Annotated in this window: 96 protein-coding genes, 2 tRNA genes and 1 pseudogene (2 of these 99 only partly in view); 44 read left to right on the top strand and 55 right to left on the bottom strand. The window is 58.1% G+C overall.

The window, feature by feature from the left end:
- The 4 genes from cysS to rarD all read left to right on the top strand — a co-directional run.
- On the top strand, positions 1-664 hold the final stretch of the coding sequence (gene cysS / locus FJU08_RS02365; RefSeq protein ID WP_141147360.1) for a cysteine--tRNA ligase. It extends 758 nt beyond the left edge of the window; only the last 664 of its 1,422 coding nucleotides appear in the window; its start codon lies off the left edge, out of view; its stop codon occupies positions 662-664.
- Positions 665-673: 9 nt separating this feature from the next.
- On the top strand, positions 674-1,144 hold the full coding sequence (locus FJU08_RS02370) for a GFA family protein (protein WP_141147361.1): 471 nt from the start codon (positions 674-676) through the stop codon (positions 1,142-1,144).
- A gap of 52 nt (positions 1,145-1,196) precedes the next feature.
- Positions 1,197-2,816 (top strand): citramalate synthase, encoded by a 1,620-nt coding sequence (gene cimA / locus FJU08_RS02375; RefSeq protein ID WP_141147362.1) that lies wholly within the window; start codon positions 1,197-1,199, stop codon positions 2,814-2,816.
- Between the two features lie 241 nt (positions 2,817-3,057).
- Complete coding sequence (gene rarD, locus FJU08_RS02380; protein WP_141147363.1) at positions 3,058-4,008, top strand: EamA family transporter RarD; 951 nt, start codon at positions 3,058-3,060, stop codon at positions 4,006-4,008.
- Between the two features lie 277 nt (positions 4,009-4,285).
- Here the strand turns inward: rarD and FJU08_RS02385 are convergent, their stop codons facing one another.
- Positions 4,286-4,906 (bottom strand): LOG family protein, encoded by a 621-nt coding sequence (locus FJU08_RS02385; protein ID WP_141147364.1) that lies wholly within the window; start codon positions 4,904-4,906, stop codon positions 4,286-4,288.
- 180 nt (positions 4,907-5,086) lie between these two features.
- On the opposite strand from FJU08_RS02385, the gene FJU08_RS02390 reads away from it, so the two are divergent.
- The 4 genes and pseudogenes from FJU08_RS02390 to pssA all read left to right on the top strand — a co-directional run bounded on the left by FJU08_RS02390 (position 5,087) and on the right by pssA (position 10,163).
- Positions 5,087-6,361, top strand: coding sequence for a LysM peptidoglycan-binding domain-containing protein (locus FJU08_RS02390; RefSeq protein WP_141147365.1), 1,275 nt, complete (start codon positions 5,087-5,089; stop codon positions 6,359-6,361).
- Positions 6,362-6,532: 171 nt separating this feature from the next.
- Entirely contained in the window at positions 6,533-8,416 is a 1,884-nt protein-coding gene (locus tag FJU08_RS02395) for an ABCB family ABC transporter ATP-binding protein/permease (protein ID WP_141147366.1), read from the top strand.
- 174 nt (positions 8,417-8,590) lie between these two features.
- A pseudogene (locus FJU08_RS02400) lies at positions 8,591-9,292 on the top strand (phosphatidylserine decarboxylase); the annotation flags it as partial.
- A gap of 1 nt (position 9,293) precedes the next feature.
- Positions 9,294-10,163, top strand: a complete 870-nt coding sequence (gene pssA, locus FJU08_RS02405; RefSeq protein WP_141147368.1) for a CDP-diacylglycerol--serine O-phosphatidyltransferase — start codon at positions 9,294-9,296, stop codon at positions 10,161-10,163.
- 10 nt (positions 10,164-10,173) lie between these two features.
- Here the strand turns inward: pssA and FJU08_RS02410 are convergent, their stop codons facing one another.
- The gene (locus tag FJU08_RS02410) at positions 10,174-10,917 is read right to left on the bottom strand and encodes an SOS response-associated peptidase (protein WP_141147369.1); all 744 of its coding nucleotides are present in this window, start codon (positions 10,915-10,917) and stop codon (positions 10,174-10,176) included.
- Between the two features lie 102 nt (positions 10,918-11,019).
- Here FJU08_RS02410 and FJU08_RS02415 point away from each other — a divergent pair, with 102 nt between their 5' ends.
- From FJU08_RS02415 to FJU08_RS02445, 7 genes are all read left to right on the top strand, one after another.
- Positions 11,020-11,448, top strand: a complete 429-nt coding sequence (locus FJU08_RS02415) for an NUDIX hydrolase (RefSeq protein ID WP_141147370.1) — start codon at positions 11,020-11,022, stop codon at positions 11,446-11,448.
- 158 nt (positions 11,449-11,606) lie between these two features.
- Positions 11,607-11,864, top strand: a complete 258-nt coding sequence (locus FJU08_RS02420; RefSeq protein ID WP_176083990.1) for a hypothetical protein — start codon at positions 11,607-11,609, stop codon at positions 11,862-11,864.
- A 253-nt stretch (positions 11,865-12,117) separates the two neighbouring features.
- The gene (gene ygfZ / locus FJU08_RS02425; RefSeq protein ID WP_141147372.1) at positions 12,118-12,954 is read left to right on the top strand and encodes a CAF17-like 4Fe-4S cluster assembly/insertion protein YgfZ; all 837 of its coding nucleotides are present in this window, start codon (positions 12,118-12,120) and stop codon (positions 12,952-12,954) included.
- Between the two features lie 4 nt (positions 12,955-12,958).
- Positions 12,959-13,591 carry an HD domain-containing protein gene (locus tag FJU08_RS02430; protein ID WP_141147373.1) on the top strand — a complete coding sequence of 211 codons (633 nt, stop codon included), beginning with the start codon at positions 12,959-12,961 and terminating at the stop codon, positions 13,589-13,591.
- 41 nt (positions 13,592-13,632) lie between these two features.
- Positions 13,633-14,136 (top strand): tyrosine phosphatase family protein, encoded by a 504-nt coding sequence (locus tag FJU08_RS02435; RefSeq protein WP_141147374.1) that lies wholly within the window; start codon positions 13,633-13,635, stop codon positions 14,134-14,136.
- Positions 14,137-14,226: 90 nt separating this feature from the next.
- Positions 14,227-15,114 (top strand): mechanosensitive ion channel family protein, encoded by an 888-nt coding sequence (locus tag FJU08_RS02440; protein WP_141147375.1) that lies wholly within the window; start codon positions 14,227-14,229, stop codon positions 15,112-15,114.
- Between the two features lie 144 nt (positions 15,115-15,258).
- Positions 15,259-16,104 carry an MOSC domain-containing protein gene (locus FJU08_RS02445; RefSeq protein ID WP_141147376.1) on the top strand — a complete coding sequence of 282 codons (846 nt, stop codon included), beginning with the start codon at positions 15,259-15,261 and terminating at the stop codon, positions 16,102-16,104.
- On the opposite strand, the gene recO is transcribed toward FJU08_RS02445, so the two are convergent.
- The 8 genes from recO to rpoZ form a co-directional block, all read right to left on the bottom strand.
- Positions 16,101-16,859 carry a DNA repair protein RecO gene (recO, locus tag FJU08_RS02450; RefSeq protein WP_141147377.1) on the bottom strand — a complete coding sequence of 253 codons (759 nt, stop codon included), beginning with the start codon at positions 16,857-16,859 and terminating at the stop codon, positions 16,101-16,103. The genes FJU08_RS02445 and recO overlap by 4 nt on opposite strands.
- Positions 16,860-16,894: 35 nt before the next feature.
- On the bottom strand, positions 16,895-17,830 hold the full coding sequence (gene era, locus FJU08_RS02455) for a GTPase Era (RefSeq protein WP_141147378.1): 936 nt from the start codon (positions 17,828-17,830) through the stop codon (positions 16,895-16,897).
- A gap of 99 nt (positions 17,831-17,929) precedes the next feature.
- Positions 17,930-18,640: a ribonuclease III gene (gene rnc, locus FJU08_RS02460; RefSeq protein ID WP_407943672.1), complete on the bottom strand. Its 711-nt coding sequence runs from the start codon at positions 18,638-18,640 to the stop codon at positions 17,930-17,932.
- Entirely contained in the window at positions 18,637-19,383 is a 747-nt protein-coding gene (gene lepB, locus FJU08_RS02465) for a signal peptidase I (protein ID WP_141147380.1), read from the bottom strand. The genes rnc and lepB overlap by 4 nt, the downstream gene beginning before the upstream one ends.
- Positions 19,384-19,466: 83 nt before the next feature.
- Positions 19,467-19,865 carry a holo-ACP synthase gene (acpS, locus tag FJU08_RS02470; RefSeq protein ID WP_141147381.1) on the bottom strand — a complete coding sequence of 133 codons (399 nt, stop codon included), beginning with the start codon at positions 19,863-19,865 and terminating at the stop codon, positions 19,467-19,469.
- Positions 19,866-19,913: 48 nt separating this feature from the next.
- Positions 19,914-20,501, bottom strand: coding sequence for a DUF2062 domain-containing protein (locus FJU08_RS02475; RefSeq protein WP_141147382.1), 588 nt, complete (start codon positions 20,499-20,501; stop codon positions 19,914-19,916).
- Positions 20,502-20,740: 239 nt separating this feature from the next.
- Entirely contained in the window at positions 20,741-22,966 is a 2,226-nt protein-coding gene (locus FJU08_RS02480) for a RelA/SpoT family protein (RefSeq protein WP_141147383.1), read from the bottom strand.
- A 104-nt stretch (positions 22,967-23,070) separates the two neighbouring features.
- Positions 23,071-23,475, bottom strand: a complete 405-nt coding sequence (rpoZ, locus tag FJU08_RS02485; RefSeq protein WP_141147384.1) for a DNA-directed RNA polymerase subunit omega — start codon at positions 23,473-23,475, stop codon at positions 23,071-23,073.
- 290 nt (positions 23,476-23,765) lie between these two features.
- Between rpoZ and FJU08_RS02490 the strand changes: the two genes are divergently transcribed.
- Positions 23,766-24,344 carry a LabA-like NYN domain-containing protein gene (locus FJU08_RS02490; protein ID WP_141147385.1) on the top strand — a complete coding sequence of 193 codons (579 nt, stop codon included), beginning with the start codon at positions 23,766-23,768 and terminating at the stop codon, positions 24,342-24,344.
- A 313-nt stretch (positions 24,345-24,657) separates the two neighbouring features.
- On the opposite strand, the gene smpB is transcribed toward FJU08_RS02490, so the two are convergent.
- Together smpB and dapA are read right to left on the bottom strand one after the other, a co-directional pair.
- Positions 24,658-25,137, bottom strand: a complete 480-nt coding sequence (gene smpB, locus FJU08_RS02495) for an SsrA-binding protein SmpB (RefSeq protein ID WP_141147386.1) — start codon at positions 25,135-25,137, stop codon at positions 24,658-24,660.
- A gap of 68 nt (positions 25,138-25,205) precedes the next feature.
- Positions 25,206-26,087 carry a 4-hydroxy-tetrahydrodipicolinate synthase gene (dapA, locus tag FJU08_RS02500; protein WP_141147387.1) on the bottom strand — a complete coding sequence of 294 codons (882 nt, stop codon included), beginning with the start codon at positions 26,085-26,087 and terminating at the stop codon, positions 25,206-25,208.
- A gap of 216 nt (positions 26,088-26,303) precedes the next feature.
- On the opposite strand from dapA, the gene FJU08_RS02505 reads away from it, so the two are divergent.
- On the top strand, positions 26,304-28,373 hold the full coding sequence (locus FJU08_RS02505) for a lytic transglycosylase domain-containing protein (protein ID WP_141147388.1): 2,070 nt from the start codon (positions 26,304-26,306) through the stop codon (positions 28,371-28,373).
- A gap of 108 nt (positions 28,374-28,481) precedes the next feature.
- Here FJU08_RS02505 and pflA read toward each other — a convergent pair whose 3' ends face one another.
- The gene (pflA, locus tag FJU08_RS02510; RefSeq protein WP_141147389.1) at positions 28,482-29,264 is read right to left on the bottom strand and encodes a pyruvate formate-lyase-activating protein; all 783 of its coding nucleotides are present in this window, start codon (positions 29,262-29,264) and stop codon (positions 28,482-28,484) included.
- A gap of 14 nt (positions 29,265-29,278) precedes the next feature.
- Positions 29,279-31,549 (bottom strand): formate C-acetyltransferase, encoded by a 2,271-nt coding sequence (gene pflB, locus FJU08_RS02515; protein ID WP_268932107.1) that lies wholly within the window; start codon positions 31,547-31,549, stop codon positions 29,279-29,281.
- A gap of 773 nt (positions 31,550-32,322) precedes the next feature.
- Here pflB and FJU08_RS02520 point away from each other — a divergent pair.
- Positions 32,323-32,412, top strand: a tRNA-Ser gene (locus FJU08_RS02520).
- 342 nt (positions 32,413-32,754) lie between these two features.
- Here FJU08_RS02520 and FJU08_RS02525 read toward each other — a convergent pair.
- Positions 32,755-33,693, bottom strand: coding sequence for a nitroreductase family protein (locus FJU08_RS02525; protein WP_181409721.1), 939 nt, complete (start codon positions 33,691-33,693; stop codon positions 32,755-32,757).
- 371 nt (positions 33,694-34,064) lie between these two features.
- Between FJU08_RS02525 and FJU08_RS02530 the strand changes: the two genes are divergently transcribed.
- The 8 genes from FJU08_RS02530 to FJU08_RS02565 all read left to right on the top strand — a co-directional run bounded on the left by FJU08_RS02530 (position 34,065) and on the right by FJU08_RS02565 (position 42,715).
- Positions 34,065-34,829: an aspartate/glutamate racemase family protein gene (locus FJU08_RS02530; RefSeq protein ID WP_235890554.1), complete on the top strand. Its 765-nt coding sequence runs from the start codon at positions 34,065-34,067 to the stop codon at positions 34,827-34,829.
- Between the two features lie 4 nt (positions 34,830-34,833).
- On the top strand, positions 34,834-35,733 hold the full coding sequence (locus tag FJU08_RS02535) for an ABC transporter permease (protein WP_141147392.1): 900 nt from the start codon (positions 34,834-34,836) through the stop codon (positions 35,731-35,733).
- Positions 35,733-36,539, top strand: a complete 807-nt coding sequence (locus FJU08_RS02540) for an ABC transporter permease (protein ID WP_141147393.1) — start codon at positions 35,733-35,735, stop codon at positions 36,537-36,539. Before FJU08_RS02535 ends, FJU08_RS02540 begins: the two co-directional genes overlap by 1 nt.
- Before the next feature lie 27 nt (positions 36,540-36,566).
- Positions 36,567-37,667 (top strand): type 2 periplasmic-binding domain-containing protein, encoded by a 1,101-nt coding sequence (locus FJU08_RS02545; protein ID WP_141147394.1) that lies wholly within the window; start codon positions 36,567-36,569, stop codon positions 37,665-37,667.
- 77 nt (positions 37,668-37,744) lie between these two features.
- Positions 37,745-38,839: an ABC transporter ATP-binding protein gene (locus FJU08_RS02550; protein ID WP_141147395.1), complete on the top strand. Its 1,095-nt coding sequence runs from the start codon at positions 37,745-37,747 to the stop codon at positions 38,837-38,839.
- 152 nt (positions 38,840-38,991) lie between these two features.
- Positions 38,992-40,545, top strand: coding sequence for a hydantoinase/oxoprolinase family protein (locus FJU08_RS02555; RefSeq protein ID WP_141147396.1), 1,554 nt, complete (start codon positions 38,992-38,994; stop codon positions 40,543-40,545).
- Positions 40,542-41,633 carry a DUF917 domain-containing protein gene (locus tag FJU08_RS02560; RefSeq protein ID WP_141147397.1) on the top strand — a complete coding sequence of 364 codons (1,092 nt, stop codon included), beginning with the start codon at positions 40,542-40,544 and terminating at the stop codon, positions 41,631-41,633. Before FJU08_RS02555 ends, FJU08_RS02560 begins: the two co-directional genes overlap by 4 nt.
- On the top strand, positions 41,630-42,715 hold the full coding sequence (locus FJU08_RS02565) for a DUF917 domain-containing protein (protein WP_141147398.1): 1,086 nt from the start codon (positions 41,630-41,632) through the stop codon (positions 42,713-42,715). The genes FJU08_RS02560 and FJU08_RS02565 overlap by 4 nt, the downstream gene beginning before the upstream one ends.
- On the opposite strand, the gene FJU08_RS02570 is transcribed toward FJU08_RS02565, so the two are convergent.
- From FJU08_RS02570 to FJU08_RS02610, 9 genes are all read right to left on the bottom strand, one after another.
- A complete protein-coding gene (locus tag FJU08_RS02570; protein ID WP_141147399.1) occupies positions 42,691-45,306 on the bottom strand; it encodes a LuxR C-terminal-related transcriptional regulator in 2,616 nt (871 codons plus the stop codon). The two genes, FJU08_RS02565 and FJU08_RS02570, sit on opposite strands and share 25 nt — an antisense overlap.
- A gap of 132 nt (positions 45,307-45,438) precedes the next feature.
- Positions 45,439-46,479, bottom strand: coding sequence for a zinc-dependent alcohol dehydrogenase family protein (locus FJU08_RS02575; RefSeq protein WP_141147400.1), 1,041 nt, complete (start codon positions 46,477-46,479; stop codon positions 45,439-45,441).
- Between the two features lie 124 nt (positions 46,480-46,603).
- Positions 46,604-47,041, bottom strand: a complete 438-nt coding sequence (locus FJU08_RS02580) for a YqaA family protein (protein ID WP_141147401.1) — start codon at positions 47,039-47,041, stop codon at positions 46,604-46,606.
- Positions 47,042-47,244: 203 nt separating this feature from the next.
- Entirely contained in the window at positions 47,245-47,631 is a 387-nt protein-coding gene (locus FJU08_RS02585) for a RidA family protein (protein WP_141147402.1), read from the bottom strand.
- 3 nt (positions 47,632-47,634) lie between these two features.
- Complete coding sequence (locus FJU08_RS02590) at positions 47,635-49,941, bottom strand: acetamidase/formamidase family protein (protein ID WP_141147594.1); 2,307 nt, start codon at positions 49,939-49,941, stop codon at positions 47,635-47,637.
- A gap of 89 nt (positions 49,942-50,030) precedes the next feature.
- A complete protein-coding gene (locus FJU08_RS02595) occupies positions 50,031-51,272 on the bottom strand; it encodes an acetamidase/formamidase family protein (RefSeq protein WP_141147403.1) in 1,242 nt (413 codons plus the stop codon).
- Positions 51,273-51,302: 30 nt separating this feature from the next.
- On the bottom strand, positions 51,303-52,910 hold the full coding sequence (locus tag FJU08_RS02600) for an amino acid ABC transporter permease/ATP-binding protein (RefSeq protein WP_141147404.1): 1,608 nt from the start codon (positions 52,908-52,910) through the stop codon (positions 51,303-51,305).
- A gap of 75 nt (positions 52,911-52,985) precedes the next feature.
- Entirely contained in the window at positions 52,986-53,834 is an 849-nt protein-coding gene (locus tag FJU08_RS02605; RefSeq protein WP_235890566.1) for an ABC transporter substrate-binding protein, read from the bottom strand.
- 608 nt (positions 53,835-54,442) lie between these two features.
- Complete coding sequence (locus FJU08_RS02610; RefSeq protein WP_141147406.1) at positions 54,443-54,868, bottom strand: GatB/YqeY domain-containing protein; 426 nt, start codon at positions 54,866-54,868, stop codon at positions 54,443-54,445.
- Positions 54,869-55,200: 332 nt separating this feature from the next.
- Here FJU08_RS02610 and FJU08_RS02615 point away from each other — a divergent pair, with 332 nt between their 5' ends.
- The gene (locus FJU08_RS02615) at positions 55,201-56,787 is read left to right on the top strand and encodes an alpha/beta fold hydrolase (RefSeq protein ID WP_141147407.1); all 1,587 of its coding nucleotides are present in this window, start codon (positions 55,201-55,203) and stop codon (positions 56,785-56,787) included.
- Between the two features lie 111 nt (positions 56,788-56,898).
- Here FJU08_RS02615 and FJU08_RS02620 read toward each other — a convergent pair whose 3' ends face one another.
- A complete protein-coding gene (locus FJU08_RS02620; RefSeq protein WP_141147408.1) occupies positions 56,899-57,342 on the bottom strand; it encodes an Lrp/AsnC family transcriptional regulator in 444 nt (147 codons plus the stop codon).
- 126 nt (positions 57,343-57,468) lie between these two features.
- On the opposite strand from FJU08_RS02620, the gene FJU08_RS02625 reads away from it, so the two are divergent.
- A complete protein-coding gene (locus tag FJU08_RS02625; protein WP_141147409.1) occupies positions 57,469-58,518 on the top strand; it encodes an ornithine cyclodeaminase in 1,050 nt (349 codons plus the stop codon).
- Positions 58,519-58,620: 102 nt separating this feature from the next.
- On the opposite strand, the gene FJU08_RS22680 is transcribed toward FJU08_RS02625, so the two are convergent.
- Complete coding sequence (locus FJU08_RS22680; protein WP_181409722.1) at positions 58,621-58,779, bottom strand: hypothetical protein; 159 nt, start codon at positions 58,777-58,779, stop codon at positions 58,621-58,623.
- Positions 58,780-59,379: 600 nt separating this feature from the next.
- Here FJU08_RS22680 and FJU08_RS02630 point away from each other — a divergent pair.
- The 8 genes from FJU08_RS02630 (at position 59,380) to FJU08_RS02665 (ending at position 69,370) form a co-directional block, all read left to right on the top strand.
- A complete protein-coding gene (locus FJU08_RS02630) occupies positions 59,380-60,348 on the top strand; it encodes a dihydrodipicolinate synthase family protein (protein ID WP_141147410.1) in 969 nt (322 codons plus the stop codon).
- A gap of 38 nt (positions 60,349-60,386) precedes the next feature.
- Positions 60,387-61,439 (top strand): sialidase family protein, encoded by a 1,053-nt coding sequence (locus FJU08_RS02635; protein ID WP_141147411.1) that lies wholly within the window; start codon positions 60,387-60,389, stop codon positions 61,437-61,439.
- Positions 61,440-61,501: 62 nt separating this feature from the next.
- Complete coding sequence (locus FJU08_RS02640; protein ID WP_141147412.1) at positions 61,502-62,476, top strand: tripartite tricarboxylate transporter substrate binding protein; 975 nt, start codon at positions 61,502-61,504, stop codon at positions 62,474-62,476.
- Between the two features lie 60 nt (positions 62,477-62,536).
- On the top strand, positions 62,537-62,998 hold the full coding sequence (locus FJU08_RS02645; protein ID WP_141147413.1) for a tripartite tricarboxylate transporter TctB family protein: 462 nt from the start codon (positions 62,537-62,539) through the stop codon (positions 62,996-62,998).
- 20 nt (positions 62,999-63,018) lie between these two features.
- Positions 63,019-64,545: a tripartite tricarboxylate transporter permease gene (locus tag FJU08_RS02650; RefSeq protein WP_141147414.1), complete on the top strand. Its 1,527-nt coding sequence runs from the start codon at positions 63,019-63,021 to the stop codon at positions 64,543-64,545.
- A gap of 113 nt (positions 64,546-64,658) precedes the next feature.
- Positions 64,659-66,284 carry a fucose isomerase gene (locus FJU08_RS02655; protein ID WP_141147415.1) on the top strand — a complete coding sequence of 542 codons (1,626 nt, stop codon included), beginning with the start codon at positions 64,659-64,661 and terminating at the stop codon, positions 66,282-66,284.
- Positions 66,285-66,399: 115 nt separating this feature from the next.
- Complete coding sequence (locus FJU08_RS02660; protein ID WP_141147416.1) at positions 66,400-68,037, top strand: FGGY-family carbohydrate kinase; 1,638 nt, start codon at positions 66,400-66,402, stop codon at positions 68,035-68,037.
- Positions 68,038-68,365: 328 nt separating this feature from the next.
- Positions 68,366-69,370: a LacI family DNA-binding transcriptional regulator gene (locus tag FJU08_RS02665; RefSeq protein ID WP_141147417.1), complete on the top strand. Its 1,005-nt coding sequence runs from the start codon at positions 68,366-68,368 to the stop codon at positions 69,368-69,370.
- A 291-nt stretch (positions 69,371-69,661) separates the two neighbouring features.
- On the opposite strand, the gene FJU08_RS02670 is transcribed toward FJU08_RS02665, so the two are convergent.
- Positions 69,662-70,402, bottom strand: coding sequence for a hypothetical protein (locus tag FJU08_RS02670; RefSeq protein WP_141147418.1), 741 nt, complete (start codon positions 70,400-70,402; stop codon positions 69,662-69,664).
- A 334-nt stretch (positions 70,403-70,736) separates the two neighbouring features.
- On the opposite strand from FJU08_RS02670, the gene FJU08_RS02675 reads away from it, so the two are divergent.
- Positions 70,737-71,732, top strand: coding sequence for a DMT family transporter (locus tag FJU08_RS02675; protein ID WP_141147419.1), 996 nt, complete (start codon positions 70,737-70,739; stop codon positions 71,730-71,732).
- Positions 71,733-71,755: 23 nt separating this feature from the next.
- Here FJU08_RS02675 and FJU08_RS02680 read toward each other — a convergent pair whose 3' ends face one another.
- From FJU08_RS02680 to FJU08_RS02705, 6 genes are all read right to left on the bottom strand, one after another.
- Positions 71,756-72,643: a carbohydrate kinase family protein gene (locus tag FJU08_RS02680; protein ID WP_141147420.1), complete on the bottom strand. Its 888-nt coding sequence runs from the start codon at positions 72,641-72,643 to the stop codon at positions 71,756-71,758.
- Positions 72,640-73,677, bottom strand: coding sequence for an ABC transporter ATP-binding protein (locus tag FJU08_RS02685; protein WP_141147421.1), 1,038 nt, complete (start codon positions 73,675-73,677; stop codon positions 72,640-72,642). The genes FJU08_RS02680 and FJU08_RS02685 overlap by 4 nt, the downstream gene beginning before the upstream one ends.
- Positions 73,677-75,191 carry an argininosuccinate lyase gene (gene argH, locus FJU08_RS02690; protein WP_141147422.1) on the bottom strand — a complete coding sequence of 505 codons (1,515 nt, stop codon included), beginning with the start codon at positions 75,189-75,191 and terminating at the stop codon, positions 73,677-73,679. Before argH ends, FJU08_RS02685 begins: the two co-directional genes overlap by 1 nt.
- A 3-nt stretch (positions 75,192-75,194) precedes the next feature.
- A complete protein-coding gene (locus FJU08_RS02695) occupies positions 75,195-76,052 on the bottom strand; it encodes a carbohydrate ABC transporter permease (protein WP_141147423.1) in 858 nt (285 codons plus the stop codon).
- Positions 76,049-76,921: a carbohydrate ABC transporter permease gene (locus tag FJU08_RS02700; protein ID WP_407943668.1), complete on the bottom strand. Its 873-nt coding sequence runs from the start codon at positions 76,919-76,921 to the stop codon at positions 76,049-76,051. Before FJU08_RS02700 ends, FJU08_RS02695 begins: the two co-directional genes overlap by 4 nt.
- A gap of 97 nt (positions 76,922-77,018) precedes the next feature.
- Positions 77,019-78,269 (bottom strand): extracellular solute-binding protein, encoded by a 1,251-nt coding sequence (locus tag FJU08_RS02705; RefSeq protein ID WP_141147425.1) that lies wholly within the window; start codon positions 78,267-78,269, stop codon positions 77,019-77,021.
- Between the two features lie 268 nt (positions 78,270-78,537).
- Between FJU08_RS02705 and FJU08_RS02710 the strand changes: the two genes are divergently transcribed.
- Positions 78,538-79,758, top strand: coding sequence for an ROK family protein (locus tag FJU08_RS02710; protein WP_141147426.1), 1,221 nt, complete (start codon positions 78,538-78,540; stop codon positions 79,756-79,758).
- 11 nt (positions 79,759-79,769) lie between these two features.
- Positions 79,770-82,172: a PIG-L family deacetylase gene (locus tag FJU08_RS02715; protein ID WP_141147427.1), complete on the top strand. Its 2,403-nt coding sequence runs from the start codon at positions 79,770-79,772 to the stop codon at positions 82,170-82,172.
- A gap of 1,167 nt (positions 82,173-83,339) precedes the next feature.
- On the opposite strand, the gene FJU08_RS02720 is transcribed toward FJU08_RS02715, so the two are convergent.
- Together FJU08_RS02720 and FJU08_RS02725 are read right to left on the bottom strand one after the other, a co-directional pair.
- Positions 83,340-84,551, bottom strand: coding sequence for an acetate/propionate family kinase (locus tag FJU08_RS02720; protein WP_141147428.1), 1,212 nt, complete (start codon positions 84,549-84,551; stop codon positions 83,340-83,342).
- 74 nt (positions 84,552-84,625) lie between these two features.
- Positions 84,626-87,025 carry a phosphoketolase family protein gene (locus FJU08_RS02725; protein WP_141147429.1) on the bottom strand — a complete coding sequence of 800 codons (2,400 nt, stop codon included), beginning with the start codon at positions 87,023-87,025 and terminating at the stop codon, positions 84,626-84,628.
- A gap of 488 nt (positions 87,026-87,513) precedes the next feature.
- On the opposite strand from FJU08_RS02725, the gene trmFO reads away from it, so the two are divergent.
- Positions 87,514-88,923: a methylenetetrahydrofolate--tRNA-(uracil(54)-C(5))-methyltransferase (FADH(2)-oxidizing) TrmFO gene (gene trmFO / locus FJU08_RS02730; RefSeq protein WP_141147430.1), complete on the top strand. Its 1,410-nt coding sequence runs from the start codon at positions 87,514-87,516 to the stop codon at positions 88,921-88,923.
- 299 nt (positions 88,924-89,222) lie between these two features.
- Here the strand turns inward: trmFO and FJU08_RS02735 are convergent, their stop codons facing one another.
- From FJU08_RS02735 to yajC, 5 genes are all read right to left on the bottom strand, one after another.
- Positions 89,223-89,648 carry a hypothetical protein gene (locus FJU08_RS02735; RefSeq protein WP_141147431.1) on the bottom strand — a complete coding sequence of 142 codons (426 nt, stop codon included), beginning with the start codon at positions 89,646-89,648 and terminating at the stop codon, positions 89,223-89,225.
- A gap of 106 nt (positions 89,649-89,754) precedes the next feature.
- Positions 89,755-90,579, bottom strand: a complete 825-nt coding sequence (locus FJU08_RS02740; RefSeq protein WP_141147595.1) for a phytoene/squalene synthase family protein — start codon at positions 90,577-90,579, stop codon at positions 89,755-89,757.
- A 230-nt stretch (positions 90,580-90,809) separates the two neighbouring features.
- Positions 90,810-91,196: an Mth938-like domain-containing protein gene (locus tag FJU08_RS02745; protein ID WP_141147432.1), complete on the bottom strand. Its 387-nt coding sequence runs from the start codon at positions 91,194-91,196 to the stop codon at positions 90,810-90,812.
- 5 nt (positions 91,197-91,201) lie between these two features.
- Positions 91,202-93,763: a protein translocase subunit SecDF gene (gene secDF, locus FJU08_RS02750; protein WP_141147433.1), complete on the bottom strand. Its 2,562-nt coding sequence runs from the start codon at positions 93,761-93,763 to the stop codon at positions 91,202-91,204.
- A gap of 75 nt (positions 93,764-93,838) precedes the next feature.
- Positions 93,839-94,192, bottom strand: coding sequence for a preprotein translocase subunit YajC (gene yajC / locus FJU08_RS02755; protein WP_141147434.1), 354 nt, complete (start codon positions 94,190-94,192; stop codon positions 93,839-93,841).
- A gap of 228 nt (positions 94,193-94,420) precedes the next feature.
- Here yajC and FJU08_RS02760 point away from each other — a divergent pair, with 228 nt between their 5' ends.
- The gene (locus FJU08_RS02760; RefSeq protein ID WP_407943669.1) at positions 94,421-95,287 is read left to right on the top strand and encodes an ATP-binding protein; all 867 of its coding nucleotides are present in this window, start codon (positions 94,421-94,423) and stop codon (positions 95,285-95,287) included.
- A gap of 294 nt (positions 95,288-95,581) precedes the next feature.
- Here FJU08_RS02760 and FJU08_RS02765 read toward each other — a convergent pair whose 3' ends face one another.
- The 12 genes from FJU08_RS02765 to FJU08_RS02820 form a co-directional block, all read right to left on the bottom strand.
- Complete coding sequence (locus tag FJU08_RS02765) at positions 95,582-97,168, bottom strand: LysM peptidoglycan-binding domain-containing M23 family metallopeptidase (RefSeq protein WP_141147436.1); 1,587 nt, start codon at positions 97,166-97,168, stop codon at positions 95,582-95,584.
- A 165-nt stretch (positions 97,169-97,333) separates the two neighbouring features.
- A complete protein-coding gene (locus tag FJU08_RS02770) occupies positions 97,334-97,987 on the bottom strand; it encodes a protein-L-isoaspartate(D-aspartate) O-methyltransferase (protein ID WP_141147437.1) in 654 nt (217 codons plus the stop codon).
- Positions 97,988-98,009: 22 nt separating this feature from the next.
- Positions 98,010-98,765 (bottom strand): 5'/3'-nucleotidase SurE, encoded by a 756-nt coding sequence (gene surE, locus FJU08_RS02775; RefSeq protein WP_141147438.1) that lies wholly within the window; start codon positions 98,763-98,765, stop codon positions 98,010-98,012.
- Between the two features lie 14 nt (positions 98,766-98,779).
- Positions 98,780-100,063: a serine--tRNA ligase gene (gene serS / locus FJU08_RS02780; protein WP_141147439.1), complete on the bottom strand. Its 1,284-nt coding sequence runs from the start codon at positions 100,061-100,063 to the stop codon at positions 98,780-98,782.
- Between the two features lie 124 nt (positions 100,064-100,187).
- A complete protein-coding gene (tatC, locus tag FJU08_RS02785) occupies positions 100,188-101,021 on the bottom strand; it encodes a twin-arginine translocase subunit TatC (protein ID WP_141147440.1) in 834 nt (277 codons plus the stop codon).
- Positions 101,018-101,617 (bottom strand): Sec-independent protein translocase protein TatB, encoded by a 600-nt coding sequence (gene tatB, locus FJU08_RS02790; RefSeq protein WP_141147441.1) that lies wholly within the window; start codon positions 101,615-101,617, stop codon positions 101,018-101,020. Before tatB ends, tatC begins: the two co-directional genes overlap by 4 nt.
- 36 nt (positions 101,618-101,653) lie before the next feature.
- Positions 101,654-101,851 carry a twin-arginine translocase TatA/TatE family subunit gene (locus FJU08_RS02795; protein ID WP_141147442.1) on the bottom strand — a complete coding sequence of 66 codons (198 nt, stop codon included), beginning with the start codon at positions 101,849-101,851 and terminating at the stop codon, positions 101,654-101,656.
- A gap of 299 nt (positions 101,852-102,150) precedes the next feature.
- Positions 102,151-102,882, bottom strand: a complete 732-nt coding sequence (gene scpB, locus FJU08_RS02800) for an SMC-Scp complex subunit ScpB (protein WP_141147443.1) — start codon at positions 102,880-102,882, stop codon at positions 102,151-102,153.
- Positions 102,879-103,712 carry a segregation and condensation protein A gene (locus FJU08_RS02805; protein ID WP_141147596.1) on the bottom strand — a complete coding sequence of 278 codons (834 nt, stop codon included), beginning with the start codon at positions 103,710-103,712 and terminating at the stop codon, positions 102,879-102,881. Before FJU08_RS02805 ends, scpB begins: the two co-directional genes overlap by 4 nt.
- Positions 103,713-103,935: 223 nt before the next feature.
- Entirely contained in the window at positions 103,936-106,311 is a 2,376-nt protein-coding gene (locus FJU08_RS02810; protein WP_141147444.1) for an SPOR domain-containing protein, read from the bottom strand.
- 63 nt (positions 106,312-106,374) lie between these two features.
- On the bottom strand, positions 106,375-108,135 hold the full coding sequence (gene argS / locus FJU08_RS02815; protein ID WP_141147445.1) for an arginine--tRNA ligase: 1,761 nt from the start codon (positions 108,133-108,135) through the stop codon (positions 106,375-106,377).
- Positions 108,136-108,191: 56 nt separating this feature from the next.
- Entirely contained in the window at positions 108,192-109,409 is a 1,218-nt protein-coding gene (locus FJU08_RS02820) for a deoxyguanosinetriphosphate triphosphohydrolase (protein WP_141147446.1), read from the bottom strand.
- Positions 109,410-109,594: 185 nt separating this feature from the next.
- On the opposite strand from FJU08_RS02820, the gene erpA reads away from it, so the two are divergent.
- The gene (erpA, locus tag FJU08_RS02825) at positions 109,595-109,927 is read left to right on the top strand and encodes an iron-sulfur cluster insertion protein ErpA (protein ID WP_141147447.1); all 333 of its coding nucleotides are present in this window, start codon (positions 109,595-109,597) and stop codon (positions 109,925-109,927) included.
- A gap of 116 nt (positions 109,928-110,043) precedes the next feature.
- On the opposite strand, the gene FJU08_RS02830 is transcribed toward erpA, so the two are convergent.
- Positions 110,044-111,414: a uracil-xanthine permease family protein gene (locus tag FJU08_RS02830; RefSeq protein ID WP_141147448.1), complete on the bottom strand. Its 1,371-nt coding sequence runs from the start codon at positions 111,412-111,414 to the stop codon at positions 110,044-110,046.
- Between the two features lie 601 nt (positions 111,415-112,015).
- On the opposite strand from FJU08_RS02830, the gene xth reads away from it, so the two are divergent.
- Positions 112,016-112,807, top strand: a complete 792-nt coding sequence (xth, locus tag FJU08_RS02835) for an exodeoxyribonuclease III (RefSeq protein WP_141147449.1) — start codon at positions 112,016-112,018, stop codon at positions 112,805-112,807.
- A gap of 34 nt (positions 112,808-112,841) precedes the next feature.
- Here the strand turns inward: xth and FJU08_RS02840 are convergent, their stop codons facing one another.
- A complete protein-coding gene (locus FJU08_RS02840; RefSeq protein ID WP_235890568.1) occupies positions 112,842-113,576 on the bottom strand; it encodes a tetratricopeptide repeat protein in 735 nt (244 codons plus the stop codon).
- A gap of 440 nt (positions 113,577-114,016) precedes the next feature.
- Here FJU08_RS02840 and FJU08_RS02845 point away from each other — a divergent pair.
- Positions 114,017-114,102, top strand: a tRNA-Leu gene (locus FJU08_RS02845).
- A 360-nt stretch (positions 114,103-114,462) separates the two neighbouring features.
- Here FJU08_RS02845 and FJU08_RS02850 read toward each other — a convergent pair.
- On the bottom strand, positions 114,463-115,343 hold the 3' portion of the coding sequence (locus FJU08_RS02850; protein WP_141147451.1) for a porin. 175 nt of this gene lie beyond the right edge of the window; 881 of the gene's 1,056 nt are visible here — the last part of the coding sequence; its start codon lies beyond the right edge, outside the window; it ends in the stop codon at positions 114,463-114,465.

Raw genomic sequence — 115,343 nt, forward strand, 5'->3', positions numbered from 1 at the left:
CTTTCCGCATCACGAGAACGAAATTGCCCAGTCCTGCTGCGCCCACAAGAACGACATGATGGCCAATGTCTGGATGCATAACGGCTTCGTTCAGGTCGAGGGGCGGAAAATGTCCAAATCCGAGGGCAATTTCTTCACCATCCACGAACTGCTCGAAACGGAGAATTTCGGCGGCCGCAAATGGCCAGGCGAAGTACTGCGTCTCGCCATGCTGATGACCCATTACCGCGAGCCGATCGATTTTTCGGTCAAGCGGCTGGAGGAGGCGGAACGGCTTCTTTCCAAATGGCCGACGGCAGAGGCCACGGGGCAGACAGTTGACGCAGCCATGCTGGAGGCCTTGAGCGACGATCTCAACACCGTCGCCGCTGTTCAGCGGCTGCATGCACTGGCGCAAGAAGCCAACGCCGATCCGGCCCGGCTTTATGCATTTGCCGATAGCGCCGCGCTGCTCGGTGTCTTGCCTGTGGCAAAGACGCTCGCCGCTGGCGCGACCGGTGGCATAGAAGCCAAAATCGCCGAGCGCCTTGCCTTCATCAAGGACAAGATGTGGGCCGAGGCCGACCGTATCCGCGATGAACTATCGGAACAGGGCATCCTTCTAAAGGACGGAAAAGACAAGGAAACTGGCGAGCGCACAACCACCTGGGAGGTGAAGCGGTGAGGTATATTCATGACTGATACAAAGACCTTCTCCGGCGGCTGCCAGTGTGGTGCAGTGCGCTTCACCGCCTCCCGTCTCGGCCGGCCATCGATCTGTCACTGTCGCATGTGCCAGAAGGCATTCGGCAGTTTTTTCGGCCCCCTCGTTTCCGCCGATATCGCGCATCTGACATGGACGCGGGGCAAGCCGAGGCTTTTTCGCTCCTCGGCCAAGATCCTGCGCGGCTTCTGTGAGAAATGCGGCACACCGCTGACCTATCAGCATCCTGGCGGGGTGGAACTGGCCATTGGCGCCTTTGACGAACCGGAACATTTCGCGCCGCAGGTACAGGTCAACTTTGAGCACCGCCTGCCCTGGATCGATACGCTGTTCGATCAACCGAAAGCAGCCCAAAGTGTTGATGAGGCGGAAATCGTCTCATTTCAGCACCCTGATCATGACACAGACAGCTGGCCGCCCGCGGGAGAAACGGGCGCCTGACAATAATACCGGACAAAAAGCCCGGAAAACAAAAGGGACGGAGACCCAGACCATGTCGAAACGCGAACGCATCTATCTGTTCGATACCACCTTGCGCGACGGCCAGCAGACGCCGGGGATAGATTTTTCCGTCGAAGACAAGATCGCCATTGCCAACATGCTCGACCGCTTGGGGATCGACTATATCGAGGGCGGCTATCCCGGCGCAAACCCGACCGATACCGCCTTTTTTGCCAGGAAACGCACCGGCTCGGCCAAGCTCACCGCCTTCGGCATGACCAAGCGCGCCGGCCTTTCCGCCTCCAATGATCCGGGCCTTGCGGGCATCCTTGGATCGGCGAGTGATGCCGCCTGTTTCGTCGCCAAGAGCTGGGACTATCATGTGAAAGTGGCGCTCGGCATCACCAATGAGGAAAACCTCACCGGTATCACAGAGACGGTCAAGGCGGCGCTTGAGGCGGGCAAGGAGCCGCTGATCGACTGCGAACATTTCTTCGATGGCTACAAGGCCAACCGCGATTTCGCACTGGCCTGCGCCCGCACGGCTTATGAGGCCGGTGCCCGCTGGGTCGTGCTGTGCGACACCAATGGCGGCACCCAGCCGGACGAGATCACCGAGATCATTGCCGATGTCATCGCCAATGCCGTCCCCGGAGACTGTCTCGGCATCCATGCCCATAACGACACGGGCCAGGCCGTCGCCAACTCGCTGGCAGCAGTCAGGGCCGGAGTGCGGCAGGTCCAGGGCACGTTGAACGGGATCGGCGAACGCTGCGGCAATGCCAATATCCTCACCGTGGCTGCAACGCTGGCGCTGAAGCAACGCTACAACACACGGTTCGCACTGGGCATCGATGCCGGAGCGTTGAGCGAACTGACGACGCTGTCGCGCAGCTTCGATGAGCTTCTGAACCGGGCGCCGGATCCGCAATTGCCCTATGTCGGCTCATCCGCCTTTGCCACCAAGGCCGGAATTCATGCCTCCGCTCTGCTCAAGGATCCGAGGACCTATGAGCATGTAGATCCCGACAGCGTCGGAAACACTCGCCGCGTCATGGTTTCCGACCAGGGTGGAAAATCGAACTTTATCAATGAATTGAAGAAAAGAGGTATTGCGGTTTCCAAAGACGATCCGCGCCTCGACCAGCTGATCTCCATCGTCAAGGAGCGTGAGGCCGCCGGTTACGCCTATGAAGGCGCGGATGCCAGCTTCGAACTGCTCGCGCGCCGCACGCTCGGCAGCGTGCCTGACTTCTTCCATGTTGAAAGCTTCCGCGTCATGGTCGAGCGCCGTTATGACAGCCATGGGCGTATCAAGACAGTTTCCGAAGCCGTGGTGAAGCTGGAGATTGATGACCGCACCGTGATGTCGGTGTCAGAGGGCGATGGCCCGGTCAACGCGCTCGACAAGGCTCTGCGCAAGGATCTCGGTAAATATCATTCCGAGATCGCCGATCTGAAACTGGCAGACTACAAGGTGCGTATCCTCAATGGCGGCACGGACGCCATCACACGGGTTCTCATCGAGAGCATCGATGATGACGATGTGCGCTGGTGGACAGTCGGTGTCTCGGAAAACATCATAGATGCCTCCTTCCAGGCGCTGATGGATTCCGTTGTCTTCAAGCTGATGAAAAACCGCAGGCTGGCAGGCCTGCTGGCAGCGGAATAACCGATCAATAATCGTGATTGATAAGCAACGATTATGAAATAGCGCAAAGACTCACATCGCGCTAAATGCAGAATAGAAGGGCCGGCGCGTTATGTTCGCCGGCCGCTTGGCCTGACCGGAAACATGAAAACGCTTGTCGGAAAATACAAATAAGATTTTGTTTTTTCACGATAATATCGCCCAAAGACAGCCTTGCTTGTGACACGACACCTAGCAAGCATTTGCGGCCCCTGGATATCGCATGACCGACACCACCAATATTTCCACCGCTGGCAGCAATGCCGCACCGAAGGTCGATAACGGCGATTCCCCGCGCGGTTTTGCCTTCGCGCTGACGGCCTATCTGATGTGGGGTATCCTGCCGCTCTATCTGAAGCTGGTCGAACATCTTCCGGCACTTGAAGTGATCGCGGAGCGAATCATCTGGTCCGTTCCCTTCGCGGGCGTCATTCTCCTGATCATCGGCAAGACCGATGAGCTGAAAGCCGCCTTCCGCTCGCCTCGCACGCTCGGCATGATCGCCCTTTCCTCGGTCTTCATTTCGCTCAACTGGGGTGTCTATGTCTGGTCGATCATCAACGATCACGCCATTGATGCAGCGCTCGGCTATTTCATCAACCCGCTGTTTTCCATTGCGCTGGCGGCGATCGTGCTGAAGGAAAAGCTTGCCCGCGGGCAGATCATCGCGATCGGGCTGGCTGTGCTGGCAGTCGTCATCCTCACCGTGCAGGCCGGACGCCTGCCGATCGTCGCCCTCGCATTGCCCTTCGCCTGGGGCATTTATGCACTGTTGCGCAAGACGGTGCCAATGGAGCCGAACCAGGGCTTCACGCTCGAAGTCATTCTTCTGTCGATCCCCTGCGGCCTCTATATCCTCTTTCTCGAGGTGACGGGGCGCGGACATTTCTTCGATGGCACCTGGCGTGATCCGCTGCTGTTCATCGGCTGCGGCGCGGTGACTGCGATCCCGCTGATTATCTATGCCAATGGTGCAAAACTGCTCAGACTTTCCACCATCGGAATCATGCAATACATTGTTCCAACTGGTGTTTTTTTGATTGCCGTGTTCATTTTTCAAGAACCCTTCGGCATGACAAAACTGTTCGCCTTCATGCTGATCTGGGCTGCATTGGTGATCTATACGATCTCGACCCTGCGCGCCGCCCATGACCGCAAGTCGCATCGTCGGTGACAAAGAAGGCGCCCCCTCGGCGGCGGCCTCAGACTGTCGACAAACCTCGCCCCTTTTTTATGACGTCATGCCTGTGCCTGCCACAGGCATCTATCCGACGCGCGTCCGAGCGGCGAAAGAACCCGCCTATTCACTGTCTTGTGAATGTGGATCCCCGTGACGAGCACGGGGATGACGACGGAGGGGACCCACCCCAAACAGGCAATCTGAATGCCTTTGTCAGCAATAGGAAGGCAGCAGCCGCAGCGCCGCCTTTTTGCATCCCTCGCCATGCAGCCTAGAGGCGCTCAATGATTCCCTGCTCGCCCTTATGGTTCTCACGTTCGGCCCAGTGCGCGGTGATCGCAGGCAGAATTTCTGCGATTGTGTCAATCAGCATCGGCTTCACCTGATTCTCGGTGTGCACAAAACCCTGCCCGCGCATATGATCGATGAGTTGCATCATCGGATCCCAGAAACCATCAATATTGGCATAGACCATCGGCTTGTCGTGGCGGCCGAGCTGAGCCCAGGTCATGATCTCTACGATTTCCTCCAGCGTGCCGATGCCGCCCGGCAACGCAACAAAGGCATCCGCCCGCTCGAACATCTTGTGTTTGCGCACATGCATGTTTGGCGTGATGATCAGTTCATCAAGCGTTTCGAGCTGGTGACGCGTCGCCTCCATATCGACGAGGAATTCGGGGATGATGCCAACCACATGACCGTCATTCTCGAGAACCCCTTCAGCCACGGCACCCATTATACCCTTGGTTCCGCCGCCATAAACAAGGCCAAACCCGGCCTTCGCTATGGCCGTGCCGAAAGCCCTGCCAGCAGCCATATAGTCCGGATTTGAGCCCGGACGGGACCCGCAATAGACGCAGATGCGCCGAATCGTATCACTGCTCTTATTCATTGCTTCGAAGTGCACTCTCTTGTTGTTATCCAACCACGACAATTGCAAAACCGCAGAAGAATGGCAATTCGCATTGGTCAAAAGGCCTGCATTGCACAATCAGGTCTTGTACTCGTCGCGACGCGTCGTTAGCGTTTGTGACTTATTATCTCCCCGGTTGTGTCGCATCTGGAGTTCGCCATGGAAAACAAAAGGCCACTCGTGGTCGTCGCTGTGATAGCGCTTCTGCTGATCATCGCCGCAGTCGTGTTCTTCACAATAAGGTCACAGAAGGACGACACGACGGCTGCGACCCCCGCCCCGGCACCTCAGAGCGAAACAGCTGAAACGCCTGCGCCTGCGGCTGAACCCGACAAGACCACCAGTATCCGTATCCCGACCTTTGACGTCCTGCGCGTCGAACCGGATGGAACGGCCGTGATTGCCGGTTCTGCCGAACCCGATGGCAAGCTGGAAGTGAAGGAAGGCGACAAGGTTATCACCGCATCTGACGTCGACAAGAGCGGCGATTTTGTCGCCATCATCGACAAGCCGCTGCCGCCGGGCAATCACGAAATCTACCTCAATGTTTCCATGCCGGATGGCCGTAACGCCCGTTCGAAGCAAACCGCGACAATTGCAATCCCCGAAGGCGACGACAAGAAAGACCTGCTGGCTGTGATTACCGAGCCGGACAAGCCGACGCAGGTTGTGGAGGCTCCCGCACCCACTGAACCGGCCAAGCTTGCTGCGGCCGCACCTGAAACGGCCAATGGCGACACCAGGCTCAACCCCGTCAATGTCGAAGGGAAGACGGCGAAAGAGCCAGCGGCGACCAGCCCGGCCAAGCCTGCCATTGATGCCAGCGTCAGGATCAGCGCTGTCGAGATTGAGGGCAGCACCCTCTATATCGCCGGAAATGGCACCGCAAACGCAGCTGTGCGCGGCTATGTCGACAATAATTTCGCGGCACAGGACGAAGTCAACGCCAAGGGCAGTTTCGTCATCCAGGCAACGATCGACATTCCCGTCGGTCGCCACCAGATCCGCGTTGATATGCTCGACAAGGACGGTAATGTCATTGCCCGTGCTTCCGTTTCCTTTGATCGTCCGGAAGGCAATCAGGTTTCAGCGGTCGCAAAAGCACCCGCAAATGACACAACCACCGATGCTTCAGGCACCCAGACCTTCGTGCAGCCGGAGCTTCAGGCCAGCGACAATGCGGTGATCATTCGCAAGGGCGACAATCTGTGGACCATCTCGCGCCGGGTCTACGGCCGCGGCGTGCGCTACACCACAATCTATCTCGCCAATGAACCGCAGATTGCCGATCCCAACCTCATTCTGCCCGGCCAGGTCTTCTCCGTTCCCAACCAGCCGCTGCCCATCGGCGAGGCGGAGGAGTTGCACCGCCGTCTCGAAAAAGGCCTGCCTGTCGGACCGGAATACAAGCTCCCTGAAAAGACCGGGAACTGAAGCCCGAAGCCTGGGAAAGCCGGCAACAATCCGGCGGCTTTATGGCAACGGCCATTGCAATTCAGCAAAGTGAGCCCTATCTCACGGGCTGAACGAGGCGCGCCTTCCGGCGCGCCTTGCCATTCTCAGCATCAATTTCAGGTCGCCTGAGCGGCCGGGGTATCATCTTAAATGGCTGACCGCAAAACCGTTTCGGCGGATTCCGCCAATCCGATCCAGACGCTTGCCAACCTCTGGCCCTATATCTGGCCGTCAAGCAGGAAGGATCTGAAGCGGCGCGTTCTTTATGCGTCGTTCTTTCTCGTCCTGGCCAAGATCGTGCTTCTGCTCGTGCCTTATTTCTTCAAATGGGCCACCAATGCACTGACTGGCGAACTACATCCCAGCGCCATGGTCCCGCTGGTCTTCACTGGCGCAACCGCTCTTGTGGTTGGCTATAATGTCGCCCGCGTCGGCCAGCTTGGCTTCAACCAGCTGCGCGATGCACTCTTCGCCAGCGTCGGCCAGTATGCCGTGCGCCAGCTTGCCCACCGTGTTTTCGTGCATATGCACAAGCTGTCGCTGCGCTTTCACCTGAGCCGCAAGACCGGCGGTCTGTCGCGCATCATCGAGCGCGGCACCAAGGGCATCGAGACCATCGTTCGATTCACCATTTTGATGACGCTGCCGACCGTGCTGGAATTCGTGCTGGTGGCAATAATCTTCTGGATCACCTACGGCTTCATCTATCTGGCGGTCACCGCCGTCACCGTTTTCGCCTATGTCTGGTTCACCATTGTCGCCAGTGACTGGCGCATCGCCATCCGCCGCGAGATGAACCAGAGCGACAATGACGCCAACACCAAGTCGGTCGATTCGCTTCTCAATTACGAGACGGTGAAATATTTCGGCAATGAAGACATGGAGGCGGAACGCTTTGACAGCTCCATGGCGCGCTATGAGAAGGCCGCGACCCGCATCTGGACCTCGCTTGGCTGGCTGAATTTCGGCCAGGGCCTGATCTTCGGCATCGGCATGACAGTGATGCTGGTTCTCTCGGCCCGCTCGGTGATGAGTGGCCAGCACACGATCGGCGATTTCGTCTTCATCAACACCATGCTGATGCAGCTCGCCGTACCGCTCAACTTCATCGGCTCGGTCTATCGCGAGATCCGCCAGGGTCTGACCGATATCGAGCAGATGTTCGATATTCTCGAGGTCGACCCGGAAGTCGCCGATGCCGAGGACGCAAAACCGCTCGCCATCAGCGCCGGCGGCATTTCCTTCCGGGATGTCCATTTTGCCTATGACCCGGCCCGGCCAATCCTGAAGGGTGTTTCCTTCGATGTTCCGGCCGGCAAGACGGTTGCCATCGTCGGGCCTACAGGAGCGGGAAAATCGACCATTTCGCGCCTGCTCTTCCGGTTTTATGACGTCACAGATGGTTCCATCAGCATTGATGGACAGGACCTGCGTGCCGTGACACAGGAAAGCCTGCGCAACACGATCGGCATGGTTCCGCAAGATACGGTGCTGTTCAACGACACGATCGGCTACAACATTCGCTACGGCCGCACCTCGGCTACGGATGAGGAAGTAAAGGCTGCAGCCGAACTGGCGCAGATCGGTGCTTTTCTCAAGCAGCTCCCAGAGGGACTGGAAACCCAGGTCGGCGAACGCGGGCTGAAGCTTTCCGGCGGCGAAAAGCAGCGTGTGGCCATTGCGCGCACCATCCTCAAGGCACCGCCGGTTCTGGTGCTCGACGAAGCGACCTCCGCTCTCGACACGCATACGGAGCGCGAAATTCAGGCCGCCCTTGATGTTGTGTCGCAGAACCGCACCACGCTGGTCATCGCCCACCGCCTGTCCACCGTGATTGGTGCCGACGAGATCATCGTGCTGAAGAGCGGCGAGATCGCCGAACGTGGCAATCACGCAGCACTTCTTGCGCAAAACGGGCTTTATGCCCAGATGTGGGAGCGTCAGCGCGAGGCAAACCTTGCCGAGGAACATCTGCGTCAGGTCCGCGAAAGCGACGATATGGGCATCATCATGCGCATGGATCCAGCGCGCTGATCAGCCGTCAGAATTGCGGCGACGCTCTCCTTCAAAACGGCGAGCCTTGCCCGCCCGCCTTCAGGAGCAGGCGGGCGATATTTGGTGGAATAGACGGCCCGCCCATTTCATTCCGCGCGATGAAACGCTAAACTTCAGCGATTATCGCAAAGGCAGAATGCCCGGAGTTTAACGCGTATGAGCGTCTACGATTCGATCCGCAAGTCCCTCGTTCCCATTCACAAGGAAGGCTATCCCTTCATCGCGATCTTTCTGGTCGCGACCCTTGTTCTGGGCTGGCTGTTTGAACCGCTGTTCTGGATCGGCCTGATCGCGACATTGTGGTGCGCCTATTTCTTCCGCGATCCGGAACGGGTTACCCCTCAGGATGCAGATTTCGTCATCAGCCCCGCTGATGGCCGGATTTCGTCCGTCGGTCAGGCCGTTCCACCCGCCGAGCTTGGCCTCGGGGATGAGCCGATGCTGCGCATCTGCGTGTTCATGAATGTCTTCAACTGCCATGTGAACCGGGCACCGATGAGCGGCAATATCCGCTCGATCCACTACCGCCCTGGCAAATTCATCAATGCCGAACTCGACAAGGCGAGCGAGGATAACGAGCGCAACGGCGTCGTGATCGAAACGGCGCATGGTGCCATCGGCGTGGTTCAGATCGCCGGTCTTATCGCGCGCCGCATTGTTTGTTTCGTCTCCCCCAATGAGCCGCTGGATGCGGGCGAGCGCTTCGGCCTTATCCGCTTCGGCTCGCGCCTTGACGTCTACCTGCCGGAAGGCGCGACCCCGCATGTATCCATGGGACAGACCGCCATTGCTGGCGAAACCGTTCTCGCCGCCTTCAACGACGCCAAGCCGGCCGTATTCGGACGCCGGAGCTGACATGAGCAGTGACCCAGCGCATAGCAGTGAAATGACGGAAGATGATGGTGCGCGTGGACCGCGTCTGCGCGAAATTCCGATACGGCTGATCCTGCCCAATCTGATTACCGTGATGGCGCTCTGCGCCGGCCTTTCGGGCATTCGCCAGGCGTTCGAAGGCCGGTTCGAACAGGCCGTGCTGATGCTGCTGATTGCAGCGGTGTTGGACGGGATCGATGGCCGCGCGGCACGATTGCTCAAGGCAACGTCCAAATTCGGCGAACAGATGGATTCGCTTGCCGACATCGTCAACTTCGGTGTTGCCCCCGCTTTGGTCAGCTACATGTACATCCTGCATGACGCCAGCACGCCGGGCTGGATTGCTGCCCTGCTCTATGCCATCGCCGCAGCGCTGCGCCTCGCGCGTTTCAATGTCATGGCCGAGCGCAAGCACAAGGCCAGCTGGCAGGGGTCTTACTTTGTCGGCGTACCGGCGCCTGCCGGTGCTATCGTCGTGTTATTGCCGGTCTATCTCGGCTTTCTCGGCCTTGTCGAAGGCCGTGCGATGGCGCTTGCCGCTTCGGTCTTTACTGTGATCATCGGCATTTTGCTGGTCAGCCGCCTGCCTGTCTGGTCGGGCAAAAGCTTCGGGATCAAGATCCGTCGCGAACTGGCGCTGCCAATGATGCTGGTCGCGGTGCTGGTGCTGGCACTTCTGGCGGGCTATCCGTGGCATATGCTGATTGCCGGCTCGCTGCTTTATCTGGCAAGCCTGCCGCTTGGCGCGCGGTCCTGGCACAGCAAATATGGCACGCTGGTCATGGAAAATGACGCGCATCACGAGGCCCAGAGCGAGCGTGACGAAAAGAACCGGCTCGATCTCGATTTCTGAGAAAACCAATTCAGAAAAGGTCGAGCTGTCCGCCTTTTTTGGCGACCGGCCGAACAATCTCGCTCGGCCCTGCCGGGGTGATCAGGTTTTCGCCCATATTCCGCACATTGTTGACGGCTGAGGACACCGGGATCGCCTCGAAGAAATCGACTGGCGCCGGTTTCATCAGGTCAGCAACGTGACGCGGCTCCTGCGTGCGGCAATCAAGCCAGCGCTCGAAATCTTCGGGCTTGATGATCACCGGCGACCGTTCGTGTATGGAACGCACCACACCGGAGGACTTTGTCGTCAGGATCGTGCCGGTATCCATTTCCGTTCCATCGGCGCCCATCCAAGGTGATATCAGCCCGGCAAAGGCCATCAGACCGCCGTCACGCGGTCTGATCCAGAAGGGCTGGGATGGTCCATCCTCGCCGCGGCGCCATTCGAAAAAGCCCGACGCCGGTACGAGCGCACGAAAATGACGCAATGCGCCGCGGAATGAAGCCTTGGTCGCTGCCGTTTCCGCCCTGGCATTGAACATCAGCGGAAAATCACTGGCGTCCTTCACCCAGGCGGGAATCAACCCCCAGCGAACCAGAAAAGCGGCCCTGCCCTCGCCGCTGAGGCCAAGCGCGTCGCTGGCATTGGCGACCATCAGCACCGGTTGCGACGGCGCGATATTATAGCGCGGCGGAAAGGGCTCGATCGCTGTCAGATCGAAATAACCCGCCACCGAAGAAGGATCAGAAATGAGACCGAAACGACCACACATGGTCTGACAATTCCACAGATCAAGCATCGAGGGCAAGCCCGGATGACTTGAGCGCGACGCCATGCAGGACTAAAACGGCAATGCATCCCGCAGGAGTTTTTCATGACAGCTGCCTCCATCGCTGCCGCATCCGTCATCGTGCGCCGCGACGACAATTTCCTTCTTGTGCTCAGAGCCAATCCGCCCGCAAAGGCCATGTACGCCTTTCCCGGCGGCAAGGCCGAGGCGGGTGAAAGCCCGCGCGACAATGCAATTCGCGAGCTTTTGGAAGAAACCGGGCTAAAGGCCGAAACCATAGAACCTTTTACCGTCTATGATCTGATCGACCGAGATCGCGATGGCACGATCACCAGCCGCTTTCACCTGAGCGTTTTTGTCGCAACGGCAGATGCAGAGGCCGAACCGGTGGCCGCCGATGACGCTTCTGCGCTTGGCTGGTTCTCCGCCGAACAGGTGCGCAGGCTGCCGGTTCCAGCAAGCGTGCTGGAATGCGTGGATAGACTTGACCGCGAAAGCCGCTCATCTGCGTAACCCAGATGCAACACAGTGCGACAGACAGGTGCAGCAAAGCATCACGCTAACCTCTTTTTAACTTTTTCAGCAGTCAGGAGTGCAGTTTTATATAAAAACTGTCTAGAATGGTGTTCGTAACCTAAAAAGACTGCCAACTGCCCCACAAGGACATGAGCATGAAGCCCAACGCCAATGAAATCGACGATATGATCGTACGCGAAAAAATGCAGGCGGCGCTGGAATACCAGAACGAAGCATGGGCGGACGGCATGGCAGACGGCATCGAGCCGGAGATCATTGCTGATGCAGCGCTGGCGCTTGCAATGCGTGAAACCGTGCGCATGATCGGCGAAGAAGGCGCAGAAGCCATGCTGGAATCGCTGCGCGAACGCATGCTTGCCGGTGAATTCTCGCCAAGCCGCGTCATTCAGTAGCGCCTTGCCGGTAACGTCTTACAAGCAACGCCTTACCAGTAACGGAATCCCTCCGCAGCCTTGCCTCCGTCCACGTCTAGAAACGCGTGGAGACCGTCATCCGTTCCTGCAAATAGCTTGGCGACAGGAACCCGACTATTGACCTTGCTGCGGCAAGGCGCTCTTTCTGGCCTTGTCAATGCCATGCGCTCAGACGATTCTGTACTGGCATTCCCGATTTTCACATGCGAACAGTTTTCAGCGAGGACGCAGCATGGCGACCTTCCATCTTGCCGAACGAAGCCGCATTGCCATTGGTGGCCCGGATGCGGAGCACTTTCTGCAGAACCTTGTCACCACCGATATTGAATCCATGAAACCGGAGGAGGCCTGGCCAGGAGCGCTTTTGACGCCACAGGGCAAGATCTGGTTTGATTTTCTCATCGCCCGTGACGGCGACGGTTTCGTTGTCGAAACCGATACTGCCGACGTCGACGCCCTCGTGAAGCGGCTGATGATCTACCGTCTGCGCGCCAAGGTAACGATAGACCTCATGGCGGGTAACGGCACGATCGTGACCGATAAGGCATCTTCTGCCGCCTGCCGCGATATGCGCTTTGAACAGGCTGGCATCGAACTCTTCCGCGCCCAGGCGCCCGCCGCCATAACGGGTGACGGCATGGATGGCTATGCGCAGCTGCGCGTTGCCGCCGGTGTCGCCGAGATGAACCGGGACTATGCCTCGCAGGACGCCTTTCCCCATGACGTGTTGATGGACAGGAATGGTGCGCTCTCCTTCACCAAGGGCTGCTATGTCGGCCAGGAAGTGGTCTCACGCATGCAGCATCGCGGTACGGCCCGACGCCGCGTGGCGCATGTGGCGGCCGCCGGCAATCTACCCGCATCCGGGACTGTGCTGATAGCTGCGGGAAAACCGGTTGGCACACTCGGCACCATATCGGGGACTGATGGCCTTGCAATCGTACGCATTGACCGGATTGGCGAGGCCGAGGCTGCCGGCCAGCCGGTCACGGCGGACGGCCTTGCAGTTACCGTTACGCCCTTCGCGTGGAGCGGCCTCACCTTCGCGCCATCAAAAAGCGAGGACTGAGACGGTGGCACGACAGGAAAATATTCGTGCCTGGCAGCGCATGCTGTCAGGGCGCAGGCTTGATCTGCTTGACCCCTCGCCGCTTGATGTCGAGATCGAGGACATTGCCCATGGCCTTGCCCGCGTTGCCCGCTGGAACGGCCAGACATTGGGCGATCATGCCTATTCGGTCGCCCAGCACAGCCTTATCGTCGAGAAAATCTTCTGCCATTGCCACAAGGCCGCCAAGCCCGGACAGCAGCAGATGGCGCTGCTGCATGATGCACCGGAATATGTGATCGGCGATATGATTTCGCCCTTCAAATCGGTTGTCGGCGGCGGCTACAAGACGGTTGAAAAACGGCTGGAAGGCGCGATCCATATCCGTTTTGGCCTGCCTGCCCACCCAACCGCCGCGTTGAAGGCAAAGATCAAGACCGCCGACCGGATCGCCGCCTTTTTCGAAGCAACGGTGCTCGCCGGTTTTTCCGAAACTGAAGCGCTTCGATATTTCGGCCGCCCGAACGGTGTCACGCGCGACATGCTTGAGATCGAACCGATGGCGACAGCCAAGGCCCAAGCTGCCTTTCTCATGCGGTTCGCCGAGATCGAACAATTGCGCCGTGCGTTTCCCGAAAAGACAAAGGCCGTGCCGTGAAGGCCTCCATCGTCGTTGCACCATTGTCGCGAATTGGTGAAATGGCGACAGTCCACCGCTGCGAGCGGATGATCAGCTTGATGTCGGCCGGCCATGATTTTCATCGCCCCGGGCTGATCGCGGCTGAAAATCACCTTGTGCTTCACATGAACGATATCGCCTTCAAGGGAACCGGCGATCTGATTGCCCCGGATGCGCATCATGTCGACAAAATCATCGCCTTTGCGCGCGCCTGGGATCGAAATACCCCGCTTCTGATCCATTGCTGGATGGGCGTTTCTCGATCGCCAGCTGCCGCCCTGATTGCCGCATTGGCGATCGATCCGGCATTGGACGACAGCACGCTGGCAATGGCGCTGCGCGCCGCATCACCATCGGCGACACCGAATCAGCGACTGATCGAAATTGCTGATCTCAGGCTCAGTCGTGGCAATCGCCTCACCGATGCGGTCCGCGCAATGGGTCGCGGTGCCGATTGCAGAGAAAATACGCCTTTTTTGCTGAACTTTGACGCTGGTGAGGCGTTAAAGTCTGACACAAAATAGTGCAAAAATAGCACTGAACAATTTCAGGCGTCCGGCAGATACGCCCACTCTCGTTCGTTCGCGACCATTTGTAGAAGACAAGGAATTTCAATGGAAGAACAGGCCAAAGAATTCATGAAAGCCTCGGGCGATGCGGCAAATTTCGTCTATGCCCTGATTGCGCAATATACGTTTTCCGTAATCGGCGCGATCATCCTTCTGATCGTCGGCTGGATCCTTGCCGGCATCATTCAGCGCTCGGTCAAGGCCTCCATGGCGCGGCTGAAGAATGTTGACCAGACATTGGCCGGCTTTTTCGGAGCCATGGCGCGATATGGCGTGCTCGTCATCGTCATTATCATGGTGCTTGGCCAGTTCGGCGTCCAGACTGCTTCCATCGTCGCCGCTCTCGGCGGCATGGCGCTGGCCATTGGTCTGGCCCTGCAGGGTACGCTGCAGAATATTGCCGCTGGCATCATGCTGCTGGTCCTGCGACCCTTCCGCGTCGGAGAATTTATCGATACCGGCTCCATCAATGGTATTGTCATCGAAATCGGTCTGTTTGCCACCGAACTCAAGACCCCGGACGGCATGTATCGCCTGGCGCCGAATTCGACGCTGTGGAATGTCCCGATCACCAATTTCTCGCGCATGCCAACACGCCGTTTCGACCTTGTCATTGGCATCGCTTATGAAGACAATATCGACACGGCGATCAATATCCTGATGGATCTTGCTGAAAAGCACGGGAATGTCATGACCGATCCGGCGCCTGATTGTTTCGTGTCCAATCTCGGTGACAGCGCGGTCGAAATCACATTGCGCTACTGGGCCTCTTCTGCCGTCTGGTGGCCGACCAGCCGCGAGATGACCAAGAATGCCAAGAACGCCTTCGATGCAGCTGGCATCTCCATCCCGTTCCCGCAGATGACGCTTTCGACGCTCAAGGCCGAAGACAGTCCTGCAGAGCTGATGTCGCCCGACGGTGTTCAGTCCTAAAGGCAGCAGCGAAGCAGTTGCAACTTGCATTGATCAAGCCGGGCCTGAAAGGTCCGGCTTTTTCTTATGGTCTATCAGCCATTCGCCTTGACAGGCAGGGGGCAGAACGCGAAACCAGACGCCTGTAAACCTAAGGGGACCGGTATGAAAATCGCAGCGCTGAACATCTATCCGATGAAGAGTGCAAGAGGCATTGGCGTCAGCCGCGCCGCCTGCGGACCGATGGGACTTGACGGTGACCGGCGCGCCCTGCTGATCGAGCCCGATGGCCGTTTCATCACCCAGCGCGAGCTCCCCGCCCTCGCCCGGCTCTCCGTCGCGCCGTTTGCCGGAGGTCTTGCCCTGTCGATGGCCGAGAAAGGTTCCCTTGTTGCCAAGCCCGGACCGGAACGCATGGATGTCACGGTCTGGAAGGATACTCTCTCCGCCGCGCTGAGCGACCATGCAACCGATGCCATCCTGTCAAAATGGTTTGAGCGCCCGGTCCGTCTTGCCTTCTTCGATGCGCATTCGACCCGTATCGCCAGCCGTGACTGGGTCAATAGCGACACGCCCGTTTCCTTCGCCGATGGCTACCAGATCCTCGTCACCTCCACCGGTTCGCTCGCCGCGCTGAATGACGATCTGGCCGCCCATGGAGAAGCAACGGTCGGTATGGAGCGCTTCCGTCCCAATATCGTTGTCGATTGCGATGAAGCCTTTGCAGAAGACGGCTGGACCGGCCTGACGATCGGCGATGTGGTTCTCGATTTCGTCAAGCCCTGTGCCCGCTGCATCATGACCACGCAGGACCAGACAACCGGTTCGCGCGAGATCGCCTCTCCGATGCCAGCAATGGGCCGGTTGCGTATGTCGGCCGACCGCCGGGTCCCCGGTCCGCTCTTCGGCTGGAATGCCGTGCCGCGCACAAGCGGCCTGCTGTCGGTGGGAGACGAGGCCATTGTCACCGGCATGCGCGATGTGGTCTGGGAATTCAAGAAACGCAGCTAAACTTCCGTTCCTGCGGCGGCTTCGTTTGCTGACAGGATTTTAAGCGCCGCATTGATAAAACTGTCGCGCGCCGTATCCGCCTTGATGCCGCGCGGCTCAAAGACATGGCGATTGAGGAAGAAGGATGTCAGGCGGAAGCCTTCGGCCAGACCGTCATGATCGGCGGCAACGCTGAGCGTCGGCTGTAAAAAGGCCGGCAGGGGCAGCATTCGGTCTGCATATGGCGCGCCCGCGCTGCGACATACCGCCCGTCCCGTTTTCGGTGAGACATAGGCCAGATCTTCACGCGTGCCGCTGGCTGCGCATTTTTCCAGATCCATGCCGAAGCCAAGCTCGTTCAGGACAGCAATTTCGAAGCGGATATAGAGTTCGCCCGCCGCCTCGGCTGAAGCCAGATTGTCGAGAATGATATCCATTGCATCGCACAGATGCCGGTGCGGATCGCGCTCCGGCAGAAGCCGCAACAGCGCCGCCATGGCCTGAACACCATAGACACCGGTGGCATGTTCCATCAAAAAGGCGGCGCGCTGGGCCAGAGGCTCAACCCGGAATTCGCCCAGATGTTCATCCAGACGCGCCCGCCAGTTGACCGATACCCGGTTTCCCGGCTGCAGCACCGGCCGAAGCGCGCGCGATCGCCCACCCCGCACCATGCCGAGATGGCGGCCATGGGCGAGCGTCATCAATTCGGCGATAACGCTGGTCTCACCATGTTTGCGGACACCGAGAACGATGCCTTCGTCATGCCACTCCATGGACCTTCAACCGGCTTTCAGCAAACCGGCCTCACCTATTCCGAATAGTCGAGCCCGATCTCGCGGAAGCGTGCCGGATCATCGCCCCAGTTCTCACGAACCTTGACGAAGAGGAAGAGATGCACCGGCTGCTCCAGGATCTCGCTTATCTCCTTGCGTGCAGCCGTCGAGATCGCCTTGATCGCCTCGCCACCCTTGCCAAGGGCGATCTTCTTCTGGCTGTCGCGCTCGACATAGATCACCTGCTCGATGCGCACGGATCCGTCCTTGCGCTCTTCCCACTTCTCCGTTTCGACATGGGAAGCATAGGGCAGTTCCTGATGCAGGCGCAGAAACAGCTTTTCCCGTGTGATCTCAGCCGCCAGCTGACGCATCGGCAGATCGGAGATCTGGTCTTCGGGATAATACCACGGCCCCTTGGGCAGCGTGGTGGCAAGATAATCCATCAGATCATCACAGCCCGAGCCATTGGCAGCAGACACCATGAAAGTGTGATCGAATGCCACGAATTCATTGGCCTCGGCAGCAAGCTTCAGGAGCTGTTCCGGCCGCACCCGATCGATCTTGTTAAGAATCAGGATCTTTGGCTGACGGTTTTCCTTCAGCCCTTCGAGAATGGCCTCGGCATCGCCGCGAATACCGCGCTCGCTGTCGATCAGCAGTGCGATTAGATCAGCGTCACGCGCACCGCCCCAGGCCGCCGTTACCATGGCCCGGTCGAGCCGGCGCCGCGGCTTGAAAATACCGGGCGTATCCATGAAAACAATCTGGGCATCGCCGTGAATGGCAATACCGCGCAACATGGCACGCGTGGTCTGCACCTTGTGGCTGACGATCGAAACCTTGGCCCCGACCAGCCGGTTGACCAGCGTCGACTTGCCGGCATTGGTCGGACCGATCAGCGCGACAAAACCGGAACGGCGTGCGTCTTCGGGGATGATCCCGCTCTCATTTTCAACTTCTTCAGACATTTTCAAACGCCCTTGGCGGGGCTCGCCTTTCAAAAAGGACGAACCGCTTGTTCTTCTTGTTTCTGCGCCTTGCCTGCAGGCTGCGCACAGAGCTGATGCTTATGCCTTATCGTCGGACCAGACGCCTTCGCGTTCAAGCAACCGCGTTGCAGCCGCCTGCTCGGCCGCCCGCTTGGACCGGTCAATGCCCGTTTCCGGTTCCAGCCCCTTCACCGTCACCTTGACGGTGAAGCGCGGCTCATGATCCGGGCCCGAGCGATCCTCGACCGTATAGACCGGCGTCTCGCCGCCATGGGCATGTGCCCATTCCTGCAACTCGGTCTTGGCGTCTCGCCTGAGGTTAACACCTTCCTCAAGCAATGGCTTCCAGTTTGTCAGTACGAATTGACGCGCAGGCTCAAGCCCGCCCTCCAGATAGATCGCAGCGATAATACTCTCGACCACATCGGCGCGGATGCCAAGTACCCGCTTGCCGGTCAGTGTTTTCACATCCTGCCCGGTCTGGATAAAACGGTGCAGGCCAAGCCGGTCGGCGATCCTGGCACAGGATTCGGCGCTGACGAGCTGGTTCAGCCGAACGGAAAGCTCACCCTCACTGGCGTCGGGATAGCGCTGGAACAGGTGCTGGGCGATCGTCAGCCCCAGCACCCGGTCACCGAGAAATTCCAGCCTCTCGTAATTGCCCTGGGTACCACCGCCAACGCTGGAATGCGTCAGCGCGCGCGCCAGCCGGTCCCTGTTGGAGAATTCAAATCCGACAAGCTTGCTGACAGCAGCGGTATCGACAGAGCCATGAGAATGTCGCATCAGCCGCCGATCACCTTGAAAATACGGTCCCAGCGCATATTGGCCGGCCACTTCCACAGTTCCAGGAAGGATGTGTCATTGCCGAGCGAGAAGAAGACGACACTGGCGCGTCCGACGAGGTTTTCAGCCGGGACGAAACCGACATCGAAACGGCTGTCGAGCGAATTGTCGCGGTTGTCACCCATCATGAAATAATGATCGGCGGGGACGATGAATTCACGCGTATTATCGCCGCGCGACCCGTTGATCTCATCCAGCGTGTCATAGGTCACGCCATCATCAAGCGTCTCGCGATAGACCGGAATGTCGATGCCCGGATCATTACGATAATCGGAGGTGAAGGTGCCATCAGGCGAGCGCGGAACAGCCTTGCCGTTAATATAGACAATACCGCCCTTCACCTGAACATGGTCGCCGGGAAGGCCGATCACCCGCTTGATATAGTCAATGCTGGGGTTCGGCGGGTAACGGAACACAACCACATCACCACGCTTCGGCTCGCTGCCGAAGATCCGGCCCGAAAACAGGTTGGGTGCAAAGGGGAACGAGTATTTCGAAAACCCGTAAGAAAACTTGTTGACGAAGATGTAATCGCCGACGAGCAGCGTCGGCATCATCGAGCCTGACGGAATGGTAAAGGGCTGGAAAAGGAATGTACGGATAATCAGGGCCAGAAGCAGCGCCTGGATGATAACCTTGACATTGCTCCACAGGGAGCCTTCCTTCTTTTCGGCTTCTTCAGACACGCAGTGCTTTCCTTCTCGCCTCGCTCTCGGATTCGAAACGCAGCAATATCCCCTAAATCGCCATGGGGCAACGCCCTAAAGGTCTAGATGGGTAGAGCTTCGATGATCACAAAAGCCTGTGCCAGTGGATAATCATCGGTAATGCTTACATGGACCACTGGCCGATGCCCCGGAGGCATCAGCTCGGCAAGCCGCCTTTCCGCCTGCCCGGTCAAAACCATGGCTGGCTGTCCGCCGGGCAGATTGACAACGCCCATCTCGCGCCAGAAAACGCCGCGGGCAATGCCGGTTCCCAGCGCCTTCGCGCATGCCTCCTTGGCGGCAAAGCGCTTGGCATAGGAGGCAGCGCGGTTCTTCTGGCCTTCCGCCCTTTGCTGCTCAGCCTGGGTAAAGACACGGGTGGTGAAGCGCTCGCCATGACGCGCAATCGACTTTTCGATCCGTCTGATATCGATCAGATCGCTGCCAAGCCCGACGATCATAGGCCATCCCGGAACGCAACACGTGCAGCTGATTTGCCGAAAGCCGTTTCAGCCATTGCCGTTTTCCGCTTTACGCATTTCCATTGCCAGCCGCTTGCGGCGTCCGGCTAGTTTTTCACTGCGCCGCTGCTGGAACGCCGATACGGCCTGAAAGGTCAGAAAATACAGGACAAATCCGGTAATCAGCGCCGGTATGATGGCACCGACCGCCATGGGTTCGAGAAGTGGGCGCCAGAGATCGGACAATTCAAACCGCTTGACCAGCTTGACCAGATTGATTTCCACACGGTCACCGGTGCTGCGGTTCAGCACAAACGAGCCAATCCGCCAGGTCGTCAGCCAGATGAAAGGAAAGGTCAGCGGATTGCCAAAAGCGGTCCCGAGCGCTGCTGCGACCAGATTTCCGCCAAGCACGAAGGCAATGGCAAAGGCGAGAACGAAGTGAAAACCAATAAAGGGTGTCCAGGAAACCGCAGCCCCTGCGGCAATACCAAGGGCAATGGCATGCGGTGTGGCTTTAAGACGCAGGGTGCGGTGGTAAAGGTATACCAGCGAACGCGAAAAACCCTTCTCGGGCCAGACGGCGGAGCGGAATTTTTGCCACAGACTGGCCGGTGATCGTCTTCGAAACAGCATGCCCTATCATGGCCTTCCGGCAGACTGATTTGCAAGAGCGGAAGTCACTCTAAACGGAAATTGATGAACTGTGTCCAGGCTTGTGCAACCACGATCATTCCGGTGCACAACGACAAGAAAAAACGAGCCGCTCCAGCTATTTTTCGCCAAACCATCGCCGTCAATCCGCCAATTCGGTGGATGGCGCCTGATCTCCGGCCTGCATCACTCAAAACCGGCCAGTTCACGGGGCTTGCGCCCTATTCGAAAACGCGGTTAACCGTGGCGACACAGCCGAGTGCGCCCAGCTGGTTGATCGTCTGGGTCAGCTGACGCAGGTCCCAGACTTCCAGATCCAGCGTCGCCTGCGCGAAATCATCCGCCACGACGGCCATCTGAACGGCGCGGATATTCACATCGAGCATCGCGATTGCCCCGGTAATTTCCGACAGCGTCCCCGGCTCGTTGAGAATATTGACGTTGAGCCGCGCGCGGAAACGCTTCTCATTGGCCGAATCAATATCCCAGCGCACATCCACCCAGCGATTGGGTTCGTCATCGAAATGCTGCAGCACCGGTGACTGGATCGGGTAGATGGTGATGCTTTCATCTTCGCCGACAATGCCGACAATCCTGTCACCTGGTACCGCGCCGAAGGGTGCAAAGCGCACAGCCGCACCACGCGAAAGACCGCGCAGCGGCAGCAGAGCCGGCCCCTTGCCAGCATGCTCGCCCTCCTGATCGGGAGCCGAACTCTCCGGCACACGGAAGGCAAGCTCCTGTGCGCTTGGCAGGCTGACCCAGCCCTCTTCCGTATTCGGCTTCACCGTAACCCGCTCATCCTTGTGATCGGGATAGACGGCCTTCAAAACATCGCTGGAAGACATTTCATTGCGGCCGACGGCAGCGATCACGTCCTCGACGTCATTCTGCCCGAGGCGATGCAGCGCCGACTTCAGCACATCGCGGGAAAATGTCTTGCCCGCACGGGTGAAGGTGCGCTCGAGAATACGATAGCCAAGCCCGCTATACTGTTTGCGGATCGCAAGCCGCGTCGCGCGGCGAATGGCTGCACGCGCCTTGCCGGTGACAACAATCTCTTCCCAGGCCGGCGGCGGAACCTGCACACCAGAGCGGATAATCTCGACCTCGTCACCATTATTCAGCCGCGTCACGAGCGGCATCATACGGCCGTTGATCTTGGCACCAACGCAGGTATCGCCGATATTGGTGTGAACCGCATAGGCGAAATCGATCGGCGTTGCATCCTTGGGCAAGGCGATCAGCTTGCCCTTCGGCGTGAAACAGAAGACCTGATCCTGGAACAGTTCCAGCTTGGTATGTTCAAGGAATTCCTCAGGACTGTCGCCTTCGGCAAGGGCAGCAATGGTCTTGCGGAACCAGCCGAAAATCGTGGTCTCGTCGTCGCTGACCTCGCCGGACTTGACCCGGCCATCCTTGTAGAGCGTATGTGCGGCGATCCCGTTTTCGGCAACCTCATGCATGCGCTGGGTTCGAATCTGCAGCTCGATGCGCTGGCGCGACGGCCCGATGATGGTCGTGTGCAGCGACTGATAACCGTTCTGCTTCGGGTTCGAGATATAGTCCTTGAAACGGTCGGGAACGGTCCGCCAATTGGTGTGCACAATGCCCAGGACCCGGTAACAGGTGGCCAGTTCGTCTACAATGACGCGGAAGCCGTAAAGATCGGACAGCTGTTCGAAGGACAGCGATTTCGACTGCATCTTGTTGAAGATCGAATAGGGCTTCTTCTGCCGCCCCTTGACGCGGGCATCGCGGACGCCATTGGCAACCAGAAGATCGCGCAACTCGTTCTCGATGCTTTCGACCAGCGGTTCATTATGCCCGGAAAGATCGCTCAGCTTGCCACGGATGGTCTGATAGGCCTCCGGGTTTATATACTGAAAAGCCAGCTCTTCCAGCTCATCGCGCATATCCTGCATACCCATGCGACCAGCCAGAGGCGCATAGATTTCCATCGTTTCTTCCGAGATCCGACGGCGCTTGTCAGGGCGCATATAATAGAGCGTGCGCATATTGTGCAGCCGGTCAGCGAGCTTGACCAAAAGAACGCGCATGTCGTCAGCTACGGCAATTAACAGCTTGCGCAGGTTTTCTGCCTGCTGGGCCTTGCGGGTAACCAGATCAAGCTTCTTGATCTTGGTGAGCCCTTCGACAAGGCGCCCGATCTCTTCGCCGAAATAGGCGTCGATTTCGGCCCGCGTCGCTGTTGTGTCCTCAATCGTGTCATGCAGAAGCGCAACCGCGATGGTCGATTCATCCATATGCAGATCGGTGAGGATCGCAGCGACCTCAAGCGGATGCGAGATATAGGGGTCGCCGCTGGCGCGCTTCTGCCGTCCATGCTTCTGCATCGCATAGACATAGGCTTTGTTGAGGAGTGCGACGTCAGCGTCGGGCTTGTATTTTTGTACTCGTTCAACGAGCTCGTATTGCCGCATCATTGCTCAGAAACCAAGCTCGCGGCGTCGCCGTCGGCCGGCGCGCCCATTCATTTCAGACAAGGAAAAATCCATCCGGCTGTTACCGCCGGATGGATGGATCGGGATCAGTAGTCGTCGCCTTTTTCCGGCGGAACCAGGCTCTCAATACCTGCGCGAAGCTCTTCTTCCGACATTTGGTCGAAAGGAATGGCCTCCGGCATATCGTCGGCCTCCTGCTCGTCAGCAGCAAGCTCGTCCATCTGACCAGAAGCGTTCGAACCTTCCGATTCCGGTTCGTCAACTTCAACATGACGCTGAAGCGAATGAATAAGATCTTCCTTCAGGTCGTCCGGCGAGAGCGTTTCATCGGCAATCTCGCGCAGGGCTACGACGGGATTCTTGTCGTTGTCGCGATCAATCGTGATAGCGGCACCCTGAGAAATGAGACGTGCACGATGTCCAGCAAGCAGAACGAGGTCGAAACGGTTGTCAACTTTGTCGATGCAGTCTTCAACTGTCACACGTGCCATTGCGTGTCCTTCTTAGACGTGTTTTATTTGGGTTGATTTTCATAGAGACTTCGTCGTGATAATTCAAGGGTTCTTTCTGAATTGCATTTTAGGAGAGGGCGACCACTCAACAAAAAATCGACCATGCGTTGAATTCCACATAATCTGTGACTAAATCGCCTAGCAATTAACGTATCTATATAGATATGTATATGAATAGACCTATATATGTCTTAAGGGCGTTTTTTCGTGCCAGCTGACAGAACCGGCGCCGTCAGCGACACTGTTTTGGATATTTGAAAGGGCTTTTGATGTTTGATCCGCGCGAAAAAATAGCGCTTTTCATAGATGGTGCCAATCTTTACGCGGCCTCTAAGAGCTTGGGCTTCGATATAGACTATCGTAAGCTGTTGTCAGCCTTTCAGAAAAAGGCTTACCTGCTGCGGGCCTACTACTATACCGCCCTGATCGAGGACCAGGAATATTCGTCGATTCGCCCTTTGATCGACTGGCTGGACTATAATGGCTACAAGGTCGTCACCAAGCCGGCCAAGGAATTCACCGATTCGATGGGGCGTCGCAAGATCAAGGGCAATATGGATATCGAGCTTGCGATCGATGCCATGGAGCAGTCCACGACCGTTGACCACCTGGTCATCTTCTCGGGTGACGGCGACTTCACCACACTGGTTGAGGCTCTGCAGCGCAAGGGACGCAAGGTATCGGTCGTCTCGACCATGGCAACCCAGCCGCCAATGATCGCCGACGACCTGCGCCGCCAGGCCGATCATTTCATTGATTTGATGTCGCTGCGCGGCGAAGTTGGCCGCGACCCGTCAGAGCGCCCCAACCGCCCGCCTGAAGTCGTTGCGTCGGATTTCGACGACTGAGGTCGCGATCACTCCTCAGACATGAAAAAAAGGCCAGTCTTTGCACTGGCCTTCGGGCTGTTGACAAACCTTGCTTCTTTTTCTGAGGGCATGCCTGTGCTTGGTCCACAGGCATCGAGCCGACGCGCGTCCGCGCGGCGAAAGAACCCGTCTATTCAATATGTTATGAATCTGGATCCCCGTGACAAGCACGGGGATGACGACGGAGGGAGGGGCTATTTCACCCCAAACGGACAATCCGAACGACTTTATCAGCAAGCTGGGGCCGGTCTTCGCACCGGCCTTTGATATTTTCAGATATAAGCACCCTATATCAGCCAAACTGCTTCAGGAGCCGGCCCTTCTGCCTGTTCCAGTCGCGCGCCTTCTCGGTCTCGCGCTTGTCGTGCAGTTTCTTGCCCCTGCCGAGCGCCAGTTCGAGTTTTGCCCTGCCGCGATCGTTGAAATAGACCTTGAGCGGTACGATCGTCATGCCTTCGCGATTGATCGCAGCGCGCAGCCGGTTGATTTCGCGTTTCGAAAGCAAAAGCTTGCGGCGACGGCGCGGCTCATGATTGAAGCGGTTGGCCTGAAGATATTCCGGCAGATAGGAATTGATCAGCCACATTTCACCGTCTTCATCCGAAGCGTAGGATTCAGCGATATTGGCCTTGCCGCCGCGCAGTGATTTCACCTCGGTGCCCGTCAGAACCAGACCGGCCTCGAATGTATCGATGATCTCGTAGTTGAACCGCGCCTTGCGGTTTTCGGCGACAACTTTACGCGCTTCGCCCTGTTTTCCCTTGGGAGCCATTTCGGTCGTCCATTATTCTTGTTATCCGACCCGGGCAGCGCCCCTTATAGAACAGGAGCGACCGCGGATCAGTCCATCAGCCCGGCATGTTTAAGCGCCGCATCGATTGCCTTTTCGGTTTCCGCACTGACCGGGGTCAGCGGCAGCCGCACGGTATCAGACATCAGGCCAAGCTTCTTCAACGCATATTTGGTGCCGCAAACGCCAGGTTCAAGGAAGATCGCCTTGTGCAGCGGCATCAGCCTGTCCTGATAATCAAGCGCCTTGGCAAAATCACCGGCCGCCATTGCTGCCTGAAATTCCGCCGAAAGCTTCGGCGCGACATTCGCGGTCACCGAAATGCAGCCGACGCCACCATGCGCGTTGAAGCCAAGAGCGGTCGCGTCTTCGCCGGAAATCTGGATGAAATCCTTGCCGCAGGCCATACGCTGTTCAGACACCCGTTCAATCTTGCCGGTGGCATCCTTCACCCCGACAATATTGCCATGCGCCTTGACCAGAGCACCCATCGTATCTGGCGTCATATCAATCACCGAACGGCCCGGGATGTTGTAGATCAGAATCGGCAGCCTGACAGCATCAGCAATGGCTGAAAAATGCGCAAACAGCCCCTTCTGGGTCGGCTTGTTGTAATAGGGCGTGACGACCAGCAAAGCGTCGGCCCCCGCCTTTTCAGCGTGCTGGGCAAGCTCGATCGCCTCACGCGTATTGTTGGATCCCGCACCTGCGATTACCGGTACGCGCTTCTGCGCCGCCTCGATGCAAAGGTCGACAACCCGACGATGTTCATCATGGCTGAGTGTCGGACTTTCACCCGTAGTGCCGACGGGAACGAGGCCAAGGCTACCCGCAGCGATCACCCGCTCGACATGGGCTGTGAAGGCCGCTTCGTCTACGGCGCCATCTTCGGTGAAAGGCGTCACCAGCGCGGGAATCGATCCCTTGATCATTGTAAACTCCTGCGCAGCGTCCACCGAGACGCCGCAATCATCCCTTAAAAGTGGGCGCAACATAATGCCGAGCTGGAAAGGCCGCAAGCACGCAGTTCAGCAATCGACAACCCGTTGGGACCGAAAAGGGAAACTGAAGCAAAGGTTAAGGCGATATTAACTCCGGCATCTGAAAATGGTACAATCTGACGTGCATTTCGACCTCGGAAAGATCGAATGACCAAAATTTTGAAAGTGCTTTCGGTTACTGCAACGATTGCAAGCATGACCGCACCAGTGTTCGCGGCGCAGGATTTTCCAGCCGTAGCACCGATTCCCTACCAGAAGCCGGGGCGTCACACCTCGGCAGCTGCGCTTTCCTACGAGGTAACGGGAGCCATCTCTCCTGGCCTGACCACGCCTGCTTCGACCTCGCTTCTGAAACAGGGCATGGATGCGCTGAGCGATGGCGACGGGGCCAAGGCGATCCAGATCCGCAACCGGATCTCACCCGCCTCACTCGACCACCAGATCCTGAGCTGGGCCATCGCCACATCCGGCGATAATGATGTCCCCTCCTCCGAAATTGCCGCTGCGCAGCAGGAGCTGAAGGGCTGGCCTGGCCTGTCGTCGCTGCGCGCCTATTCCGAACATGCGCTCTATCGCGAAAATCCCGATCCGCGTGCCGTAATCGCCGCTTTCGGCAATTCACTGCCGGAAACCTCTGACGGGACGATCCTGCTGACCCGCGCCTATCTGGCGACCGGAGACACGAAGAGAGCCCATTCAACGCTTGCCCGTATCTGGACAAGCTGGGCGCTCGACACCAGCACGGAAAACCGGATCCTTGGCGAATTTGGCTCACTCCTGACGCGTGAGGACAACAAGGAGCGCATGGTCTATCTGCTCTATCGTGACCGCGCGACCCAGGCAGAACGCTTCTCCCAGCTTGGCAATGCCCAATCGTTCTACAAGGCCTGGGCTGCCGTGATCCGCGGCAGCAGCAATGCCGGAGCACTGATCAAGGCGGTTGACCGCTCCTGGTATTCTGACCCTGGCTTCCTCTATATCCAGATCCGTTATGCCCGTACCCAGAACCAGATGGATACGGCGGCGAAGCTGCTGAAGAAGATGCCGAAAAATCAAGCGGCGCTGGTCAATCCCGACCAATGGTGGGACGAGCAGCGGATCGTCAGCCGCGATTTCTATGAAGACGGCAAACCCAAGCAGGCCTATGCGATTGTCGCCGATGCCATGCCGGAAGACCGCCTGGACCGGCTCGACGCCGATTTTCATGCCGGCTGGTATGCGCTGCGCGGCCTGAATAACGGCAAGCTGGCCATGCCCTATTTCCAGCAGATCGCCGCCGGCTCCGATTCGCCGATCTCGCAGGCCCGCGCCTATTACTGGATGGGACGGGCCGCTGAGGCCGGCGGACCGGGAAGCGCGAAATCCTACTACCAGAAGTCAGCATCTTACGCGACGACCTTCTATGGCCAGCTTTCTCTTCAAAAGCTCGGCCAGAAGCAGTTGCAGGTGGTCTATCCCTCACCAACCCAGGCCGATCGCGCCAACTTTGAGAAGATACCGGCTGTTCAGGCAATCAAGCGGCTCGAAAGCATCGGCTATAGCGCCAAGGCAGACAGCCTCTATCTTTCGCTCGCCTATCAGCTCAACACGCCGGGCGAAGTCGCCATTCTGTGCTACCGCGCGGAAACCGACCGCAGCTACCAGCTGTCGCTGCAGATCGGCAAGATCGCCTATGCCCGCGGCATGGATGTCGCGGCGCTGGCTTTCCCGACCGGCGTCATCCCCGATACGGCGAATATCTCCGGCTCGGGCAAGGCGCTCGCCTATGCGATTGCACGCCAGGAAAGCGCCTTCAATCCGCAGGCCGTTTCAGCAGCCGATGCACGCGGCCTGCTGCAGCTTCTGCCATCGACGGCCAAGAAGGTCGCGGCAACCAATGGGATCGCCTATTCCAAGGCGAAGCTCACCAGTGATGCTGGCTATAATGCCACGCTTGGCGCTCATTATCTCGGCGAGCAGATTGACCGTTTCGGCGGCTCCTATGTGCTGACCTTCGTCGCCTATAATGCCGGCCCGGCCCGCGTTCCCCAATGGATTGACCGTTTTGGCGACCCGCGCGGGCAGTCTCTGGATGATGTCGTCGACTGGATCGAGAGCATCCCCTATCCCGAAACGCGCAATTATGTTCAGCGTGTGATGGAAAATTACGAAGTCTACAAGGCCCGCCTCGGCGAACCCTCCAACATCGCCTACGATCTCGTCAACGGCCGGCAGTAACAGCCGAAGCTACGCTCAAACAACGAAGGCCCGTGCACCATGTGGTGACCGGGCCTTTTTTTGACTTGCCGACGGGCCGGAAGCGTTTCCGGGCAAAACAGGGATGGCTCAGGCAGCAACCAGACCGCGGGCGCGGAACACATCGCGTGCGGCCTCGGCTTCCTCATTGGTCGGGGTGCGGGTATCACGCAGCGTATATTCCATGCCGAGTGCATCCCATTTGGAAACACCCATCTGATGGAACGGCAGAACCTCGACGCGCTCGACAATCGCACCGAGAGAAGCGACATAATCGGCCATCTTGGCAACGTCTTCGGGATCATCGGTCAGGTCCGGAACGAAGACATAACGGATCCATGTCTTTTTGCCGAGACGCTTCAGCCTCTGGGCAAAATCGAGGGTTGGCTGCAGCGGCTGTGCCGTCAGTGCGTGATATTTTTCAGGATCTATATGCTTGATGTCGAGCATGACGAGATCGACATTGTCGAACCATTCATCATCGACCGCTTCGTGGAGATAGCCTTGCGTATCAAGCGCGATATGCAGCCCCATCTCCTTCTTGATGTGGCTCATGACATTGCCGACAAAGGGGGCCTGCATCATGGGCTCACCGCCGGAAAAGGTCACGCCTCCGGCAAATTTCAGGAAGCCCGCATAGGGGCGGACTTCCTTGAGCATATCTTCAACATCGACCTTTCGGCCATTGTGAAGCTTCCAGGTATCCGGGTTGTGGCAGTAAAGACAGCGGAACTGGCAACCGGCCATGAAAAACACAAAACGCATCCCCGGTCCGTCAACCGCCCCACCTGTCTCGACGGAATGGAGGAAACCATGGTCGAGGTCCATATGGACGCCAGCGGGCTTTTTCGAAACGGGAACGCGTTCATGCATTTTTCAGGTCTTCCTTACATCGAGGTGTGGAAGGTACGGTTGATCACGTCGAGCTGCTGTTCCTTCGTGAGCTTGATGAAGTTCACAGCGTAACCCGAAACGCGGATGGTCAGCTGAGGATATTTCTCAGGATGATCCATGGCGTCAAGCAGGGTTTCGCGGTTCAACAGGTTAACGTTGACGTGGAAGCCACCGGCAGCCGTGTAACCGTCAAGGCAATTCGACAGGTTGGCAACACGTTCCTCTTCGGTGTGGCCAAGGCTGCCCGGCGTTGCCGAAGCAGTCCAGCTGATACCGTCAAGGGCAGCGTCATAGGGCAGCTTGGCAAGCGAAGCGCCTGCGGCCACAAAGCCCTTCTTGTCGCGACCGTTCATCGGATTTGCGCCCGGTGCGAAAGGTTCGCCACCACGACGGCCATCCGGTGTGTTGCCGGTCTTCTTGCCATAGACCACGTTCGAGGTGATCGTCAGGATCGACTGGGTCGGCATTGCATCGCGATAGAAATACGGCTGAGCCTTGACCTTGTTCATGAAGGTTTCAACCAGCCATGCTGCGATCGAGTCAACACGGTCGTCATTGTTGCCGAAGGCCGGGAAATCGCCGGTGATCTTGTAGTCAACGGCAAGACCGGTTTCGTCACGAATGACTTCAACCTTGGCATATTTGATGGCCGACAGCGAGTCAGCTGCAATCGACAGGCCAGCGATACCGCAAGCCATGGTGCGCAGAATGTCACGATCATGCAGCGCCATTTCGATGCGTTCATACGAATACTTGTCGTGCATGTAGTGGATGGCATTCAGAGCCTTGACATAGGTCTTTGCCAGCCAGTCCATGGCCTTGTCGAACTTTTCGACAACTTCGTCATATTCGAGAACATCACCGGTGATCGGCTCCAGGCCTTCAGCGATCTTCTTGCCCTTCATCTTCTTTTCGTCAACGCCACCGTTGATCGCATAGAGCAGGGCCTTTGCGAGGTTGGCGCGGGCGCCGAAGAACTGCATCTGCTTGCCGATACGCATCGACGATACGCAGCAGGCGATACCATAGTCATCACCCCATTTCGGACGCATCAGTTCGTCATTCTCATACTGAATGGCGCAGGTGTCGGCCGAAACCTTGGCGCAGAAGTGCTTGAAGCCCTGGGGCAGAGCCGGGCTCCACAGAACCGTCAGGTTCGGTTCCGGTGCGGGGCCGAGGTTATAAAGGGTGTTGAGGAAACGGAAGCTGCTCTTCGATACCAGCGTACGGCCGTCTTCGCCCATGCCGCCAATCGATTCGGTGACCCATACGGGATCGCCCGAGAACAGTTCGTCATATTCCGGCGTACGCAGGAAGCGGACGATGCGGAGCTTGATGATCATGTCATCAACCATCTCCTGAGCGTCTTCTTCCGTGATGAAGCCGGCATCAATGTCACGCTGCATGTAGATGTCGAGGAAGGTCGAGATACGGCCGATCGACATAGCAGCGCCGTTCTGTTCCTTCACAGCGGCGAGATAGCCGAAATAAACGCCCTGGATGGCTTCGCGAGCGTTGCGGGCTGGCTTCGAAATGTCGACGCCATACTTGGCAGCCATTTCGCGCAGTTCGTCGAGAGCGCGCCACTGTTCGGTGACTTCCTCGCGCAGCTGCATGGTCTTGTCGGTAAAGACGGCATCGTCGAGTTCGTGGAATTCTTCCTGCTTCTGGGCGCGCAGGAAATCCGTGCCGTAAAGAGCAACACGGCGATAGTCGCCGATGATGCGGCCACGGCCATAGGCATCCGGAAGACCGGTGATCACGCCCGACTTGCGGCAGGCCAGAATGTCAGGGCTGTAAACGTCGAAGACACCCTGGTTGTGGCTCTTGCGATACTTGGTCCAGGTGTCATGAACAGCTTCAGGAACCTTGAAGCCATAGGTTTCGAGGCTACCCTCGACCATGCGCAGGCCGCCATTCGGCATGATGGCGCGCTTCAGAGGAGCGTCCGTCTGCAGACCTACGATGATTTCGAGGTCCTTGTTGATGTAGCCGGCATCATGTGCCGTGATCGACGAAGGGATCGTCGAGGCGACATCAAGAACACCGCCCTTTTCACGTTCCTTCTTCAGGAGGACGCTGAGTTCGTCCCACAATGCCTTGGTGCGCTCGGTCGCAGGAGCCAGGAAAGAAGAATCACCTTCATAAGGTGTATAGTTTTCCTGGATGAAATTGCGCACATCGATTTTCTTGCGCCATGCCCCATCGCTGAAGCCTTCCCAGGCGTCGGCGTGGACATTCGTGTGTTTGGCATACATATCCATGATTAAGGCCCTCACAGGTAAAAGAGGTACGGGTGTGAAATTGGCGTCTGTGTTGCACTCAGAGGAGGATGACTGGGGCGCAACACTTCAACCGGGAAAGGGGAGCACTCGCGCGAGACGCTGCGAACCTTGAAGGTTCAAAAATTGGCGACTTTGAAGCGGGCATTCCCGGAACTTTGAACATTTCACCAACACCGGCGATGGCATTCCATCGCAATTGCGAGCTAACTTTTGGCGCCTGGCGCAAGCTCTGAGGCAAAGCCCTTTAAGATCGCGTCGATGGTTGACGCCGTGGTCAACGCTCTTCGATTTAACGGTTCGTATATGGTACCAAAGGTGTATAAAGTCCAGCGAAATTTGACATTTTTACTATTTTTCTGAAGCAAAAGCCCTCTAGAATTGCCAAAAATCAAATAATCATACAGAATAAAAAATCTATACTTTTGACACAAATCAAGGCCGGCCGGAAATTAACCGGGCGCCGGTCAATCCCAGCGGATTAACAACTGAAATGACGTCAACTGCGTTAGCCAACTCCGACAATAAGCACCGGTTCTGATTCCACTCACCCGTTCCCGAGCGAAGCTATTGCCATTGTCCACTGCCGGCTGAAAAACGCACCCGGCCTCCGGCTTCAGACCTTCAAAAAGGTCATATTCTGCTATGAAACGCCAGAACACGGATAACATGCAAGAGTGGTGTGACAGATTTTTGGCAAAAAGCTCCGAGCATGGCTTGATCAGCAGAACAAAACCGCTTATCAGGGCCGAACCGGAGAGGTGGCCGAGTGGTCGAAGGCGCTCCCCTGCTAAGGGAGTATACCAGAGATGGTATCGAGGGTTCGAATCCCTTCCTCTCCGCCATCATATTGAAAACAATAAGTTTTCCGAGATAGCCGCCTTTTGGGCGGCTTTTTTTGTTTTGCGGGTTCTCGTTTATTTTGCCGAGCGGTGCGAACCGAAGCAGAACAGGCGGGGAAAAAAGGGGCACTGATTTTCAGGCCGGGCCGACTCACAGAGATCCCCCGCCGCATCAAGCCCCTCGCCAAGCGCTGCAAAGGCACCAGATCCGTCAGACTATGCCTGTCTTGTGTATTCCCTGCTTCATTGCGAGATGGAGGAGCGCGCTGGCGGCGGTGCCAAGCCCTCGAGGCAAGCCCGCTCCGGAAGGCAGCAGAGCCGATCGCGACCGAAAACCCCGCCCCCTCACTCCGAGGAATGCAACGGGGCATCGAGCGTGAGTGCATAGTCGACAGGTTTGCGCTGTGACACCGGCACTCTCAACTGATCCGGCAACACACCGAACCCGACCATCGTTATCACCAGCTCACTCTCCGGCAATCCGGTCAGGTGACGTAGCCTGTCATCCTGATCATGGGTGACAGACCAGTTCAGCATAACCGCCCCAAGGCCTTCAGCATGAAGGCCGTACGCGAAACTCATGGCAAACATCCCGCCGTCAACCCAGGCCTGATAGCGTTCATGGGCGTGCTCCCAATGCGCCAGATCAGAGGTGATGATGGCGATACCGCCAAGTTGGTCACCAAAGCCGCGATTGCCGTTTTGCAAGGCGGCAATTTTCGCAATATCAGCCGGATCGGTCCATACCCGTGCACGACATGTCTGCCGGTTGCAGGACGAGGGCGATTGCTGGGCGCAGCGTACTGCCCTCTCTATCGCCCCCTTGGGAACGGGTTCTTGCTTGTAAGTCCGTATGGAATGCCGGGCCTCGGCGAATTTCAGAAAGTCCATCATTCCATCATGGCGAATCTGATCCGCCGTTACCGTTTCCACACCGCCCGACAGGCCACCGGTGACTTTCCCGATATGACGGGTGACCACGGTGCTGATCTCCCCCAGATCCAGATCGGCTGCCGCGTTGAAGGCAAGGTAATTCTGCAAGGTTCGCAAAGCGATTTCGACGGTGGCATCACAAGCGAAATTGTCGACATAAGTGTCGATATCGGCAGCCAGCTGCAAGGCCTTTTCCAACCCGTGACCAGGTCTGGCACCTTCAAGAGCAAGGCCGTATTCCAGGAAATGCAGTCCGATCGCGATTCTTGCCCGCAGGTTCTCACGGCTCTTTGCAGCCCCGGTAAAGGAAGCACGCCAAAACCGGCGTGCATCGCGCAACGTATTGGACATGAGTTTGTCAAAAAGCGCGCGGCGCTCTGTCATTGAAGGGCGAGGCTCGGGAAAGGCGGCAGACATGAACACGTGCTCCAGGATCAGTTTTCCGGAAGAATGTTGCCATTTCCCCGTCCAGGCAAGAGGCACCTCGGCAACCTCGGATAGGTTTCGCAAGAGAAATCCAAAATTTATATATATATTTATATAATTGTTATTATTATATTTTTTTAATTTTACCCATCCATATGGATAGTATTTTCAATACATTCCGTCGAAATTAATGACCCAAATTAGCGTAAATCCTATCCGTGAAAGACCTTCTCACACTTCACACATGGACCCACACTGAACAGATAGAAAAATGACAAAACGCAGGGATCGCAGTTGTGGCTCATTCAGTTCATGTCCGGATTATTTCGCCGATCACGACGCTCGGCTTTCGCTCGGACGCCGCCGTAAAATCGTTGGAAACAGCAGGTCTGACGGTCTCGGCAAGCCAGATCGCCAAAGGCCCTGCATCGATTGAGAGCGAATATGAAGGCGCGATGGCTGCGCCGGAAACGGTACGCAGGATCATTGAGGCCGAACGCGAAGGCGTCGATGCCTGTGTGATTGACTGCATGGGAGATCCCGGCCTCAAGGCAGCGCGTGAAGCCGTTTCCATTCCCGTCCTCGGCCCCTGCAATACCGGCATGCATATTGCTGCCATGCTCGGTCACAAATTCTCGGTGATCACCATCGTGAAACGATTGATCCCGCAGTTTGAGAATGCCGCCGCGCTGGCCGGCCTTTCTTCCCGCATGGCATCAGCCCGCTCGGTCGAAATTCCCGTACTAGACCTCGAAGCAGACATGGACAGAACCCGCAGGATCCTGATTGACGAGGCAGAAAAGGCGGTCGAGCTTGATGGCGCCCACGCCATCATCTTCGGCTGCACCGGCCTCTTCGGCTGCGCTGCGGCCGTGCGTGACGGCCTGCTGCAACGCGGCATCGATGTTCCCGTCATCGATCCCATCCCCACTGCTGTCAATATCGCCGCTGCGCTGGTCCGAAGCAATCTCAGCCAATCCGCACGCACCTACCCGCTGCCACCGGACAAGGCCATGCCTGGCTATGACATGCCCGACCTGCAGCTCAAGGCGGCGGAGTGAATTCATGACGGATGTGACGGTCTCACAGACGGCTTCGAAACGACCAGCCTGGCTCAAGCCCAATCTATGGTGGCTTGTTCTGCCAGCGGTGCTGTTCATAATCCTGTTTTTTCTTATTCCGGTTCTGTCGCTGTTTCTGTCGAGTTTCGACAAGGCGATGCCCGGGCAGATCACCTTTCAGGGGCATCTTTCGCTCGACAACTACGAGCGGATATTCACCCGGTCCCTGTACTACATGGCAATCTGGCGTTCGGTCTGGATCGGCGCCGTGGTTGCTGCGGTCTGCCTTGTTATCGGCTATCCGCTTTCCTTCATCATCGCGCGCACCCTGAAACCGGGCATAGCGACGCTGCTGACCATTCTCGTCTTGAGTTCGATGCAGCTTGACATGGTGATCCGGCTTTACGGTCTGATGGTGCTGATGGGCGACAAGGGGTTGATCAATTCCGGCCTGATGGCACTCGGCATCATCTCCGAGCCGCTGCCGCTGATGTATAACGCATTCGGTGTTGTGGTCGGCCTGGTACAGGTCACCCTGCCCTTCATGATCCTGTCGCTCATCGGTGCGATCCGTTCCATCAATCCTTCGCTTGAAGAAGCCGCCCGCAGCCTCGGCTCCTCACGGTGGCATGTTATGCGCACCATTACCTGGCCACTGTCACTTCCCGGTGTTTACGCAGGAACGCTGCTGGTATTTGCTCTGGCGATTTCGTCTTATGTGGTGCCGGCATTGATGGGCGGCTGGAAGGTCATCACCCTGCCGATCCACATCTATCAGCAGATAGCCGAGGTCGGGCGCTGGCAATTCGGCGCCGCCGTCGCTGCCATCCTGTTCATCACATCACTGTTTGCCATGGGTCTCTATATCCTGGCCCTGCGTCGCAATGCCGGAGGTCGCGTCTGATGGAAGATGTCAATCCCATCCCCTTCACCTTCCGGGTCATCGCCGCGATTGCGCTTCTCGTGCTGCTGGTCCCTGTCGCCATCGTGGTGCTGGCCGGGCTGAATTCCGGAGACTATCTGACATTTCCCCCGCAGGGCTTCTCGCTGCGCTGGATCAGGAACTTCTTCGTTTCGCCCACCTTCCTGCCCGCTTTCAAGCTTTCCTTTGCGCTTGCGCTTGCGACCATGGTCATCTCGACATTTCTCGGCACCCTGGCTTCAATTTTCCTGACGCGCAGCACCTCGAAGTCGCGTGAATTTCTCAGGGCAATCTTCTTTCTTCCGGTCGTCCTGCCCGGTGTGGTCCTGGGAATTGCGCTCTATGTCTTTTTCATCTGGACGAATGTCGGCCTGGCCCGAAGCCTCACCGGCCTCATCATCGGCCATGTCCTGGTCACCATGCCCTTTGTGATCGCCACAGTGACCGCGTCGCTGGTTGATCTCGATCTGTCGGTTGAAGAAGCCGCGCGCTCGCTTGGCGCAACACCGGTTCAGGCGTTCATGAAAGTCACACTGCCGTTGATCACGCCCGGAATATCCGCCGGATCGATCTTCGCCTTCATCGTTTCCTTCGGCCAGTTCGAACTCACCCTCTTCCTGTCGACGCCAAATCTCCAGACACTGCCTTTGGCGATCTACTCGTCGCTTCGCTACGCCTTTGAGCCCACGGCCGCGGCAGCCGGCATCTTCGCCATCTGCCTGGTGACGGTCTCAACACTTATCTCGACGCGCCTTTCCAACCTCAAAAAACTGCTGAGCCGGCGATAACCGGCCTTACTCCAGAAAGGGACAAGCATGACCATTACCAAGAACGGCCTCACCAGACGCACCCTGCTCAAGGCAGGTGCGGCAACAGCAGGTGTCAGCCTGTTCAACATCAACCACGCATTCTCGCAGGACGTGACCTATGACGGTGGCGTTTTCGATGCCGGCGGCGCGGTTTTCAACATTGCGGGCTGGGGCGGTTACTGGGAAGAAACCCAGAACAAGCTGGTGCTTGATCAGTTCCAGAAGGATTTCAACTGCCAGGTCCGCTATGACAGCACCTTCCCCTGGTTCCCGAAATATGTTGCTGCCGGTCCCGAAAACCCGCCCTTTGCGATGAACAACTGGAACATGCCGGAAATGTTCAAGACGGCTGGCGCGGGCGACTATTTCATGCCGGTTGACGAAATCAGGGCCAATGTTCCCAACACCTCCGAGCTCTGGGACTTCTCGATGAAGACCGGCATCGGCATCACCTGGGCCTTTTCGCGCTATTGCTATGTCTACCGCACCGATGCCGGCATTACGCCGGCGAGCTTCAAGGATTTCTGGTTGCCGGACTATGCCGGAAAGCGCGGCACCTACATCACCTCCAACACCCTGCAGATGATGTTCTTCATGGCATCCTGCGCCCAGTTCGGCAGCGGAGAAACGGATTTTGATGCGGGATATGAGGCCATGAAAAAGGCCATGCCGATGAAGATTTCCGACTTCACCGGAAACATGGCTGCCCTTGTCGAACGTGGCGAAGTCAACATTGCCGTTCAGTCCGATGCAGAAGCGCTGCTGCAGAAGGAAAAAGGCGTTCCAGTCGAACTCTATTATTGGGATGAATATAAGGGCATTCTTACCCAGACCCAGACGATCAGCAAATATGCAGATCCGACCAGTAAGAAGCTCGCCTTCGCGCTGTTGAACCGGATGCTCTCGCCCGAGTTCCAGTCTGGCTTTGCCGATGAATTCTGGATGCGCCCAACCAACAAGAATGCCGTCATCCCCGAAAAGATGACGAAGCTCGGCGTCACCAATACCGCGGACGCAACCGACGGGCTGCATATCCCCGACTGGTCTGCCTATCTTGCCGATGAAATCGACATTGTCGAAACCGTCAACGAGATCTTTGGCTCCTGAGCCAGACACAGGCTGGGCCGCCATTCATCGGCGGCCCACATACCCGCATTTTCATCTGACAAACGAGGCTAATCTCCGTGTCCGACATCCGGCTCGAACAACTCACCAAGCGCTATGGCGAATCGACTGCCGTCGATTCCCTGTCGCTGCATATCCAGGAAGGCGAGTTCTACGCGCTGCTCGGCCCGTCGGGTTGCGGCAAGTCGACCACGCTCAGAATGGTGGCGGGTTTTGTGAAACCGACAACCGGCCGCATTCTGGTCGGCGGGCAGAACCTGACACCGCTGCCGCCAGAAAAGCGTGACATCGGCATTGTCTTTCAAAACTATGCGATTTTTCCGCACATGTCGGTGGCCGACAATATCGCCTTCGGCCTGAAGCTCAGAAAGAAGTCGCGCGATGAAATCGAAACATCCGTCAAGGCTGCACTCGACCAGGTTGGCCTGAGTGGCTATGGCGATCGCTTTCAGCGCAACCTCTCCGGCGGCCAGCAGCAGCGCGTCGCGCTTGCACGCGTCCTGGTCACCGAACCACGCATCCTGCTTCTGGACGAGCCACTTTCAGCACTCGACAAGACCCTGCGTGAGGAAATGAAGTTCTGGATCAAGGAACTTCAGCAAAATCTTGGAATTACAACGATTTATGTCACGCATGATCAGGATGAAGCGCTGACCATGTCCGACAGGATCGGTGTGATGCGCGCCGGACAGATCGAACATTCGGGAACACCGCAGCAAATCTACGAGGAACCGGCGACGCTTTTCGTCACCACCTTCATCGGTCAATCCAACGTGCTTTCGGTCACGGCACGCAACGTCCAGGATGGGATCGCGACCTTCAGTCTTCGCGACAAGGTGCTGAAGGCAAGCACGCGTCATCTCATTGCCAAGGACAAACCCGCAAAGCTGATCATCCGGCCCGAAAATGTGCTGATGGGACCGGAAGCTGAAGCCCAGGGCGTTTCGCTCATTTCCGCCACTGTGAAAGACGAAACCTATCAGGGATCGATGCTTCGCTATCGGCTGGATGTCGAAGGCCAGGAGATTGTTGCCGAACGGCAAAACCAGCTGCATCTGAAACGCTGGACACGGGGCGAAGAGGTCACGATCGGCTGGACGGAACAAAGGGCGCGACTGCTGCCTGACGACCCGACGGTCACCACCGTCGGCTAGAGCCTGCCCCGACCGGAGCAAAGCGAGGATCGGCAAGCGCTCTAGCCCGCAGGGTCAACGTCGACATTTAAAAACAGGAACGAGAGCATCTGGCGCGACATAGCTGCGCGCCGGAACAGGAAAACGATTGTCTTCGATTGAAAGGTTTCACAATGCGCGTAGGCATTGATGTAGGCGGCACGAATACGGATGCCGTCATCTTGGATGGCAACACCGTTGTTGCAGGGTGCAAATCACCGACCACGGAGGATGTGAGTTCCGGCATTGCGTCGGCATTGTCCATCGTCATGGGAGAAAGCGGCGTCAAGCCCGAAGCCATCGAAGCCGTGATGATTGGCACCACCCACTTCACCAATGCCGTTGTCGAACGCCGCCGCCTGCTTGAGGTCGCAGCGATCCGCATTGGCCTGCCTGCCACCCGTGGCGTGCCGCCGATGACCGACTGGCCGGCAGATCTTGCTGATACGCTTGGCCGCCATACCTTCATGCTGCGCGGCGGTCACGAATTCGACGGTCGCGAGATTGCCCCGCTCGATGAAGCAGGGCTTCTCGACGTTGCCCGGCAGATCAAGGCCCGCGGCATTCAATCGGCGGCCATCACCTCGGTTTTTTCGCCGGTAACAGCGGTCATGGAACTGCGGGCGGCCGAAATCCTGCAACAGGAATGCCCCGGCGTTGCACTTTCACTCAGCCATGAGATCGGCCGGGTCGGTTTTCTGGAGCGCGAAAACGCCGCCATCATGAATGCCTGCCTCGCGGAACTCTCCACCAAGGTGGTCAATTCCTTCCGCACGGCCTTGCGCGACAAGGGCATCACCGCGCCCTTCTTCATCAGCCAGAATGATGGAACTCTCATGACGCCGGAGCATGTGGAACGCTATCCGGTCCTGACCTTCGCATCTGGCCCGACCAATTCCATGCGTGGCGCCGCCCGCCTCGCCGGACTTGGCGAGGCCATGGTGGTTGATATTGGCGGAACGACATCCGATGTCGGCATGCTGATGCAGGGTTTCCCGCGCGAAAGCGCCGTCGCCGTCGATATTGGTGGCGTTCGCACCAATTTCCGCATGCCCGATGTGCTGGCGATCGGCCTTGGCGGAGGATCGCTGGTGCGTGATGACGGCGCCCGGATCGGCCCGGATTCCGTCGGTTATGAAATCACCTCCAAGGCACTGGTCTTCGGTGGCGACATACTGACGACCACCGACATCATCGTTGCCGCCGGACTGGCAGATATTGGCGATGCCTCCCGCGTTGCCCATCTGCCAAAATCAACGATCGAAACCGCAATCGACACCATGCACCGCATGGTCGATGAAGCTGTCGACCGCATGAAAACCTCGGCGGATAAACTACCGGTCATTCTTGTCGGCGGTGGCTCTGTGCTGATCTCTCGCGATCTCCCTTCAGCCAGCGAAGTCATTCGCCCGGAAAATGCCGGCGTTGCCAATGCCATTGGTGCAGCGATCGCTCAGGTCGGCGGGGAAGTCGATCGGATCTACGCCATGGAAGGCCGCCAGCGTGACGATGTATTGAATGAAGCCAAGGCAGAAGCCTCTGCCAATGCCGTTGCCGCTGGCGCGAAGGCAGAAACGGTCAAGATCATGGACATTGAGGAAGTGCCGCTTGCCTATCTTCCCGGTTCCGCGACCCGGATCAGGGTCAAGGCCGTGGGTGATCTCGCGCTTCAGGAGGCCTCAAAATGAAGCTCGGAACACAGGATCTGAAGGATCTGGCTGTCGGCGCTGCCTTTCTTGGCACCGGCGGTGGCGGCGACCCCTATATCGGCCGCCAGATGGTGCAGCAATGCCTTGATGAGGGGCTGTCCGTCGATCTGATCGACCCCGACACGCTGGACGATGATGCCCTGGTCATACCGACAGCCATGATGGGCGCCCCGACCGTGCTGGTCGAGAAACTGCCGTCCGGTGAAGAGGCGATCCTGTCGCTCAGGCGCCTTGAAAAGCGCCTCGGAAAGACAGCCACCCACACGATGCCGATTGAAGTGGGTGGCATCAATTCCACCATCCCGCTTCTGGTCGGTGCGCGCCTTGGACTGCCGATCGTCGATGGCGATGGCATGGGACGGGCCTTTCCGGAACTGCAGATGGAGACCTTCGGCGTTTATGGCATATCAGGCTGCCCGATGGCGGTTTCCAACGAATGGGGTGACTGCACGCTGATCGAGGCCCGCTCCAATGAGATGATGGAATGGCTGTCGCGTGGCGTGGCCATCCGCATGGGGGGGGCAGCCTATATCGCCGAATACGCCATGTCCGGCGCTGAGGTGAAACGCACCGCCGTACCGCGCACGCTGTCGCTGGCCATTCAGGTCGGCAAGGTGCTGCGCGAGGCCAAGGCCAGTCATCAAAGCCCGTTCGAGGCGCTCCTCGCCTTCATGCCGAAGACGCTCTACAGCTATGCCACGATCATCTATTCTGGAAAGATCGCCGATATTCAGCGGGAAACCCGGAATGGCTTTTCCGTAGGCCGGGCGCGCATCGAGGGCTTTGCGCCCTATTCCAGCGTCATGGAAATCGAAATCCAGAATGAAAATCTGATCGCCCGGGTTGATGGCAAGGTTCGCGCCATCGTGCCGGATCTGATCTGCATCATGGATAGCGAAACGGCCGAACCGATCACTACGGAAGGCCTGCGATACGGTCAGCGGATCACGGTCATTTCCGTTTCCGTGCCGGAAATCATGCGCACGCCTGAGGCATTGGCGGTTTTCGGACCGAAATGCTTCGGCCTTGACGAACCCTACACCAAGATCGAGGAACTTTCGGCATGAGAGAGATCCGTTCTGGAGACCTGGAAGACATAGCAGTCGGTGCAGCTGTTCTTGGCACTGGCGGCGGTGGCGACCCCTATATCGGCAAGCTTCTCGCCCGTGGCGCCATTGAACAGCATGGCCCGGTCAAGCTGATTTCTCTTGAAGAACTGCCGGATGATGCGCAGATCGTCACCTGCGGCGCCATGGGTGCACCGACAATCCTGCTGGAAAAGGTCCCCTCCGGCGATGAAATGCTGATGGCCCTGCGCCATTTCGAGGACGTGACGGGAAAAAAGGTCGAGGCGCTGATGCCATTTGAGGCCGGCGGGCTGAATTCCTGCCTGCCGATCGTACTCGCCGCCCAGACCGGATTGCCGCTGGTCGATGCCGATGGCATGGGACGCGCATTCCCCCAGCTCGAAATGGAAACATTTCATGTTTATGGGGTGAAAGCGGCACCGGTTGCCATGGCAGATGAACGTGGCAATCTCGCAATGGTTGAAACGGAAGATGCAGCCAAGGCCGAATTTCTGGCCCGTGGCGTATGTATCCGCATGGGTGGTCAGGTCAGCCTGGTCAATTATCCGATGGATGGCAGAACGGCCAAACGTGTGTCAGTCCCCGCGACCATGTCGCTGGCGCAGGATATCGGCCGCGTCATTCGCCAGGCCAAGCAGGCAAAGCAGTTGCCTGTGGCATCGCTGATCGACTTCCTCAAGACGACCCATTACGGCCACGCCGAACTGCTTGGTTCCGGCAAGGTCGTCGACATCGAACGCAAGGTGGAAAATGGCTGGTCCGTCGGCATTGTCACGATTGCGCCATTCGATGAAGGGCAGCCCTATGCCATTCGCATTCAAAACGAGAACCTTCTGCTGGAACGCGACGGCAAAGTCCTGGCCGTTGTTCCGGACCTGATCTGTGTGCTGGACATAGACACGGCCGAGGCCATCCCGACAGAACGCCTGCGCTATGGCCAACGCGTCAACATCCTCGGTATCCGGGTCCCGGAGATCATGCGAACGCCAGAAGCGCTGGCCGTTTTCGGTCCTTCGGCCTTTCACATTGATGCAGCCTATGAACCGCTTGGCGGCTCCTGAGATATAAGGCCGCTCTGGCGCGCCACCGACACGGCCAATGCGCGCCGGGAAACGCCCAGTTTGGAAAACAGGTTTTTCAGATGGAATTTGACCGTCGGCTCACCAACATTGAGCCGGCGGGCAATGGCCTTGTTCGGCAGCCCCTCGGCCAGAAGCGACAGGACCTCGACTTCCCGGTGACTGAGCAGTCCTCCGCGCGGCACGCGACGGACTTCGGGGATCACGACAGCCGCCAGATATTGCGCCGTCCTGTGCCCCATCCGGCTCAATCCGACACGGCGAACCATTTTGCGGATGGTCTCGGCAAGCGGCCGCCCCTCGTCACGATATTGCTGTACCAGACCGGCCGGAAACGCCAGTGCCGCCACCTCTCCCAATGCGGTGATCGCCGCATCGTCATCGCCGGTCCGGGCGTAAAGCTCCGTCAGAAGCAGTTGCGCGCGCATCAGATGTTCGGCCCTTCGCGCAGCGCGCATGTCCGACACCAGCCCTTCCAGCAATATCTGCGCCTCCTCCAGCCGGTCCTGACGCAGCCGCAGCCGCCCGATAGCAAGGCGTGCGTCCCACCACTCCCGATGGGTCGGCCAGGCAGAGCCGTCCGATATTGCCGGCCAATGCTGGGCCGTGGCCTCCGCAGCATCCAGCATGCCTGCGCGGGTCTGCAACTCACATCTCAAAACGAAAAGCGACTGCCTCAGGCGCGGCAGATCGCGTGCCTGTGCAAGAGCAAGACCGCTGTCAATCACCTCATGGGCAGCAGCTTCGGCCCCTTCGGTGAAACGTGATCTTGCCAGAACCCCATAGGCCTCCACATAGAAATCAACCCAGCCTTCGCCGCGCTCCATGATCGCGAGATCGCGTTGCATCAACTTGCCTGCTTCACTCACATTGCCCTGGCGATAGCGGATTGCGGCCAAAGGCACATCGGCAATCGCCAGCAGATTGGCGTCATTCCAGTACTGCCCGTGGATGATTGCGAAGGCTTTATCGAGATATTCAAGCGCTTTGAGACAATTGTTATCCAGCATGCTGATAAAGCCCAGATGGATAAACATGAAGGCCTGAGGATAGGTCGACCCCTCCTCCTGATAGAGGGCCAGCCCGCGCTCTGCTGTCTCCCTGGCGGATGGCAGATCCCCCATACGCGTGTAGCAGGTGGCAAGATGGTTATAGATCCAGCCAAGCCGCCAGGTATTTTCCTTGCGTTCCCCCTTGGCTTCTTCACGCAATCGGGCAATACCGGCCATATCCATGGCGCGATCTTCATAGACCTCATTGAGGCTGTCGATGTGGCGTAGCATCCCCACCCAGTTTTCACTGGCAGGAATCCGTCCTTGCCGCGTGTCATCCAGAAGGGCATTCAGGACATCGCGCGCTTCGGTAATTTTTCCGGTCTTGCCCAGCATCACGGCGCGGCATAGCCGCAATGAAGGGGTCTTGAGAACGACCTGATGGGGAACCGCACGAATAATACCGCGCAGCACGGTATAGCCGGCTCTCAGGAAAAGCTCGACGCCCCCTGCATGCTCGATCGTTCTGACCGCCAGTTCATATTCACCGGCAATGGAAGAATGCAGTACAGACTTGGCCAGATTGCCATTTTCCGCGAATAGCCGGGCGGCGTGAATATGACGCGCCTTGCGTTTCTCCGCCGTTTCGCCGCCATGTTGAATTTCCAGAGCACGCGCAACAACCGTTGACAGCCGAAACCAGCCGGCATTCTGCTCCTCCGTCTCAATCAGCGGTGCCAGTTTTTCGATCTTTCGCAAAGTCGCGTAATCATAGGGCAGTTCAGCCAGGGCAGACGCGATCTTCAGGGTAAAATTCTCGATCCCTTCAACGGCGCTGAGAACCCGGCTCTCCACCTCATCGAGAGAGGGAAACACCTCCTCATGCAGAAATTCACGATAGACGCGAGATTCCCCCTCAATCAAAGCAGAGCGCTCAAGCCCACGCACGCCACGCTCCAATTCGCTGAGGGCCAGACGGTTCAGCGCCGGCCAGCCCCCCAGTGTCTCGCCGATCCTGTCCAGCTCGGACGCCGTCAGCCACGCGCCAAGCAACTGCCGCCTCTCGCTTCGGGAAAACTGCAGATGCTGCGCCCCCAGTTCGCTCAAAAGCCCGCGCATGCGCAGGCGCGACAGGGGAAGATCGGGTAACCGCCGACCGGCTATGGTAATCCTGATATGATCCGGCAGCTGATCGAAGAGCCAGGCCAGCACTGCGGGCGTTTCCACCTTCTCAGCATTATCAAAATAGATCTCGACCACTTGCTTCGAGACCGCCGTGGAGGCAAGTGCTTCACCTGCGCCTTTCACCGTATGGCGGAGAAAGGCATCAATCCGTTGTCTGATGTCCTCAGCCTGATCATCGCGCCTCAAGGCAAGCCAGAGAGCCTCGCGCCCGCGCCGCCCGGCGGTGCGAAACAGTTTGGCCATAAGCTCGGTCTTGCCGTAACCGGCCGGCGCCTGAATAAGAACGATCTGCCCCTCAAGACCGGAAGCAAGCCGCTGCTCAATTTCCGGTCTGGCAAGCAATTTCAAGGCATTACGCGGTGGCAATGACAGACTGTCTGAGAATTCGTCCTTCAAGATCGTATCAGTCGTTGCCCTGTCGTTTCATCATATTGCAACAGGCTCTGATGTTTCCTCTGCTTTGGCAAGAGCAATCTCGCAATTGGCAACCCGCCTCGGCATGCGAGCTTCCCGCCTCCCAGAATACAACTAGAACCGGTCGATGACGCTGATGCCGATATCCTGCGATTTATCCATCGCGGTGAGAAGCGGCACGGCTTCATCAAGCGAGATATGCCGGCCGATCAGCTTTTGCGGCTGCACCTTGCCGGTCGCAATCATGTCCAGCATGGCATCGTAGCGCCAGGCCTGCATGCCATGACTGCCATAGATCTCCAGCTCGTGTCCGATGACCTGCGCCATTGGAATTTTCGGCGTAGACTGCGCGCCAAGCATCAGCCCGACCTGCACATGCCGGCCCCGGCGCCGCAAATTCTGGATCGAATTGAAGCAGGTCGCCGGGCTCCCAAGCGCATCGATGGAAACATGGGCCCCGCCGCGCGTGATGTCGCGGATCGCTTCGACCGTATCAGCGACCTTCAGCGAATTCACACCTGCAACCGCGCCGCATTCCTTTGCAAAGGCCAGTTTCTCGTCGGAAATATCGACCGCGACAACATTTGCCCCCAGCGCCGTCGCGATCATGATTGCCGACAGGCCGACACCGCCGCAGCCATGAACAGCAACCCATTCTCCGGGCCGGGTTTTTGCCTGATCAACGACGGCCCGGAACGAGGTTGCAAACCTGCATCCAAGACTTGCGCCGGTGACATCATCAACCGCGTCAGGAAGCTTCACCAGATTCGTCTCGGCAAAATCGATCGCGACATATTCGGCAAAGGAGCCCCAATGCGTAAAACCGGGCTGGAACTGGTTGGGGCAGACCTGCTGGTTCCCGGAATGACATTCAGCGCAATGCCCACAACCGGAAACGAAAGGCACCGTGACGCGGTCACCGGCTTTGAAGCTCTGGATCCGGCTTCCTGTCGCAACCACTTCGCCAACAAATTCATGGCCAGGGACATGGGGCAGCCGGATATCCGGGTCATGCCCCATCCATCCGTGCCAGTCGCTGCGACACAAGCCCGTCGCGCTCACCTTGATAACGACACCGTCATTGCTGGGCGATGGATCCGGCACATCAACAATCTCTGGCGCTTTTTCGAAAAGCTCAAAAAGCATCGCTTTCATTTTCAACTCCCCACCAATCTGACCTGCTCCAGAGGCGTCCGATTGTTTCTGAATGCCAGACAGATATTCGCGATAGTTCTGTCCCGCCTATAGCCCGTTCCACAGAGTCGCGTAAGGTTCAATGTCATATCGCGCTTACAACAGCCACGGCGATGATGATATAGCGGCCGACCTTGGCAAGCGTGACAAGGAGCGTGAAGGTCGCAAGCGGCTCGCGCAGCACACCGGCCACCACGGTTATCGGATCGCCGATGACCGGTGCCCAGCTCAAAAGCAGTGACCATTTGCCATAGCGCTGATACCAGTTCTGCGCCCGCGCCAGAGCCGCCGGACTGACAGGAAACCAGCGCCGGTCGCGAAACCGCTCGATCCCGCGACCAAGGCACCAATTTATCAAAGACCCGATTATGTTGCCGATGCTTGCCGTCAGAACAAGCGCCCAGACCGGGAACTTGCCTGTGATAATGAGACCCGCAAGCGCGGCTTCTGATTGCATGGGCAGGATGGTGGCCGCGATCAGCGCGGTCAGAAACAGGCCGGCATAGGCTGCAAGCGCACTCATTGGATGCCAGGCTTTTCCGATTGATGGCTCAGGCTGCCCGACAGAACAGCACCGCTAAGGCTGCAGTCGTCGACCGAATGAGGTTCAGCTAGGTTCTCGTTCATTGCCGGATCATCCTTCTTCCGGATGAAGAAGGCAAGCATCGCAACCGGCAGTCCCCGGCAAGCTGACACGCCGCAAGCGCGAACATGGGCTCCGGAAGGTCAGCTTGGCCGCCGCGCGACAAAATCGATCTCGATCAGCGCGTCATAGGCAAGCCCCGTCACACCGACACAGGTTCGCGCCGGAAGGCGATCTTGCGGGAAGTAGCGTCGATAGGCAGCATTCATGGCGGCATAGTCCTCCTTGAAACGTGTGAGATAGACCCGCGCCATGACGACATGTTCCAGGCCGAGCCCCAGCCCTTTCAGAACGGTCTGAAGATTGGCCATGACATTGTCTGTCTGGGCTTCGATCCCGTCCGGCAGACGGCCCGGCATTTCTGGCGTATCCGGCATCTGGCCGGTAACGAAGACAAATCCATCACTCTCAACGGCATGACTGAAGGGAGCAACCGGCCGCGGGCCACCCTTGATCATATGAAACTGCATCGCCTATTCCTTCCCGCTGTCGAACATCGCCTTGCGAATGATCGCATGAATGCCCCAATTGCCATCGACGACCTGTGTGACACCGAAATCCACCGCTGCTGACATGACCGCGATCGCCTCGTCCTCGCTGAGACCGTGGCGCCCCATCAGGAAACGCCGCGCCTTGCGAAAGGCATCCTTCATGGCAAGATCGAGCGAGGATTTGGCATAGACCTCACCCTGCCCCTTTGCGCCGAACTCGGCCAGATAGTCCGGGTGGCTGAAGCCGGTAAGCACCCATTCATCGGGCGTCTCGATCAGCGGATAGGTCAGATCGTTGAAACGAGAATCGTTCTTGTGCAGGGTGATGCGCACCCTTCCCGTCATCGAACATTCGATAGCCGTTCCCGAAAGCTCGCCGTCGCCCTGTGCTGCATGCGGATCGCCGATCGACACCAGCCCCCCGGCAACGGAGACCGGCAGAAACACGCTCGCGCCCTTGCCGAGCCGCCAGTTATCCAGATTGCCGCCGAAATAGGCTGGCGGCACAGAATCGATGAACTCGCCCTCGCGCGGCGCCAGCGCAATCACGCCGAAATGTGGTCGCAGCGGAATACGGGTCCGTCGCGCAGCAAGGTCGCAGATCTCGACTGATGCGCGGTCGACCGGCACACCCGGATAATCATATGTGCGGTGGACAACGCCGAACGGATCGGTTTGAGGCGTCCAGCGATAGGAAAACAACGCCTCGGCAAAGCCCTCATCAGGGAAGATCTCATAAATGGTGACGTTTTCGCGCTGCTTGGGTTCCTTGACCAGCTCCGAATAGTGATAACCCCACCAGGCAGAAACATTGCTGCCGAAACAGCGGCCCATACCGGCCGGACTGAGGCTTTGACGCGGCACCATATCCTCGATATGGACCTCGATCACATCGCCCGGCCTCGCGTCGCGCACATAGATCGGCCCGGTGCAGATATGAACACCGAATCCCTCACCGGAGCCACGGCCGAAAACCGAAGCATCGACAGGCCCGGCACCGCGCCGGTCGACTGCCTTTCGCTCATGTGTCCAGTGAAAAACATCTTCCGCAGCGCTGTCTCCGGCAATCATAAGATCCGGCGCGTCGGAAGCATGCTGCGAGAGCGTCTCGATCTCAACCGTATCGCCCGAATTGATTTCAAGCACCGGGCTCAGCGACCGGCTGAAATAGCCCCAGTGAACCCGCGACGCATTGACGGCCAGATGGTGATGCCGGCCGCAATCCGCAGTCTCATTGGTCGCGGCCTCGTTGACGATTGCAGCCTGAGTTGCAGGTTTTGACGCTTGCTTCTTGCCCGCCAGCGCCTTCACCGGCCAGCCGCGTTGCTCAATACTGGCACCGTCCGCAAAACGATCGAGATATTGCGACCGAAAGGCGCCAGGTGGCAAACCGAAACGTTCCTTGAACATGCGGCTGAAATTGGCGGCGTCACCAAAACCGCAATTATAGGCGACCTCGGCCACCGGCAGACGCAGATCACCCGGCGTCACCAGAGCCGCGCGGGCGCGCTGCAGCCGCCTTTCTTTCAGATAATGCGCAAAACTCTCACCGTTCTGCTCAAACAGTTTCTGCAGATAGCGCTCGGAAATTCCCTCCGCACGGGCAACCTTGGCGGCGGTCAGTTCCGCATCATGAATACGCTTTTCGATGCTGAGCGTAACCCGGTTGAAAAGCGCCGCCAGGCTGGGCGTTGCCGGCTTGTCGGCAGCCTCCGCCTCCACCACCATGCTCACAAAGAGATCGGCGACAAACTGTTCGACTGATTGCCATTCGGCATTGGAAAGGCGCTCCATTTCAGCAACGGCACTTTCCATCGCGCGGATGAAGACCGCCGCCAGCCCGGTGCAGTCGAAACAGCGCGGATCCGAAAACGGGACCCAGGCGGCACCGCGCCGCTGCAAGACGGCATCCGAAATAGCAAAGACGGCCATACGAACATTGGTGTAAACCCGGGCCTCCCAGGGGCGATCCATCTGCAGCACGACGAGCTGGCCGGCACCGACCTCACGTGTCAGACCGTCGCTCACAACCTCGAAGCTCTCATCGAGCGGGATGATGCCCATCAACATGCGGCTGCGCTTGGGAATGCATGACAGGATCTGTGAGCCAGCCACCAGGCGGCCGACGATAACGCCATCACCATCGCCACGCAGCACGGCATTGGAATAGCTGTCCTGGGCACCATCGAGACGAACCGAATGCAGATTGAATTCCGCCAGCAACGCGCGCCACGCTTCGCTGCGAACATCCTGCGGATATGACTCGGCTATGAATTGCCTGACATTCATCCTTTCATCCGTGCTGTTGGTGATCGACGCCTCACAAGCGTCGATCGGATCATACTGCACGGGCGAAGAGTGAAAAGCCAGTCCCGGTCTCAAGAGCATGGAAAAAGGCTCTTTCGGATCGATCCGGTCACGCCCCAATTGGCGTCAACCACCTGGGTTACCGAAAAGTCAGCGGCGATCGACATCAGCGAAATCGCCTCGTCCTCGCTCAGATCATGCACCGTCATCAAGAACCGGCGCAATTTCCTGAAGGCATCGCGCATCGCATTGTCGAGGCTCGAGCTGGTCAGGATCTCATATTGGTGATTGGCGCCAAGTTCAGCGAGATAATTGGTAACGCTGAAGCCGAATACCGCCCAGACATCGTTATTTTCCAGCAGCGGATGGGTGAGCCCTTCCATGATGGTGCCGGCAAGATCGCTTTTCTTGTGCAGGATGAATTCGAATTTCCCGGTCATGGAAATCTCGACGGCCGTGCCGGAAAGCTCGCTGTCACCCTGGGTCGCATGGGCATCCCCGACCGAGAACAATGCACCATCGACCGAGACCGGATAAAACATCCTGACGCCCTTGGTGATGCGCCAGTCATCCATGTTGCCGCCGGTATAGCTTGGCGGAATGGTGCTGACGAAATCCGCCTCGGCCGGTGCCAGTCCCATCGTTCCAAAATGCAGCCGGGCAGGCACCGAAATGCCCTTCAGGACATCTTCCTTCTTCGTGATCGTCGCATGGTCGACATGGACACCGGGATAATCGATCACGGGGTGAACAATGCCATCGGGATCTGTCTGCGGTGTCCAGACATAGGAGTATACGGCCGAAACATGCGCCGGTTCGGCCATGTTCAGCTCATAGATCGTCACGACTTCGCGCGGCTTCGGCTCCTCGATAAGATCCTGATATTGATAGCCCCAGTTGGCAGAAGGGTTGGAACCGAAGAAACGCCCTGCAAATTCCGGATTGGCGCTCGGCCGCGGATAGATGTCGAGAATGCGCACTTCGAGCACGTCGCCGGGTTCGGCACCATCAATGGCGATCGGTCCGGTGAGAAGATGAACCCCCAGCCCCTCGCCCGGCCCGTGCTCAAAAGGACCGCTCTCGGGACCGGCACCGCGCCTGGAAACAGCCTTTTCCGTACTGGTCCAGTGATAGATCGCCTCAGCTTCAGCATCGCCCCTGATCATGCGGTCATAATCATCATTGGCGTGATGGGTGATCGTGTCGATCGTTGCGGTGTCTCCGGATTCTATGGTCAGGACCGGCGCAATTCGTTTGCTGAAATAGCCCCAATGCACCGTTTCGGGCGTGGCCGGCAATTTATGATGCGTCATTCTTCTCTCCATTCATGATATTCGTGCCGCTCAGGCAGGCTGGCCGTTTTCTTCGCCGACGATCTGCAGGAATTGTGCGGTGCGCGGATTTGTGGGACGCAAGAGCATCTCGCGCGCCCGTCCCTGTTCAACGATTGCACCTTCAGCCAGAAACACCGCCCGGTCGGCGACATCCTGGGCAAAGCCGAGCTGGTGGGTTGAAATCAACATGGTAAGACCATCCTCGACGGCGAGCCGCCGGATAACGTCAAGCACCTCGCTGACAAGTTCGGGATCAAGTGCCGACGTCGGCTCATCCAGCAGCAGGATCGCCGGATTGGGCGCCAGTGCGCGGGCAATGGCAACACGCTGTTGCTGGCCACCGGACATGTGACGCGGCAGGGCATCGGCCCGATGTGACAGACCGACCCGTTCGAGCAGTTCATCGGCCCGCCGGTTCGCCTCGCTGCGCGGCAGGCCCTGCACCCAGCGCAACGGCCCGGCCACATTTTCCCGGGCTGTGAGATGACCGAACAGATTGAAATTCTGGAACACCATGCCAACACCGACCGAGGCGCGCGCATCGGCAATGGCACTCTGCGAGAGTGAGCGGCCATGTGCATCGACACCAATCGACTGATCAATCACCCGGATCGTGCCGCTATCCCAGGTTTCAAGGTGGTTGATACAGCGCAAAAGCGTGCTCTTGCCCGATCCGCTCGGCCCAAGCAGCGCGACAACCTCCCCGAGACGCACATCCAGATCCAGCGACTTGAGAACGGCCTGACCTGAATAGCTCTTGTGCAGGTCACGGATCTCGACGGCTATGCGGTTTTTCTCAAGTGCTGCCCAGCGCTTGTCATGGTCGATGACGCGAGCGGCTTTGGCAGCGCGTTCCGGCGCAGGCGCAGGCTCAGCGGCAAGAGCCGTATCACGCGTTGCAGGCACCGCCACGGCCGGCAGTTCAACCCGGCGCCAGGGGATAAGCCGTGTCAGCCGGTTTTTCGGATCGGCATCGAGATCAAGTGTGGCCTCGACAATCAGCTGGATCAGCGCAATCGCGCCGGTGAGCACCAGATACATGAGGCCGGAGGCAAAGAAGATCGAGAAAAAGTCGAAGGTGGAGGATGCAAGCTGGGTCGAGCGCAGCGTCAATTCCTGAACGGAGACGACGGAGGCCAGAGAGGAATTCTTCAGCGCGCTCACGGCCTCATTTCCCAGCGCCGGCACCATGGTGCGAAAGGCCTGAGGGACAACGATACGGACCATGATTGCAAACGGTCGCATGCCCAGCGCCTGACCGGCGGCGATCTGCCCGCGATCAACGGCGATAATATTGGCGCGGATGATTTCAGCGATGAACGGCGCTTCATTCAGCGCCAGCGCCAGCCCGGCAGCCTCGATCGCAGTCAGTTTGATGCCAATCAGCGGCAGCGCATTGTAGCAGAAGATCATCTGCAGGATCAGCGGCGTGCCGCGAAAGATAATGGCATAGGCCCGCGCCAGAATGGCAAGCGGCCGGGAGCGGCCGAGCTGCATGGTCGCCAGCACGATGCCCATGACCGTGCCACCGGCAAGGCCTAAAACGGTGATCAGGAGCGTATAGACAATCCCGGTCACCAGATAGGGCTGGGTCAGATAATGAATAAATAGATCCATAATGCCTCTCGGCAGAACAAGGGAAAAGGACCGACCGGTACATTCATGACCGGCCGGTTGTCTTTTAAAGGGAGATCAGTCAGCCAGAACGAGCTTGGGTTCTTCGATCTGGTCTGCGGGAAGGTTCCACTTGGCCATCATCTCGGCCTGCATGCCGCTCTTCTGGATCTCCGTCAGCGCCGCCATGACGGCATCGCGGAAATCGGTATTACCCCGCGGAACGGCAATGCCGACCGAATAGGGAAGCGTGACCGCAGTCGCCTTTTCCAGCTTGTCGGGATAAGCGGCGACAGCACCGTCAACCGTGTTCGCGTCATTGATATAGGTGTCTGCCCGGCCCGACAGGATCGCCTGAATGCAGTTGGCATTATTGTCGTAGAGCTGGATTTCCGGTGCAGGCTTGCCAGCGGCTTCGCATTCTGCGGCCAGCGCCTGAATGAGCGGCACTTCCACATAGCCGGTATTTTCCGCCGCCGTTGTGCCACACATGGAGATGTTGATGCCGTCGATATTTTTCGGATTGCCCTTGGCAACCAGAACGCCATCAAAAACCTTCAGATAGGTGACAAAATCGGCCGCCTTGGCGCGATCCTTCGTGGCGTAGATGTCGGAAATCACGATGTCGGCCTGACCAGCCTCAAGGGTCGTCAGCAGGGCGGCGAAGGTGACGGGCTTATAGGTGAGGCTGAAACCGAGGCAATCGCCGATCGCTTCGCCGAGATCGATATCAAAACCGATATATTTGTTCGGGTCGTTCGGGTCCAGCGCCTCATAGCCCGGCGTATGCGGGTTGACGGCGTTGACAAGGGTCTTGCCCTTCAGATCCGGATATTTCGCCTGAAGATCTGCACAGGCGGCTGGTGTTTCCGCATGCGCCTGCGTTACCGGCGCAACCGAAGCCAGGCCGAGCGATGCGATGAACATTTGCGCTGCAAAACCGAGACCCAGCCAGTTCCGGCGAATGAATGTCTTTCCAGTGTTTGTTTGTTGCATTTCCCGCTCCATGTTTTCTGGACACTGCGGCCACCCGCAGCAGTCAGCCGAGCATAGGAGCAGTCAGCGCCGGAACTGTTGTTCACTGGCGCACTTATTATTGTCATCCATCATATTGACGAAGCAAGACAGACAGGCTTTGACTATTTTATTCGCATATAATACATATTTTTTAGGCAAATGCGGAATTTATATGCTTGTCAGCATCATCTCGCCCTGGCCACAACAGGCCGCGCTTTTTTTCGCACCGCCGTGCATAACGCAGTGTGTGGTGGCATCTGCAGCAGCCAGGCCGATACAGAACCGCCGGCTCGCGAAAACAGGATGGCTTCGCGTCGGTGCGAGACGATATGGGTGGCTTGAACACGCCGCAACGGCCAGAAAAGTATAAATCCAGCGTCATTCAGCTATGTCAAAACCGCGTTTCAGACCGCAGATACATTGGGCGTTCGGCCAACAAACGCCCCGCGGAGAGGCGCTCGTGGCAAAGTTCCACCAATGAGGGCAGCCAAACCACCCTCATCGATATCCAGCGGCGTTTAAGCAAGCGCCGCCTTGACGAGGGCGGAAGCGGTCTTGCCGTCATATTCGCCGGGATGGGCCTGTTTCAGCGCCGCCATGATCTGCCCCATATTATCACCGGCAGCAACGCGCGCCTCGGCAAAGGCCTTCAGTTCTGCCTCACTCATCTGCTTGGGCAAAAAGGGCTCCAGCGCCGCCTTTTCAAGTTCGATCTGATCGCGCTTTTCCGAGGGACCGGCCGGCAGATAGCCTTCGGTCTCATTCAGCCCCTTGAGGAGTTTACGCACCTCGGCAACGATCTCTTCATCCGTCAGCGGACGTACCGGATTCATGGTTTTTGAACGGGTGTCGATGGCACCCTGCAGCGTCAGCAACACACCCGCCTGCGGCTGGCGCGCCTTGCGTGCAGCCAGAGTGGCTGCCTTGATCTTCTCTAAAAGCATAACTTTCTTCCGTATTGAAGGCTGATTGACGAGCAGCGGCGCTGCCGTGAACAAGAGCCAGCGCAGAGTATAGCACAGGATTGTCCAAGCAGACTGCCGGGCCTCAGCTTGAAATGACGATGATTGGCGGCATGAGAGATGAAACCAGCCCCATATGCCCGGCAAGATTGGGTGGACATCAGTTTCCCCGCGCCCGCCCCGGCAACCAGGTCAGCGGCATTCCTTCTCATTTGCCGCAAGCCTGACGCGCCACGCAATGCCCGCTCTATTTTTGGAAAGTGTGTCAACATAAAGACTTGACGGCGTAATTTCGACTGTAAAAAGTCTAATTCATGAAATCGCGTCACGAAGCCTTCCTGCGCCATGCAGCCCGACTTGCAGAGATTCCAAGGCTCCTGAAACCAGCCACCCTGCCGGGGCGCTGGGAGCAGGATCCCGAACTGCACCACAACGCAGACAGGGGCTTTCTTGCGAGTGAATATTTTTACGCTCATTTTCATGGAATCGAGTTGCCCAGCGCGCTTTATGATCGAGATGGCGAACGCACCTTCAGCAATGCGGAAGAATGCTCCTTTCCCCCGAATCTTGGCCTGCCGCTTTCCGATAGCAGCGGCATCAACTTTCGCGAACATAATGGCGTCCTAATCCTGCTCCTTGACCTCAACCGGCGCTGGAAGGATGTTCCTGACGGTCTTTCACATCTCGCCGTGGTGATTACCCGCAGTTTTCTGGAGACCATCATCGCCCGCCCGGATGGGCCTGTTACATTGACGGAAGGCGAATATCGCCTCCTGACGCTTCTCTTGTCCGGTCTCGAACTGAAACAGGCCGCGATCCATCTGGGAGCTGCCTATAATACCAAGCGCAAACAGCTTCAGGTCATCTTCCAGAAATTCAACGTCTCCGGCCAGACAGCACTGCTGCAGGCCGTCTCCTTCACCATCATGGGCGAGGTCGTCGGCCTTGTCGGCCGGTCCGGTACGCTGCGCGCGGAACAGGCCCTGCTGCGCCGTCATTTCGGCGGTGATGTCCTGTTCCACGATGTCGCGCTCAGCGGTGGAGACCGCCTGCCGGTATGGGAATTCGGTCAACGCAGGGGCCGGCCCTGCCTCTTTTTTCACCCGCTCCTGACGCCGGCCATCATCGCTGAAAATGCCGTCAGCCAGATGAAGGCCAACGGACTGCGCTGGATCGTGGCACCGCGTTTCTTCTCGCCTGCCGCGAACGAACCTGACCCGGTGCTGCATCTTGAGCGCTACAGTGCAGCGCTTGCTGACTTCATAGAGCATTTCATCGGCGAGCCCGTCGATTGTGTCGGCGCAAGTTCCGGTGCGGCCTGGCTTGGCTATTTCGCCAGGCACTATCCGCATCTCGTCCGCCAGATCGTGATCGCTGGCATGCCGCACCCGCCGACGCTGCGCGCGGTCGAGGAAAGTACCAGCCTGCAAAGCTCGCTTTCCGATGCCATGCGACATAACCCGAAGATCGTTTCAACGCTTGTCAGAGCCTATTCTGTCATTGCCCGCACGCCGGCCCTTGCCGCCCGCGCCTACCGGCTTTCCTACCGCCATTCGCCACCCGATCTCGCCGTTATTGACTATGGCATTCAGGCCGGTTTCATTCTCGACTGGCTGAAGCTGTTGGGCGAACGCGGCGGCAATGCCATCGCCGCCGATCTGCTTGTCAATCAACGCGACTGGGTGAGTGAACTTCTGGAAAGCGGGCTGCCGATCACACTGGTGCACGGAGAACAGGACGCGATGTGCCGCCCGGAGGTGGTTCATGCGCTGCATGCCCGCCGCTGCGACATCAGAACTCACATCCTGCCCGATGCCGGGCATCATCTGGTCGCCAGCCATTTCAATGTCATCGCCAATATATTGTCCGGGACCTATCTCTGTTCTGCCAATTCGGCCTAGGGCGCCGATCTGATTCGTTCGGATCGAAAGGCGCCCGAGTGGAACGAATTTGAGTTTAAGACCCGTCGGCCAGATATGCTGGGCACAAATGCCAGAACGATCCGCCGACGGCTAAACCGTGCTCAAGAGCAGGCTGGTCTCGCTATTGGCGACGCCGTCAATCATCCTCACCTCCCGCAGAACCCGGTCGAAATCGGAGAGGCTCGAAACGCGGATGTCAGCCACCAGATCCCAGTTTCCATTGGTTGTGTGCAGGGCATGGATTTCCGGCAGGCCACGCAGCCGCCGGATTACCTGGGTCGTCGACTTGCCGACCACTTCGATCATCATCACCGCCCGAACCGACGTGGCGTCGTAATCCTCCCGAACGCGCACAGTGAAACCTGCCAGTGTCCCGGTCTTGATCAGCCGGTCGAGACGGGCCTGGACAGTTCCCCGCGCTACGCCGAGCCGCGTTGCCAGATGCGACAGCGAAGCACGCCCATCCTCTCTCAAACAGGCAATGAGCCTGCGATCCAGCTGATCCGGCATATATTTGACGATCTGCTCATCCATTGATCAGTTTGCTCAGTGCTTCTGTACAGTTTGCTCGCTATTCCGATCAGATTAATACAAATTTGAAATTTCTGTCGGGAAAACTCTACGGCATGATGGCAAGCATGTGCAAAGAAGGAGTTCGCCATGACGCCGCTCGCCTCTGAGAAGGCCTTTATCCGCTTTGTCAGCGTTGAAAACATGATGCGCCTCATCCATCACATTGGTGTCGAGACCATGCTCAAGGACCTGGCGGCAGCGATCGAGCGTGATTTCCAACGCTGGGCGGAATTCGACAAGACGCCGCGGATCGCCTCACATTCACGCGAGGGCGTCATCGAGCTGATGCCCGCCTCCGACGGCACGACCTATGCCTTCAAATATGTGAACGGTCATCCCAAAAACATGGCGCGCGGTCTGCAGACGGTGACGGCCTTCGGCCTGCTCGCCGACGTCGCATCAGGCTATCCGGTGCTTTTGACCGAGATGACCCTGCTGACCGCGCTGCGCACCGCCGCAACTTCAGCCATGGCTGCCCGTCATCTGGCGCCGAAACATGCGAAGACAATGGCGATTATCGGAAATGGGGCGCAGGCCGAATTTCAGGCGCTGGCAATGAAGGCTGTCACCGGCATAAAAACCGTGCGGCTTTATGACATTGATGCTCAGGCCACCCGCAAGGCTGCGCGTAATCTCGAAAAGAGCGGCCTTATCATCATCATGTGCAAGTCAGCACAGGAGGCCGTTGAGGGGGCGGAGATCGTCACCACCTGCACCGCCGACAAGCAATATGCCACCATCCTGACCGACAATATGATCGGTCCTGGCATTCACATTAACGCGATTGGTGGAGATTGTCCCGGCAAGACGGAATTGCACCGCGACATCCTGCTGCGTTCCGATATCTTTGTTGAATATCCGCCGCAGACAAGAATCGAGGGAGAAATCCAGCAGCTTGAACCGGATCATCCGGTCAGCGAGCTATGGCAGGTCATTTCCGGCACTGAGCCCGGCAGATCAAGTGACAGACAGATTACACTGTTTGACAGCGTCGGCTTCGCCATTGAGGACTTTTCTGCTCTTTGCTATGTGCGGAGCCGCCTTCAAGGAACCGATTTTTACGAAAAGCTCGACATTATTGCCGATCCCGACGATCCACGCGACCTCTTTGGCATGCTGGAGCGCGCGAGGCGCTGAGCGGGACTTCATTTTTTAGAACCGGGTCACCGTTACCCGACTCACACAATCTGCATTTCATGGCGAATTGCCAAGCCATGCGCCCCTTGCAGGGGCCTGTGATCAATCGAAAGTGCGCGGGCTGCGGCGGAAAGCTTCGGCGCGGTTTTCGGCATAATCATCAATGAAGCTGCCGACACCCTTGGCAAAGCGGTAAAATGCGTTGCGCGAGCGGCCTTCGTTGAAAGCGTTATTGCTGCGATTCGAACGTGCGTTGGTCATTTCAGTTGTCTTTTCAGTTGGGTCATTAACTGCTTACTCAAATAGGCCTTTTTGATGCGGTTGGTTACTGGCATGGCCGCAGGGTAGCTATGCATTTACGCAACAGCCCATTGATAGACGTCAAAATTTTAGGCAGAACCGCCTCAATTCTGCCTCGCTCAGACGCAGCTGGGTGAATTTCCGGCAATGTGCAGTCTCCGTCAGCCGGTACGGGAATACCGGGCTTCCCCGCCTGCACGATCTATGCTGCGGAAATGAACAAAAAAGAATCCGTGCACCGCCGCAATCTCACTTGTCTCTGACGCTAAAAGGCGCTAAGCACGGTTTGCTAACTCGTAACAGCAAGCGTTTCCGGGAGGATAATCGGTTTTCGCGCCTGCATGGAGAAGCTCGTCTTTTGCCGGGCTTATCTTACATTTCCCAATTTGAAATCCCTGCAGACAGTTTCAAACCGGCCCTCGCATGAAGATCTTGCAGAGCGTCGCAAAGCGCCCCGGAGCCCCGTTGCGCTGGCAGTTTACGTTCTATGCCGGTTCGTGGTTGGCAGAGCTGGATTTTTGCAGTGAGGTATTGGAAATGGTGAAGTCAGGCAGGAGCGAAATGGATCATCACACAGGCGTCTGGCCGGTGATGCTTACTCCTTTCACCGAAGATCGTGAGATTGACTGGGCATCGCTGGAGCGCCTGATCGATTGGTATATCGCCTCCGGCGTCCACGGGCTGTTTGCCAACTGCCAGTCGAGTGAAATGTTCTTCCTGAGCGATGCTGAGTCGGAGAAACTGACGCGCTTCGTGGTCGATTACGTTGATGGCCGCGTCCCGGTCGTCGCCTCCGGCCACACCGGCAATGCGCCAAGCCATCAGGCAGAGCAGCTTGCTGCCCAGGCTGCCTGCGGTGTTGACAGCGTCATCATGATCTCCAACCGCCTCGCCAGCCAGGACGAAGGTGACGAGGTCTTCCTCGAACGCCTCGCCGCGCTGACGGAAAAGGTTCCGGCCTCGGCTGGCATCGGCGTCTATGAATGCCCCTACCCTTACAAGCGCCTGCTGAGCGATGCTGCCGTTTCCTTTGCCGCCAAGTCGGGCCGCTTCACCTTCCTGAAGGACACCTGCTGCAATATCGAGACGCTGACGCGCCGTGCCAAACTGGTTGAAGGCAGCCAGCTGCATATCGCCAACGCCAATGCACAGACGCTTCTTGCAAGCCTGAAGGTCGGCTGCCACGGCTATAGCGGTGTGATGGCCAACTTCCATCCCGCGCTTTATGTCTGGCTGACAGAGAACTGGCAGTCGGAGCCGGAAAAGGCCGAAATTCTGGGCACTTATCTCTCGGTCGCTGCCATGACTGAAAGCATGGATTACCCGCTCTGCGCCAAGGATTTCCAGAAGGCGATCGGCAATTTTTCCAGCATGGAATGCCGTACGCGTCCGCTCGGTGGCTATTTCCAGAACCATTTCTCCTCGACGGTCTCGCAGATGATCGCTCTTGGCGAAACGCTTGCCAGCCAGCTTGAACTCGACATCCCTGCTGCTGCTTTTGATCCGGCTGGAAAAATCGCTGCTCAGTGAGCAGCGACCGGCTGACGGAAGCGGAGGAGGCAACCGTGATGCAAAAACTGAAACTTCTGGAAAAGACATTCGTCGTGCCGCTTGGGCATGAGCTGTTCAACAATTGCCACGCCTCGACAGTGATTGTTCTGCCGAATGGCGAGAAGCTCGTCGCTTTCTTCGGCGGCGAGCGTGAAGGCGCCGGCGATGTTGCCATCTGGCTGGTTCGCGGTGATGAGAACGGCTTTCAGGCCCCTGAACGCCGCTTCGCCGAAGATGGTCTGGCGCACTGGAACCCGGTCCTTCTCAATGAGGGCAATACGGTCTGGATCTTCTACAAGGTCGGCCCGACGGTTCACACATGGACGACCCGCTGGAGCGTTTCGCATGACGGCGGCAGGACATGGAGCGATCCGGCGGAACTCATTGCCGGTGACACCGCCCCGCGCGGTCCGGTGAAGAACAAGCTTCTCGTCATGTCCAATGGCGCCTGGCTTGCCCCGGCCTCGGTCGAGACGGACACGATCTGGGACGCCTTCGTCGATCTTTCAGCCGACAAGGGCCAAAGCTGGAACCGTATTGACGTGCCCTTCACCCATCGTTCCCCTGACGAAAAGCAGGGCGAAGCCGGTGTCTGGTCAGGTCTTGCCGAAAATGCGCTCTGGGAAACAGATCCGGCCAAGGTGTTCGCTTGGGATGGCGTGATCCAGCCCAGCGCCTGGGAATCGCAGCCCGGACATATCCATCTGATGATGCGCTCGACGCGCGGCTTCATCTATCGCAGCGATTCCGAAGATTTCGGCGCGCACTGGTCGGAAGCCTACGCGACCTCGGTCGTCAACAATAATAGCGGCATCGATGTCGTCGAAACCGACGGTACGCTGGCGCTTGTCTATAATCCGAACGGTGGCAACTGGGGCCGCCGCTCGCCCCTTTCGCTGGCCCTTTCCCACGACAACGGTGCCAGCTTCAACCGGGAACTCGATCTCGAAACCGAAGAAGGAGAGTTTTCCTATCCGGCCATCATCGCTCAGGGGAAAGAGCTTCATGTGGCCTACACACATAACCGCAAGTCAATCGTCTACTGCCACCTGGTTTTGGAGGATGGCTAGCGTTTCGGCCGGCAAAAACCCTGCCGGCAGGAATGTCTAGAATTAAAACAAGGGAGTTGGAAATGTTGAAAGCAATTGGAATCGCGCTCTGCGGCGTTCTGGCCTTTGCCAGCGTTCAGGCAACCGCACAGGAACTGACCTATCCGAAGAAGAATATCACCGTCATCATCCCGAAGAATCCGGGCGGCGGCACGGATACATCGGCCCGCCTGACGCTGGAATATGCCAAGAAATATCTGCCTGACGGCGTGATTTTCGTTCCGGAAAACAAGCCCGCCGGTAACGGCGTGACCGGTCTGGTTGAAGCCGCGCATGCCCGTCCCGATGGCGAGACGCTGGTCATGACCACGGTTGAGCTGGCCATGTTCCCCTACCAGAACAAATCGCCGGTCGATTACAAGAACTTCACCGGCCTGTTCGCACCGATCGCCGATCCGTGCTCGCTGGTTGTCAAGGCCGATGCGCCGTACCAGACGCTGGAAGAATTCGTCCAGTATGCCAAGGATCATCCGGGTGAAGTCCAGGTTGCCAATTCCGGCACCGGCGCCATCTATGATCTCGCCACCACGAACATGGAACAGCAGCTCGGCATCAAGCTGAAGCACATTCCGTATTCCGAAGGCATTGGCCCGGCGATTGCTGCGCTGGTCGGCGGTCACGTTGATGCCGTCATCACCACGCCCGGCGCTGCCAAGCCGCAGATTGATGCCGGCGCGCTGAAGATGCTCGGTGTGATGGACAGCAAGCGTTTCGAACTGTTCCCCGACGTTCCGACCTTCAACGAAGCTCTGGGTGCCGGTACCGACACGCAGATGCGCGCATGGGCTGCCATTGCCGGCCCGGCAAACCTGCCTGACGACATCTCCAGCCAGCTGGTTGCTGCCTTCCAGGCCGTTGCTGCCGATCCGGACTTCCAGACGGCCATGAAGAACCAGGGCATCATGCCGAGCACGATGACCGGTGAAGAGGTTCAGGCCATGATGAAGGCCGACGATGCGATGTATGCAAAGCTCATCGCCGAAAGCAAGTCTGAGTAATCTCATTCATATGCCTCGCCCGCAGCCCCTATCGGGCTGCGGGCAGGACGGGAGGAATCAATGAGAAAATACAATCTTTTGGTGGCGCTCGTATCCGTAGTCTTTGGCCTCGCCATCTTCTGGTTCTCTCGTAATCTGACGACCGCCAATGCCGACGGTGTTCCCGGAGAAGCCTTCTGGCCGCATCTGATCGCCTGGCTGATGATCGGACTTGGCGTTCTGCAGGTGATCGAGGTTGTCGCATTCCCCGCGATCAATGCCGGCCGCGACGTTCAATTCGCCACACCTGGCCATTTGTGGGCCTATCTCACCGCCTTCATCGCGATCTGCGCCGCGGCCCTGATGGTCTGGGCCGGTTTCGTGATCGCAGCCCTGATCCTCATGCCACTGATCATGATCATCATGGGTGAAAAGAGACCTCTCGTCGTCGGCCTCACCACGGTCATCGCCGTCGGCGTCATCTGGTTCTTCTTCGTGCATATTTTCAATATCACGCTGCCCACCCTGTGGTTCCTCGAATAGGCTGCTGAAGGGATAAGATCATGAACGATATTCTACAGGCAGCAGCCGTCGTCTTCAGCTATCAGGCGCTGCTCGTCATCATTCTCGGCACGGCTGCCGGCATTGTCATCGGCTCGCTTCCGGGCCTCACCGTCAATATGGGCATCGCGCTTTTGATGCCGCTGACCTTCACCTTCCAGGGTCTGGAAGGCATTTTGATGCTGCTCGGCGTCTATTGCGGCGCCATTTACGGCGGCTCCATCAGCGCCATTCTGATCAACACACCCGGCACCCCCGCCTCGGCTGCAACCGTTCTTGACGGTTATCCGATGACGCTGAAGGGCGAAGCCGGACGTGCGCTCGGCCTTTCCACCGCAAGCTCGATGTTCGGCGGCCTGTTTTCCGCCGTTGCGCTGGTCATCATTGCGCCACAGCTTGCCAAGGTTGCCACCGGCCTTTCCGCTCCAGACTATTTCGCGCTCGGTGTCTTCGGCATCTCGATCATCACCTCGGTCTCGTCACAATCGGTGATCAAGGGGCTGATCGGTGGTTGCATCGGCCTGTTCATCGCCACGATCGGCCTCGACCCAATGACCGCCGGCATGCGCTTCACCTTCAACTCCTATTATCTGATGGGTGGCATTTCCTTCGTTCCGGTTCTGGTCGGCCTGTTCGCCTTCTCCCAGGCGCTGCTCGGCATCGAGGAGAACTGGAAGGAACGCAACAACCCGAGCAACCGCAAGGTCAACACCAAGATCAAGCGTGTTTTGCCAAGCTGGCTCGACTTCCGCCGCGTATTGCCGACCTATTTCCGCTCGGCTGCCATCGGCACGGCAATCGGCTCCATCCCGGGCACGGGCGGCGATATCGCCTCCTTCATCGCCTATACCGAGGCCAAGCGCTGGTCGAAGCATCCGGAAGAATTCGGCAAGGGCTCGATCGAGGGAGTTTCCGCCCCTGAAGCCGGTGCCAACGCCGTTGCCGGTGGCGCCATGGTGCCGCTGATGACGCTCGGCATTCCCGGTGACGGCGCGACCGCCATCATGATGGGCGCCTTCATGGTGCAGGGCCTGCAGCTTGGTCCGCTGCTCTTCACCGAGCATCCGGTTCAGGTCAACACCATCTTCATCGGCCTGTTCGTCGCCAATCTGGTCATGGGTATTCTCGGCTTTTCGAGCATCCGGCTCTTCACCCGCGTCATGTCGGTTCCGCGCAAGCTTCTGGTTCCGATCATCCTGGTGCTGTGCATGGTCGGCTCATACTCGGTCAACAACACCATGACTGACGTCTTCGTCATGATGTTTGCCGGTGTCTGCGCCTATGTGATGCTGAAGCTCGACTTCTCGATGTCGCCGATCATCATCGGCATCATTCTGGGGCCGATGATCGAGGGCAATCTACGCCGCTCGCTGATCATGTCGGATGGCGATTTTTCGATCTTCGCCACCAGCCCGGTCTGCGCCGTCTTCCTGGTGATCGCACTCACTACGCTGACGCTGCCGATCATCGGACCGAAGATCAAGGCTGCCCGCAGGGCCCGCAAGGCGGCGGCTGAAGCCCAGTCATAACAGCAATTCCCGGCTCCGAGCCCATATCGGAGCCGGCCTTAACAAACCGCGCGACCGGCCGGAAGACAACGCCAGGCAGCGCGCAACCCAACGGACTGAAAAGGACACACACGATGGCTAATGGTCCCCATATTCTCATGGTGGCAAGCGGCGATCTTCGCGAGAGCGCCAATGTCAAGTGCTGGCCGGCGCAGAAGGACCTCGAAGACAAGCTGACCGCTGCGATTGCAGCGCTCGGCGGCTCGGTCGAGCGCGCCCATGCCGTCAAGGCCGATCTCGGCCACGGCTTCATCGCCACGCAGAAGGAAGGCCTCGAAGTCTTCGCCAACATCGACAAGAAGGCACCGCTGATCGTTGCCGAAGCCGTGTGGCAGTATTCGCTGCACGTACTGCCCGGTCTGATGTCGCATGAAGGCCCGATCCTGACGGTTGGCAACTGGTCGCCGACCTGGCCGGGTCTCGTCGGCCTTCTGAACCTCAACGCCTCGCTGACCAAGGCCGGCGTCGACTATTCCTCGCTCTGGACCATCGACTTCAAGGATGAATGGTTCCTCACGCGCCTGGAACAGTGGATGAAGACCGGCAAGGTCGATCAGGACTATTCCCACGTCCACGCCTACACGTCCTCGACCAATGAGAAGGCTGTGTCGCTGGCGAAGGACATTGCCGCCGACCTGAAATCGCGCCGCACCATCATGGGCGTTTTCGATGAAGGCTGCATGGGCATGTACAATGCCATCATCCCGGATGAGCTGCTCTTCCCGCTTGGCATCTTCAAGGAACGCATGTCGCAGTCGGCGCTCTATTACGCCACGACCCAGGTTCCCGATGCCGAAGCGCAAGAAGCCTTTGACTGGCTGGTTGCCAAGGGTCTGAAGTTCCATTTCGGCACGGATGGCAGCCAGGATCTGACACCGGAACAGGTTCTGATCCAGTGCAAGATGTATATTGCCGCTGTGCGTCTCGCCGAACAGTTCGGCTGCGAAGTGATCGGCATCCAGTATCAGCAGGGCCTGAAGGATCTGCTGCCCGCCTCCGACCTCGTCGAAGGTCTGCTCAACAATGCCGACCGTCCGCCGGTCAAGGGTATTGATGGCAAGATCATCCGTGAGGGCAAGCCGGTCGTTCACTTCAACGAAGTCGACGAATGCGCCGGTCTCGATGCTCTGATGACCAACCGCATCCATTCAGCACTCGGCCAGCCGGTTGAAACCACGCTGCATGACATCCGCTGGGGCGGTGAAGATCCGACAGGCACGACCAATGAATATGTCTGGACCTTCGAGATCTCCGGCGCGGTTCCGGCAGCGCATAACGAGGGCGGCTATGCCGGTTCCTCCTCCATGCGCCAGCCGCCAATGTTCTTCCCCGCTGGCGGCGGCACGCTGCGCGGCATTGCAAAGCCCGGCGAAATCGTCTGGTCGCGCATTTTCGTCAAGGACGGCAAGCTGAACATGGATATCGGCCGCGGCAAGGCGATTGCGCTGCCGGAAGAAGAGACCGAACGCCGCTGGAAGCTCACCGATTATGCCTGGCCGATGATGCATGGCGTGATCTACGGTGTGTCCCGCGATCAGCTGATGGCACGGCACAAGTCGAACCACATTCAGGTTGTCTACGCCAATGACGCGGAAAGCGCTGATCTGGCCATGGCTGCCAAGGCAGCGCTTGCTGCCGAGCTTGGCATGACTGTCAGCCTTTGCGGCACGGCCAAGGATGGCAGCCCGCTGAAGGGCTGAGACTGAAACAGATCAAGATCCCCTGCCCGGTTCTGCCGGACAGGGGCCATGAAGAGCAGAAGCGCCGGGGGCCACAGCGCCATGACCGCGTCGGATTGGGCAGGAGAACAGGCATATGGGTAATCACTTCATCGGCGTCGACGTCGGAACCGGCAGCGCGCGGGCAGGCGTTTTTGACGAAAAGGGCCGCCTGCTGGGCGTCGCCAAGAAAGACATCACCATGTGGCGGGCCGAAGGCGGCATCGTCGAACAGTCCTCGGATAATATCTGGGATGCAATCTGCTATTGCACCAGAACGGCGATCGCTGAAGCCGGGATCGACCCCGCCACCGTGCGTGGCCTTGGCTTTGATGCCACCTGCTCGCTCGTCGTACTGGACGAAAAGGGCGCGCCGCTTGCCGTCGGCCCGTCGGATGACGCCAACCGCAATATCATCGTCTGGATGGACCATCGCGCCATCGATCAGACCAACCGCATCAATGCCAGCGGTCAGGATGTGCTGCGCTATGTCGGCGGCAAGATCTCGCCGGAAATGGAAACGCCGAAGCTTTTGTGGCTGAAGGAAAACAAGCCCGATATTTTCGCGGCCGCCCGCTATTTCTTCGATCTGGCCGACTTCCTGTCCTGGCGCGCGACCGGATCCGAGGTGCGCTCGGTCTGCACCGTGACCTGCAAATGGACCTATCTCGCCCATGAGAAGAAATGGGATGTGAATTATTTCAAGGCGGTCGGCTTGGAAGAGCTGGCTGAAAACGATTTCGCCCGCATCGGGTCGGACGTTGCCGATATTGCTACCCCGCTTGGCAATGGCATTTCCGAAGCGGCAGCCGCCGAACTCGGCCTTGTTGCCGGTATTCCGGTCGGCGCTTCGCTGATTGATGCCCATTGCGGCGGCATTGGCACCTTTGCCTGCATCGGCCCGAATGGTGAAGACCTGCCGCCGGCAACCCAGATGGCACTGATCATGGGTACCTCTGCCTGTGCCATGACGCTGGCTGACGAAGCCAATTTCGTTGATGGCGTCTGGGGCCCCTATTACGGCGCCATGGTGCCTGGCTACTGGCTGCTGGAAGGCGGACAGTCGGCCTATGGCGCAGCCCTCGACTATCTGCTGACACTGCATCCTGCCTATGGCGCGATGAAAGAGAAGGCCGCGCAGGCCGGTATGGCCCTGCCCTTTTATCTGGAAAAGCGGGCAACGGAAAAGGCAGGCTCGCTGGAAGCCGTTGCCGGCCTTGCCCGCAATCTCCATGTCGTGCCGGAATTCCTCGGCAACCGCGCGCCCTATGCCGACCCGGAGGCAACCGGCGTCATCAGCGGTCTGACACTGGACAGTTCCGAAGACAGCCTGATCAGGCTTTATGTCGCGGGACTTTGCGGCCTCTGCTACGGCACACGCCAGATCATTGATGCGGAAAAGGCCAAGGGCCTGCCGCTCGAAACGCTGGTCGTCAGCGGCGGAGCAGCCCAGAGCCCGCTTCTCAGGCGCATTCTGGCCGATGCTACCGGCATGAAGGTTGCCCTTCCCGAAACCGTCGAACCTGTCCTTCTGGGCGGCGCGATTATCGGTGCGGTTGCAGCCGGTTTTTATGCCGATCTTCAGGATGGTGCGGGCAAAATGTCGGCGATCAAGGAGATCAGCGAGCCGGCGGGCGGCGAGAATGCGAAACTGCATGACAAGAAGTTTGCCGCTTTCGCAGCGCTCCAGGATGCCGATCGCAAGATCCGCAAGGCGATGAAAGACGAGGCGTAAGCGCCTCGTTTCATGACGATTTCGGTTTCTATCCTCCCATCGGAAACCGAATGACGGCCGGCGACGGAGCAAGGTGTATTTCGCACCCGCTCTGGCGCTTCCGTCCGAAATTCATGTCGGGCCAAAAGCTTCGACAGCACAGCAGATAGTCGTGATTTATACCTTTGATCCAGGCATTTTTCGTTTTGCAATTTCTGTTCAACTGCTACCACTGGTATCGGGAAGAACCGGTGCAGGAAGGCGCAATCGTTTCATTTTGAACGATTTTCGCGGAAGAGACATGCGACGGGGTGGCGCAAAGATGCCCCACCGGGAATGAGGGGGTTTAATGGCCAAGACGATATCGGAGATCGCGGAAGAAACAGGTTATTCGCGCACCACTATCACCATGGTGCTGAGCGGTCGCGCCTCCGAATACCGCATCAGCGAACGCGCTCAAAACATCATCAATGCCTATGTCGCCGAGCATGGCTACACGATCAACCAGACAGCACGCAATCTCAAGACCAAGCGCAGCCACACGGTTGGTTTTATTGCGCCGGATATCGCCAACGCCTTTTTCGCCCGGATCATGGCGCATCTGGAGGCCCATTGCCGCGCCGAAGGCCTCGTTCTTATCACCACGTCGAGCCTGGAAGATCCCGAGGTCGAGGCCCGGGCGCTGAACAGCCTGCTGGCCCGCGGCGTCGACGGGCTTGTCATGGCGCCTTGCGCCCCGCGCCTGCCGGAGCCGGGCCGCAAGCGCGGCAAGAACACGCCGCTGGTACTGATCGACCGTGCCTATCCCGACGACCACGTGCCGGTCATTTCCAGCAACCACGAGGCCAGCGCGCGACGGATTACCCGCGAGATCATCGATGCTGGCGCCCGGCAGATCGCGTTCCTCTGCGGCCATCCGGAAAACCCCAGCATTCAGGATCGTGTCATCGGCTTTTATGGCGCCGGCGGCGAGGCTGGCCTTGCCCGTGACCAGCTACGCGTACTGACCGCGCGTGACGACAGTGTCTCGGCCGGACGGCAGATGATGAAAGCCCTGTTTGGCGATGCCCTGGAACCACCATCGGCGATCCTGTGTTCATCGCTTCTGGTGCTGGAAGGCGCGCTGCAATTTTTCAAATCCGAGCATGGCGGCATTCCCGCTGATCTGATCATCGGCACTTTCGACTATGACGGCCTGCTCGACTTCATTCCGAATACCGTTCTGGTCGTCAAACAGGATGAAGAAGCCCTCGCCGATGCCGCATTCCGCGTGCTGCTCAGGCAGATCAACGGCCGCAAGGATAGCGAAGCAACCCGCTCCATCCTCGAAACCAGTCTCGTCCGCCTCGGCTGAACGGCAAAAGCCCGGCGCATAGGCCGGGCTCAGACTGCTGACAAACCTCGCCCTGTTGTTCGACGTCATGCCTGTGCTCGTCACAGGCATCCAGCCGACGCGCGTCCGCGCGGCGAAAGAACTTTTCTATTGAATAGCCTTACCAAACTGGATCCCCGTGACAAGCACGGGGATGACGACGGAGAGAGCGGCTATTCGACTTCAAACATGCAACCTGAATCGCTTTGTCAGCAGTTTGAGCCCGGCGCATGGGCCGGGCTCCCTCAATCTTCACCTGGTTCAGGCACCCGCTCAGTTGCTGAGCGAAACCGAAACGCTGAATTTATCGAAGATCGTACCGACCATCTCGCAAGGGGCGGTGAAGGGCACGCCACCGCACAGCGAACCGGTGGTGATGAAGGAACCGGCCTTCAGCATGCCGATCTTGTCGTCGCCTGCCAGCGCGTAATCAATCACCGGCTTCACGGCATCGCCGAAGGGATGCTTTGCCGGCTTGTTGTAGATTTCCGTGCCATTGGCAGTCAGAACCAGCGGTGCGCCATCAACCACGGCACCGCCATCAAAGCGTTCCGTGCCAATCACATAGGCCTCACCGCTCAGATTATCGGCAAGCTGCGCCCAGGCGGTGGCCTTGGGCTGATTGGCAAAACGCGAACCAACCACTTCCATACCGAAGACGAAATGATCAATGGCGGCCAGAACAGCGGCTTCGCCCTCTTTTGCCATTTCCGGCGTAACGGTCTTGGCGAGATAGAAGCCCAGTTCGAACTCAATGCCAATCAGGCCGAGTTTGGGCAGCTTCAGCGCTCCGCCAGTCTTGACGACGCGATCGGCATAGATCACCGAAGCGACGGCCTTACCCTCGCCATTGATGGCAACCTTGAAAGCGCCTGGAGTCTGGCCACGGCCTTGCATGACTGCGAGCTGGACGTCAACGGCCTCATCCGGGGTGATCGATGCAAAGGCCTCCTGATCAATGAGAGCACCATCCTCATAGGCCTTCAAAAGCATGCTGGTATAATCTGCGGTCACGGAAATCTCCTTGAAATGTCGCCGTCAGCGCCATTGCTGCGCGGTGGCCGGCAGTCGCCGACGTCTCTCCCCTTCGGGAAAGGGCATAGCAGTTTTTAGCCTCACAGATGAACCGCAAATCGCCTTGGCTCCTTGTTTTATCGCAATTGAATCATAAGCTTTAGAGAAGGCGGACAGACAGAAAGAAAGACGAATGTCGAGCTTTGTCATTTTGCATATCAGACGCGCAGGATCGGGCGTCGTCAGTCTGTATGGCTTGATGTAAGGCAAGAATAAACAAGGCGCTTCTTCAATTTCCCGATCGTCTCCGGGCGCGCAATGACAGGCAAATCCTATGCAAACCGAATCATCCAGCGACACCGCATCCTCACGGCTTGGCGAGCACACGCTCAAAGGCGTCATCCTCGGCTTCGCCTCCTTCGCCTGCTTTTCCTACAGCGATGCCAGTGTCAAGGCGATCGAAGGCGGGTTGCCGCCTTATGAGTCGGCCTTTTTCGGTGCAGCCTTTGCTCTTCTTGCCCTGCCGTTCCTGATGCAGCGCGGCGACCGCTGGAGCGACATCGTCCGCACCTCCAACCGGCCGCTCTGGCTGTTGCGCTTCATCGCCTATCCGATTGGCGTGATTGGCAGTGTCACTGCCTTCACCCATCTGTCGATGGCGGAAGCCTTCGTCCTGATTTTCCTGCAACCGGCCTATGTGACCGTCATTTCGGTTTTTGCACTGAAGGAACAGGTCGGCCTGAAGCGCTGGTCGGCGGTCATTGTCGGCTTTATCGGTGTGCTGATCGTTCTCAGACCCGGTTTTCGCGAATTGTCGATCGGTCATCTCGGCGCCATCTTCGCCGGTCTCGGCGGCGCGATCTCGGTGGTCACCTTCCGCGCGTCCAGCACGGATGAAAAACGCATATCGCTGTTTGGCGCAGGCATTCTCGGTGCCATCATCGTTTGCGGCGCGCTGATGCTGACCAACTTCAAAATGCCCGACACCAGCGAATGGATGTATCTGGCAGGCTATGGCCTTATTGCCGCCTTTGCCAATGTGCTTTTGATGCAGGCTGCTCTCTATGCACCGGCCGCCTATATCGGGCCGACGCAATATTCTCAGATGCTCTGGGCCATTCTGTTTGGCTACCTGTTCTTCGGCGATCATGTCGACGGACCGATGCTGGCTGGCATCGTGCTGATCGTCGGTGCCGGCATGCTGACCCTGATGCGGGAACGCCAGCGCAACACGCCGCTGCCGCCACCCATTCTGGCTGGCAACTCGCAGGCACCGATTGCCCTTTCCGACGATGAGATGGAAGAGGCAGAGACAGGCCACAAGGCCTGACCTGAGCCACCGTGCTGCGTGGCTTACCGCGGGACAGCGCCACCGGTCACCTGCACTGCCCGGCTTCCCGACCGGACGGCTGCAACAAGACAGGACTCAATCGCCTCACCGCGCATCCAGCTGTCGATAAAGCCTGCATTGAAGGCATCTCCGGCACCGGTCGTGTCAACCACGCGCACCTCTTCCGCCGGTACGGCCAGCCGCGCCTGGTCGGTCGCGACAAGTGCCCCCGACGGCCCTGCCTTGAGTGCAACAACGGGGAAATAGCGTGCCAGATGCTCCCGCATCGCCTCGGCCTGCGCCTCCCCGGTGATTTCACGCGCTTCTTCAAGATTGGGCAGGAAGATATCGACACCCTTGCATTTTTCGATCAGCATCGGATCGCGGATCAGATCATCATCCCAGCTTGGATCGAGCGAGACCGTCAGTCCCGCATGCTTGGCGCGCGATACCAGATCCGGAATTTCAACAAGCGTTGCATATTCGGCGATATGAAGATGGCCGGCCCGTGGCCAGGCAAGCGCCGCATCAAGTGTCTCAGGCTCTGCCCGCCCTGCCCGCCGGGTCAGGAAGGCACGCTCTGAGCCGATCACCGAGGCAACGGTGATCTGCGGTCCGGCGTCAAAGGCACGTTCGATGAACCCCGTTTCGATGTCGCGGACAACGATTTCCTGTTCCACCGCCTTTGACAGCGTGTCATTGCCAAGCCGCGCGACAATGGCCGTATCACGCCCAAGATCGCGCAGATGGGCCGCTGAAATAAAGGCCCCGCCGCCGGCAGCGATTGTCAGATCATCGGCAAAAACCTCACGGCCGAGCACCGGCAGACGATCGATCCCGGTGAAGATCAGATCGCAATAGAGCCTGCCGACGCAGAGCACCGCCTGCATATCGTCATTCACGCTGTTCATTTGCGGCCCAGGCTTTTCTCGGTTTTGGCATCAAAGAGATAGAGCTTGCCCGGCGCGACCGTTGCTGTGACAATGCTGCCAACCTTTGGGGCCAGGTTTCCGGGTGACGTAGCGATGACCGGCGTGCCGCCGACCAGAAGGTGCACCATTGTCTCAGGACCGAGCGGCTCAACGGCTTCAACCATGCCTTCAAGCGTCAGGATTGCCGGTCCCGCAGCGCCGACCAGAAGATCATGCGAGCGAATGCCGACCAGAATATCACCGCCATCGGCAAGCGACCGGCCCTCATCCCCAAGCGTTGCCGCCGGCAGCATGTTCATCGACGGCGAACCGATGAAGCGGGCCGTAAACACATCCGCAGGCGCCTCATAAAGCTCGGTCGGCGTGCCGGTCTGCAGAATATAGCCGTCACGCATGACGACGATCCGGTCAGCCATGGTCATCGCTTCGATCTGGTCATGGGTCACATAAACCGTCGTCGTCTTCAGTTCCTGATGCAACTTCTTGATTTCAATACGCATCTGGGCACGAAGCTGGGCATCCAGATTGGACAGCGGCTCATCGAACAGGAAGGCCGACGGATTGCGCACCATCGCCCGGCCGATGGCAACGCGCTGACGCTGACCGCCGGACAAAGCTGCCGGTCGGCGTTCCAGAAGCTCGCTCAGACCGAGGATTTTCGCGGTCTCGTCAATCCGGCCATTCTTCTCCGCCTTGGTCATCTTCGCCGTATAAAGACCAAAACCGATATTCTGCCTAACGGTCAGATGCGGATAGATTGCATAATTCTGGAAAACCATGGCGATATTGCGCGCTTTGGGTGCACGCTCGTTGACGATCTCGTCACCAATGACCAGATCGCCGCCGGAGATCTCCTCAAGCCCGGCAATCATCCGCAATGTCGTTGACTTGCCGCAGCCGGACGGGCCGACAAAAACAACGAACTCGCCATCTTCAATCTTCAGGTCGATGCCGTGAACCGCTTCAACCTTCTCATAGCGCTTGACCAGTTTTTGAAGTTCGATCGCCGCCATTACCCTTCTCCCCGCAATGCCTGAAAGCGTTTTTCCAATTCGACCGATGCAGCTTTGACATGCGCCTGATTGGCCGCGATCTTGTCGGTGAAGTCACCAAGTGCGCCGTCATAAATCGCAAGCGCCTCGCCAAGCGGTTCAGCGGCCGGTCCACCATAACGCTTGCGCACGGACACGAAATATTCCGGCGATACAATCTCACGGAAGGCGGCCTCATCCAGCGTTGCAGTCCGCCCGGCATGATCTTCAAATGCCTTCAGGAAGGGCTTGTAACCTTCTGCTGTCAAAGAACTTTCCGCCTTGACGACGGCGCGCGCCACGTCAGCGGCAATCTCATGCGCCACGCGGAAGGATAGGCCCTCGCGGCGCACCAGACTATCGGCAAGCTCGGTGATGGTGATGCAGGACCGGTCGAGATTGGCCGCCACACGCGGTCCGTTGACCTTTACCTGCGCGATAAAGGCCGCCAGAAGATCCAGCACCCGGAAAGCACAGTCGAAGGTCTGAAAGCCCATCGTCTGGGTCTCACCCTCGCTGTCATTCATATCGGTAAAGGGCGTGTTGTGCATGATGGTCAATACGGATTGCGCCCGGCCAACAGTCTGGCTCGACAAATGACGCATATGTTCAATCGGCACTGGATTGCGCTTTTGCGGCATGATCGACGAAATCTGCACCAGCGCATTCGGTACGTAGAGCTGCGAAACCTCGAAACTGGTCCAGAACTGAAAATCCTGAATCAGCCTACCGAGATGAAGGAAGGTCAGCTCGATCGCCGAATAGGTCGCCGTCGTATAATCAACAGCGGCAATGCAGCTGTAGGAATTGCGCAAAGGTGCGGCAAAACCCAGCAATGAAGCCATGAGCTGACGGTTAATCGGAAAACCCGACGTGGTGATCGCCGCCGCCCCCATGGGAGAAAGATCAACGATCTTACGCGCTTCCAGCATGCGCTTCATGTCACGGATCAAGACCTCGATGGCGGCACCGAGATAATGACCAAAGGTTGTCGGCTGTGCCGGTTGTCCGTGGGTATAGGCAACAATCAGCGTCGCCTTTTCGCGTTTCGCCGTATCAATCATCGCGCCAAGCAGCTTTGCCGCCTTGCCGAGAAACAGATCGATCCGGCCGCGCAGCGCCAGCTTGAACAGCGTATGGTCGATATCATTGCGTGAGCGCGCGGTGTGCAGCCTGCCGCCGAGGTCGGCCCCCAGCCGGGACTTCAGTTCCTTTTCGATCAGAAAGAAGAAATCCTCCACCTCGCCGGTATATTCGAGCTTTGACGGATCAACCTCGGCATCGATCGCCACCAGCGCATCTGCGATCCTTGCGGCTTGGCCGGGTGACAAGATGCCGGTCTCGGTCAGCATGACCAGATGCGCCCGGTCGATAGCGCGGAAGCCTTCGACGAAATAGGTCTTCGCCCCGTCAAAAAGCGACTTCAGCAGCGTCTCCTTGTAGACAGGATCAGGAAACCGGCTGGTATCGCCGGAAGATGGATTATCGACTGACATGGTTTAACCCTTGACGCCGGCGAGCATGACGCCGCGCACAATGTAACGCTGAAAAATGAGGAAGACGAGCAGGGTCGGAATGGTGGCAATCGCCGCCCCCGTCATGATCATCTCCCACTGGATCTGGGCTTCGACGGCAAAGGAGGACAGCCCGACCGGCAGCGTATAAAGCTCGCTCGATGTCGTGACGATCAGCGGCCAGAAAAAGGCCGTCCAGTTGCCGAGAAAGGTGAAGATGGCGAGTGCTGAGAGCGCCGGTGCCACAAGCGGCATGGCGATCTTCCACCAGATGACGAATTCATTGAGGCCATCGACCCGCGCGGCTTCCATGAAATCATCCGGCACGCCTTCAAAGAACTGTCGCATCAGGAACGTTCCGAAACCGGTCATCATGCCAGGAAACATGATCCCCCAATAACTGTCGAGCCAGCCGAGATTGGCCGACATCAGATACCATGGAATGACCAGCATTTCCGTCGGGATCATCAGCGTCGACAGGATCGCCAGAAAGATGAAGCGGCGGCCGCGAAACCGGAATTTCGCCAGCGTGTAGCCGACGAGACTGTCGAAAAACACGTTCGAGCAGGTAACGGCAACAGCGACAATCATCGAGTTGACGAACCAGCGCAGAAACGCGGTTTCCGTCAGCACCTTGATATAGTTGGCAAAGGTCGGGTGTGCCGGAATGAGGCGCAGATCGTAGACATCCGCGCCCGGCTTCAGCGAGGTGGAAAACATGAACAAGAGCGGCGTGATCATGATGATCCCGCCAATCAGCAGCAGGGTCCAGGCGAGAATGCGGCCGGGGCGCATTCGCGACCGATAACGGGAGAACGCGTCTGTGCGGGCTGTGTCGGTCATGACTTGTCCCTCAATATCCAGAGCTGCAAAAGCGAGATCACCAGAAGAATGGTGAAAAGAACAACGGTCTGCGCTGCGGCATAACCCATCTGATAGGACGAGAATGCCGTCTGGTAGATCATCAACACCAGCGGCTTGGTGGAGCCAAGCGGCCCGCCGGGATCATTGCTGGTCATGTTGTAGACCTGATCGAAGATCCGCAGAAAGGCGATCGACGACATGACGACAAGGAAGACCGTCGTCGGCTTTAAAAGCGGTAGCGTGATCTTCCGCAGGATCGCCCATTCGCCGAGCCCGTCAATCCGGGCCGCTTCGTAAAAGGTCGTCGGAATGGCCCTGAGCCCGGCCATGAAAATGATGATCTGAAAGCCAAGCCCGGCCCAGATCGCCGTCACCATGATTGCTGGCAAGGCCTGGCTGGTGGAACGCAGGAAAGGCTGCTGAGGGATCCCCAAAAGGCCAAGCACATCATTGATGATGCCGATTGGCGCCGGCTGATAGAACCAGCGCCAGACCCAGGCCATGGCGGCAGCCGTCGTCAGATAGGGCAGGAAATAGAGCGCACGGATGAAACCGTGGCCAAAACGCACCCGGTCGAGAAAGAAGGCGATGGTGAAAGACAGCACCAGCGAGATCGGCGTTCCGAAGATCAGATAGGCAAAGGTGTTTTTGAACACCTGCCAGAATTTCGGATCGGCAAACAGCTTGGCGTAATTTTCAAAACCGATGAATTTCGGCTTGCGCATCAGATCCCAGTCCGTCAGCGACAGCCGGAAAGCGTCGATGGTCGGATAGAACCGGATGATGGCGTAAAACAGAACCGGAAGCGCCAGGAAACTCCAGACCCAGACGAGGCGCTTCGTATGCATTGAAAAGCGGTCGCTGAACGCGGTCCCGCCGGGGCGGCCCGCTGCCGCCCCCTTGGTTATCCTGGCCTGTTCCGGCATGGCTTTTACCGCTCAGCCATTACTGGGCTTCATCAATGATGGCCTGTTCGGCCTTGGCGGCTTCGGCAATGCTGTCAGCCGGCGACTGGCCATCGAGCAGAACCCGGTTCGCCATATCGATCGCCACCTGGCGCTGCCCCGCCTCATCGACGAACAGTGTCGTATGGGCATAATCCAGCCCCTTGAGGAACGGTGCATAGATCGGATTGGCGAGATTTTCCTCGGTAAGCGCTGCTTCGCGCCGCGCCGGCAGTTCGCCAACCGTCTTCAGCCAGATCTGCATGGCTTCCGGCGAGCTCAGATAGGTGAGGAATTTTTCCGCTGCTTCCAGCTTTTCACCCTCCACCTTGGCGCCGATGCCATTGGCAAAATAGCTGGCATAATTGGACCGCGTGCCATCAGCATTGGCAGGCAGTTCGGTGACGCCCCAGTCGAAATCAGTGATTTGACCGAATGTGCCCAGACGGAACGTGCCGTCAATGGTCATGCCGGCCTTGCCGCCCTTGAAGGCTGCCTGGGCCTCATCCATGAAGCCGGACTGGCCGATCTTTTCCTTCAGCTGCAGGTCAGTGTAAAACTGCAAGGCTGCGGTGCCTTCCGGGCTGTCATAGGTGACCTTCCTGTAGTCATCCGTATAGGGAACGCCGCCATACTGGCGCACCAGAACCTCACGCCACCACTGGTGATCCTGACCACCCATATCGAGCGCCATGCCCTCGGTGGTGATATTGCCAGCATCATCATATTTCACGATCGACTTGGCAGCCGAAACCATGTCGTCCAGCGTCTGCGGCGGTGCGCTCGGGTCGAGACCGTTTTCCTCAAACAGTTTCTTGTTGTAGAACAGCGCCAGTGAACGCACGGCCGTCGGCAGGCCGTAATATTCACCGTCGCGCTTCATCGCCGTGACGATCGGGAAGAAATCCTTCTCGATTTCAGCCTGCGGGAACATATCCTCCGGCAGCGGCTGCAAAAGGCCGCCAGCCTTGAACTTGTCCAGCCAGCCATAGAAAAGCTGCATCACATCCGGGCCCTTGCCGGCCATATTGGCCGCGACAATACGGGTCTGGTAATCGGCATAGGGGAAGGTCACCTGCTTGACGGTAATGTCCGGATTGGCCGCCTCGAAATTCTCGATCAGCTGGTCCATCGCCTTGACACGAGTCTCATAGATATACTGCCAGTATTCGATCTCGACAGCATTGGCCGCGCTGACGGACAGCATGCTGATGCCGGCCACCAGGCCAGCGAAAAGGGTCGCTTTGCGCATAATCTTCTCCGCTTCCCGCGGCAAAAGCCTGCGGGCATTGTTCCCGTTTGGCCGCTCACCGCGACGGATGACAGCCGTTGATCATTTGTTTTTGAAAAGGCGCGGTTTTCCGCTTGCCTCATTCGAGCGATCCTGTTTCGTCCCTCCGCTCGCACTTTACGGTTGCCCGACTTCACGGCTTTGTCAATAACATAATCTAATTGAATTAATCTATTGACGATAGAACGGAGCCAAATCACACTGCAGGGCATAGCGAAACGGAACAGCGATGAACGAGAGACTGCCGCCTCAACCGCAATTTGCCATTGGCAACAATCCTGAACGCAACCGCGAGCATAACCGCCGCGTCGTGCTGGATATCGTGCGCCAGAACGGCATGCTGGGGCGCATGGAGATTGCCCGCCTGACCCAGCTGACAGCACAGGCGGTTGCCAATATCGTCGATGAACTCGTCAGCGATAACCTTTTGATGAATACCGGACGCAGGCGTTCCGGGCGCGGCCAGCCGCCAATCCAGTTCGCTGTCAATCCCGAAGGCGCTGCAACCATCGGCGTCGAGATCGCCACTGACCAGATGGTGACGACGGTGCTCGATCTGACCGGCGTCGTGCGTTATCGCCGCATGATCGCGCTGGCTGACACGACACCGCAGCAATGCCTGCCCGTGTTCGCAGCCGAGGTCGAGCGCGCCAAAGGCGCCATGCAATCCCCCTTGATGGGCGTGGGAGTCGTCATGCCGGGCCCTTTCGGCATTGAGGGCATGAGTTTTGTCGGTCCGACAACCCTGCCCGGCTGGGCGGGCCTGGATGTGAGGGCTGAACTTGAGGCCGCCTGCGGCCACCCGGTGATCCTCGAAAATGACGCCAATGCCGCGGCCGTCGGCGAGCGGCTATTCGGCGTCGGCCGCACCGTCTCGAATTTCTGCATGATCTATTTCGGTACCGGCCTTGGCCTTGGCATGATTCAGGAGGGCGCGCCCTATCGCGGCGCCTTCGGCAATGCCGGCGAGATCGGCCATGTCATGGTGATGCCAAAAGGCAGGCTCTGCCCCTGCGGCCAGCATGGCTGCCTCGAGCGTTACGCCTCGGTTCATGCGCTTCACGAAAAATTCGACACGGCCGGCCGGCCGCGGCCGCTGATCGACCAGATCGAGGCGCTTTACGACGCCGCCGACCCGATCATCACCGAATGGCTGGACGAGGCCGCCGAGCACCTTTCCACCATGGTCGCCCTCCTGGAGAACATCCTCGATCCCGAGACGGTGATCTTCGGTGGCGCACTTTCCGACCGGCTGATCGATGCACTGCTGGACCGCCTGTCGCATCTGCCGCTGTCGGTTGCCGGTCGCCGCTCGCGCGCCCTGCCACGCGTCATGCGCGGCACGACCGGCCAGTATACGGCCGCGCTCGGCGCAGCCGCGATGCCGCTTTTCGAAATCCTGACACCTAAACTGGAAACGTCGCCGCCCGGCCAAGAGGTGGCATTTTAGACGGGGAACCCATGCTCTCACCGCGCGAACGCATTGAACGCCAGAAGGCCTCACCGGCTCTGATCCGCCTCTACCGTGCTCTCATGCGGTTAAAATCGCCGCTGACAATGATGAATACCGGCGCCCATCCGGATGACGAGAATTCCGCACTTCTGGCCTATCTCAGCCTCGGACTCGGCATGCGGGTGATTGTTGCCTGCTCGACCCGCGGCGAAGGCGGGCAGAATGTGCTCGGTCCCGAGCGGATCGGCGCACTGGGTGTGCTCAGAACCCGGGAGATGGAAGAGGCAGCGCGCGAACTTGATGCCGATATTCACTGGCTCGGTCACGGCCCTGATGATCCGGTACATGATTTCGGCTTTTCCAAGGATGGCGACGGCACGTTCGGCCGCTGGGGCGAGGAACGCATTGTCGAGCGTCTTGTGCGTGCCTATCGCCTTGAAAAGCCGGATATCGTCGTGCCGACCTTTCTCGATGTGCCCGGCCAGCACGGCCATCACCGCGCCATGACGCGCGCGGCAGAAACCGCGATTGCGCTGGCCGCCGATGACAAAGCCTTCCCGGAGCATTTTGCTGAAGGCCTCGCCCCCTGGACGGTCGCAAAATACTACCTTCCCGCCGTTTCGGGTGCAGGCGGAACCTATGATGACGACCTGCCACCACCGCCGGAAACCCTTGTGGTTGCAGCGCCTGAGCTGGATGCAGCAACCGGGGCCGCCTATACGCGCATCGGCGAATGGTCGCGCTATTACCATGCCTCGCAGGGCATGGGTCGCTGGCCGGATTCCGCCTATGATATCTGGCCGCTACACCTGAAAATCGGCCCTGCCGGGCCGCGCGCGGAACAGACGATTACCGACGATCTGCCGACTTCGCTCGCCGATCTTTCAATGGGAGATCGAGACGTCGAACAGGCACTGACCGCCGCCGATGATGCAATCGCCGGGGCTATTGCCGCCTTTCCCGACAAGACTTCCATCATTGCCAGGCTGGGCGAGGCCGCAGCACATATCGAAAATGCACTGGCACTCGCCTCGGCACCGATGACGGAAGCGCACGGACATCGCCTGAAGCGCAAACTTGCCGAGATCGATGCCGCAATCTTCGAATGCGAGGCCTTGTTCTTTAAAGCCTATATGGACTGCGAGACCATCGCCCCGGACGGGGTCGCCACGCTTTCAGTGATTGTCAACGAGCGCGACATGCGCGATTTTGAAATCACACCGCTCTTGCCACAAGGCATCAGTGTGACCCGGACCGAACAGGTCGGCGAGACGTTTGAATTCACCCTTTCCGCCACACAAAGCGCACCGCTTTCCAGACAATACGCTGCGGCCTGGTCATCGATGGGCGGCAATGGTCCGGTCAGCATCAGACTTTCAGGCACCGTTTCCGGCCGCGTGGTCAGTGCACACTATGATCTGGAAACTCCGCTTGCCGTGGCTCCGGCGAATTCACTGACACTGAAACCGGAAGCCCTGCTGATCGCGACGGAGAATATCCCCGGAAGTATCACCTTCAGCGCAGAACTCTCCGGCCCAGCCTGGAATGCGGCAAACCTCACCTTCGATCCACCGCCCGGCTGGATGATTGCAGGCACGGAGACCGGCTTTGCCATCAGCCCACCGAAAGATCTTGCCGCAGGACTTGTCGAAATCAGCCCGCTGGTGGCCGGCAGCCCCGCCGCCAATATCGCGCCAATCGCCTATCCGCATATCGGCCGCACCCGCTTCATCCGGCCGGAAGTGCTGAAGGTTCTGTCGCTTGACCTGAAACTGCCCGAGGCTGCACGGATTGGCTATATTGGCGGCGGTGCGGACCGGGTCGGTCTCTGGCTGAAACGCATGGGGCTTGACGTCACCGAGCTTGATGCCACCGCCCTTGGCGGCGACCTGTCGCACTATACAGCAATCGTTGTTGGTATTTTCGCCTTCGGCACACGGCCGGATCTGGCCGCTGCAACGATGCGGTTGCACCGCTATGTCGAAGATGGCGGCCATCTGGTGACACTCTACCATCGCCCTTCGGATGGCTGGGACCCGCAAACAGTCCCGCCGCGCCCCATCAAGATCGGCACGCCATCGCTCCGCTGGCGCGTAACCGATCCCAATGCTGAAGTGCGCATCCTCGACCCGAACCATCCGCTTGTCACCGGACCCAACCGCATAGGACCGGATGACTGGAAAGGTTGGGACAAGGAACGCGGCCTCTATTTCGCATCCACCTGGGACGCAGCCTATACGCCGCTTATGGCCATGCATGACCCGGAGGAGCAGGCCTTGCTTGGCGCCCTCATTTCAGGCCGCATCAGCAAAGGGCGCCACACCCATACAAGTCTCGTTCTCCACCATCAGATGGATAAACTCGTTCCAGGCGCCTTCAGGCTGATGGCCAATCTCGTTCAACCAGCCTGATGCCGAGGCCCGCAGGCCTCAACAAGACGGACCCCAGCCCGGACAGCGCGCAGACAGCACCCTAACACGGCGCATATCGCACTGTCCGGCAAGACGTTCTGTCGTGAAGAGGCCGAATGGTTACACAGTCGTTTCGAGCCTGCCGCCGATGGTCTGCGTCGATTGCGCAGCGTCAGAAGACGCCATCGCCTCTGCATAAGACGGTGGCGCGGTTTCCCGCCCGGCACCAGCCGCGACCGCTTCTTCATATGACGGCGGCCGGCTCCCCTGCCCGGCACCTGCAGCGACGGCTTCTTCATATGACGGCGGCGGCGCGGTCGGAGTGCGGCCGCGAGAAGCTGCACGCTGACCTTCCGCATAGGGACCAGCCATGCCCTGTCCGCCATTTTGCGCAGCGCGCCGGCCCGAGCCATTTATCATAGCCCGATAATGAGCAACCAGCCCCCGGTTCAACCTCTCTTGATTTCGCGCTGCGCGACCGGGCGTCGCTGGCGTACCGACAGAACTCCGCCGGTACAATGAAAAAATTCCTCCAACACCAATACTCATATTTAGCTCCTTTACAGTCAGATAATGATTGACAATATTGCTGCTGAGCCAAATATAATAAAATAGATAAATTTAATTTATTTTATATATTTCACCTATTCAGATATAAATATTTTAAAACGCAAATATAAATTTGCATTTGAATTATTGATAATCTTAAATTGAATTATATTTCGAATTTGCCAGATATTCGGCAGCTTCATGAAATTCTTCCTGAAACACCCGTGGAGACAACGCGTGCCGCGAGAAAGGCTCGCATTGCAAAACAACCGATAAAACATCGCTGCAAGCCTGACTTTCGATATGACGGTCTCAGGAGACTTGGCGCAGCGCCCGAGAACAAAAGCGCAAACAACGACCTGAACCGATCCTGCGCCCGTCCGAAAATCGATCCGGGTATCCCTCTCAACGCAGGCGGTTGACCGCAGTCTTTTCCGGCCAGGCGATAGGCCTCAAAGCGCGTCATCTGTATCAAACGCACAGCCGTCGCCTGATCATATGCGGGGAAGCTGATTTTTGCCGCCAGTTACAAAAAATGCTGCCCGCGCTTGGGAGATCGCGGGCAGCACTTCAATTCGATCATTCCAGCCGGCCTGGGAGAAGCCGGCTCACACAAGATCAGGCAACAGCGCTCTGCTTGGCGGCATCGAGCTCGGAAACGATGCGGGCTGTCTGCTTGGCCAGAATGATTTCCTCATCCGTCGGAATGACGCGGATTTCAACGCGGCTTTCCGGCGAGGAAATGATCTCGGCATTGGCATTATTGGCTTCGTCATCAATCTGAACGCCAAGCCAGCCGATACGATCGCAGATCATCTTGCGGATCGGAGCAGAATTTTCACCAATGCCAGCCGAGAAGACCAGGCTTTCAATACCGCCCATCGTGGCAACCATGATCGACAATTCACGGCAGGCGCGGAAGACGAACAGGTCGATCGCCTTCTTGGCGTTCGGGTGGTCGCTTTCCATCAGCACGCGCAGATCGCCGGAAATGCCTGAAACACCAAGCAGACCGGACTTGTAATAGAGCATGTGCTTGATATCGGCGGGCGACAGATTTTCCTTCTCCATCAGCGTCAGCACGAGGCCGGGGTCGACGGTGCCCGAACGGGTGCCCATCATCAGGCCCCCAAGCGGCGTCAGGCCCATGGTCGTGTCGATGGCCTTGCCATCACGCATGGCACACATGGAAGAACCGCTACCCAAATGGGCTACAACTGTCCTCTTGCGCACCAGATATTCGGAGATCTCGCGCAGGCGCTCGGCGATATAAGTGTAGGAGAGGCCATGAAAACCGAATCGGCGATAGCCCTTGGCTTCATATTCCAGCGGGATCGGATAACGGGCAGCGCGTTCATCGATATTGACGTGGAAAGCCGTGTCGAAGCAGGCGATCTGCGGTAAATCGGGACGAATGCGGCGGAACAGCTTCACCGAGGCAAGGTTTGCCGGCTGGTGCAGCGGCCCCATGGGAATGAGCTCTTCAAGATAGGAAACGATCTCGTCATCGAGAAGGACGGGCTCGGCAAAACGGCCACCGCCATGCAGAACGCGGTGCCCGACACCCAGAAGCGGCGCATTGGCAATGTAAGGCTTGATGACCTCGAAGATCCGTTCGAGCATGTCTTCCTGCATATGCTCGCCGATCTGGAGATCGAAATTGCAGATAACCTTACCGCTCGCTTCTTTCACGGCAAGGTGCGGGTTCTCGTTGACGCCGTCGAACTGGCCGCGCAGAACGAGTTCGAACTGGTCTCCAGGCAACACCTTGTAAAGGCGAAATTTGAGGCTGGAAGACCCGGCATTCAGAGCCAGAATTGTGCCATTCATATTTTTTGATCCGAAAATTGGGAGCGCACCGCCTGGGGGATCCCAATGCGGTGCGCAGGCTTCAAACGAGATGGTTAGGCCTTGGGATAGGGCCAGCGCCATCCAAGAATTTCCGGCATGTCCTGTCCATGCTCGCGGACATAATTGTGGTGTTTTTCACGCATCGCTTTGAAATAGCTCAAAGCGGCCGCACCTTTTTCACCGAACCCACCGGCACGCTCAATCGCGTCCATGGCCAGATGGTACCGGTCGAGACGGTTCTGCACAACCATGTCGAACGGAGTTGTCGTCGTTCCCTCTTCAACATAGCCACGTACATGGATGTTGTTGTGGTTGTGACGGCGATAGGCCAGGCGGTGGATCAGCCACGGATAGCCATGATAGGCAAAGATGACCGGCTTGGTGGTGGTGAAGAGTTCGTCGAACACTTCGTCACGAACGCCATGCGGATGCTCTTCCTTCGGCTGCAGGGCCATCAGGTCGACAACATTGACCACCTTGACCTTCAGTTCCGGAAGCTGTTCGCGAAGCAGATCAACAGCAGCCATCATTTCAAGGGTCGGAACGTCACCGGCACTGGCGAGGACCACATCGGGTTCTTCACCTTCGGGAACATTGCTGGCCCACTTCCATTCACCCATGCCCTTGTCGCAATGGATGATGGCTTCGTCGATGGTCAGCCATTGCGGCTGCGGCTGCTTGCCGGCAACGATGACGTTGACGCGGTCATAGGTCTTCAGCACGTGATCACCGATAACCAGAAGCGTGTTGGCATCCGGCGGGAAATAAGTGCGGACGACGTCGGCCTTCTTGTTGACTACATGGTCGATAAAGCCCGGATCCTGATGGCTGAAGCCGTTGTGGTCCTGACGCCACACATGCGATGTCAGCAGATAGTTCAGCGACGAAACCGGCTTGCGCCATTCGATATGACGGGTCGTCTTCAGCCACTTGGCATGCTGGTTGAACATCGAATCGATGATGTGAATGAAGGCTTCATAGCACGAGAAGAAGCCATGGCGGCCGGTCAGCAAGTAGCCTTCAAGCCAGCCCTGGCACAGATGCTCGCTGAGCACTTCCATGACGCGGCCGTCGCGGGCGACATGCTCGTCATAGTCCTTGACTTCTGCCATCCAGACGCGATCCGTGACATCGAACACATCCTGCAGGCGGTTCGAAGCGGTTTCGTCGGGGCCCATGATGCGGAAATTGCGCTCATCGGCATTCAGGCGAAGCACTTCGCGCAGCAGAAGGCCGAGATGTTTGGTAGCCGATGTCTGAATTTCGCCGCGCTGCGTGACGTCTACCGCGAAATCGCGGAAGTTCGGCATATTCAGTTCCTTGCGCAGGATACCGCCATTGGTGTGCGGGTTTGCGCTCATGCGAAGGTCGCCTTCAGGCGTCAGCGCAGCCAGCTCGGGAAGCAGCTTGCCGTTATCATCAAACAGCGTCTTCGGCTCATAGCTTTCCAGCCATTCCTGCAGCTGTTCGCGGTGTGCGACATCCTGACGGGCTTCGGCAATCGGAACCTGGTGCGAACGCCAGAAATCTTCGCATTTCTTGTTGTCGACGAATTTCGGCCCGGTCCAGCCCTTGGGGCTGCGCAGGATGATCATCGGCCAACGCGGCATTTCATAAACGGCGCCTTCGGCGCGGGCTGCTTCCTGGATCTCGCGAATGCGTGCGTAGCACTCATCCATGACCTCGGCCATGCGCTGATGCATATATTCCGGGTCATTGCCTTCGACATAGAAGGGCTCATAGCCATAACCCTGGAACAGGTCGGTCAGATCCTTCTTGCTCATGCGGGCAAGGATCGTCGGATTGGCGATCTTGTAGCCGTTGAGGTGGAGAATCGGCAGAACCGCGCCGTCATTGATCGGGTTCAGGAACTTGTTCGAATGCCACGATGCGGCAAGCGGGCCGGTTTCGGCTTCACCGTCGCCAACAACGCAGGCAACGATCAGATCCGGGTTGTCATAGGCAGCGCCATAGGCGTGAACCAGCGCATAACCAAGTTCACCACCTTCATGGATCGAACCGGGCGTTTCCGGCGCGACATGGCTGGGGATACCGCCGGGGAACGAGAACTGCTTGAACAGCTTCTGCATGCCGGATTCGTCTTCCGTGATATTCGGATAGACTTCCGTATAGGTGCCATCGAGATAAGCGTTGGCTACCAGGCCAGGACCGCCATGGCCGGGGCCGCAGATGTAAATCATGCTGGCATCATGCGCCTTGATGACGCGGTTCAGATGCACATAGATAAAGTTGAGACCCGGCGTGGTGCCCCAATGGCCAAGCAGGCGCGGCTTTACGTCGGTATCCTTCAGCGGCGTGCGCAGAAGCGGGTTGTCCATGAGATAGATCTGACCGACCGAAAGGTAGTTGGCCGCAGCCCAATACCTGTTAATCAGATCCAGCTCTTCAGCACCAAGCACATTCTTGGCGGCATCAGGCACAATCTGTTCCATCTCGATTTCCCCTTTTCGAAATCAAATTGGCAGTTAAATCGATTTGTTTTATGACCCAGCGCAATTTTCTGGCACATGACCTAAATCAAGCATTTCGAAAACCGCGTCCATTTAACCGTGAAATTTTCCCGACGGAAAAACAAGACAAGGTGAGTCAACAAATCGAGGGATCCTTCCTCGGCCATTATTAGATGACGTTGGAAGGCATGCAATAGCTTGACGAATGCAAATTTTCGACACCTGGAATTTAGCAGGTCCAGTGTGACAGGCCTTTGACGAAGAAAAGGCGAAGTCCGGGCAGGCTTTCTCCCAGCGCACTGCCGGCAAACATTGCCTCTGGCCGATTTGCCTCGACGCAGGCCAGCAAATCTGGCATTGCCTTGCGACAATTCACTGGAACTAGCCGCGCCGCACGATCTGCAGCGGCACGCCGCAAAAGACCGCGGAGCATATTCGCGTTCAGAACCTAAAGTTAACAGAGCAACCCAATGGCTGAAGAAATGAAAAACGCGCCCATTCATGTAATCGGCGGCGGGCTCGCCGGATCGGAAGCGGCTTGGCAGATCGCAAATGCCGGTATCCCCGTGATTCTTCATGAAATGCGCGGCATACGCGAGACTGCAGCCCACAAGACGGACGGTCTTGCCGAACTTGTCTGTTCCAATTCATTCCGCTCGGATGACGCTACCAGCAATGCCGTCGGCGTGATCCACGCCGAAATGCGCCTTGCTGGCTCCCTGATCATGGCCGCAGCCGATGCGCACCAGGTTCCCGCCGGCGGCGCGCTGGCGGTCGATCGCGACGGCTTTTCCGATGCGGTAACGGCCAGACTCATGGCCCATCCGCTCGTCACGATCGAGCGCGAGGAAATCACCGCCCTACCGCCGGAGGACTGGGATCAGGCCATTATCGCCACCGGCCCCCTCACCGCACCTGCCCTTGCCGAATCTATCCGCGAGAAGACCGGCAAGGAAGCCCTCGCCTTTTTCGATGCCATTGCGCCGATCATCTATCGTGAGACGGTCGATATGGACAAGGCGTGGTATCAGTCGCGCTATGACAAGGTCGGTCCGGGCGGAACGGGCAAGGACTATATCAACTGCCCCATGGACGAAGCGCAGTATCATGCCTTCATCGATGCGCTGATTGCAGGCGACACGACCGGCTTCAAGGAATGGGAAGGCACGCCCTATTTCGACGGCTGCCTGCCGATTGAGGTTATGGCCGAACGCGGCCGGGAGACCCTGCGCTGGGGGCCGATGAAACCAATGGGGCTGACCAACGCCCATAACCCGACCGTCAAGCCCTATGCCGTGGTGCAGCTGCGCCAGGATAATGCGCTCGGCACGCTCTACAACATGGTCGGCTTCCAGACCAAGCTGCGCTATGGCGCCCAGAAAGACATCTTCAAGATGATTCCGGGGCTTGAAAATGCCGAATTCGCCCGTCTCGGCGGCCTGCACCGCAATACCTATCTCAATTCTCCGACGCTACTTGACCACACATTGCAGCTGAAGGGCCGGCCCGGCCTGCGCTTTGCCGGACAGATCACCGGCTGCGAAGGCTATGTGGAAAGCGCCAGTATCGGCCTTCTGGCAGGGCGATTCGCCGCCGCCCAACGGCTCGGCAAAACGCCTGTCACGCCACCGCCGACCACCGCGCTCGGCGCCCTTCTCGGCCATGTTACCGGTGGCCATCTTTCCCATGAGGAAGAAACAGGCAAGCGCTCCTTCCAGCCGATGAATGTGAATTTCGGCCTGTTTCCCGAGCTGGAGCCCGGCGCCCTGATCGACCCGGAGACGGGCAAAAAACCGCGCGGCAAGGAAAAGGGCGTCGTGAAAAAACGTCTTCTGGCCCAACGCGCCCTTAACGACTGCGCCGCCTGGCTGAAGAGCTGAGCAGCCAACACCGCCAGTAGCAACGACAAGAGCCGGGCAATGCCCGGCTTCAGATTACTTACAAACCCTAACCCCTTCTCTGAAGTCATGCCTGTGCTTGTCACAGGCATCCAGCCGACGCGCGTCCGCGCGGCGAAAGACTCCGCCTATTCAAATCCTTAAGAGTATGGATCCCCGTGACAAGCACGGGGATGACGACGGAGGCGATGGCCATTCCACCCCAAACAGACAAGCTGAATGACTTTGTCAGCAATCCGTGCCGGGCAATGCCCGGCTTGTTCGTCTTGCGCCTCAGCGAATCAGCGGCCGTTCAGCAGCCAGGTTGAAACCTCGGCCGCCTGTTTCTCTGTTTCAAAGAAATAGTTACCGCTGAAGAAATCCTTCTCAGGCAGATCGACCTGAAGACCGTTCGGCTCAGGCAAGGCACGAAGGCGGTAATCACGCTGCTCAAGCTTCGCCGCCTGACCATGACCGCGCTTGGAACGATACATGCCGATATGGCCGTCATGAAGCTTCAGGAAAAACGCATCCATATCGCTGTTGCAGATCACGTCATCGACCTTGTCATCTGGGAAAGCCCGGCCAAATTCACGCTTGGCCCAGCCATTGGCGTCGTCGGCAGAAAGACTGTCTTCGCTGACCTTCTTCTCGCTCTTGCGCGACATGAAGAAAAACACGGCGATGCCGATCACCACGATCGCCAGGACCCAATAGGTAAAACTCATCTCGTACCCCTCGCTGCAAGAGCCGGTCCTGCTTTATCGGCGCCTGGCATCTTCTTGGTCACTATATCTGAAAAAAAGGCAAACGCCGTTCACATCACAATGATGCCTAAACCTTACGAAACAGCAAAGATCGCAACATCGCCAGCTGACGCGATAGTTGACCGGATTGTACCGGCGCCATCATCAGCTCTGCGCCAATGCGATCCGCCTTCACGAGCACTGCGCTGACAGCGGCGAGCGGGAGATAGGCGCTGACGATTGTCTTGGGCAGTGGCCCGAGCGTACGCAATGCCGCCAGGTGCTCGCGCCCGAAAGCGGCGAAAGCGCGAATCGCCTGGCCGCAACGGTCCTTGTCCCTAGCATCCAGAAACCGTGTCCGATCAAGCCCGTTGGCTGAAAGAATTTCTGCGGGAATATAGACCTGCCCCCGCACACAATGCTGCGGCAGAAGCAGAAGCGCCCCGGCGACGGTCTGGGCGACGCCTGCATGGCCAGCCAGATCAGCCGAAACCAGCGCCTTTTCCGGATCGAGCACGAAGCTCGCCAACTGGATCAGCGCAGAGGCCGTTTCTCCGGCATAACCCTCGAAATCATTCACAGACCCCATCGGGTCATCATAGAGATCGAAAATGCGCGCCTCGCTCATGTCGATCAATGTCTGGCGCGGCAGCCGGTGCACATCAACGGTTTTCATCAGCGCAGAGGCCACCGGATTGGCAGCGACATCTCCGTGCTCTGCCCCCTCCAGAAGATCGCGCCAATATTGCAGACGCATCTCGCCTGGAAGCGGCTCACTGACCCGTTCACGCACGCGCGCAAGTTCAGCATTATAGGTATAGAGCGCTGCAAGCGCCTCGCGCCGGTCTTCCGGCGAAAGCAAGGTGGCGAGGTAGCGGTCCTTGTCGCTTTCCTTCAGCTGCGCCAGAAGCATCGCAAGAGTTTCGGAAGTACCGGTCACCGGTCGGGCTCCATTGGGCTGATATTCGCGCAGGCTAAAGCGCTCGGCCTGTTACTCAGACCTATAGCATCAGATGATTGGCCGGCATCACCCGACGCTCCAGAGTCATTCCTTTGACGCGTCAGGCTATCGAAAACCGGCAACCACTTTTCACCCGATGCTTCAGACGACTTGCGCCGGAATCGAAACCGGATCGGCACCACTCACACAGCAATCAGTGCAGCAGCAACGGCCCGCTGCTCTTCCAGCAGAATGTTGAAGGTTCGCACAGCCGCGCCCGTATTCATCGGATCAGCAACAATACGACACTGCTTCAGCGCTTCACGCAAGGGTTTGGGCAACAAAACGAGACCTTCGCCTGTACCGACCAGCAGCACCTCGATCGCCTCCGCCTCCGCCATCACCTTTTCGAGGGTTGCAGCGGAAATCTCAGCAGCGCCCGTTACATCCCAGCCATAAATGCCGGAAGGCAGGCACAGGAGCGAACCGCGATGCGACATGTCGGCAAAACGAAAACCGCCATTGCCATAGGCATCAATCGGAGCGCGCCCGGGAAAATGTGCCTCCCGGATCTCTATGCCCTGCGCCATTCGCCTCAGGCCTTGCCCTGTCCGGGCAGCTGGCCGGCTGCTTCGTCCTTTTCCTTGTCCTTCTTGTGGAACACGTCAGGACGCAGGCGGAAGGCGATCAGAACCGGTGCAGCAATATAGATCGACGAATAGGTACCGATCACAACACCGAACAGCATGGCGAAGGTGAAGGAACGAATGACCTCACCGCCGAAGATATACAGAGCGGCCAGTGCCAGAAGCGTGGTGAAGGAGGTCAGGATCGTGCGCGACAGGGTCGTGTTGATCGACAGATCCAGAAGCTCCGGCAATGGCATCTTCTGATATTTTCGCAAGTTCTCACGAACGCGGTCATAGACGACAACCGTATCGTTGAGCGAGTAGCCGACAATTGTCAACACCGCGGCAATCGAGGTCAGGTTGAACTCCACCCCGGTCAGAACGAAGATACCGATCGTCAGGAACACGTCATGCGCAGTGGCGATGATGGCGCCAACGGCAAACTGCCATTCGAAACGGAACCAGATATAGATCAGGATCGCCACCAGCGATGCCACAACGCCGATCAGTGCCGAGCGCGACAATTCACCGGAAACGACCGGGCCCACCACCTCGACACGGCGGAAATCATAGTCATTGTCAAGCGCGCCCCGGATTGACGAGATCGCTGCCTGTTCGGCCGCAGCACCGCCCTCCTGTGCCTGAACGCGGATCAGGACATCCTTATCCGTCCCAAAGCCCTGCGCCTCGATCTGTCCCAGGTTGAGCCCGTTCAGCTTGGTGCGAATGTCCGAAATATTGGCCGGGCCGTCCTTCGACTGCACCTCGATGATCGAACCGCCGGTAAAATCGATGCCGAGATTCATGCCAACAGTGCCAAAACCGACAAGCGAGGCCACGACCAGTACGATGGATGAGACAAGGGTGAAATAGCGGATCTTCATGAACGAGAACTTGATCCCGTCAAAAATACCGGTGCGGATCCCCTTCGGCAGTTCCTTCGGCCGCTTGACGCGAACCCAGGTCGCCACCATCCAGCGCGTCAGGTAAAAGGCGCTGAACACGGTGGTGATGATACCGATGGCCAGCGTCACGGCGAAACCGCGAACCGGGCCCGAGCCGAGATAGAAGAGGATGGCTGCAGCAATCAGGGTCGTGACATTGGCATCGATAATGGTGCCGAAAGCGCGGCTGAAGCCGGTATCGATGGCCTGAATCAGACTACGCCCCTGCCGCCGCTCTTCCCGGATGCGCTCATAGATCAGCACGTTGGAATCGACCGCCATACCAATGGTCAACACGATACCGGCAATACCGGGAAGCGTCAGCGTGGAGCCGATCAGGCTCAGCACCGCAATCAGAAGCACGATGTTGAACACCAGCGCAATATTGGCGATGAGACCAAAGAAGCCATAAAAGGCAATCATGAACAGCACGACAAGAACCGCGCCGATAACCGAGGCCATCACGCCTTCGCGGATCGAGTCCGCACCAAGGCTTGGACCGACCGTGCGTTCTTCCACCACCGTCAATGTTGCGGGCAGCGCACCGGCTCTGAGGAGCACGGCAAGATCATTGGCCCCCTGAACGGTGAAATTGCCGGAAATCTGTCCCGAACCACCGAGAATAGGTTCGCGGATCACCGGAGCGGACACGACCTGATCGTCAAGCACGATAGCAAAGGGCTTGCCGACATTTTGCTGTGTCGCCTGGCCGAAACGCTGGGCCCCGCGGGAATTGAAGCGGAAATTGACGATCGGTTCATTGGTCTGCTGGTTGAAGCTCGCCTTGGCGTCGACCAGATCCTCACCGGAAATCAGTGCGCGCTTTTCAATCAGGTAGGGAACCGGCGGCTGATCCTGACTGTAGACGATCTCGTTGCCTGCCGGCGGCCGTGTCTGCAGAGCCTGTTGAACCGAATTGTCGGTATCGACCATATGGAAGGTCAGCTTGGCGGTCTTGTTCAGGATCGATTTCAGGCGCTGCGGATCATCAAGCCCCGGAACCTGCACGATGATGCGGTCGTTGCCCTGCCGCTGGATCAGCGGCTCGGTGGTACCGAGTTCGTCGACGCGGCGGCGGACAACTTCCATAGACTGGTCAACGGCCTGACGGACGCGATAATTGATGCCGGCATCCGTCAGCGTTAGCTTGAACAGGCCGGCACCGTCATTGGTCATTTCGACCTCTTGCAGCGCGCCGCCAACGGTGCCCGTGCTGGACAGTTCGGTCAGCGGCGAAAGCGCCTCGCTGGCGGCCTCATACTGCTTTTCATCGGTAATGCGGACCTGTGCAGTGCTGCCCGATCCGGTCAGCCCGGTATAGAGCACCTTGGCATCACGCAGATTGGCGCGCATGTCGTCAACCAGCGTGTTGAGGCGGTCCTTGACGATATCGTTGCGGTCCACCTGCAACATGATATGCGAACCGCCCTGAAGGTCGAGACCAAGGGTTACCTTGCTGTCGGGCACCCAGCCCGGAAGCTTCGCCAGTTCCTGATCAGAAACAAGATTGGGTGCTGCGACAACAATGCCAATCAGCACGACCAGCCAGATGAGAAGGGTTTTCCAGCGAGAGAAATACAGCATGAAGGTCTCGGCTTTTCAGTTGCGGCTTCTTGGGGCGAAGCCGCTTCCGGCCACGCCCCTCTGCCTGTCAGTCCCTTAGGACTTGGCGGCTTCGGTCTTGACCGGTTCGCCCTTGACGCGAACTTCGGCGATATAGGTGCGAAGGATACGCACGCGGACACCTTCGGCGATTTCGATTTCAAGCTCGGTATCGTCAACCACCTTGGTTACCTTGCCGACCAGACCACCGCCAGCAACAATGGTGTCGCCACGACGAATTGCCTTCAGCGTCTCGTCACGCTTCTTGGCCTGACGACGCTGCGGACGGATCAGAAGGAAATACCAGATCGCCATCAGCGGCACGAAAAGGAAGACCATTTCCGTAAGACCGCCTAGGCCACCTGCTGCACTGCCGCCCGCCGACTGGGCAAAAGCCTGGGTAAAGAACATGTCCCTTGAAACTCCTCGGTCAGATTTGAGAGGCTTTTGCCCCGAAATTAGTCGCCGATATATAATCGGAGGGTCCTTCAATGCAACAAAAGCATTCCGGCCGTCCATGCTTTTTCGCAGAGATTGGGCAATTCCGGGCGAAACCGCCCTTGCCAAGCGCTCCGAATTGGAAATTCTGAGCGCCAATTCATCCCGTCAAGCTAGGGCGGGAGCACTTGGGAGATGAAATTGGGCAAAAAAACGGCGAAAGATCTTATTGGTGAACTGGGGCGGATCGCAGACGCACTGGAACGGCTGGCTGGCCCTGCCCCCCGCGACAACGAGATCGATGCGGCGGACTGTTTCGTTTGGAACGCAGAAGAACTCTATCTCGAACCCGTCCCCGCCCCCAACCGGATTTCCCTGACGCTGATCCATGGCGTTGATCATGTGCGTGATATCCTCCACGACAACACGCTCCGCTTTGCCGAAGGGTTTCCCGCCAACAATGCGCTTTTGTGGGGTGCGCGCGGCATGGGCAAGTCATCGCTGGTCAAGGCTATTCATGCCGACATCAACAATGTCAACGGCTTGCACCTGAAACTGATCGAAGTCTATCGCGATGATATCGGTTCTCTCGGAGCACTTCTGCAAATCCTGAAGAAATCAGAACACCGTTTCCTTCTCTTCTGCGACGATCTTTCCTTCGATCATGATGATGCGGCCTACAAGTCGCTGAAGGCGGCGCTTGACGGCGGTGTCGAGGGGCGCCCGGAAAACGTGCTTTTCTACGCCACCTCCAACCGGCGCCATCTGATGCCGCGCGATATGATCGATAATGAGCGCTCCACCGCCATCAATCCATCGGAGGCGGTTGAGGAGAAAGTTTCGCTCTCTGACCGATTCGGCCTCTGGCTTGGCTTCCACAAATGCAGTCAGGACGACTATCTGGCCATGATCGATGCCTATGCCGCACATTTTACGCTTGAAGGCAGCGCAGAAGAGCTCCACGCGGAAGCGCTGAAATGGGCGACCACGCGAGGCGGCCGTTCCGGCCGTGTTGCCTGGCAGTTTATCCAGGACCTGGCCGGCCGGCAGCATAAACATCTGCGCTGATCGCCGTACAGACGACAAACGGCGGGCCGAGGCCCGCCGCAGACTGCTGGCAAACTTTGCCCCTTTTTCTGACGTCATGCCTGTGCGTGGTCCACAGGCATCCAGCCGACGCGCGTCTACGCGGCGAAAGAAACCATCCATTCAATATCTTATGAATTCGGATCCCCGTGACAAGCACGGGGATGACGACGGTGGGGCGGCTACTCCAACCCAAACAGGCAATCTGAACGGCGCGCCAACGACAAACGGCGGGCCGTGGCCCGCCGCTTTTGCGTGTTTCTGGAAGACTGGCAATCAGCCGAGATAGGGCATCGGATCGACAGCCTTGGTGTTGTCACGCACCTCGAAATGCACCATCGGCTGCGCCGCCTTGCCGGTCATGCCGGAAACGGCGATGGTCTGGCCGCGCTGAACATGGTCGCCGCGCTTGACATTAAGTTTTTCGGCATAGCCATAGACCGTGACGCGCCCGTCATCATGACGGATAAGGATCGCATTGCCATAATCGGCAAGCCCATCGTCAGCATAGACAACAACACCGTTTTCCGCCGCCTTGATCGGTGTGCCCTGCGGCACCGAAATATCGATACCTTCGGAAATGCTGTCGCCATTGACCTGGCCGAAACGGACGACGACGGCGCCGGTCACCGGCCAGCGATATTTCGAAATACCGGTCCCCTCGGGAACCTTGTCACCTGCATCGGAGCGCACGGCGACATCCTGAACCTGGGCATCAGCACTTGCCGAAGCCGGTGGCTGATAGGGCTTGGGCTGGGCAGCAGCCGTGCTGGTCGGCGCCGCAGGTGCGGGCGCAACGGTCTCAGCCGTCTGCGGTGCAGGCGTGACCGTCTTTGCGGTTTTCGGTGCAGCAGCCGGATTTTGCGTCTGCACGGTCATGCTTGCGGTCTCGACCTTGGCAACCGGTTGGGCTGGTACAGCACCCGCCCCCGGAATGGTCAGCGTCTGGCCGATGCGGATATTGGAAGAGCTGAGACCATTGGCCTGTTTCAGCGCATCGACAGACACGCCATTGGCGAGCGCGATCTTGTAAAGGCTGTCGCCGGACTGCACCGTGTAGCTGCCGCCGGCCGCAGGCTTGGGTGCGGAACCAGAACTGTTGCTGGCCGAGTTACCGGCCGTGGATGCAGCCTCATTGACCTGACGCTTCTGCGTGCTCGGGCTCGTCGGGATAACTGCGACACGCTGATCCTGTGGCAGGGTCGGCACTGGCGTCGGTCCATTCGGCACCAGCCCGGTCGAGTTGGCGGCGGCCTTGGCACCATTGCCGGAGACCTGCGGCACCAACAGAACCTGACCCGGGCGGATCTGGCTTTCGCTCGTCATCCCGTTCGCCATCAGAACTTCCTGAGGCGTGACGCCGTTGCGCGCTGCAAACTGGTTGAGCGTTTCCCCGCCACGCATCATCACCCGGCGCATCGACCCGTCATCCGTGGCAGACGGAAGCGTGCTCGGCGCGCCGACAACCGCATTGGCGCTGGAATAGGTATTGGCTGGATTGGCAGGTGCGGCGAGCGCCACCTGCTGCTGCGACGCGGGCGGCGGCAGACTTGAACTCTGCACCGAAACCGGCGCTGTCGCCATGCGGGCACCCGAATTGCTATTCGTCGAGGGAAGCGTCTGCTGCGCAACAGGCGCTGTATTGACCGGATAGGTCTGATAGCCGCCACCGCCGACATTTTCCGGCGGCACCATACTCTGGAGACTTGCCGACGAACTGATTGAACCCGTCGTCATTCCGTCTGGCCCGTTGCCGAAACGGGCGGTCTCCGATGTGCAGCCCGTCGCCAGAATGGCGAGTGCAGATACCAGAAGAAAACCTTGAGTCGCTTTGCCGAACTCCGGCGAGCCAGAAATACGCATGAACCGAACCGTACGCTAGAACTAATCTTGAACGCCATTAAAACGCAACAGAGTTACTGGTCGGTTAAAGGCCCGGCCGACAGGCGATTTTTCGGCTTGCGCGTGCTTACTGTTCCCACGCGCTCAAAGACAGCGCAATCATGCAGACGCTACAGTCGATTGGCGTCAGAGGAATTTGGCGACACCGCGATCTGCTGGCAAATAAGGCACTTCAAAAAGTGTCTGCCGCTCGAACCGGCTGCCGATCCGCGTGAGGCGCACCATCACGGTTTTGCCGCCCTCTTCGATCAGCGGCGCCAGAATGATGCCGTTGGAAACAAGCTGCTCGACACGCTGGCGCGGGATCTCCGGCAGGGCCACCGTGTAGAGGATACGGTCAAAGGTCCCCTCACCGCTCAACCCCTCGCGCCCATCCGCCTGACGGGCGACAACACTGCGAAGACCAAGCTCGCTGAGACGCGCCCGGGCATTTGTGACCAGCGTCTTGTAGCGATCGATCGTCAGAACCCGCTCGGCAACCCGGCCGATGATCGCCGCGGTATAGCCGGATCCGGTTCCGACTTCGAGCACGCGCTGGCCTGGCTTGACCTTGAGTGCATCAATGACGCGGATGGCGAGATCAGCGCCTTCCATGAAGGCGCCGCATTCCAGCGGCAGCGTGCGGCCGCTATAGGCATAGGCAGAAAGGTGGGGCGGGCAAAACAGCGAACGCGGCGTCGCCTCCACTGCCGTCAGCAGATCGAGATTGGTAACACCTTCGGCCCGCAGCCGCATCACCAGGGCTGCGAAGCCTTCTCTTTCGGCAAGCCGAGCTGTCACGCCACGCCTCTCATTGGTTCCGTCAGTCGAGCAATGCGGCGAGTTTCGCCTGCGCCGAATAATCGGTCAAGTCGAGTTTCAGCGGCGTCACCGAGATCCGGTTCTCATGCACGGCGGCCTGGTCACTGCCGGGGTTGAGATCGCGCAACCGCTCCCGGAAACAGAGCCAGTAATAAGGCAGTCCGCGACCGTCGAGACGCTTTTCAACCGCGAGCCCCGATTCGAAACGGCCCTGGCTCGTCACCTCCACCGGGCCGACTTCATCCAGCGTGCAGCAGGGGAAATTGACGTTGAGGAAGCTGCCGTAGGGCAGTTCCGCACGCAAAAGCTTGCGAATCAGTTCCGGTCCGTGGATCTCCGCCACCTCCCAGGGAAAGTACCGCCCGGCGTCATAATTGCCAGTCTGGCTGAGCGCGATGGAGCGCACGCCCTGCATCGTCCCTTCGATGGCACCGGCAATCGTGCCGGAATAGGTCACGTCATCGGCCATGTTGGCGCCGGCATTGACGCCCGACAGCACCAGATCAGGCAATCCCGGAAGAACTTCCCGGATCGCCATGATCACACAATCGGTCGGCGTGCCACGAAGGGCAAAGGTCTTCTCGCCAAGTTGCCGGAGCCTGAGAGGCTCCGACAGTGTCAGCGAGTGGGCAAGTCCGCTCTGGTCCGTTTCCGGCGCCACGGTCCAGACATCGTCGGAAAGCTCGGCTGCGATTTTTTGCAGCACGGAAAGGCCCGGCGCGAGGATGCCGTCATCATTCGTCAGAAGTATGCGCATGCTTTTCAGTCCTCTCAAGCCGCCGGTTCGATCCTGGTGATGCCGCCCATATATGGAACAAGGGCATCCGGAATGGTGACCGACCCGTCTTCGTTGAGGTAGTTTTCAACAACGGCAATCAGCGCGCGGCCGACAGCCACACCAGAGCCGTTGAGCGTGTGAACGAAGCGCGTCTGCTTCTCGTCACGCGCGCGATAACGGGTATTCATGCGGCGGGCCTGGAAATCGCCGCAGACCGAGCAGGACGAGATCTCGCGATAGGTATTCTGCCCCGGCAGCCAGACCTCAATGTCATAGGTCTTGCGCGCACCAAAGCCCATATCGCCGGTCGACAGCACGACCACGCGGTAGTGAAGGCCGAGGCGCTTGAGAATATCCTCGGCACAATCGGTCATCCGCTCCAGCTCGGCAAGCGAGCTTTCCTGATCGGTGATCGAAACCATCTCGCATTTCCAGAACTGGTGCTGGCGCAGCATGCCACGCGTATCGCGTCCGGCAGACCCGGCCTCCGAACGGAAGCACGGCGTCAGCGAGGTGAAGCGCAGCGGCAGGTTTTCCGCATCGACAATGTCACCGGCAACCAGATTGGTGAGCGGCACTTCGGCCGTCGGGATCAACCAGCGATCATCCGTGGTGCGGAAAAGATCCTCCGAAAATTTCGGCAGCTGACCGGTTCCGTAAAGGGCTGCGTCGCGCACCAGAAGCGGCACGGAAACCTCGGTATAGCCATGGTCGCGCGTATGCACATCCATCATGAACTGGCCAAGCGCACGCTCAAGCCGGGCAAACGTTCCTGACAACACCGTGAACCGAGCACCCGAAAGCTTGGTCGCGCGCTCGAAATCCATGCCGCCGAGCATTTCGCCGATTTCGAAATGTTCCTTGGCCGGATGGTTCCAGCCCGGCTTGGTGCCGACAAGGCGGATCTCGACATTATCGCTCTCATCAAGGCCGACAGGCACATCATCAAGCGGCACATTGGGAATGCCCGACAAAAGCTCGGTGATGGCGGCGTCAACCGCCCGCTCTTCCTCCTCAAGCGCCGGCATGCTGGTTTTCAGCGCGGCAACCTCCGCCTTCAGTGTCTCGGCAAGCGCCAGGTCCTTCCGGCCCATGGCGGCACCGATCTCCTTCGAGGCGGCGTTTCGGCGGGACTGCATGTCCTGCAGCGACTGAACCACGGAACGACGCTTCTCATCAAGTTCGACAACCTTCTGCGACAGCGGCTCCGCCCCGCGCTTGGCAAGCGCGGCATCCAGCGCCTCCGGGTTTTCGCGAATCCATTTGATATCGAGCATCGTTCAGACTTTCTCAAAATGAAATTGACCGCCGATCCGTTACCGGTCGGCGGCCTCTTCTTGCCTAACTCAGGATAAAAGCGCAAGGACCGAAATGTCGGAAATCCGGCACTTTGGCGCAGCATCACGCCTGTTGCGGCGGTTCACCCTCTACTTCATCTTCTTCGCGCATTGCTTCCTTCTCGGCGCGGCCACGCTCAACCATGCGGGCGGAGTAAATCGCAACCTCGTAAAGCAGGATCGTCGGCAGCGCCAGACCCAGCTGCGACAGCGGATCCGGCGGCGTCAGAACAGCCGCCAGAATGAAGGCGATAACGACGGCAAACTTGCGCTGCTTGGCCAGCCACTTGCTGTCGACAAGCCCGACACGGGCGAGAAGCGTCGTCACCACCGGCAGCTGGAACACCAGTCCGAAGGACAGAACCAGCGTCATGATCAGACTGAGATATTCCGAGACCTTGTAGAGCGGTTCAATCGCCACATCGCCGCTTGTCGGAGCCTGCTGCATCTTCAGGAAGAAGGTCATCACCACCGGCATGAGGCAGAAATAGACGATCGCACCGCCGATGATGAACAGGATCGGTGAAGCAAACAGAAAGGGCAGAAAGGCGGAACGCTCGTTCTTGTAAAGCCCTGGCGCGACAAAGCGGTAAACCTGAAAGGCAATCACCGGGAAAGCCAGCAGGAAGCCGCCGAACAGCGAGATCTTGATCTGCGTGAACAGGAATTCCTGCGGCGCGGTGTAGATCATCTTGACGCTGTCGAGGTCGAAGCCGGACCAGATGACCGCCCATTTATAGGGCAGCACCAGCAGATTGAACAATTCCTTGGCGAAGGCGAAACACAGCAGGAAGCCGATAAAAAAGGCAACCAGCGACCAGACAAGGCGCTTGCGCAATTCGATCAGATGCTCGATGAGCGGCTGCGGCTTGTCTTCGATTTCACTATTGTCGCTCATCGATCATCCTTCTTGGCCCCGGTGCCACCCTTGAGCGGCCGCGCAGGGGCATGCGACTTCTTCACGACATGTGACTTTACCGGCCGTGGCGCCGGCCTGTGACCGCTGCGAATGCTCGTGAGGCCGCTGTCAACAGGAGCGGAAACACGGGCAGGTTCCGGCACGGGCGCCTTTTTCTGAGCCGTCTTCTGGAAAATATCACCCGGCGACAGATCCGGCTTGCTGCCCGGTGTCGGATAGGACGTTTTCGGCAGGGAAACGGAACCCGCCTTTTCAGCCGGCGGATTGTCCAGCGCCGTGGATTTCTTCAGATCGGCCTTGATGTCATTGGCGGTCTGGCGAAGCGGGTTCACAGCATCGCGTATGCTGTTGGCCGGGTTGAGTTTGCGCACATCATTGACGGCAGAGGCGACCTCATCGAGGTCAGCTTCCTTCAGTGCCTGATCCATCTGGGACCGGAAGTCGGTCGCCACTTTCCGGAACTGCGTCATCGTCTTTCCGAACGTACGCAGCACATGCGGCAATTCTCTGGGCCCGACCACGACGATCAACACAATCGCGATCACCAGCAGCTCGAGCCAACCTATGTCAAGCATTCAAAACTCCTGAGTTGAGGCAGGTGACGGCTTCGGTCAGCCCTGCTTCGTCTCGTCGGCCTTATGCTCGACAGTCTTGTTCTTATCCTCGGTCTCGTCGTCCGAAATGCCCTTCTTGAAGCTCTTGATGCCCTTGGCAACGTCACCCATCAGTTCGGGGATCTTGCCGCGTCCGAAAAGCAGAACGACAATCGCAAGAATAATCAGCAACTGCCAGATTCCGATGTTACCCATTCGACTGTACTCCAGTTCGTGTTGTCTCAGGTGTAAGGCGTGCAGTCCGCTTGTTCGAATACCAATCGCGCCTTGTCCAGTAGACCTCAATAAACGGTTTCAGCGCCGTCTGGAAGGGCGCAGATCATAATCAGCGCCTTAAGTTGAATGCATCTCAGACTTTCGATTATAAAGCATGCAGCCCAGACCCGGTCTGGCATGAAAGCATGCAATCCCGGCAAAGGATTGACCTAATTTGAGGCAGAAGACGCGTTCACAAACTCAAAAAAGTGTGAAAAATCCACAGACAAAGCGAGGCTTCACCCGTCGGAACCACCACCGGGGGTGAGAATTCCGAGTTCCTCCAGATCGGCTGGCACCAGCGGATCCTCGTTTTCGCTCAATCCATCCTCGTCGAGAATCGGCAATGGAATCTGGAAATCCGGCGGAATTCGGCTGGACAGCAAGCCTGATCCCTTCAGCTCTTCCAGTCCCGGCAGATCGCGCAGCTCCTCAAGGCCGAAATGATCCAGAAAAGCTCTGGTCGTGCCCATTGTCACCGGCCGTCCCGGCGTGCGCCTGCGGCCGCGAAAGCGGACAAAACCTGCCTCCATCAACACATCCAGCGTGCCCTTGGATGTCTGAACACCGCGAATTTCTTCGATCTCCGCCCGGGTGACCGGCTGGTGATAGGCAATGATGGCCAGCACTTCGAGTGCGGCGCGCGAAAGCTTGCGCTCCTCCGTCTCCCCGCGATGAAGCACGAAGGACAGATCGGCAGCGGTTCGAAATGCCCAGCAATCCCCCACCCGCATCAGATTGACGCCCCGCTTCTCATAGAGCGCACGAAGGTTTTGCATAATCTGATCGACCGCCACACCATGCGGCAGCCGCTCTTCGATATAGGCTGTGCTCACAGGTTCTGACGCGGCGAAAACCAGTGCTTCGGCGATACGCTCCGCCTCCAGCATGATAACCGGATCGGATATGGCCTCCACATCTGCGACGGCATCAGCCGTCTCGCCATTCTCGTCATCCGGCAGCACGCTCATTCATCGTCCCCCGAAGAGCCGTTGTCTTCTGGCGGCGGCGCCGTTCGCCCGGCGCCGCGCCGCATGAGGATCGGGGCGAAAGCCGCGTCCTGACGCAGGGCAAGCCGGCCCTCACGCACAAGTTCAAGCGATGCGGCAAAGGTGCTGGCAATGGCGGTGCGCATATCTTCCGGCTTTGCCAGATAGCGCAGAAGGAAGCGATCAAGCGCCGTCCAGTCGGCAATATCACCGACCATTTCCGTCAGCAATTCGCGCGCCTCGGTGAGCGACCAGACTGTTCGCCGCGCAATCGTCACCTCGCTGACCGTCTGACGCTGCCTGAGGCCACTGTAAGCGCTCAAGAGATCGTAAAGCGTTGCGCCGAAACGGGCCTCGCCATCATCGGGAATATGCTCCGGCTGCCCACGTGCGAAGACGTCACGCCCGAGCCGGTTGCGGTTGACAAGGCTTGCCGCCGCGTCTCGCATGGCTTCAAGGCGTTTGAGCCGAAAGGCAAGCGTTGCCGCCATGTCTTCGCCGCTCGGCTCATCATCCTTGTCGCGCCTAGGGATGAGCAGCCGCGACTTCAGATAGGCAAGCCATGCCGCCATGACCAGATAATCGGCAGCAAGCTCGAGGCGGATCTGCCGCGCCTTTTCGATGAACTGCAGATATTGCTCGGCAAGGGCCAGAACGGAGATCCGTGCCAGATCGACCTTCTGGGCGCGGGCAAGATGCAGCAACAGGTCAAGCGGCCCTTCAAAGCCGCCGACATCAATCACCAGACGCTCGTCCTCTGAAGGCAGGCCATTGCCCTCATCATCAAGCTCGGGAAAGAAATGTTCCTGCATCATGTGCCCTATCTCACAGCAGCAGCCCCAGCCCCCGGGATCGCGTTTGCGGATTTTCCGCGCGAATGCCCGTATTTTCGCCGTTTTAGCTGCTCGTCCCCTGGAAACGAATCATGCGCCAGACATCCGCAGATAACGAGCGCCGCTTCGTCACAATCAACAGCTTTATCATGAAAAACCCCGCTCAAGGCGGGGTTTCTGGGTTTCTATTCGTCAACGCAGCCTATCGTGGAACAAGGCAGCTGCCACCCTGGGCCTTGAGCGCCTCGCAGAGTGAAATTGCCGCATCAAGGCTCGAAGCGGGAATGCGAACCCGATAATAGGTCCCCTTCCCGTCAATTTCGGCAGCCTGATACTCAACCGAACGCCCGCCGAAAATGCTTGGATATTTCGCAGCCAGCGCAGTATAGGCCTTCTTGGCATCAGCTTCCGAGGGGAGCGAGGCGACCTGGACCGCATAGGGTGACAACGAACCGGCAGGTGTTGCCGAAGAGGTTGCCGGAGCAGCCGGAGCAACCACAGGCGACGCAGCTGGTGCAGTTGCAGCGGCGGTGCTGGCTGCGGCAATGGTTGAGGAACGCGGCGTCGGCAGCGGGACATTATAGAGATCGAAGCCGACACTGTTCGGATCGATCGGCTGAGCTTCCGGCTCGCCCGTCTCGACCGGTGCAGGCTCAAGCGCTGTGGTAGCGTCAGCTGGCTGGCTTTCGACAGGCTGTTCAGCATCAGGTGCTGCTGCCGGTTGCACTGTAGCCGCCGCATCAGCCGCACCAACGCCGTCGGAAGCATCACGCTCGACAAGTGTTCCATCCGGGCGAACGACAATCGTGCGCACCTTGCGGGTCGCAACGCCCATGGAACTATCGACCGTTCCCGCACCGCCATCATCGGCGGCGGTATCATCCGGCGCAGGCATATCGGAATTGGCATCGGCCTGCGACACGCCATCGGCAAGGTCGGCAATCGGATTGGGGGCAGCTGTGTCCAGATCAACCGGAGACTGGTCGGAAGAGATCAGATTGCCCTGTGTCGGCGGACTGCCCCTCTCGCCTGTCACGCGGCTGAAGACAGGATTATCCTGATTGGGAACAACTTCCCCACCAGGATCCTCCGGCGCTTCCTTGACGCTGGAATTGTCCGCTGTGATAACGACCGGCGCATTTCCGGTCGATCCGCTGAAGACGAACTGATAAACGAGGAACACAGCGACCGCGACGACACCGACAAAGGCAAGGCCGGCCAGGACCAGCTGTCCCACCCCACGCAAGGGGCCGAAATAAAACTCACGCTCTTCATCGTCGTGGTCACCGCCATGATCCGCCGTATCACCAATCCGCTGGCGGCGCATGGCTTCGGACTGGCTGAGCGCACGGCGGAAGTCATCTTCCAGTACCGATTCGATGTCATCGTCATAAATGGCCTCGCCCGCGCGTGCGGCACCTGCTGCGGCCGCGGCGGCCATCGGCGGCTGCGCCTGTGGCTCACGCGGCTGCTGACGAAGCGGATTGGCCAGGCCATGTTCAGCACCGAGAACATCATCAAGGTCATCATCCAGACCGTATTCATAGGCCGGAGCAGCCATGCGTTCATGCTCGGGATCATGTTCCGGCAGGTCCGGCAGGTCCATCTCGGTCACGGGCTGGGGCAGCTCTTCCGGGGCAACCAGCGCGGCAGGATCGAAAACATCATCACGACTGAGTGCCGCTTCCTCGATCGGGTCTTCCGGCCCGGCCGGCTCTTCGGCCATCGACAGATCATCGAGCTCGAAATCGGAAAGCTCCTTGGCAAGCTCATCCAGATCAAGGTCGAGTTCATCGTGACGCCGCGCCTCAGCCGGTGCCGCAGGTGAAGGCTGAGCTGGCTCTGACACGGGTGCAGCCGGCTCCTGCGGACGGCTTGCCTGTGTGGGGGAATGCACCACGTCAACAGGCGCCGCCACCGTCGCACGCCATCCCGGTTCACCGAAGCTGGCACCACCATAGGAGGGAGACTGGGGGACCGTCTGGGGGGCAAAAGCCGGTTCTTCGACTGGCAAGGGATCTGCCGGGCGCGGTGTGGCCGGCTCCTGCGGCGTCGCTCGTCCATAATCCGGTTCGGCGAAAAGGTCCTGTTCAAACGTACTCTGCGGCCTCTGATCGAAGCGCGGCTCTGCCTGATGCGGCGGCTCTGCAGCAAACGGGCTGCGATCCGGAACGAAGGATACCGGCTCCGGTTCGGCCTCAGGCTCGGGGAGATCGAACTGGCCCATGGACATTTCCAGCTCATCGGCTAGCATGTCATCACTGTAATCGTCAAAACCGGATCCCGTTTCAACGGGCCCTGTTTCAGACGGCCGGCTGACCGGCTGCTGCAGAGGGATCGATGATGCCGGCGGAGCAGGCTGTGACGGCTGCCCATTATCCGGAGCCACGCCCGGCGTGGTGACACGTTCGAATTCACGCAGCAATTCATCCGCGAGGTCGTCCTGACCGGAGGGAGCATCCGTCCGGGCTGGCTGGTCGTCTGGCGCTATCAGCCTTGCCAGCTCGGCAAAGGGATCATCCGGCGACAAATCACCGAAATTGCCACGCGACCGGTCTGGGTTGTTCTTATCTGCCATTCGTTTCCACCACGCATGCCCATCCACCCGACATATCGGGTGGCGGGCAGATTTGAACCGATATTACCGCATTTCGAGCGGTGCCTCCGTCCCCGTCAATGCGAGACCGGACTTCAATACCGCAGCCACAGCGGCCACAAGACCTAGCTTTGCGATGCTGGATTGTCGGTCTTCGTCATTAATAAATCGTAATTGCGGTTTTTCCTTACCTTTATTCCAGTGAGCGTGGAAATGAGACGCCAGGTCATAAAGGTAGAACGCAATCCGGTGTGGCTCATAAGCAAGCGCTGCGGCCTCAACCACCCGGGGATATTCCGCGACTTTGGCAATAAGACGGATTTCATCCGGATCGTCAATGGATTCTGCCGCTGTATTTGCCAGAACCTCTGTCGACAGATCGATATCACCGAACACTTCCCGAGCCTGACGAAACACCGACATGCAGCGCGCATGGGCATATTGCACATAGAAGACCGGATTGTCTTTTGACTGCTCGGTGACCTTGGCAAAATCGAAGTCAAGCGGCTCGCTGTTCTTGCGATAGAGCATCATGAAGCGAACGGAATCGCGCCCGACCTCGTCAACGACTTCGCGCAGCGTCACGAAATCGCCCGAGCGCTTCGACATCTTCACTTCTTCGCCGTCACGCATCAGCTTGACCAGCTGGCAAAGCAGCACGGTCAGCTTGGACTGATCGCCCGAAACCGCCTTGGCAACGGCTTCCAGCCGCTTCACATAACCACCGTGATCGGCACCCAGGACGTAAATCATCTCCTGGAAACCGCGGTCGAACTTGTCCTTGAAATAGGCCACATCAGCGGCAAAATAGGTATAGCTGCCGTCGGATTTCTCCAGCGGACGATCAATATCATCGCCAACTTCGGTCGAGCGAAACAGCGTCTGTTCGCGATCTTCCCACTCCTCAGGCACCTGCCCCTTTGGCGGCGGCAGCGTTCCCTTATAGACGAAGCCCTTGAAAGTCAGCGCATTGATGGCGCCGCGAATGGCGGCCGCGTCATCGGCATGCAGCGTGCGTTCCGAAAAGAACACGTCGTGATGCACGTTCAGCGCATCAAGATCCTCACGGATCATCGCCATCATGGCGGCGATCGCACGATCCTTGACCAGCGGCATCCACTCATCTTCCGGCATCTGCCGAAGGCTGGCGGCGAATTCCTCTGCCAGCGCCTTGCCCACCGGCACAAGATAGTCACCGGGGTAAAGTCCCGCTGGGATGGTGCCGATATCCTCGCCCAGTGCCTCGCGGTAACGCATGTAAACCGAGCGGGCCAGAACATCGATCTGCGCGCCGGCGTCGTTGATGTAATATTCCTTGGTCACATCATAGCCGGCATAGCCGAGAAGATTGGCAAGCGCATCACCGACGACCGCACCGCGGCAATGGCCGACATGCATGGGGCCGGTCGGATTGGCCGAAACATATTCGACATTGATCTTGCGGTTCGCTCCGAGCGGGCTGCGGCCGAAATCCTCCCCCTCACGGATCGCGGTTTTGAGCAGGTTCTGCCAATAGGCCACCGAAAGGCGGATATTGATAAAGCCCGGGCCGGCAACCGTCACTTCGGCAATATCGTCATCCGCGCTCAGGACAGCCGAAATCTCGGCGGCGAGATCACGCGGCTTCAGCCCCAGCGGCTTGGACAGCACCAGCGCAGCATTGGTCGACACGTCGCCATGGCTCGGATCACGCGGCGGTTCTACTGCAACGCGGGAAAAATCCAGCGCAACGGCCTGGTCGCGGATCATCGGCATTGCCTTCAGCCGCGTTTCAATTCTCTGTTGGAAATCGGTAAAGAGGTTCATAGCTGTCTTCCATGGGCGCCAGATTCAGCACGAAACGCCCCTTGTTTTGGGCGCTCCTAGCGCAATTCGGGGGTGTGGTCAAACAAGCGCTGATGCGTGCGGATCGCATAAGTGTCTGTCATTCCGGCCAGATAGTCCGAAACATGGCGCGCAAGCTGAAGCTTGGACAGGTCCTGAAGCCCCTCGCTCCAGTGATGATTGCCCATCAAAGCCGGATCGGCCATATAGGCATCAAACAGATCTGCAACGATCTCCGCTGCAGCGCGGCGGATCGCCATGATATCGGGATGCCGGTAGATCCGGGAGAACAGCATGGCTTTGATCTGCCTGTCCACGGCCATCATGTCGGGGGAAAAGAAAGCAATCGTCTCACCGGCATGGCGCACGTCATCAGCACTTTTCGGAACGACCTTGCGAAGCTGCTCCTGTGAAAAACCGATCACATCCTCGACCATGCGGGTGATCTGCCGGCGCATGACCTCATTGGTGAAACGGCTTTTCTCAAGCCCTGGATAACGATCATGCACTTCGCGCATCAGCCCTGCGAGAAACGGCACGTCTTCCAGCATTTCAAATGTCAGGAAACCGGCGCGCAGACCATCGTCAATATCATGCGTATTATAGGCGATATCATCCGAAACGGCGGCAACCTGGGCCTCGAGGCTGGCATGGCTTGCAAGCCACAGGTCGTGCCGCGTACTGTAATCCACGATAGGCTGCGGCACGGGGCCCTTGATACCTTGGCCCTTAGCATCCATCAACGGACCATTATGCTTCACCAGACCCTCAAGGGTTTCCCAGGTCAGATTGATACCGTCAAATTCGGCATAGCGATGTTCCAGCTTGGTCACAATCCGCAGCGACTGGGCATTGTGATCGAAGCCACCGAAGGGCGCCATCTTCTCATGCAGCGCATCCTCACCGGTATGACCAAAGGGCGTGTGGCCGAAATCATGCACCAGTGCCACACCCTCGGCGAGATCTTCATCCAGCCGCAGCGCGCGTGCCAGGGCTCGGGCCACCTGGGCCACCTCGATCGTATGGGTCAGACGGGTACGATAGTGATCATCATCCTGGCCGATAAACACCTGGGTCTTGTGCTTCAACCGGCGAAAGGCCGTGGTATGAATGATCCGGTCACGATCCCGCTGGAAATCGGATCGCGTCAGACTGCCCGCCTCCGCGACCAGCCGGCCGCGCCCGGTCCATGGATCGCAGGCATAAGCGGCGCGCGCAACATCACCAAATCCAAGCGCCTTGCTATCGATGCTCATAGGTCTCGCTCTCAGCCAAAATAACGGCACGACAATGGCGCAAACGCAATCGCCCATTGACGGCGTAACGCGCCGTTCTTAACTAAGTTTAGAGTGCTTTGAAAGGTGCGACGGGCTTTCTTTGGCCTGCCCTTCCTGCAGCAATGGCGAAAGACGCCGGCAAGACCCTCTTCAGGAGATCTGATATGGACACGCAAACCGTAACACTTTCCGATGCAGCAGCCAGACGCATCGCCACCATTATTGCCGGCGAGACTGACAAACATGCCCTGCGCGTATCCGTCGAGGGCGGTGGCTGCTCCGGCTTTTCCTACAAGTTTGATCTCGTCGCAGGACCGGAAGAGGACGACCTGGTGATCGAGAAAGCCGATGCGATGGTGCTGATCGATAGCATGTCGCTCATCTATATGGCCGGCTCGGAGATTGACTTCGTCGACAATCTGCTCGGTCAATCCTTCAAGATAGAAAACCCAAATGCAGTTGCCAGCTGCGGCTGCGGCACAAGCTTCGCAATCTAAAACAAAGCTTTCTAAAACAAAGCTTTGCCATCAAATACTAACGCCGCAGCGAGACACCACTGCGGCGTTTCTGTTTGCAATGCAGCCGGCAATTTCCACCGGCTGCCTCTGCTGGATCAGCTTTCCTTCAGCGCCTTGCCAGCGTTCTCGGGAATGACCAGCGACATGATGATTGCCGAAAGACCAGAAAGGGTGATGGGCGTTGCGAAAACCTTCTGGATGATATCCGGCATGTGCTGCATGGCATTCGGCACCAGCGTCACGCCAAGGCCGAGGCCGAACGAAACCGCCATGATATAGACCTTGCGGTGATCAATCGGCTCCGAGGCCAGAATACGGATGCCGGCAACCGCGATCGATCCGAACAGCACAACAGTTGCGCCACCGAGAACAGGCTTCGGCACCAGCAGGAAGGCACCGCCGATGATCGGGAAGAAGCCAAGCACAACCAGAATGCCGGCGATATAGAAACCGACGTGGCGGCTTGCCACACCGGTCATCTGGATGACACCGTTATTCTGACTGAAGGTAGTGTTCGGGAAGGTGCAGAAAATCGCAGCGATACCGGAATTGATACCATCGGCCAGCACACCGCCCTTGACGCGGTTCAGATAGACATCCCCTTGAGTCGGTTCACCAGAAATGACGGAATTCGCTGTCAGATCGCCGGTCGTCTCAATGGCCGTGATCAGATAGACAAAGGCAATCGGGATGAAGAGCCCGAGATCGAAATTGATGCCGAATTTAAACGGAACCGGAACAGCGAAGACCGCCTGCGTTCCCAGTTTTGAAAAATCCACCATGCCCAGAAATGCGGAAATGATGAACCCGGCAACAAGCCCGAGCATGATGGCAGCGATGCGAATCATGGGATGCTTGTTGAATGAAAGCGCGACAATAACCGCAACAACGATCAATCCGAGCAGGATATTCACCGGATCACCAAAGCTCTCTCCAGCACCGGCGCCACCGGCAAAATCGGTAAAGCCGGACTTCACCAGGCTGAGGCCGATCACGGTGATGACAATCCCGGTGACCGTCGGTGTAACGATCCGCCCCATTTTGGTGATGAACTGGCTGAGAATGATTTCGACAAGGCAGCCGACAAGGCAAAGTCCGAAAATCATTGCCAGAATATCCTCCGGCGTGCCGCCACGGTTCTTGACGGCGAAGCCTGCCGCCAGAATGACCGAGAGGAAGGCGAAACTGGTTCCCTGCACACTCAGCAGGCCTGAACCGACCGGACCAAGCCGATAGCACTGAATAAAGGTTGCCACGCCCGAGACGAACAGAGACATCGAGATCAGATAGGGTACATGCTGCCCAAGCCCCAATGCGCCGCCGATGATAAGAGTTGGCGTTACAATGCCGATAATACTGGCCAGAATATGCTGGATGGCCGCCAGAAAGGATGCCCCGGGTGATGGAACATCATTCAACTTGTAAATGATATGGTGGTGTCCGCTTGTCGCGTTCTCATCTGCCATGTCGTTCTCTTTTCCTGCGGCCTGGCCGCGTATAACCCCTGAGTGGATACAACCAATAAGAAGCAATAACCATGCCACAAAATAGACACACTTAACCCAGCCAAGACCATAATATATATATTTCAATATCTTACGGCTACGCCCTCATATCAGATCCGCCTCATGAATCTAGTTGCACAAAACAATGGACGCAATCTTTGAAACCCAGCACAGTTTTAAGGCAACCTTGGGTGAATGGAAGATCGTGAACGCCCACAATAGCAGCAATGCATCGCCCCGCTCCGTAGCGGCGAATGACATCTCAAGGTCAACGCGCTTTGCCGCCAACGCTCAAGTGACAGCAAACCGAATGGCTAAACGCGTAACATGTTCAAAGAGAAGCCTTTGAAATATGGTGAAAAAAGCTTTCAAGACGCTGTTTCCACCTGTCCTTCGCGATGTTTTTGCGGCAAAAGTCAGTGTGAACTCGAACCGCCAGGAAGTCAGGTGACGCGGCGATTAGCGCATGCAAAGATCGTCCTAGCCCAAGGCAGGAACTGAACGATCAACGCAGATGGTTCGCCCGATTGCCTGAAAAAACAGCAAAAGGCAGGAAATTTCGATGAGGGTAGCGACCTGGAACATCAACGGCATCAAAGCGCGGCTGGAAAATCTTCTGGTCTGGCTCGAAGCAGCCAAGCCCGACATCGCCTGCCTTCAGGAGATAAAGTCGGTCGATGAGGCCTTCCCGCGCGAGGCGATAGAGGCACTGGGCTATCACGTTGAAACGCATGGTCAAAAAGGGTTCAACGGCGTCGCGATACTGTCGCTGAACCGCCCTGATGACATTATCCGGGGCCTGCCCGGCGACGAGACCGACGAACAGGCCCGCTTCATTGAAGCGAGCTTTTCCGTCAAAGGCGGATCGATACGCATCGGCTGCCTCTACCTGCCCAATGGCAACCCGGTCGAGACCGAGAAATACCCCTATAAGCTGGCATGGATGGACCGCCTCGAACGCCATGCGGCAAGCAGGCAGGCATTTGAAGAAGCATATATCCTGGCTGGTGACTATAATGTCATCCCGACGCCCGAAGACTGCTACGACCCTGCCGCCTGGGCAAAGGACGCGCTGTTTTTGCCGGAGACACGACAAGCCTATCGCCGTCTGCTGTCACTCGGGCTGACCGACGCCATCGCAGCCAGCGGGGATACGCCCGGGCGCTATACTTTCTGGGACTATCAGGCAGGAGCGTGGCCCAGGAACAACGGAATCCGTATCGATCACATGCTGCTATCGCCGGAATGCGCCGACAGGCTGCAAAGCGTCATGATCGACAAGGACACACGCAGCTGGGAGCGCCCGTCAGATCACGTGCCAGTCATATGCGAACTGCAATACGAATTCGCCTGAACCACCCGGCATCTTTACCGCATAAAGCTTTTGCTCAGGGATTGCTGGTCGAAAGGTTCTGCGCCAGTGCGATCGCACCACGGCGGTCCTTTTCGTCCACAATCGAGAAGGACTTCTCCTGCAAATCCCGCATCCAGGCACAGTCCGATGGTTTGCACAGATTGGTTGCTGCTGTCATGTAAGCCAGACCAAGCACCGACTGGCCCTCATTGAAGATGAGATTTCCAAACACCGCCATCGCGCCGATATTGCCATTCACGCGGGCAAGATTGAGCCACTTTTTGGCCAGCTTGACGTTTTTGTCACCGCCCTCGCCGTTCAAAATCATCTGCGCGAGCTGAAACTGCGCTTCGGCATTGCCGAAAACAGAGGCAGCCTGAAAATAGAGCTGACGCGCTTCCGAAAGGTCCTGCTTCACGGGACTGCCTGGAATGCCGATCTTGTAATATTTCGCCAGAGCCATCAGTGCGTTCACATAATAGCCGGTATCCTCAGACCCTGGCTCTACATCCTGATTGACGATTTCAGCGAAATATCTGAAAGCCTCATAATCATCTTCCGGAACGCCATCGCCAAAAGCATACATATTGGCAAGCGCCCAGCGTGACCCAGTATGTCCCTTCTCGGCAGCGTAGCGATAAGCTTCAATTGCCTTTGTCTTGTCGCCACTCTTATAGGCTTCGAAACCGAATTTGAAGAGATCAAACCGGCCCGAATCCTTCGGGACATCTGACTTGATGTCAAAACCGAAAGCATTGCTGGCCGTCATGGCAACGAAGCCGCCAATGACAAGCAAAACAGCCGCTGATTTCAATCGCATCTCCAAGACCGTAACTCTACCAATCTTCCAGGACACCAAATCTGAACACAACGCCTAACCGGCGCGAAACGACGTCACATAACTACTTTTCCGGTCCAGTAAACCATCCAAGTCTCATGTCTTTGAACTTCAGTTTCATTATCCATTCGCTTGCACCTATTTTGTGGCGGGAAATGGACTTTTTCGCTAAGGCGACCTTATGAAATTCCGTAGCCAAATGCTGTGACCAAACAGCCACAGTGCGAGATCCGCTGGCAAAATGGTGAATAATGAGTGGCGTTCAAGATCGCTCAGGCACGGTCTGGCGAAAGAATAATGAGGAATGCTACCACCGCCGAGAATGGCTGTTGCGCAGCGATGAAAGCCTGTTTAAAACGCAGGCAGAAACTGCGGACGTGGCGAAACTGGTAGACGCAAGGGACTTAAAATCCCTCAACCTTTGGTTATGCGGGTTCGAGCCCCGCCGTCCGCACCAATTTTTCTCCACATTGTCGCCCGCCAACCGAGGCGAACATTCCAGATTGAGCTTTCCCCCGCCCCCCCCGCAGAAAGCCATCTCAATCAATCGGAATTCCACGCGGAACCCGTTTCGGACGGGAGCAGTTTTCCCAGCCAGCCCTTCACTGTCGAGACGGCGCCATTTCCTGTCAAAAGGAGGGCTCGCCGATCCGAACCGCCTCCGCATCGACAAGGGAAAACGTTCGAAAACAGAGTGATACATCTGTCCGGGACCACGATGTATCAACAGTTCTGAGCCAACAATCTTTCTTGGCGACAGCACAAAACGAGAAAAGCCCGGCATAGCCGGGCTTTTCCGTCAATCAACAACTGTCGATTAGAAGTCGCGCTGCAGACGGAACCAGCCGCCGAAAGCATCGCCGATCGGATCGGGAAGGTCAGCGTAACGCAGGTTCAGCTTAGCGTGGAAACCATCAACGATGGTGTAGTCGAACAGAGCACCGGCTTCCCAGTAATCCTTGTCCGAGATACCGTCGGCCTTGGCAGTGGTCCACTGTACAGCAGGGGTGATGGTGAGCTTGTCGGTTGCTTTCAGAGCGTAACCGGCAGCAACAGCCCATTCGCTGTAGAGGTTGTCAGGCTTGGTGTAGCCAGTACCCGAGAACCAGCTGAAGCTGTTAGCATAGGCGTTGAAGCCCGAGCTGTACTGAGCGCCGAGGTTCAGGCTGCCCGGTCCAAGAGCGAACGCGCTCATCAGGCGGAGCGAACCGTCTTCGTTGTAGGTGTCATAACCACCGTCCAACTTCATGCCAACGCCACCAGCCTTGAAACCAACGCGGCCAGAAACGCCGAGCTTGGCCATGTCGTTGTTGCCGGTGTAGTCAACCATATCAGGCGTCAGTGCATCCACCGACAGGCCAGCTACGTAGCCGTCGCCGAGGAAAACATAACGGATCGAGTTGAACTTGGTGTTACCCGACAGGTGGTCGATTTCACCGATCAGACCTTCATCCCAATACGAGGTGAAGTAACCAGCCTGGAAACCGCCCAAGCCCAAATAGGTCTGGTCGAGCTCAACCTTGGAAGACGTACCGTCGCCATAAGCATAGGCGTTCAGTTCGATATCGCCGGTCAGAACACCGAGTTCCGTGTCGGTCTTCGAGCTAACAGCCAGGTGAGCCTTCGTGAAGACGTCCCAGGCAGCCTGATCCGACGGAGAGGTTACGAAATCAACCTGGAAACGGACATAACCACCGA

The organism is Martelella alba (genome assembly GCF_006516955.1).
Taxonomy (GTDB): Bacteria; Pseudomonadota; Alphaproteobacteria; order Rhizobiales; family Rhizobiaceae; genus Martelella; species Martelella alba.

Bases quoted from the DNA above. Each gene is read 5' to 3' on its own strand.
- FJU08_RS02505 (WP_141147388.1), top strand. From the start codon at position 26,304: ATGACCAAAATTTTGAAAGTGCTTTCGGTTACTGCAACGATTGCAAGC.
- FJU08_RS02370 (WP_141147361.1), top strand. From the start codon at position 674: ATGACTGATACAAAGACCTTCTCCGGCGGCTGCCAGTGTGGTGCAGTG.
- FJU08_RS02385 (WP_141147364.1), bottom strand. From the start codon at position 4,906: ATGAATAAGAGCAGTGATACGATTCGGCGCATCTGCGTCTATTGCGGG.
- FJU08_RS02575 (WP_141147400.1), bottom strand. From the start codon at position 46,479: ATGAAAGCGATGCTTTTTGAGCTTTTCGAAAAAGCGCCAGAGATTGTT.
- pflA (WP_141147389.1), bottom strand. From the start codon at position 29,264: ATGCATGAACGCGTTCCCGTTTCGAAAAAGCCCGCTGGCGTCCATATG.
- FJU08_RS02765 (WP_141147436.1), bottom strand. From the start codon at position 97,168: ATGCGTATTTCTGGCTCGCCGGAGTTCGGCAAAGCGACTCAAGGTTTT.
- surE (WP_141147438.1), bottom strand. From the start codon at position 98,765: ATGCGCATACTTCTGACGAATGATGACGGCATCCTCGCGCCGGGCCTT.
- FJU08_RS02685 (WP_141147421.1), bottom strand. From the start codon at position 73,677: ATGGCGGCGATCGAACTTCAAAAACTGGTCAAGCGCTATGAGAAGGTT.
- FJU08_RS02650 (WP_141147414.1), top strand. From the start codon at position 63,019: ATGAACGATATTCTACAGGCAGCAGCCGTCGTCTTCAGCTATCAGGCG.
- FJU08_RS02565 (WP_141147398.1), top strand. From the start codon at position 41,630: ATGAGAGAGATCCGTTCTGGAGACCTGGAAGACATAGCAGTCGGTGCA.
- pssA (WP_141147368.1), top strand. From the start codon at position 9,294: ATGAGCAGTGACCCAGCGCATAGCAGTGAAATGACGGAAGATGATGGT.
- FJU08_RS02580 (WP_141147401.1), bottom strand. From the start codon at position 47,041: ATGAGTGCGCTTGCAGCCTATGCCGGCCTGTTTCTGACCGCGCTGATC.
- FJU08_RS02590 (WP_141147594.1), bottom strand. From the start codon at position 49,941: ATGAATGTCAGGCAATTCATAGCCGAGTCATATCCGCAGGATGTTCGC.
- FJU08_RS02610 (WP_141147406.1), bottom strand. From the start codon at position 54,868: ATGCTTTTAGAGAAGATCAAGGCAGCCACTCTGGCTGCACGCAAGGCG.
- ygfZ (WP_141147372.1), top strand. From the start codon at position 12,118: ATGGCGACCTTCCATCTTGCCGAACGAAGCCGCATTGCCATTGGTGGC.
- FJU08_RS02535 (WP_141147392.1), top strand. From the start codon at position 34,834: ATGACGGATGTGACGGTCTCACAGACGGCTTCGAAACGACCAGCCTGG.
- FJU08_RS02420 (WP_176083990.1), top strand. From the start codon at position 11,607: ATGAAGCCCAACGCCAATGAAATCGACGATATGATCGTACGCGAAAAA.
- FJU08_RS22680 (WP_181409722.1), bottom strand. From the start codon at position 58,779: ATGACCAACGCACGTTCGAATCGCAGCAATAACGCTTTCAACGAAGGC.
- argH (WP_141147422.1), bottom strand. From the start codon at position 75,191: ATGTCAGTCGATAATCCATCTTCCGGCGATACCAGCCGGTTTCCTGAT.
- FJU08_RS02445 (WP_141147376.1), top strand. From the start codon at position 15,259: ATGAAAATCGCAGCGCTGAACATCTATCCGATGAAGAGTGCAAGAGGC.
- rpoZ (WP_141147384.1), bottom strand. From the start codon at position 23,475: ATGGCACGTGTGACAGTTGAAGACTGCATCGACAAAGTTGACAACCGT.
- FJU08_RS02560 (WP_141147397.1), top strand. From the start codon at position 40,542: ATGAAGCTCGGAACACAGGATCTGAAGGATCTGGCTGTCGGCGCTGCC.
- FJU08_RS02695 (WP_141147423.1), bottom strand. From the start codon at position 76,052: ATGACCGACACAGCCCGCACAGACGCGTTCTCCCGTTATCGGTCGCGA.
- FJU08_RS02720 (WP_141147428.1), bottom strand. From the start codon at position 84,551: ATGAATGGCACAATTCTGGCTCTGAATGCCGGGTCTTCCAGCCTCAAA.
- scpB (WP_141147443.1), bottom strand. From the start codon at position 102,882: ATGAGCGTGCTGCCGGATGACGAGAATGGCGAGACGGCTGATGCCGTC.
- FJU08_RS02660 (WP_141147416.1), top strand. From the start codon at position 66,400: ATGGGTAATCACTTCATCGGCGTCGACGTCGGAACCGGCAGCGCGCGG.
- FJU08_RS02795 (WP_141147442.1), bottom strand. From the start codon at position 101,851: ATGGGTAACATCGGAATCTGGCAGTTGCTGATTATTCTTGCGATTGTC.
- serS (WP_141147439.1), bottom strand. From the start codon at position 100,063: ATGCTCGATATCAAATGGATTCGCGAAAACCCGGAGGCGCTGGATGCC.
- FJU08_RS02585 (WP_141147402.1), bottom strand. From the start codon at position 47,631: ATGCAGTTTCATATGATCAAGGGTGGCCCGCGGCCGGTTGCTCCCTTC.
- FJU08_RS02435 (WP_141147374.1), top strand. From the start codon at position 13,633: ATGGCGACAGTCCACCGCTGCGAGCGGATGATCAGCTTGATGTCGGCC.
- erpA (WP_141147447.1), top strand. From the start codon at position 109,595: ATGGACACGCAAACCGTAACACTTTCCGATGCAGCAGCCAGACGCATC.
- FJU08_RS02525 (WP_181409721.1), bottom strand. From the start codon at position 33,693: ATGTCCAATACGTTGCGCGATGCACGCCGGTTTTGGCGTGCTTCCTTT.
- FJU08_RS02665 (WP_141147417.1), top strand. From the start codon at position 68,366: ATGGCCAAGACGATATCGGAGATCGCGGAAGAAACAGGTTATTCGCGC.
- FJU08_RS02810 (WP_141147444.1), bottom strand. From the start codon at position 106,311: ATGGCAGATAAGAACAACCCAGACCGGTCGCGTGGCAATTTCGGTGAT.
- FJU08_RS02555 (WP_141147396.1), top strand. From the start codon at position 38,992: ATGCGCGTAGGCATTGATGTAGGCGGCACGAATACGGATGCCGTCATC.
- FJU08_RS02415 (WP_141147370.1), top strand. From the start codon at position 11,020: ATGACAGCTGCCTCCATCGCTGCCGCATCCGTCATCGTGCGCCGCGAC.
- tatB (WP_141147441.1), bottom strand. From the start codon at position 101,617: ATGCTTGACATAGGTTGGCTCGAGCTGCTGGTGATCGCGATTGTGTTG.
- FJU08_RS02680 (WP_141147420.1), bottom strand. From the start codon at position 72,643: ATGAACAGCGTGAATGACGATATGCAGGCGGTGCTCTGCGTCGGCAGG.
- argS (WP_141147445.1), bottom strand. From the start codon at position 108,135: ATGAACCTCTTTACCGATTTCCAACAGAGAATTGAAACGCGGCTGAAG.
- FJU08_RS02390 (WP_141147365.1), top strand. From the start codon at position 5,087: ATGGAAAACAAAAGGCCACTCGTGGTCGTCGCTGTGATAGCGCTTCTG.
- FJU08_RS02705 (WP_141147425.1), bottom strand. From the start codon at position 78,269: ATGCGCAAAGCGACCCTTTTCGCTGGCCTGGTGGCCGGCATCAGCATG.
- rarD (WP_141147363.1), top strand. From the start codon at position 3,058: ATGACCGACACCACCAATATTTCCACCGCTGGCAGCAATGCCGCACCG.
- FJU08_RS02475 (WP_141147382.1), bottom strand. From the start codon at position 20,501: ATGCTGTTTCGAAGACGATCACCGGCCAGTCTGTGGCAAAAATTCCGC.
- FJU08_RS02745 (WP_141147432.1), bottom strand. From the start codon at position 91,196: ATGGCGCAGGGCATAGAGATCCGGGAGGCACATTTTCCCGGGCGCGCT.
- FJU08_RS02820 (WP_141147446.1), bottom strand. From the start codon at position 109,409: ATGAGCATCGATAGCAAGGCGCTTGGATTTGGTGATGTTGCGCGCGCC.
- FJU08_RS02410 (WP_141147369.1), bottom strand. From the start codon at position 10,917: ATGTGTGGTCGTTTCGGTCTCATTTCTGATCCTTCTTCGGTGGCGGGT.
- recO (WP_141147377.1), bottom strand. From the start codon at position 16,859: ATGGAGTGGCATGACGAAGGCATCGTTCTCGGTGTCCGCAAACATGGT.
- pflB (WP_268932107.1), bottom strand. From the start codon at position 31,549: ATGGATATGTATGCCAAACACACGAATGTCCACGCCGACGCCTGGGAA.
- FJU08_RS02620 (WP_141147408.1), bottom strand. From the start codon at position 57,342: ATGGATGAGCAGATCGTCAAATATATGCCGGATCAGCTGGATCGCAGG.
- FJU08_RS02710 (WP_141147426.1), top strand. From the start codon at position 78,538: ATGAACGAGAGACTGCCGCCTCAACCGCAATTTGCCATTGGCAACAAT.
- FJU08_RS02840 (WP_235890568.1), bottom strand. From the start codon at position 113,576: ATGACGGCCAGCAATGCTTTCGGTTTTGACATCAAGTCAGATGTCCCG.
- trmFO (WP_141147430.1), top strand. From the start codon at position 87,514: ATGGCTGAAGAAATGAAAAACGCGCCCATTCATGTAATCGGCGGCGGG.
- FJU08_RS02540 (WP_141147393.1), top strand. From the start codon at position 35,733: ATGGAAGATGTCAATCCCATCCCCTTCACCTTCCGGGTCATCGCCGCG.
- FJU08_RS02630 (WP_141147410.1), top strand. From the start codon at position 59,380: ATGGATCATCACACAGGCGTCTGGCCGGTGATGCTTACTCCTTTCACC.
- FJU08_RS02605 (WP_235890566.1), bottom strand. From the start codon at position 53,834: ATGTTCATCGCATCGCTCGGCCTGGCTTCGGTTGCGCCGGTAACGCAG.
- FJU08_RS02545 (WP_141147394.1), top strand. From the start codon at position 36,567: ATGACCATTACCAAGAACGGCCTCACCAGACGCACCCTGCTCAAGGCA.
- FJU08_RS02740 (WP_141147595.1), bottom strand. From the start codon at position 90,579: ATGCTTCTGGCGCAGCTGAAGGAAAGCGACAAGGACCGCTACCTCGCC.
- era (WP_141147378.1), bottom strand. From the start codon at position 17,830: ATGTCTGAAGAAGTTGAAAATGAGAGCGGGATCATCCCCGAAGACGCA.
- FJU08_RS02700 (WP_407943668.1), bottom strand. From the start codon at position 76,921: ATGCATACGAAGCGCCTCGTCTGGGTCTGGAGTTTCCTGGCGCTTCCG.
- smpB (WP_141147386.1), bottom strand. From the start codon at position 25,137: ATGGCTCCCAAGGGAAAACAGGGCGAAGCGCGTAAAGTTGTCGCCGAA.
- FJU08_RS02735 (WP_141147431.1), bottom strand. From the start codon at position 89,648: ATGAGTTTTACCTATTGGGTCCTGGCGATCGTGGTGATCGGCATCGCC.
- secDF (WP_141147433.1), bottom strand. From the start codon at position 93,763: ATGCTGTATTTCTCTCGCTGGAAAACCCTTCTCATCTGGCTGGTCGTG.
- FJU08_RS02725 (WP_141147429.1), bottom strand. From the start codon at position 87,025: ATGGAACAGATTGTGCCTGATGCCGCCAAGAATGTGCTTGGTGCTGAA.
- FJU08_RS02595 (WP_141147403.1), bottom strand. From the start codon at position 51,272: ATGACGCATCATAAATTGCCGGCCACGCCCGAAACGGTGCATTGGGGC.
- acpS (WP_141147381.1), bottom strand. From the start codon at position 19,865: ATGATCGTCGGGCTTGGCAGCGATCTGATCGATATCAGACGGATCGAA.
- FJU08_RS02655 (WP_141147415.1), top strand. From the start codon at position 64,659: ATGGCTAATGGTCCCCATATTCTCATGGTGGCAAGCGGCGATCTTCGC.
- FJU08_RS02600 (WP_141147404.1), bottom strand. From the start codon at position 52,910: ATGGATCTATTTATTCATTATCTGACCCAGCCCTATCTGGTGACCGGG.
- FJU08_RS02830 (WP_141147448.1), bottom strand. From the start codon at position 111,414: ATGGCAGATGAGAACGCGACAAGCGGACACCACCATATCATTTACAAG.
- FJU08_RS02715 (WP_141147427.1), top strand. From the start codon at position 79,770: ATGCTCTCACCGCGCGAACGCATTGAACGCCAGAAGGCCTCACCGGCT.
- FJU08_RS02640 (WP_141147412.1), top strand. From the start codon at position 61,502: ATGTTGAAAGCAATTGGAATCGCGCTCTGCGGCGTTCTGGCCTTTGCC.
- FJU08_RS02805 (WP_141147596.1), bottom strand. From the start codon at position 103,712: ATGCAGGAACATTTCTTTCCCGAGCTTGATGATGAGGGCAATGGCCTG.
- FJU08_RS02490 (WP_141147385.1), top strand. From the start codon at position 23,766: ATGTTTGATCCGCGCGAAAAAATAGCGCTTTTCATAGATGGTGCCAAT.
- FJU08_RS02675 (WP_141147419.1), top strand. From the start codon at position 70,737: ATGCAAACCGAATCATCCAGCGACACCGCATCCTCACGGCTTGGCGAG.
- yajC (WP_141147434.1), bottom strand. From the start codon at position 94,192: ATGTTCTTTACCCAGGCTTTTGCCCAGTCGGCGGGCGGCAGTGCAGCA.
- FJU08_RS02615 (WP_141147407.1), top strand. From the start codon at position 55,201: ATGAAATCGCGTCACGAAGCCTTCCTGCGCCATGCAGCCCGACTTGCA.
- FJU08_RS02395 (WP_141147366.1), top strand. From the start codon at position 6,533: ATGGCTGACCGCAAAACCGTTTCGGCGGATTCCGCCAATCCGATCCAG.
- FJU08_RS02440 (WP_141147375.1), top strand. From the start codon at position 14,227: ATGGAAGAACAGGCCAAAGAATTCATGAAAGCCTCGGGCGATGCGGCA.
- FJU08_RS02635 (WP_141147411.1), top strand. From the start codon at position 60,387: ATGCAAAAACTGAAACTTCTGGAAAAGACATTCGTCGTGCCGCTTGGG.
- FJU08_RS02480 (WP_141147383.1), bottom strand. From the start codon at position 22,966: ATGATGCGGCAATACGAGCTCGTTGAACGAGTACAAAAATACAAGCCC.
- dapA (WP_141147387.1), bottom strand. From the start codon at position 26,087: ATGATCAAGGGATCGATTCCCGCGCTGGTGACGCCTTTCACCGAAGAT.
- xth (WP_141147449.1), top strand. From the start codon at position 112,016: ATGAGGGTAGCGACCTGGAACATCAACGGCATCAAAGCGCGGCTGGAA.
- FJU08_RS02625 (WP_141147409.1), top strand. From the start codon at position 57,469: ATGACGCCGCTCGCCTCTGAGAAGGCCTTTATCCGCTTTGTCAGCGTT.
- FJU08_RS02645 (WP_141147413.1), top strand. From the start codon at position 62,537: ATGAGAAAATACAATCTTTTGGTGGCGCTCGTATCCGTAGTCTTTGGC.
- tatC (WP_141147440.1), bottom strand. From the start codon at position 101,021: ATGAGCGACAATAGTGAAATCGAAGACAAGCCGCAGCCGCTCATCGAG.
- cimA (WP_141147362.1), top strand. From the start codon at position 1,197: ATGTCGAAACGCGAACGCATCTATCTGTTCGATACCACCTTGCGCGAC.